Consider the following 115343-nt stretch of genomic DNA (forward strand, 5'->3'; position numbering starts at 1 on the left):
GCTAATGGCACTGGCCGAATTTATCAGTCAATGCCCTAATTTATGCCTGCGCGGTGTGATGGCGATTCCTGCCAAAACCGACGATGCCCAGCTACAATTACAATATTTTGAGCAATTAAGCGCTTGCTTTGATAAACTAAAGGCCCAATATCCCCAAGTAGACACCTTGTCGATGGGTATGAGTAACGATGTTGAAGCGGCGATTGCAGCGGGTTCAACCATGGTACGCATTGGCACGGATATATTTGGCCAACGAAATTAAAAGGTGATAACAGACATATGTCAGACAAAAAAATCGCATTTATAGGCACGGGTAACATGAGCTACGCCATCATTGGCGGCATGGTAAAGAACGGTTTTGCAGCAAAAAACATCATTGCAACCAATCGCAACCAAGAAAAATTAGCTAAGGTTGCTGCTGATTTCGGGGTGCAGACTACCGCGGATAACAACGCGGCACTTCGCGATGCTGATGTGATTGTCTTATCTGTTAAACCACAAATGATGGGCGATCTTTGCCAATCATTCCAAGATTCAGGCGTTGATTTTAGCGACAAGCTATTTATTTCAGTAGCAGCAGGTCTTACCGTAAACCGTTTACGTGAAATGCTAGGTCAAGATGTGAAAATGGTGCGTTGTATGCCAAATACACCATCATTACTAGGCCGTGGTGTTTCTGGCCTTTATGGCGCTGGCGAAACCACTGAAGAGCACCAGTTTGTACAACAAGTTTTTGAGTGTACAGGCATTGTTGTGTGGGTTGAGCAAGAGTCACAAATCAACGACATCATTGCTGTTACAGGCTCATCACCTGCTTACTTCTTCTTATTTATGGAAGCTATTGAAGAAAAAGCGAAAGCACTTGGCTTTAGTGATGAAGATGCGCGCCGTTTAGTGCAACAAACCGCACTGGGTGCAGCCGAAATGGCACTGTCGCAACCAGACATCAGTATTTCTCAGCTACGTGCAAACGTAACCTCTAAAGGTGGTACGACTCACGAAGCTGTTGAGCATCTTAAATCACAAGGTTTAGTCGGTACTGTTGCAGATGCAATGGATGCCTGTATCGCTCGCGCTGAAGCGATGGAAAAAGAACTTTAAGCTTACTTTTTGAAGGTAAAACTATGCAAGCCATGCACTTTTTAGTTGGGATTATTTTTGATCTCTTTTTAATGGTGGTCCTTTTACGCTTTTGGTTACAAGCGGCAAAAGCTGACTTTTACAATCCTATGAGCCAGTTTGTGGTGAAAGCCACTTCGTTCGCAGTGAACCCACTTCGTAAAATCATCCCAGGAGTGGGTGGCTTTGATATTGCCTCGTTAGTGCTTGCTTATTTAGTTGCTGTAGCAAAACTCAGTGTTATTTTTCTGATGTTTTATAATGCTTGGGCGCCAGGTCCGGTATTTATTCAAGCGTTAATTACGGTCGTTAAAGAAGGTTTAAACTTACTATTTTGGGTATTAATTATTCGTGCTTTACTTAGCTGGGTAAGCCAAGGCTACAACCCTATTGAGGCTGTATTCCACCAGCTAACTGAGCCAATGTTGCGCCCTATTCGTAAGATTATCCCACCACTAGGTGGTCTAGACCTATCAATCTTAGTGTTGATTATTGGTCTACAGTTTTTACAGTTTTTAGTAATGGATTTAATTGGCTAAGCGTTTAACGTGAAGCAGTAAGGGGCCGAAAGGCCTCTTTTGTTAAGTGAGATATACCATGAAGCAATTTATTTATTTTTCTTTGATTGTATTGAGTTTATTTACAACCTTTGCCAAAGCTGATGAACAAGCAGGCGCCCAGTACAAGGTTCTTGGCCCTTGGGAAGTTCATTACATTGCATTTCCATCGACTTTTATTCAGCCAAACATTGCTAAAAACTATGATTTAGAGCGTAGCCCTAGCAAAGGGATTATTAATATTTCGGTATTAAAAAACAGCGATAAAACAGCGCAGACAGCAACTTTAACTGGCACTGCACGTAACCTACTTGGTAATAAAAAGCAGCTTACATTTAAAGAAGTTGTTGAAGGCGATGCGATTTATTACCTCGCGCAAATCGATTACAGCAACGAAGAAATTTACCGTTTTGATATCGAAATTAATCAAAACGGCAAACTACAAACGCTGAAATTTCAGCAAAAATTTTACGTAGATTAATAGACCTATGAACAACACCTTGGTTTTAGCCACGGGTAACCCTGGCAAAGTAAAAGAGCTGGCAAGCATGCTCAGCCCACTTAATATTAACGTGGTTCCACAAAGCGACTTTCAAGTGCCAGACGTGCCAGAAACAGGCACCACATTTGTTGAAAACGCCATTATTAAAGCGCGCCATGCAGCAAAGATCACAGGCATGCCTGCGATTGCTGATGACTCAGGCCTTGAAGTAGACGGCCTAAATGGTGCACCAGGTGTGTACTCTGCACGCTTTGCCGGAGCGGGTGCTAGCGATCAAGATAATATCGACAAGTTACTAAAAGAGCTTGCTGATAACCCTGTTCGTAGTGCGCGTTTTTGGTGTGTGTTAGTATTAATGCGCCACGCCGACGACCCAACACCGCTTATTTGTAGTGCCAGTTGGGAAGGCGAAATCACCCATAGCCAAGATGGTCAGGGTGGGTTTGGTTATGATCCTGTTTTTTACGTACCATCTGAGCAATGCACTAGCGCTCAGTTAACTAAAGAGCAAAAAAATGCCCTTAGCCATCGCGGCCAGGCTTTAAAACAACTACTTGCGCAATTGCAGCAAAAAGGCGGCCTGTGAGTTTACCGCCTTTAAGTTTATATGTGCACGTGCCTTGGTGCGTGCAAAAGTGCCCATACTGTGACTTTAATAGCCATGGTCAAAGAGGCACAATCCCCGAAAAAGAATACGTTCAGCATCTTATTGATGATCTCAAGGCCGATTTGCACTTAGTGCAAGGGCGTAAAATCCACAGCATTTTTATTGGCGGCGGCACGCCAAGCTTATTAACCGGTGACGCATATACTCGCCTACTTGGTGAAGTCGACAGATTAATTGGCCTAACTGATGACTGTGAAATTACCCTAGAGGCAAACCCAGGTACCGTCGAAACAGGTCGCTTTAAAGAATATGTTGCCGCTGGCATCAATCGTATTTCGATTGGTGTGCAAAGTATGCAAAACGACAAGCTAAAAGCCCTTGGTCGTATTCATGGTGCTGATGAAGCAAGTTATGCGGCTAAACAAGCACACCAAGCGGGGCTAAACAGTTTTAATCTTGATTTAATGCATGGCTTGCCAGGGCAATCTGTTGAAGATGCCTTGAGCGACCTTGAAAAAATTATTGCCCTTAATCCTCCTCATATCTCTTGGTATCAACTAACCATTGAGCCAAATACGCAGTTTGCTTCTAAGCCACCGACCTTACCTCATGACGACACCCTTTGGGATATTCAAGAACAAGGTCAAGCGTTACTCACAGCAGCAGGTTATGAGCAATACGAGATCTCAGGCTACGCGAAGCCCGGTTACCAATGCCGTCATAACTTGAATTATTGGCGATTTGGCGATTATCTCGGTATCGGTTGCGGTGCCCATGGTAAAATTACTGATGAAAATAAAGTCATCACCCGTACGGTGAAAGTAAAACACCCACGAGGTTATATGGATCTTGCCAAACCGTATTTATATCAGCAATGGCAAGTAGCAGAAGACGACTTAGCTTTTGAATTCTTTATGAATCGTTTTCGTTTAGTCGAACCCTGCCCCAAAGCTGATTTACCTTTGCTTACAAGTTTGTCACTGCAAAGTCAGGAACAAGCCTTGACTGAGGCAATTGCAAAAGGCTTACTAATTGATGATAAAGATAACTGGCAGGTAAGCCAAAAAGGCCATCGCTTTTTAAATGACCTGCTAGAATTATTCGTTTAAGAATTATAATTAAATTTCTAACAACTACAAAGGAACGATAATGCGTAAACTGACCTTCATCGCTGCGGCGGTAAGTGTTGCATTGCTTGGCGGCTGCCAACAAATGCAAGAGCAACCGAAGCCTGCACCAAGTGTACAAAGCCAACCTGTACAAAGTGAAATCGATAAAGCTAACGCCTTCTTCGAAGATACTTTTAACCGTGATGTAATGAAAAGCCCTATCTATCAAACATACATGGGCATCAAAAAAGATTACGACAAATGGGATGATGGCAGCGAAGAGCGCGTTTTAGAAGACTTTGAACAAACTAAAGCTGACCTAGTTGCGCTTAACGCAATTAACCGCGACCTATTAGATGACGCAACAAAAGTAAGCTATGACCTTAAAAAGCAAGACTTAGAAAACGAAATTGCTGATTTCAAATGGCGCCATTACAACTACCCTGTGAACCAAATGTTTGGTGTTCACTCGATGATCCCTGCGTTTTTAATCAACCAACATCAAATTGCCGATGTATCTGATGCTAAAGCGTATATCTCACGTTTAAATGGTGTTACAACGGTTATTGATCAACTAATCAAAGACCTTGAAGTACGTGCAGATAAAGGCATTATCGCGCCTAAATTTGTTTTCCCACACGTGATTGATTCAAGCAATAATATCTTACGCGGCGCACCATTCCATGATGGTGAAGACTCAACGTTACTTGCTGACTTTAAACGTAAAGTTAACGCATTAGAGATTGCTGACAGCGAAAAATCTGCACTTATCAGCGACGCTGAAAAAGCCCTAAAAGCAGCAGTAAAACCTTCTTACACTAAGCTAATTAACTTCTTAGCTCAGTTAGAAAAGCGCGCTGATGACCGTGATGGTGCTTGGAAATTCCCTGACGGCGAAGCGTTCTACAACAACGCTTTAGCACGTACCACAACAACTGATTTAACAGCGAAAGAAATCCACACTATCGGTTTAGCTGAAGTCGCGCGCATTCACGACGAAATGCGTGCAATCAAAGATAAAGTAGGCTTTAAAGGTGACCTTAAAGCATTCATGCAATTCATGAAAACTGATAAGCAGTTCTACTACCCTAACACCGCTGAAGGTAAACAACGCTACCTTGATGAAGCAACAGCGCTTATCGATAACATGAAATCTCGTCTAGACGAGCTATTCATTGTTAAGCCAAAAGCTGACCTTAAAGTTAAAGCAGTTGAAGCATTCCGTGAAAAAGCAGCAGGTAAAGCGTTCTACCAACAACCTGCGCCAGATGGCTCACGCCCAGGTATTTATTACGCAAACCTTTACGACATGGAAGCAATGCCAACATACCAAATGGAAGCACTTGCATACCACGAAGGTATTCCAGGTCACCACATGCAAATTGCTATCGCGCAAGAGCTTGAAGGTGTACCTAAGTTCCGTAAGTTTGGCGGCTACACAGCGTATGTTGAAGGTTGGGGTTTATACTCTGAGCTAGTACCAAAAGAAATGGGCTTATACGAAGACCCTTATTCAGACTTTGGTCGTCTTGCGATGGAATTATGGCGCGCATGTCGCCTAGTAGTAGATACAGGTATCCACGCAATGAAGTGGACACGTCAAGAAGGTATCGACTACTACGTAAATAACACACCAAATGCGACGTCTGATGGCGTTAAAATGGTTGAGCGTCACATTGTAATGCCTTCACAAGCAACGGCATACAAAGTAGGTATGTTGAAAATTTTAGAGCTTCGTGAAGCGGCTAAAGAAAAACTAGGCGATAAATTCGATATTCGTGAATTCCACGATGTAGTACTTAAAAATGGTGCAGTACCATTAAATGTACTAGAGAAGTTTGTTGACCAATGGGTTGCTAAGAAACAAGCAGCTTAACCAATAAAGACTTGAAAAAGGCCGCTCAGCGGCCTTTTTTATTTATTTAAACAAGTAGTTGAGCTATAAATGTATAAATAATAAAAAACGAGTATCTCCATGCAAAGCGCGATTGAGCAATTGAACAGCCGACTTCAACATCATCAGTTAAAAGAACTCATTGCCGATTACCAAAGTTTATCGGGAGTTTTGCAAGCGGCACAATTACAGCATATCTATCAATTAGCGTGCAGTAGTGAAGTTAAATATTTGTTTTTACAAAATGTGGCAGCGCATTTACTCGAAGCAAGCCCGCTGCCAAGTGAAGCTGTAGCCTTAATTGATGATATCGATAAACTTAGCTTTTTCACGCCTGGTCTTAAGTTTCAAAATGCTTTTTGTATTACCGACAACCAAGGCAATACCCTACTACATCACTTATTTACGCAGTGTCAGGCTAATAACCTACCCTTTAATTACTTGCGTTCGTTAATGTTATTTGAAAGCAACGAAAGCTTGGGTGTTGCGTTAAAAACATTAAATAAGCAGCAGCTCACTCCTATAGGTTGCTTTATAGCGCTAAACAGCACGACTCAGATGCTAGCCAAACATGAATTCTCTGCATTATTAGCCATGATGGAAGTCGACCAAAGTCACAGCCCGAGCGCAGTCAGCGCCTTGGTAAATACCCTTAAGCAATTTTATGGTGCCAATCAAGCAACGAGTAGCGACAGTAAAGTGCTGCTTTGCGCGGCCTATTTGCAAGTGCCAACGGCACAGTTATTAAACGCGCTCAATCAATAACTCCATGAATAAGGATGTTGTTAAAGCGTTTTTATCGCTCAGTAGTTTTACCGCCCTTAACCATGGTAGCCGTATTGTGCTTACCTTGTGCCTTGCAAGGTTATTAAGTACTGATGAGTTTGGTACTTTCGCGGCGTTACTCGCACTGTGTGAAATTTTGTTATTACCTGCGAGTATGGGCTTTGCATCATCTTTAATGCGTATTAGCTACCCGCTCTACAAAGCTCAGCAACATGACTTACTACGCGGCTTAAAACATGTTTATTTAGCGGCATCGTGTTTATTCGGGGTGATTTTTGTCGCTGCTGTGGTGATTAGCTTTCAGGCTATTTCACCGCACCAAAGCGCTCAAGAGCATGTGGCCTATTTACTATTACTGGTGCCGATTGGCGCCATTATGCAGAGCCAATCGGCTTTTTTAGTGGCTTTGAATAAACCAAAAATTGGCTTGATAACGCAGCAGTGTATTTTTGAATTGCTAACAGCGGGGTTTTGCTTTTTCGTGTACTTGATACGTGGCGACTTATCGTTAGTCGAGATTTGTATCTTGTTGTTTTGTAGCATCTTGTGCGTAGTCATTTATCAATATTGGTTAATCAAAAAAATGATCGTTGCAAGCACTGCCCGCTACCAAACCAAGCAATGGTGTAAAGACTCATTGATCATGCTCGCCAGTGGTGCAGGCACCGTGTTGGTAGCAAAACTCGATGTTTTACTGGTGCATCACTGGTTTGGTGCACAAGGCGTGAGTACCTTCTTTCCTGCGGTAGTGATTGCTGGCTTACTGACTATTTTAGGCAATGCCGCCAACCAATATTTAAAACCCATTTTAATGGCCGATGAGACGACCGAGCAGCAACTTAGCGAGTTAATGAAAGTGGTATGGCGTTTTAACTTTGCCGCTATTTTGCTACTTGCCCTGCTCGCAAAACCGCTTCTCACTCTCTATGGCGAAAGCCAATTACAAGAAGGATTTTGGATTTTAATGCTGCTGTTACTCGGGCAATTATTATTACCAGCAAGAATTTTAGCCAGTAGCATGATCAAGTTAAAAGGCAACCCGCTTATCAACTTGTATGTCTTACTTGGTGCAACCAGTGTCACGGTTTTAATGGCAGTACTATTAAAAGATCAGTTTGGCTTATTGGGGGTGGCTGTGGCGTTTAGTGGCGGCTTTATGCTTGGAGCGATTTGCCGCATGGTGATTGTGTGCACACGCATGCGGCTAGCTTTATCTGTGGTACTGGGTTTAGTCAGATAGATAATATTCAACACTGGTAACAACACGCACTTTTTTCAGCTGAGGTGTGTTTGAATCTCTATCAGAAATTGAAAACTGCCCCTGACGCGCTGTTTTAATTTTACCTAATTTAGACTGTGAATCTTTGGCAAATTTCATTGCTACTTCGCGGGCTTTTTCGGTTGCTTCTTGAATCATATTTGGCTTAATTTCATTTAAGCCATTAAATAAATATTGAATCCGCGTTTCGTAATTATCTTGTACTATCGCAATGCCTTGTTTGGCTAATTGGCTTACTGCGCCTAAGGCATTTTGCACTTTTTCAATATCATTTGAATAAACAATGACATTATTACGAGCAATATAACGAAGCTGCTGATTCTCGCCACCATATTCGCGAGCTTGTTTATCAATAATCGATTGGCTACCAAGGCTGATTTCTTCATCACTAAAACCATGTAGTTTTAAAAAAGCCACAACCGCATCACTTTTCTCTTCAACTCGACCCACTAGTTTTTCAAGGTTGTTATCGGCATCAGAAAACTGTAAAGGCCAGATAACGGTGTCGGCTGGCACTTCCATTTCTGCTAGCCCTTTAACATGAACTGTGCGCTCCATGCCCTTTACATCAAGGGCTGCACTTTTCAAAATAAAACCTAATCCGAGCAAACCGACCGCCAATGCACACGCTGCAATAACGATATTAAATGGTTGCGCTTTATTCATGCTTTTCTCCTTGATGTAGGTCACTGTTTTTGACTCGAAAAGTAGTTATAAACAGGTTATCTTATGAGTATAACTTTTAATACTTTGGAAGCGTGTCGGTTCTAGTTTGAGTGTATTAAACTTAACAGACCCTGAAGTTTTAACAAACATCGCAAGCGAAGGAAACAGCATGAGCGTTAAACGTATTAGCCAATTTTTTAATCCTAAATCGGTCGCGGTGATTGGCGCCTCAAATTCCCCTAACCGAGCGGGCTTTGTGGTGATGCGTAATTTACTACAGGGGGGCTTTAAAGGCCCAATCATGCCTGTTAGTTTAAATCACAGCGCTGTACACGGGGTATTAGCCTACCCAAGCATTGCTGCACTACCCAAAGTGCCTGATCTTGCGGTTATTTGTACTAATAAAAACACCTTAATTAACATCATTAATGAGCTTGGAGAGCTTGGTTGTAAGCATGCGGTGGTAATTGCAGCGGGTTTAAACGTCGAACAAAAGCACGCATTAAAAGAAGCAGCTGCTGAGGCAAATGTTTCTTTACTTGGGCCTAATTGTTTGGGCTTACTTATTCCTCATATTGGTTTAAATGCCAGCTTTTCACATACGGTTGCAAGCCCAGGAAAGCTTGCTTTTGTATCGCAATCTGCGGCTGTTTGCTCAACCATTCTAGATTGGGCGAAAAACAAAGAAATTGGCTTTTCATATTTTGTATCTGTGGGTGATTGCCTAGATATCGACTTTGATGAGTTACTCGACTTTTTAGGCCGAGATGCAAAAACTAAAGCTATTTTGTTATATATCGATAATATTGAAGATATTCGCAGCTTTATTTCCGCAGCGCGAGCCGCTGCGTTTAGCAAACCTGTAATCGCCATTAAAACCGGTAAAACCAGTGCTGGTGCCCTCGCTGCAGAAATACACACTGGTGGCAAACAAAGCTCAGATGCAGTCTATGATGCGCTATTTCAGCGAGCAGGTATGCTTAGGGTAAACGACTTACGAGAGCTTTTCGCTGCGACACAAACGCTGGCAATGCACCCAAAACTTCTTAAAGTCGAGCAGCTAACCATTTTAACCAATGGCGGCGGCCCAGGTGTCATGGCTGTGGATACGCTCTTGCAAAGCTCAGGAAAGCTGGCGGAGCTCAGCGATGAGACTAGAGCTGCGCTTAATAAAGTCATTCCGCAATCAGAAATGACCTCAAATCCGGTGGATATTTTTGGTGACTCAGCGCCAAGACGCTATCAACAAGCCTTAGAAATCTTGCTACAAGCCAAAGAAGTCAAAAACTTGCTGATCATCCATACTCCTTCAGCACTTGCACCGAGTGAAGATTATGCAGAGATCATTGTTGAAACCTTGGAAAAAATCCCAAAAATGGCTCGCCCTTATGTTATGACTAACTTTATGGGTGAAGATGCCGCCTATGCTGCACGTAAAGTCTGTACCAATAACGCTATTCCAACCTACCGTACACCTGAAGGTGCGGTGGGTGCCTTTATGCACTTAGTAAGTTATCGTCGTAACCAAAAGCATTTAACACAAACACCAGAATCAAACACCGATGATGCAAAAATAAATAAAGACGCTGCACGCTCTGTGGTGAGCGAGTTTTTAGCCGAAGAGCAAAGCTATTTATCAACCCATGAAGCTAGTCAAATTCTCACTCATTATGGTATTGATTGTATTCAAACTGAGGTTGCTTACACGCCAACAGAAGCCAAAGAACAAGCTATTGAGTTGGGTTTTCCGGTAGCGTTAAAACTAATTAGCCCAAGTATTCCTTCTAAATCAGAAGTCGGTGGTGTTGTCCTTAATTTAAATGATGCGCAAGAAGTTGAGCAAACAGCCTTTGCCATGCTGCTACGAATCAAAAACACCTACCCTGATGCCCATATTGAAGGTTTTTCACTGCAAAAAATGGCGCCGCGAGCGGGTGCTAATGAGCTACGTATCGCCATCAAAACAGAGCCTAACTTTGGTCCCGTGATTTTACTAGGTGAAGCTGGCACCGGACTTGAGTTCGCACAAGCTGCAGTGGCATTACCGCCACTTAATATGAACTTGGCAAAATACCTAATTGCTGCGGCGCACGATAAAGGCGTACTTAAAGACCGCGTGCTACCAGAAAAAGTCGATAAATACCGTTTATGCGCCCTACTCACCCGTATTTCGCAGCTGGTTATCGATCAACCTGATATCACCAGTGTTGAACTTAATCCAATTTTAGCCAGTAACGGGCAGTTTTTGGTCCTTGATGCGACCATTGGTCTTAGCCGTTATAAAGCAAAAGCGAACCGTAAACGCTTGTGTATTCGTCCCTACCCAATTGAATTAGTTAAAGAAGTAACCCTTAAAAATAATACCCAAGCACAGTTAAGACCTATCAAACCGGAAGATGAGCAAGCACACTTAGAGTTTGATCAATCATTAAGCAAAGAAGACAGATATAAGCGCTTCTTCGGTGAATTACCGCAATTTAATCATGATCAGCTCGCGAAAATGACGCAAATTGATTATGACCGAGAAATGGCGTTTATTGTCAGCCAAGAGCAAAATGGTTCAGCCTGTACATTAGGGGTATCTCGAGTATTGATGGATCCAGACAAGCTCGATGCTGAGTTTGCAATTGTGGTGCGCTCTGATTGCCAAGGTTTAGGGCTTGGTACAATATTAATGAATGCGGCGATTGAGCATTGTAAAAACCAAGGCGTTAAACAAATTTCAGGGATCACTTTACCTGAAAATACTGGCATGATTGAGCTGGCAAGAAAACTCGGGTTTAAGATCACCCGCGACTTTGAAGAAGGCAGCATTAATATGGTGCTAAAACTTAACTAAAACTGGATCATTATTTTGCATCGTTTAAGAAATTACACTGCACGAGTTTTTGAAGGTAATGGTAAATATCGACGTGTAGGACGCGCACTTGACGTGTTTTTGATGTCGCTGATCATGATCAATGTAGTGGCAATTGTTTTGGAGTCGGTTGGCCCTTTAGCAAAGCAGTATCATTATGAATTTTTAATGATTGAGCTGATTTCTGTTGCTATTTTCAGCCTAGAATATGTGCTCAGGCTTTGGTCATGTGTAGATAAAAGCGTGCACAAAGAAAGCACGCTGACAAACTCAAAGATTCGTATTAGGTATTTCTTCTCGGCCATGGCGCTGATTGATCTCATTGCGATTTTACCCACCATTCTAATGATGTTTGTGAGTGTTGATTTACGTTTCTTACGAGTACTTAGGTTAATGCGTATTTTTAAGCTCACTCGTTATTCAAGAGCGATGCAGCTATTACTAAACTCGTTCAAAGAAGAAAGCAGTTCACTGCTTGCTGCATTTTTTATAATGGCCGTGGTCTTGATCATCGCCTCATGCGGTATTTATTTAATTGAACATGATGTGCAGCCCGATAAATTTGGCTCTATACCTGCTGCAATGTGGTGGGCCATGGTGACACTTACAACCGTTGGTTATGGCGATGTGGTGCCTGTGACTCCTCTAGGCCGCTTATTTGGTGGTGCTATCACACTAGTGAGTATGGGCATGGTGGCAATTCCAACTGGTTTGCTAGCTTCAAGCTTTTCTGAACAGTTACGTAAACGCAGACAAGTGTTTACCGATGCAGTACATGAAGCCATTGAAGACGGCCACTTATCGCCAGTTGAAGAAGAACATTTAGAGAACTTACGCTATAAACTAGGCTTAAGTCAGCAAGAGGCGAACAAAGCGATTCATAACGAACTTAAAAACCGCAATCGCAATTTATATTGCCGCCACTGCGGTAAACGCCAAGATTAACTAAAGGGTAAAGCTTTGGCTTTACCCTAAAAACTCATCATCCCACAGGGTGTCTAAAAGCGCTTTTACTTCATCACCTGCTACAGGTTTACTAAATAGATAACCTTGAAAGTACTCACAGCCTAAAGAGCGTAAGAACTGCAATTGAGTGCGGTTTTCAACGCCTTCGGCAACACATTCTTTACCCAAGCTTTTTGCCAGCGTAAGCGTTGAGTTGATAATCGCTTCATCACCTTTATCAATACCAATATCATTAACAAAGCTTTTATCAATTTTTAGCACATCAACCGGAAAGCGTTTTAAGTAGGTCAGTGACGCATAGCCAGTTCCAAAGTCATCCATATAAATCCGACAACCAAGGGCCTTGAGTTTATCCATGCTCTGCTGTGCTTTATCTGAATCATGCATCATGACTGATTCAGTAATTTCAAAAACCACCGCACTGGCAGGCACTTTACTAGCTTCAAGCGCCTTATGAATATTTTCAACTAAGTTTACACTTTCAAAATCAAGAGCAGATAAATTAATCGAAATATATAAATCAGGATGCGTCGTGCGCCATTGACGAAGCTCAATCAAAGCTCGTGATAAAGTCTGCATCATTATTTTGGTAATTAACCCTGAGCTTTCTGCCGCGTTCGCAAAATCTTCAGGCTTATATTCATCTTTATTTGGCCAACGTAAAAGTACTTCTAGCCCCGCGACTTGGCGTGACTCAGCACTGACTATTGGCTGATAAAAATTACAAAACTCATGCTCTTGGTAAGCTTTACTTAACTGCGATTCTAAATGCAAAGTACGTTGCACTTGTAAGTTCATTTCTTGCTTATAAAACTGATAACCACCTTCGACCAGTTGTTTGGCGTGATACAGAGCCACATTAGATGCTTTTAATAATGCTTTGGTGGTTTGCGCATCATCAGGATAAACAGCAACTCCCACACTGAAGTTTACTTTTACTGCTTGTTGGCTGAGCTCGATATGCGATTCAACACTATCCATCACTCGTCCACACAATGATAAAAGCTCATCTACTTGTTTAAAGTCTTCAGCTAAAATAACAAACTCATCACCATCAAAACGTGCAAGACTATCTTGCGGTCTGAGAACTTGCTTTAGACGTTTAGCAACACGTTTCAGTAACTCGTCTGACTCTTCCCGACCGAGTGAATCATTAAAATATTTAAAGCGTTTAATATTAATATTTAGCAAAGCGACTTTATTTTGATGATAAGCAGCTTGCTCAATTGCATGATTAACTCGGTCATTAAATAGCGTTTTATTTGGCAAACCTGTTAAGGCGTCATAGTTAGCCAATAAGTGTAATTCACTCTCTGCCAATTTTTGCGCGCTAATATCAGTCACGATTATGACGTAACTATCTAGCTGACGATTACTTCCTGCAACAGCACTAATTTTAATTAATACTTGGCGCTTTTCACCAGTTGCTACCTCTACAACGTCTTCAGCTGAGAAATGCTCGCCAGACTGCAGCTTTTGCATCACTCTTAAATAATGTATGCGGGCAGCAATAGACAAACCGAGTGTTAGCGAGCGACTAGAACGAGGTTCAGCCGGAAAACCAAATGCATCTTGAAATGATTTGTTAGTAGCTCGAATTCGCAGATTTTTATCTAAGATAAACACCCAATCGCGAGTTTGCTCAAACGCTGCACCAAACAAGCGCGCGTTTTCTTCAAATACGAGCTCTCGTGTCATATTGGTATAGGTACCGGCTACTTTTTCTGGCGCATTATCTTGCCACTCAACTACTTTGCCAAAATCTTTATACCAGCGCCAATTGCCATCAGCATGGCGTAATCGGTAGGTGCAATTAAAATAACCTTTTTGTGTTGATAAAAACTCTAACCACTCTAAGCGGAAAGTTTGCTTATCGTGAGGGTGAATTCTTGCTAAGTAATCATCTAAATTAACACTGTCTGTTTCATAGCCTAGCTCATTCTTAAGGCGCGGTTGATATATAATTGGACTTTGTGAAGACCAATCCCACACACCTGAATGACTCCCTTCAAGCGCTAACTTTAAGCGTGCTTCACTTTCTTTACTTTCTTTATGAGCGGCAAGCAAAATTTGTTGCATACGATTTCGTCTAAAAACCCAAGCAGCGACAAAAAGTGCAACTAATAAAACATACAAAACAATGAATTGCGGAGCACGCCAAAGTGGGTACTTTACTTCAATATTTAATATAGCGGGTGGCGTTAACTCCCCTGTTAATGGATCTTTTGCCCATACTTTGAGTTGATACTTACCCGCACTAAGTTTTGGGAATAACACCCGGTTGTTATTACGGGTATAGGTTTTTTGACCATCACCGAGTTGATACTCATAAATGATACGTTCTTGATAATTAAATGCCATTGCCGAAAAGGCAACTTCTAGACCTATGTCATCATGCTCAAGAACGACACTATCAATAGGCTGCTTTAGCTCGGCAGGTAGATCACGAGACATTAAATCAAGATTAGTAATATTAACGTGATCAATTAAAGCTTGCTGATAGTGGTTATCCATAGGAGAAAAGTAAGTAAACCCTTTGAGCGTACCATAGACAATTTGCCCTGACTCAAGCTTTGTGAAAGCACCACTATTAAACTCTGTAGAGAATAGCCCCTCTGAGCCTGTAAATTGTTGAAAGTGAAGATTATTAGGATTAAGCCGCCAAAGTCCTTTATGGCTGCTCATCCAAATCATACCCGCTTCATCAAGTACCATGTCGTATAACAAGGTTCCTAATTTATTTTTTTCAAGGTCAATGGTATAGATATGCTCATAGGTGCTAGCATCTAGGCCGATTAAGCCAAAGTTAGAAAGCGATAACCACAGTACATTGTTATTATCTATGATGTATGACATCACATTAACGGCTACATTTTCGTGTTGCTCGGGAACAGTATAAATCGTTGTCAACTCGAAAGACTGCGGATCAACCTGATATAAAATACCTGCATTATAAAATAAAGGCGCATCGGGCTTAGAAGATAAGGCGGGTAAGAACCCATAAGCTAAAAATGGCTCAAATTCATCAAATTTCCCACCAAGTCGGGTCACTTTTTGGCTATCAATATTGTATACAAACATGCCGTAATCAGGGTGGACATAGTAAAGATCACCCGAGGGCATTAATAATATGCCATGCACCCAGTCGTTTATTAAAACCTGATTTTCAGGATTTGCAGCCTTAACAGGTGACGCTTGTTTTGTGTCTGGATCAAAACTCAAAATTCCCCTGTTAGTGTGTAACCACAACTTATCTTTATAGGGCATTATTTGGTAAACGCTGAACTCTGTCGTTATTAAGTCAACTTGGTAGTCTTTTAAGAACACTTCACTTTCGTTAGTCTGTAAGTCAACCGCTGTTAAACCGTTGTGTGTGGCCAGCCAAAGCCTATTTTTAAACTCCGCAATACTCCAAATCGAGTGATGTGATAAACCATCACCTCTCAGTGAGTTAGCAGTCACATTAATAAAGTTGTAATTATCATAAGATAAATAAAAGGCCCCATCATTTTTTGTCGCCAGCCACATGCCACCCGATTTATCTTTTACAACATCAATAATACTGTTATCAGCTAACGTATAGCCGCCTTCCCGTAAACGCTTATTTTTATTAAGCTCTGCTGTTACTAGGTCATATTCAAACAACCCTTTATCCGTACCTAAAGTAATCGCATCTTTTTCTTGAATAATGGTCCAAATATTCAAATCTTTTATTAAGGTTTTATTAGAGAAAGGCTTATTAGGAGTCTCAAACATCGCTTCTAAATTACTGATATCAACTTGATACAAACCTCTGACAGCACCGACTAGTAGAGTTGTTTGATCGATTACTGCAAATGATTTCACATAATTTTGATAAATATGACTTGGTTTTTGCTGTAAGTGCTCAAGCTTACGAACCTCACCGCTAGCAATTTGATATACATAAGCGCCATTACTTGTGCCCATAAAAATGAATCCGTTATAAGCATACAGCTCTCTTATAACACTGCTTTTTACACGCTCAGGGATTTCAAAAATTGAAGTGACTTGTTTTGTTTCTAAATCCAACTTGGCAAAGTCCCAACCCCGACCAAGCCATAGTGTTTTGTCATCAACAGCCACCATACTAAACACCGACTCAATAAAAATTTGCTCTTCTGTGGTGGGTTTAGCAATAAACTGCTGATAAGTATCGGAAGTGGGATCATAGCGGAATAAACCCGCTTGTAGCGAAGCTATCCAAATATAGCCTTGAGGATCTTGGTAAATACGGTCAATGATGGCATCTTCAAGCTCACCATTAGGTCCTTTGATATGAACAACCTGATAGCCGTCGTAGCGATTAAGCCCCCCCTCAGTCGATAGCCAAAGATAGCCACTGTTATCAATGAGCATGGTGTTTACATAACTTTGCGATAAGCCTTCGCTGGTTGATAACCGTTTAACCTGTGAATAAGCGCAGTGGCTAAACAAGACAAAGCTCAAAAATAAAAAAATGGTTATACTGGAAAAGAACTTAGTCATTGACGTTCCAAATTGCTAACTTGGCACTGTGTCACGCGTAAAGTGCATCGCAACAATTTTTCGGTGTGCATAAAGTTCAAATAGTGATTGCAAGGAGTTAGGTAATGTTAATATATAGTTAAACCCATTTTGTAGATAAAAATCAATCAGATTTTGGTACACGAAGGTAAAAACAACCTTCTTTTGCCGAGCGGTTACGGCCGCAAGTAGCTGCGAAGCAACCCTTTGACCACGCCATAATTCATCTACATAAAGAGTAGACAAAAATAATAGCCCTGATTGGTCTTGTACTCTACACGCCGCGATTATCTCAGAATCTTTATAGGCAACCCATACTTGGTCAGCCTTGGTTGCTCGGCCACGTGCATTGTGTTTATCATAAAATTTATTTACTAACGGCGTTTTAATTGGCTCAAGTAAACAAAATCTAAACGCTGCCATGACTAGCTCATTAACGAAAGGTAATGCTCAAATTGTTGCTTAAGAAAAGCCTGCTCAGACATAGGACGATTATTTATTGCAGTATAAACACCTTCACGCGTATTTTTACCGCGCTTTATTTGATAAGCCCAAAATGATGCTTCGTAGTCCAATTGAATTTGATATTTTTGCTCTCTTGGCAATTTACATAAATTGAAACTCATACTTTCTCAGCTTTAATAATTTGATTTATCTAGTATAACAAAATTCAAATCGTTTAATCCGATAAATTAGCCCAAAAAAGCCTCTGACGAAACTTGATTTTAGCAACACTTGCCAGTAAATTAACGAGCAATTTATGTACGCAAGGAACGCATGTTGTCAAAATATCTGAGCCACAGATTCGCCTTTTTTTTATTATTCTTTTGCTTTTCAAGTTTAGCCAATACCCACACTCTCTTTTTTAATCGCCCTGCTGATACTCCACAAGCTCGCTTTGTTATTGATTTACTTAAAATGGCCTATAAAGAAATTGGCTACGAAATGAGTATCATTGATTTTAGCCATCAAAATGCGCTAGAGGCCGCAAATCAAGGTGTATTAGATGGTCAGCTTGGTCGCATTGCTGATGTCAAAGAAGGCTATCCAAACTTAATAAAAGTGAACTACCCTTTATTTGATTTTAATTTAATCCTGCTAAAAAACTGCAAAACATGCTATTACCCAAAACTAAAATCGCTCGCAATCCAATCAAGTTACCCTGCAGCACAGAGTTACATTGAACGACACCCTTTTAAAGGTGATGTAATAAAAGTTAGAAATGTCACGGCTCAATTGAATCTACTTACGCAAAATCGTGTTGAAGGCGCAATTTTACTCGATTTTATGTTATCAACTAAACACCCTGACTTTGATCAAGATGCATTTCACAAACAAGTGCTGATGCCAATGCAAAGCTATCACTTTGTTCATAAACGTCATGAGAAACTAATACCCAAACTAACTAGAGTACTAGAGAAATTTGATGAAAATGGCACTGTGCAATTTTTAAAATCAAAGTACAATCTCACCGAATTTTAGAAATCAAACCCTCCTTGCTCAGGCGTTGATTGTTGATTTTCAGCTTGTTGCTTTTTCTGAAGGTAACGTTTGTAACGCTGTTGGCATAGACTGATCACTTTACGTTTTTCTGCATTGGTAAACTTATTCCAATAAAATCGCTCATCACGACTACGATAGCAGCCTTTACAATAACCCCGGTTATTAACTTGGCATATCCCTTTGCAAGGGCTTGGAATTTCAAATATTTCAATCTGTTGCATCACAAATGCCGGTTAATAAGTAATAGTAAAAGTATAGCCTGAAAATTAACCATAAAAAAAGCCACTTTAAAAAGTGGCTTCTTAAACTATTTGTTTCGCTTACTTAGACTCGCTTGTTGCAAGTTCTGCTTTACGATGAAAAGGCTTAGCGTACATAGCTAATACCAAAGGCTTTAACTCCTCTGGCACTTTTGCGATACGCTCATTAAATGCAGCGGCATCTTTTTCATTAATCACAGCTTGCGTACAACCACCTGCAATATAATTGCCTGGGTGTAAGAAAAACGAATCAACAATTTGCTGATCGATAGTTTTTGCCAGCTCTTCAGGCGATTCACAGCCCGACTCAATTGGCTCGCCAAACGCTAAATGTACATGCCCTTTAGCGGTGCTAAAACCTTCAACAATACTTGCTATGTCTTCACCCTGCTGTTTCACATACTGGCCATGTTGCTGTTTATGATAAAGCTCTTTCGCTTTAGCAATCGCACATGGCTCGTATTGATAAGAGATAGACACAGGTACAATTTTTAATTCGCGTACGTATTCAGCAAACTCTTTCTTCTGCTTGCGGCCTTGTAACTGCAACATTTTAAGCAGGGCAGGATCTGTTTGGTCAAAACCGTCTTTTGCTCGGCCTTCTTTTTGCGCTATCCAAATTGAGTGGCCTTCAGCAAGTGAGTCATAAATATAAGCAGACAGCTGCGACAGCGCTTTTAGCATCTCTTTCGGTGCTTTCGCTGAGCGCTTCACAATAAAGCTCTTGTTTAAACGCATTAACTCAGTGATATAAGGAATTTGCAGTAAGTTATCACCAATGGCGATACGAACTGTCGGCATGTTGTGCTTAAACAAGCCCCAATTAACGAGCGCAGGATCAAGCACTATATCGCGGTGATTAGAGATAAATAAGTAAGCTTGTTTTGGGTCTAGTTTATCAATGCCCGAAAACGTTACCTCTGAAGTAGTGCGGGTGATTAGTTTGTTCAAATAATCAGCCACTTCGTGCTGAACTTGCTCAACCGATGCGGTGTTACCCCACTTTTTACGCAGCTGGCTGCGCACTAATGGGCGAGTAATAAATGGGAAGTTCGATAAAAAGCGCGGTAAGTTATACTTAGCGATTACATCTACAAAGGCATTATCAGCAATCAAACGCGCTACTGAGTCAGCTACTTCATCATCATTGTAAGGTCTTATGTCGGCGTATTTATCCACACTTTCACTCATTAAAAACTACTTAAGTTAAAAAACGGCACGCAAAGCGTACCGTTAAAAATAATTGGCGGATTATAACTCAGGCAATTTTAAATGCGAACCGAGACGCGATAGTTAACCAAATTAAATGCCAATCAATGTATAAAATATTTATCTATAACAAATAATTAAGCAATGCTCTTACCAGTTTGCGAGGATTTTTTTAATACCATTTTTAACAGCAATCTGAGTATTAAAATTGCCAACACAATACCTGCAGCAAGGCTTAACCAATGAGGTAGAACCTCGTGCTCTTCACCCATCATCGGCGCTACCACAAAACCATATTGCGCCACTAAATAATCGGTTAAAAAGCCAAAAGCCAGTGCCGTGCCAATCACACCTATTAGGTAGGCAAATACCGCTCGCTTGCCAAGCTCTTTACCAACGACACCAAGCGTTGCGATATTGGTTGCCGGCCCAGCTAACATAAACACCAGCACCGCCCCCGGAGATACACCACTGAGTAATAAACCTGCCGCTATAGGTGTCGATGCAGTTGCACAAATATACATAGGAATACTGATTAAAATAACCACCAGCATAGCAAGGATGCCATTCCCCCACTGGCTTAAAAAAGATTCTGGTACATAAGTTTGTACAAGCGCTGCAAAGAATAAACCGATCATTAGCCAAATCATGGTGTCTTCAAGCAGCTTATTGCAACTAAAGCTCACCGCGCGTTTCAGTTTGCTAAAACGACTTTCAACGGCTTTGGTTGGCTGCTCACTGCTACAACAGCTTTTCTGTATAGGCGCTGCTTTTTCTGTTGAGCAACTTTGTTGCTGCTCTTGTATTGGTTGCGATTCCTTGCTACTACAACAACTTTGTGCGGGCTTTGCTGGCGTCTCTTTACTGCAACAGCTCGTTGTGGTCACAGGCTTTGGCTGTTTACTACTACAACAAGAGTCTGCTTTAGTACTTTCTTTATCTGATTCTGTACTTTGTACTTGTTGGATTTCACTGTCTTTCCCCACTAAGACGCCGGCCACAATGGCGCTGCACACGGCGGCAATAGGACGAATTATCGCCATAAATGGGCCTAGCAACACATAAGATACCGAAACCGAATCGACCCCAGTTTCAGGGGTTGAAACTAAAAATGCGGTGGTGGCACTTTTCGATGCCCCCGCTCTTCTTAAACCAATGGCTGCTGGGATCACACCACATGAGCACAAGGGCATTGGAGCACCTATAAAGGCTGCTTTAACTGTGGTCCACAACCCTTCTTTGCCTAAATGCCGGTTAAGAAAGTTAGCAGGCAAATATACATTGAGAAGACCTGCTATGAATAAGCCCAGCATTAACCAAGGTGCTGAGAGTAAAAACAGATGCCAAAAATTATTGAGTAAGTCCATCGATATCCTCCAGCGTCGTTAGTATTGAGCAGTTTTCAGCAGGCTCTTCACCGCCACAACATTTATCTGCTAACAATGAAAGTGAGTCATAAAAGCGAGTAAGCTCTGCAATTCGTTGTGCAACGAGGTCACGTTTTTGTAACGTCATTTCTTTAACTTCATGACAAGAATGCTGATCTTTATGAAACTTAATTTGCAATAACTCTTTGATCTCAGCCAGACTAAAGCCAACATTCTTTGCTCTGAGAATAAACGCCATTTGTTTATGGTCATTCTCAGAATAAAAACGATATCCCACGTCTGAACGCGAACTAGGCGTTAACAAACCATGCTTTTCGTAGTACCGTAGCGTATCTGTTGAGACACCCAACTGACGGGCAAACTCACCTATTTTCATCACCGTCTCCATTGTGAAGCGTTTATTTATTATGCTCACTATAAACCTTGGAGTACACCCCAAGGTCAAGCAATAAATTAAAAAAGGAAAGCACATGAATATTACTGTCCTTGATACAGCGACATTAGCCAACACGTCGTTAGATGCCTTAGCGCAATTAGGTAAATTAACCTGTTACGATTTAACCGCTAAAGAACAGGTTGTTGAGCGCTGCCAAGATGCCGATGTTGTTGTTAGTAATAAAGTGGTGATTGATCAGCACGCCATGAGCAAATTACCTAATTTAAAATTAATATGTGTTGCAGCGACAGGGACTAACAACATTGATTTAGGTGCAGCAAAAGAGCATGGCATCGCAGTGACCAATGTCGCAGGTTATTCAACGCCGAGTGTAGTGCAGCATACCTTTACCCTCATCACTAATTTACTGGGTAATACTCACAGATACATTAATGATTGCCAGCAAGGCTTATGGCAACAAAGTCCAATGTTTTGCCGTTTAGATTACAGCTTTAAAGAAATTGCAGGCAAAACATTGGCAATTATTGGTTACGGTTCACTAGGTAAAGCCGTTGCCGATGTAGCGCGTGCTTTCGGTGCTAATGTCATCATCAGTGAACGAAAAGGCCATGCACCTCGTGAAGGTCGTGTTAGTTTTAATGATGCTCTAACCACAGCGGATATTATTAGTGTTCACTGCCCACTTACTGATGAAACACGCAACCAAATCGCCGCGACAGAATTAAGCATGATGAAACCGTCAGCTATCATTATTAATACTGCTCGTGGTGGAATTATCAATGAAGTCGATTTAGCTGACGCATTAGCTAATAATGTTATTGCCGGAGCCGGTGTTGATGTACTCAGTAAAGAACCTGCAGAGCAATCAAATCCGCTGGCACAGTATAAAGGCGCAAACTTATTACTTACTCCGCATATTGCTTGGGCCAGCCAAGAATCTATCGTGCGTTTAGTTAACGAAATTGCTTTGAATATCCAAGCATTTAATCAAGGCGAGATGCGTAACAGGTTGGTCTAAATCGCAATTTATTAGTCAAGAGAGCTAAGTAGTTAGTAATTTATTACTTGGCTCTTTACCTAAAAACAACCTAAGAAACTGATTTAATTTACTTTTATAAGTTTGGCAAGTAGTTTGCAAATAAGTGAACAACTATAAAACAATTTCTACGGGATAAAATAACATGAAAAAAGCACTTCTAATTGCCGCGCTAACTGCACCATTTTTAACTGGTTGTGTCATTGCTGTTTCTGACGGTGAAGCAGACACACATTGGGCGGGAAGCTCATCTAGCTGGCAAAAGCAGCATAAAAATAACCGTGAAGTGATCTCTAATCTTGCATTAGATACCAGCTATCAAACTGTATTAAACAAACTAAATACTCCTAGCTTTAGCGAGTTATTAAAGCAGGGTGATGATGTGTACCAAGTATTATTCTATGCAACCCATAGTATTCATTCTGATGGCAAGATAACTAAAGACGAATGTACACCACTGGTTTTTAAAAATGATAAGTTAATCGGTGTGGGTGATACGATTTATAAATCACTTAGCAATGGCTAGCTTGCATATTTAAATTCTGTAAGTAGGCAGCTATTGCCTACTTATGTTCACTCATAGCTATCATTCTCGATACTATCTGATCACGCCCAGCATCTTTTGCCTGATAAAGACCTAAATCAGCTTCTTCAAGTAATGTTTGCTCTGCATACACCTGGCCATTTTCCGTGGTCGCAATACCAATACTAATTGTGACATGGTCGGCATTTAGTGACGCTTTATGCGGAATGTTTAACTCATTAACGGCATTACGTAATTTGTTTGCAAACGACATAGCTTCTTTTGCAGAGGTATTTGGAAGTACTGCTGCAAACTCTTCACCGCCATAACGAGCAACAAAGTCACTACCTCGCTCACATGCTCCAACTAAGGCATGAGCAATTTGTTTTAAACAATCATCGCCTGCTCGGTGACCATAACAATCGTTGTAACGTTTAAAGTGATCAACATCCATTAATAATACTGATAATGGTGTTTGATCACGACGACAACGACGCCACTCTCGCGCTAAGTTTTCATCTAAATAACGTCGGTTTGGGATCTCTGTTAGGCCATCAATTGAGGCGAGCATTTCAAGCAAGTCATTTTTTTGTTTGATCATTAATTGATTGCGCACACGTGCACGAACGATCGCTGCACTAAAAGGTTTGGTGATGTAATCCATCGCCCCTAATTCTAACCCTTTAGCTTCATCATCATGGCTAGTATTTGCCGAGATAAAGATTACCGGTAGCATGCTTGTCGTTGCGTTTTCTTTTAATTTGTTGAGTACTTCATAGCCGTCGATTCCTGGCATTACAATATCCAAGATCAACAGATCCACACTTTGTGTTTTTAGAAACGTCAGTGCTTTTTCGCCACTCTCAACACAAAAAACATCATAGTCTTGCTGTAATGTTTTTTCTAATACCAAGCGGTTTAACGGATCGTCATCAACAATCAGTACCTTGGCTCTTTTCAACATCAGTAGATCCTTGTTCGATGATAAAGGCAATAACCTGTTTTATTTGGCATTGCAACTCATCAATTAATTGTTCGGAAAGTTCACCTTTAGCTTTTAGTGTAGCCTCGCAATGCTGAGCGCACGCTGACAATCGTTTAAACCCAAGGTTACCAGCCGATCCTTTCACATTATGCACCACGCGGATCAACTCGTCGGTAGTCTTTAATGTAGAAATTTGTATTAACTGCTCTGCTGCCATAGTCGCAAACTTCGACAACATAGTTAATACTAACTTATTATCATTTCCAAACTGAGATAAGATAAAAGCCTTATCAAAAAAAGCTTCTTTTGAGTTTTTAAGCTCACTCATTGCTAAAAACAATTTACTCGCAACAATAGGTTTAGTTAGGTGTTTATTCATTCCTGCCGCAATTGAATGCTCAATATCTGCAGCCTCACTATGAGCGGTAAGCGCGTATATCGGCATTTGCTCTTTGGTGTATAATTGACGAATAATTCGCGTCGCTTGGCAACCATCCATCACAGGCATTTGAATATCCATAAAAATTACGTCAGGCTTGATCTCTTTAGCAATTTCTATACCTTTTTTACCATTTAGAGCACAAATGACAGTAATATCTATTTGCTCCAAAATACTCTTAATGATGCTCAAATTAAGCGGATTATCATCAACTGCAAGTACTAAAAGTCCAGATAAGTCAGTACTCGAAGGCAAACAAACTAATTCTCTTTTTGTAGGTCCTGATGCTTTATCTAGCTGTAAGCAAAAACTAAATTTGCTGCCTTTACCTTTTTCACTATCAAGTTTTATCTCTCCGCCCATTAAAGCGACTTCATATTTAACAATCGCTAAACCTAAACCGACCCCCTGATGAGAGCGTGTTAAAGACTCATCTCCTTGCGTAAAAGCATCAAATAACCGCCCTTGATCAGCCTTATTTATACCTATACCTGTATCTTTAACTGTAAAACAAATTAGTTGCTGCTCTAAAGACTCTTCAATCAGCTCTAAACACAGAGTTATTGTGCCTTGTTCAGTAAACTTGGCTGCATTTGTCAATAAATTGGCTAATACTTGCTGCAAACAAATTTGGTCGCCAATTAAGAATTCGTTGATGTTCTCGTCACGGTCAATGATAAAATCAATGCCTTTATTTGTGCATAAGGGAGTGATCACGCCTCGACTAAAATCAATTAGATCAGATAAACTCATAGGCGCTTTATTCATTTCCAGTTGAGCACTTTCGGCACGTGCAAAATCAAGCATTCGATTTAAAAGCGTCAGTAAACTATTAGCTGCTGTTTTTGCCTGCTCTGCATGAGTGCGCTGATGCTCAGTTAGCCCTTGCAATGCAATAACATCAATTAAGCCTAGTACTGCATTGAGTGGTGTGCGTATTTCATGACTGAGATTAGCAATAAAGCGGCTTTTAGCGAGCGTTGCCCGCTCAGCATCATCTTTTGCTTGCACTAAATCCGTCACATCCTGTACATGAACAACATAATAATCTGGTGTTTGCTCGGCATTCCAAACTAGGGACACACTAATTTGCAGCCAGCGCTGCTGTTCTTGCTGCTCAAGACTAAAGTGATAAACTTTTTTCTTCTCATGCAGCAGCTCTGTCAGAGTATTTTTCAACGTCTGATAAGACTGCTCAGCAAATAAGTTTGTCAACTCGAGGCCATTAACGTTTTCAATTGCAAAGATTTTTCGTGCTGCTTTATTTGCTTGCAGCACTTGATCTTCAAGTGATACCAGAAGCACCCCATTCGCTGCGTACTCCATAGCACTGCGCAATTTCGCTTCTGAGCTTTGTAGTGCATTCAGTGCATTATACTGCTCGGTAATATCACGACCAATCGCCATGGTACCAAGAAATTGCTGGTGCTCGTTGTAAAATGGCACAATGCTAAAAAGGTAAGTTTTCTCATAATTTGAAAGACGAGTTTGATACGTTTTTTTGTCTCTTAAAACCTGCTTCTCAAGTTCATTTAACTCGCCGTTATCATCGCTAATATCACATAATTGCTGGCCTACTAACTTCTCTTGTGGCAAACCAATATAGCCTTCATACGCTTTATTACAGCCTAAAAACGAGCCATCAATATTCTTAAAATAAATAAGATCCGGCACGTTATTGAGCATGGTATTTAATAACGCTAAGTGACGTTCTTTCGCATCAATACTACGACGCAATTGTTTTGACTTTACCTGTACCTGAGAGTCAAGCGCTTTATTCGCCTCTTGTAATGATTGGACGAGCTCTTCATTGCGGCTAAACACTCGTTTTACACGGCTGAACCAAGGCTGCCAATCGACAGGAATACGATAATGAACTAACGCTTGTTTACCTTCATCATGCTGCTCAAGGTAATTCATTAAGTGCGTCATTGGTTTTACAAAAATACGTTGACTCAGCCAAAAAACAGCGCTGAACATCATCACTAAAAACACACTCAAAAACGCGAATTCTAAAAAGATGTCGTAGCCAACAGGTTCACTCAGGGCCTGCTTTGATTCATAGAAACGAGTGTAAATAGGTAAATTTGTTGCTTCTTGCACTAAATGGCTGTGGTTATTCTTGCGCATATCGACAGCAACATTCGGCCAATATTCGCTGGCACTGATGGCAGTGTTAAGCGCTGTTTTTGAGCTGGCAATAACTTGGTTATCTTGATTGATAAAAATATACTCACCATAGTTAGGCGCTATTTTCTTTAACCAGCTAGAAATTGCTTTAAGATCATAAATCAACACGATGTAATCACTACTATTGGCTGCTCGTTGCTTACCAATTGCAAAATAAGCATGGCCATTAATTGTCAACACAGAGCTTGAGGAAAGCTTATTACTATTAACTAATTGAGGCCTAAATTTGTTATCTAACACACTGGTCAAGAATTCACTTTTTGACGTACTTCGGCGCTTAATATAAACAAAACCTTGCTCATTAACATAAGCAACCGCTTCTAAAGATTGAATAAGTGACAGGGTAGTATTAAAAGAGGGGCCAAGGGCGATAACTCGCCGCCACTGATTAATTGCATAAGCGGTTGAGGCAAACTTTCCTTGCCCGACTATCTCCCCCACTCCATCGCCAACACTTTGGTAGTAATAGTGATCATATTGATTCACATTGCGTGCCCAACTTGGATCAAAGTCATAAGAAAGTGGCTGCTCGTAAAGCTTGAACATGGTGTCTATAAGGCCATCTGCGGCACTCATCGCATGGCTAAGCTGAGCGGATATATTATTAAACCCGCTTTGCCTGCTTTCTATCGCCCGCTCAAGTTTTAAATTATATAGGTGTAAACACAAAAAAAACGCCACTAACAGCGGCACAATAAGTGCCACTGCTAAAGAGCGATAGTAATGCTTTAACGGTAAAAAATTCACTGGCTTATAAGTACCTTACCTCGGTAACAGCTAGGTTAACGAGGCATAGGTATACTGGCAAGTTATAAATTTTCTTCAGCAAAGCTGGCTAAACGACTACGTACTACACCGTTTAAGTTAACAGTGGCACTACCCTCAAAATCTTTAAAACGCTCAACAATATAGGTTAAGCCTGAGGTCACAGGCGTGAGGTAGTTACTATCAATTTGCGCTAGGTTACCTGAGCAAATTAGTTTAGTGCCTTCACCGCAGCGAGTAATAATGGTCTTCAGCTGTGATGCGGTTAAGTTTTGACTCTCATCCAAAATAACAACAGCATTTTGAATACTACGACCACGCATAAAGTTTACCGATTTAAACTGTACGTTGGCTTTTTCCATAATGTAATTACGGCTTGAAATCGGATTCTCATCTCCTTTATGCAGCACTTCTAACGTATCGGTGATAGCAGCTAACCACGGCGCCATTTTCTCTTCTTCGGTGCCCGGTAAAAAACCAATCGACTCAGCAATCTCTGGGGTATTACGAGTGACAATAACTTTATCGTAAATGCCTTTTTCAATAATCATTTCAAGGGCACTGGCAAGGGCGAGCAAGGTTTTACCACAGCCAGCGGGGCCGGTTAAAATCACCAATTCAATACTTGGGTCAAGCAGCGCATCAAGTGCCATTCCTTGATACACATTTTTTGGTTTAACACCCCACGCGGTATGGCTCATCAAACGCTCAACACTGATATCTTTTAAAGTAATTTGTTTATCATCGTAGCTTGTTACTCGAGCCGCAAAGTGGTCGCTTTCATCTAAAATATATTCGTTACAGAACACATCGCTAATCGTGCTTTTTGCCACATGATGATAGGTATCTCGGCCTTGCTGCTCTGTTTCGCATTCTCCAACCTGTTGCCAAAAATCACCGTCAATTTTTTTATAGCCGCTAGTAAGCAACGCTATGTCGTCAATTAATTGGTCTGTTCTGTAGTCTTCAACAAATTTAAGCCCTGCCCCTTTCGCTTTGAGGCGCATATTGATGTCTTTGGTGACAAGCACAACCTTGCTATCGCTGTGTTGCTTCTGCAAATGAACAGCACAATTGATAATGCGATGGTCGTTTTCGTTGCCAGGTAACCCCGAAATACTGTCTGCAAATAAATGGTCATTAACGATAATTAAGCGACCACGAGATTCTGTTTTAGCCTTTTTATTGCTAGGGAGCGCGACACCCTGCAACATTTGCTCTGGAGAAGCGTCCTTTAGCACTTCATCTAAACCACGAATAGCAACACGGGCGTCACGGCTGACGTCATGTTTCCTATCTTTAATGTGGTCGAGCTCTTCTAATACTGTCATGGGGATAACAACATCATGTTCTTGGAAAGATAAATAAGCGAGGGGTTCGTGGAGTAATACATTGGTATCGAGCACATACATTTTACTATCAAGGTTCGAAGCTTTTTCCATAGCACTTTCCTTACGTTTTATGATTTTTATGCTATACCCAATAAACTAAACAAGCGGCGGATGAAGCTATGGTTTATTCGTCAGGTATATACTCAGTTTAGTCTATTTACGACAAAAGTCCTTTTTATGACAAACAAATATACAATTATTTAACTGGTTAAAATACATACAATTTTTACCCTTTATAATGACTTAAAAAGGTTGACTAAATTTAATTGTGTGCGGCGAGTTTACTGCCTTGAAGTAGCATGGCGTTACAGGTAACATAGCCGCCTTTTTTCTTCATAGACGAGACATACATGAATTTTTCCTTAGGTCAGCGTTGGATCAGTGATACTGAGTCAGATTTAGGATTAGGCACCGTTGTTGCCCTTGAAGGCCGTCAGGTCAGCATTTTATTTCCAGCCAGTGGAGAAAACAGAGTTTATTCTTTAACAGAAGCACCTGTTACTCGTGTCGCATTTAATCCAGGTGATATTATTCGCAGCGTTGAAGAGTGGGAATTAGAAGTCGAGTCTGTTGAAGCGCAAGGCGAGTTACTATGCTATCACGGCACTCGCGTTGATAATGGTGAAAAAGCGCAGTTAAAAGAAACCTTTTTAGATCACTTTATCAAATTCAATAAACCACAAGACCGTTTATTTGCAGGCCAAGTGGACCGCTTTGACCGCTATACCCTGCGCTACCAAACTTGGCAGCACCAGTTTGAGCGCCAACAATCTCCTTTAAAAGGTTTAATTGGTCAGCGTGCAAACCTTATTCCGCATCAGCTTTATATTGCACAAGAAGTGGGTAAACGTTTTGCACCACGCGTATTACTTTCTGATGAAGTAGGTTTAGGTAAAACCATTGAAGCAGGTATGATTTTACATCAACAGATCATCAGTGGCCGAGCTAGCCGTGTATTGATTGTTGTGCCTGAAAACTTACAGCATCAGTGGTTAGTCGAAATGCTACGCCGCTTTAACTTACGTTTTTCAATCTTTGATGAAGAGCGTTGTGATGAAGCATTTGCAGACTCACCAAACGTATTCGAAACAGAACAGTTAGTACTTACTAGCCTTGAGTTCTTAAGCAAGAAAAAACGTTGGTTTGAGCAAGCAACCCTGGCTGATTGGGATTTATTGGTTGTTGATGAAGCGCACCATTTAAGTATCAATAATGGTAAGCCAAGCACTGAATACCAACGCATGGCAGAGTTAAGCCAAGACATTCCGGGCCTTATCTTATTAACTGCAACGCCAGATCAACTTGGTCACCGCAGTCACTTTGCCCGCTTGCAATTACTCGACCCAGATCGTTTCTACGACTACGATGCGTTTGTTGAAGAAGAAAGCAATTACAAAGATGTGGCTGAAGCTGCTAACCAATTATTGGGTGAAAAAGGCCTTGATGATGCATCTCGCGCAACATTAAAAGAGCTATTAAAAGAAACCGACATCACTGACCTTTTAACGAAAGCTGAGCAAGGTGATGAAACGGCGCGCAACGAAATTTTATCAATGCTGCTGGACCGCCATGGTACGGGTCGTATTTTATTTAGAAATAGCCGCAGCGGTATTGATGGTTACCCAAGCCGTAAGCTTCATGCATACCCTATGGCAATGCCTAAACAATATAAAACGGCGATGTCGGTACTGGGTAACATGGGCGGCATTCAAAATGCTGAACTAACGGCACTTCGCGCTCTATTCCCTGAAAAGATCTTCCAAGAGTTTGAAGGTGAAAATGCAAGCTGGGGGGCATTTGACCCACGTGTTGATTGGTTAATCGAAACCTTAAAAACCCTTAAACACGAAAAAGTACTGCTTATCTGTGCTAAAGCCGAAACCGCACTTAGCCTAGAACAGATTTTACGTGAGCGTGAAGCAATTAAAGCCTCTGTTTTCCATGAAGGCATGTCGATTGTTGAACGTGACCGTGCAGCCGCTTACTTTGCCGACGAGTACGACAGCGCACAAATTCTACTTTGCTCTGAAATTGGTTCTGAAGGTCGTAACTTCCAATTCTCGCATCACTTAGTACTGTTTGATTTACCACTTAATCCAGACTTACTCGAGCAACGCATTGGTCGCCTTGACCGTATTGGTCAAACTCAAGACGTAAACATTCATGTGCCGTATTTTGAAAACACCGCACAAGAAGTGTTACTTCGTTGGTATAACGAGGGCCTAGATGCGTTTGAAACAACATCAACAACAGGGCAAATGCTGTATAAAGAGTATGGCGAAGAACTACTTGAGTTTATTGGTGCACACAATTGCGACGAAGAAGAGCTAGACCCACTGCTAGAACAAGTGGCGGGTCAAAATGCTAAGCTTCGTAAGCAAATGGAAAGTGGTCGTGACCGCTTACTAGAGCTGCATTCAAGTGGCCAAGGCCGAGCAGAAAGTCTTGTTGCTGATATAGAAGAATTAGACGATCAATTCACGCTACCAAGCTATATGATCAATGTGTTCGACACCTTTGGGGTAAGCCAAGAAGATAAAGGTGAAAATACCATTATCTTAAAACCAACTGAGCACATGCTAAACCCATCCTTCCCATGTTTGAAAGATGATGGCATCACAGTAACGTTTGATCGCAGCACCTCGCTTTCGCAAGAAGACGCCCATTTCATCAGCTGGGACCACCCTATGGTGCAAGGCAGCTTAGACATGATTTGTGATGATGACTTTGGTACTGCCTCTGTGGCGTTACTGAAAAACAAAAAGCTACCTGCTGGTACCTTCTTTGTTGAGCTCATTTTCATTGCGGAGGCGATGGCGCCTAAAGCACTTCAAGTTGGCCGCTTCTTGCCACCAACGCCTATTCGTATCTTATTAGATAAGGGCAGTAACAATCTGGCTGATAATGTTGCTTTTGATGCTTTCAATCAGCAGTTGTCTGCGGTTGGTCGCCAAACTGCAAGTAAATTAGCCAGCGCGCTACAAAGTGCCATTCACCCAATGATCACCAGCGCACAAGGCATGGCACAAACCAAGCTAGAAGCACTGCGTGCTGAATCACTAGAGAAAATGCAAACTGCCCTTGGTGAAGAGCAAGCTCGTTTAACGGCACTTAAGCAGATCAACCCGAATATTCGTGATGAAGAGCTTAGCTTTTTTGATAAGCAACGTAGTGAACTCACTACTTACATCGAAAAAGCCCAAGTTAAACTGGATGCAATTCGTTTAATTGTCGTTTCTCACTAACCCATTGGCTAATGAGCGAAAGCTTTAAGGTTTGCTTAAAGCTTTCGACTCTCAATCTCGTTCATGCTAGTGAATTATTCTTAACAACTTCTCTAGCGTACTTTTATTTAACTCACCCATTTGCTCGTTATTACTTAGTGCATAAATAGCCCCTTCAACGGCGCTTTCGTCGATGTCTTGCCGAGACTCTACTACGTTTGCCCAAAGTTCTAATTCATCGATATCGATTTCGCCGTCGATAACACGCTGTAAAACCTGACAGAAAACGTCTTGCGTTAGAATATACACATCACCTTGCGTGTCTGGAGTACTGGTAATTACTGAAATTGTCTCAAATCGGTTATCACCAAAACGAGCAAACTCATCTAATGCGTCTAATTTATCCATTTGCTATGCTTACCTTTTCAATTTCAAAGCATCTTTTTACTTAATGACAACCCTTACTTGCTCACAATGCAAAGCAACGCTTAACTGCCAAGCCGACAATATTAATGCCTGTTGGTGTAATGAGCTGCCCAATATTTTACCACTCGATGAGGCAGCAACAGAGTGTTTATGCCGAGACTGTACTATAAAAAAGATAAATTTATTTTTATCTAAACTTTACCAACAGCCTCTTGAACAGCAGCTTGCCTTTGCTAAGCCTTATTTTACTCAAGGTAATTTAATAGAAAATCTCGATTACACCATGCAAAACAACTACATGGTATTTAGCCGCTGGTTCTTTTTAAAACGCGGCCATTGCTGTAGTAATGGCTGTACTCATTGCCCTTATTCCGACAGCTAATCCCTTACAGAGTATTTATTCAATTATTTTGCATTTAATTGCAAATAACACATGGACGATAAGAATAAAAATACATTACAATTGGATATAAATTCACTAAATCATCAATTTTTAAGCTTAAATCACTAGTAATGTCTATTTTTTAAGCATAAATTTACTGTAACTAAGTCGGAATCAATCATGAACACTTTTAAGCCTGCTCTACTTGCAAGTGCAATTTCTGCAGTTTTAATCAATAGCAATATGGCGTTTGCTGCAGAAGATGCTATCGAAGTTGATAAATCAATTGAAACTATTCAAATTACTGCAACACGACGTGCAGGCTCTGTGCAGGATGCACCGCTTAATATCACAGCGCTCAATGGCGATGTAATTAGCGACCAAAACATTGGTGATCTAGAAGATGTCGCACGCTGGGTACCTGGCTTAACAATTTCTGATCAAGGTGGCCGTGAAGGTTCTCCGATTATCGTTCGTGGTTTGAATACAAATACCTCTGACCGTATTTCTGATAGTGGCACAGTGGCAACCTATGTTGGTGAAATTCCACTTAGCATCGACTTACGTTTAACTGATGTTGACCGTGTTGAAGTGCTAATTGGCCCACAAGGTACACTTTATGGTGCAGGTACTTTAGGTGGTGCAATTCGTTACTTACTAAAACAACCAGAGCTTGATATCACTGAAGGTAAGGTTACCGGCGATGTATTTAGCATTAACGAAAGTGACGGCACAGGTGGTGAGTTTGGTGTAGTATTCAACACCCCGCTAATTGAAGAAAAATTAGCGCTTCGTGCTAGCTTAAACTATTACGATAACCCTGGTTACATTGACTACACCCACGTGGTTCAAGAACCGGGTGTATCAAACCCAAATCCTGACTTTTCAGACAGCAGCGATGTAAATGCCAACTTAAAAAGCGTAAGCGATGTTAATGATGAGCAAATCACCACAGCACGTTTATCACTTCGCTGGCTTGCAACCGAAGATGTTGATGCAACGCTTAACTACTTCTATCAAAAGCAAGAAAATGGTGGTAACTCGACATCGCAATACGGCTCTCTTGCTGATAGCAGTGCGCTACAAGGGATTCCTGGAAAATACGAAAACGTAGCTCGTGTACTTGAGCCTGGTGAAGAAGAAAACGATTTATTAAGTTTAGAAGTAAAAGCAGATCTTGGTTTTGCTGAGCTGGTATCTGCATCTGGTTGGTCTAGCTATGAGCAATCTGGTCAGCGCGATCAAACTGATCTACTTTACGATATTTGGTCAGGTTATGCCGACTTCCCTTCTTTTGTTGGCTACACGCATGATACCTCAGATCGCGATACATTTACGCAAGAACTTCGTTTAGTGTCAAATAGTAACAGCGCTTTTAACTGGATTGTAGGAGGCTTCTACAACAAAGTAGAAAGTCATTCAGATGACCGTGAGTACACGCCGGGTCTGACTGAGTACTGGGGTGGTGGTATTCCCAATGTTGAACAAGACCTTGAGTACATTCTAATTTCAGATAGCGAAACCACTGAAAAAGCACTTTTTGGTGAAATCGGCTACAGCATTACAGATCAGTTTGATGTAACTTTAGGTGCTCGTTTTTACGAATACGATGTATCAACAACATCAGGCTCTGCAACACCGCTTTATTCTGGTGATTTTGATTCACTCGATAATCTAGCTATGGAAAATGTGAGCGCTAGCGATAACGGTAACTTATTTAAGTTTAACGCTAACTATACATTCGATAATGGTGTACTTGCTTACTTTACCGTGAGTGAAGGTTTCCGTATTGGTGGTGGTAACGGTATTGCTCCTTGCCCTGATGTATTACCTGAGCAACAAATTGTTTGTGCCCTGCCAAACGAAGAAGATTACAAACCAGATACAACGGTCAACTACGAGCTAGGCTTTAAGTCATCATGGTTACGTAACCGCCTACATTTCAATGCGGCGCTATTTAATGTTGATTGGAAAGATGCGCAAGTGGGTAGCAGTACAGTAAATGGCCAAGAGCTAATTACCTCGAACGCAGGCTCTGCTAATTCGAAAGGTGTTGAACTTTCTACTCGCGCAATGATTGGTGATAATTGGGCTGCATATGCGACATACGCGTATGCAAAGGCTGAATTGACCGAAGATGCACCTTACTTATTTGGTGTGTTAGACGATGACTTAGCGCAGTACCAAAGCTACTATGATGGTGCTAAAGGCGACCGTTTACCGGGCGCTCCTGAGCATCAATTCTCGTTTGGTCTTCGTTACGAGCAAGATGTCTTAGGTGATAAGTTATTAAGTGTAAACTACGGTATCACAGCGCAAAGCGATGTGATCACCAAAGTAGGCTTAAAAGCAGACGGCGAAGTATTACCAGGTTATGCACTAAGTAACTTATCTGCCAAAATTACTGGTGATATGTGGTCTGCAACGCTTTACGTAGACAATTTATTCGATAAATATGCATTCACTTCTGTACGTCGTGATAAGTCTTGGGCAGGTATGTCGCAATATGCTGAGCTAAACAAAGAACTACCTGAGCTACAGCGTGTTTATGGTCACTACACCACAGCGCCTCGTACTATCGGTATGAAGTTTAGCTACAACTTTGAGCTATAATTAAACATACCTATAAAAGCCTTGCCTCCTTCAGGCAGGGCTTTTTAATACCTGAAAATAATTAATTGGTATACTATGCGCTTATGCTAAATGATACTCAACAAGCGCTTCGCGCTCATATCCAACAGTTGTTAAACAACAAGCAACTAAACGATGCACATCACCTACTTGTGCAGCGCCTAAAACAAAATCCTGAAGACCATGTTTGTTACTTTTTACTCAGCGAAGTCAACACCGCAGCTGGCGATATCAACAAAGCGATTAAGCTGCTTGAAAAAGCGCTAAGCCTAGCCCCTTTTGCGATTTATCATTTAGCACTTGCCAAGTTATACGTACTGTTAGGCAAAGTAAGTAATGCGGCTGTGCATTATCAAAGCGCTCAGCAAACAGCTGACTTTGGTGCCGCTGACTTTGATACATTAGCCAATGTTGCGACCCGTTTAGGGCATTATGACGACGCCCTTAGCTTTCAACAAGCAGCCTACCAACGCAATAAAGATAACCCACAAATTAGCTATAATTTGGCGGTGTGTTATAAAATTCACGGACTGTTCGATGAAGCTAAAAGCTTGTTACAGCAACTAACCACAAAGCAAGCTAGTTTTTATCAAGCCCACTATTCGCAGGCTGAACTCAATACTGTTATAGATGCAGAGCAACATATTCAAAAACTACAAGCCTTGGCGGATAGAGAAAAAAGCATTATTGACCAACAAGTGTATTTTCATAGTCTTGCTCTTAATTATGAGCACCTCAATGACTACAAAAATGCATTTAAATACTTTGCACAAAGTAAGCAAGCGATAGCCGGTAAACTTAATTATCAAGCCACACAGCATCGCCACTTTTGTCAAAAACTCATTACCCAGAGCAAACAGCAAGCAATTAAAAGTAGTGACTCTGCGTTCGCACCCGTTTTTGTCGTTGGCATGCCCCGCTCTGGTACAACCTTAGTTGAGAAAATCCTTAATCAAAGTACACAACTGCAAGGGGTTGGGGAATTAAACGATATTGCGCAACTCATACAGCACGCCACGCAATCAACTCGTGTAATTGACAGCGAAATGCTCGATAAGGCATATCAATTTGAGGAGATAAAGACAGCACTGGCTAGCTATCAACAGAGAGCCCAGCTGCTAAGTAATGACCAAAGAAGTTGTGATAAACAGCCATTTAACTTTTACTATATTGATTTTATTTTAGCGGCTTTTCCTAATGCTAAAATCGTTTGTATGCAGCGGGGCTGGCAAGATTGCAGCATCGCCAATTTTAGGCAGATGTATAACCCGCAAAGTGTGTTTCATCACTACAGTTTTACACTTGAAAATATTGCCTCGTTCCATCAAGATTACTCGGCATTAGTCAGTCATTTTGCCAACAAGTATCCTGAGAACGTTTTTTTGCAAAGCTATGAGCAATTGGTGGCAGAGCCTACCCCACAAACTCAAAAGCTCTATGCGTTTTGTGATTTAAGCTGGCAGGAAAACTGCCTGACTTTTTATAAAAACAATGCAGCATCAGCCACAGCGAGTAAAAAGCAAATTCGCCAGCCACTGAATAAAAACAGTATCGGCAGCTGGCAAAATTACGCTGAGTTTATTGATGCGGGCCTGTTTCAATAGGTAGCTCGTGACGAGCGCCCCACTCACTCCATGAGCCATCGTAAACACGTAAGTTAGCGTAACCGCATTCATCGGCACACAATGCAATTGCGCAAGCGGTTACACCTGAACCACAGCTAAACTGCAACTGGGTGTGATGCGGCGCTATGTGTTGCTCAAATAATGCCTGCAACTCGCTTAGCGATTTAAGCTCACCGTTATTTAGCACTGTTGCAAGAGATAAACTGCGACTATTTGGAATATGACCACTGCGCATGCCTTCACGCGGCTCAGCGTGTTCACCGGTAAAGCGCTCATAAGGACGAGCATCAAGTGTTAGTGTGCTTTGTTCATCAAGTGAGTTAAGTACTTGCTCAGCACTGATGAAGTAATCAACACGCGGGCTGGCAACAAAGTTGCCTTGACCAGAAGCAGCTGAGTAACTTGCTTGTGTTGCAAAGCCAAGTGCTTGCCACTTAGCCAAACCACCGCTTAAAACTTTTACATTATCAAAGCCCATTGCTTTAAACATCCACCACGCACGGGCAGAACTGAACAAGCCTTGGTCTTCATAAATCACAACCAGAGAGTCTTGGTTAACACCAGCAAGTTGCATATGCTCTGTGAACTGCTCACTACTGCACATCATACTTGGTACAGGATTGCTGTTATCTGCTAGCGTTTTTTTGAAATCAAAACGCTGTGCATTAGGAAGCATCGCCTTAGGTGCATATTCTCCCGGTAAACCAGGGCGTACCATTCCTGCATCAAAAATAACCAAATTATCGTGACTTAAGTGCTCGTTAAGCCATTCTGGCGAGACGATGTTCTTCATTTGCTTTCCTTTTGCGATAGCTGTGCAAATGTATCTTGCTGAGTTAAACGCTTTTCGACCGCTTCAACATGCTCCGTTGTACATTCTTTCCAAACACCGGGCAAGCAATACACATGCTTTAAGTAGGTAAAAAACTTATCTCTCAGAATACTATTAGGTTGCCAGCCATTCTGCAGTTTTTCTAAGCACTTAACCAAAGTAGCTTGTTCACTTGCGTGTAGTACAAGCTCATCAATGTTGTAACAAGCAAGCCCTAAGGTAATTACTTTTTTATCAAGTAATAAAGATTCTAAGCCAACGGTCGAGTTAATGGTGATCACAGCCTCAGCATTATCAATAAGTTCTCGAGTACAATTTCCGTTAGCAAAAACGGCAACATCATCTTTGTCGTACAAATGTTCATAGTGCTTATGCCATGAAGGGTGCTCTTTAAAAACAACTTTAAGTTCTGGATCATTTAACTTTTTTACGGCTGAAACAACAGCATCGTAATATTCTTCCATGGACTTAAGCCAAGGAGAATAACAAGCTATTTGGGTGTCATGTGGAACTTGAAATGGCACAAATAAGTATTTTTTGGGTAACTCAATTGCGTCAAACTTACAGCGCTTCTTATGAGCCGCTCTTGGAATTAAATCAGGCGCAGAAAATGGCAACTTCCTTTGCGGATCAAAGTTTAAATAAAATTGACTATCTCGCGGTACAGAAGCCGCAAAGTTAATACCTTTAGGATCTAAGCTTGTTGTTCCGGGCAATAACCCATTTTCATAGAAATAGGTGGTCACTCCTAATGCCTTAGCAGCCATACAAACAGTAACATTAGGTAATTTATTACCATTCCAAATAACTAGCGCTTGTGGGGATTCTGACTGCAATAAATCATAATACTTGGCAAACCGGCATCGCTCTACTAAATACATCAAAGCAGAGTAACTTTTGATTATCAGTGGGTTCTTCCATAGCTTGTTTCGAGCTTGTTTTCGTAAGAGTTGTTCCGCAATTATTTTATTAAAATCAACTTTTTTCGCCTTACTCAAGTATCTTAAAGCAGTAAATCTAGGCAAGCCCATGCAATGCACTTTACTCTTTAAAGGCAGCTTCCTAGTGAGTTTTTTGTAATAGCGGGCGTGCACATTATTGCGAGAGATAAATAAAAAAGCCATTTACACATCTTATTTTTGATTGAACGTTAGCGCATATAGCAATTTTATTAATTATAAATGACAGTTGGAAGGTTGCCTTACAACTTCTATTATTTCTGTTGTAGAGATAGAGGGAGTTCGCTCTAGATAAGTTACATCACAAATTTGGTTAAATTGATCAAATTGACCAGCCCAATCATCCCCCATAACTAGCAAGTGAGCTTGATGATCTTTGATATACTCACCTTTTAATTCTAGAGAATGCTCTACAAATACCTCATCGACACACTTCAATGAACTAATAATTTTCAGCCTATCAGCTTCACTATATACGGGCTTTCGACCTTTCTTAGAGAAGTTTAGTTCATCAGAAGATACACCAACAATCAAATAATCTCCTAACGCTTTAGCTCGTTCTAATATATTGATGTGTCCCACATGAAAAATATCGAACGTGCCAAATGTAATTACCCGCTTCATTGATGCTCCTCTAAATAAGATACAATTCTCTTAGCAGAGTGACCATCGGTAATACCTGCCAGCTTATAAACAATTTCTTTTCTTTTTTCTTTAAATTCAGCTGATTCATTAAAACTTGAACTTAATAAATACTTTAAATCTTTATAACTTCCTGCACGAGCACATAACTCATTAAAGTACTTGATATCTTCATCAAGCCGAGCTTTTAGCCTATAAGAAAAAATACCTCTGTAAGACCAGCGCAGCTTATAGAAATCACACCATATTACAGGCTTTTCTAATGCTGCAAACTCAAATATGGCTGACGATGCATCAGAAATCATTATATCAGCAAGTTCTAAAAAAGGAGTAAGGTCAAAATCGTACTCATTCGCAAGGTAAACATTCTTAGCGTTGGCCCACTTATCGAGTTTTAGACGTTGTTTTTTATATTTTTTCTTAAACAAACTAAAGAAATGAGGCTTAACGATAATATTAAATTCATCAAAATGCTCAGGGAAATCATCGCTAAAACATTCTAAAGAACTTGGATAAAAAGTAGGCGCATACAGCAAGGTTTTCTTTGTTGGATCTAGGCCTAGGTTTTTGAGGTTAATAGTACCAAGAGTCTGATTAATAATAGGGTCTAATTTTGCGTAGCCACTATCAATAAAGTTACCTTCGGGATAGAGCATTTTTAAACGTTGTAGTCGGTGTTCACCTTCAACAAACCGCACTGTCATCTTGTTGTTTGATACGTCGTAATAGCATTGCTTTGGGCCGATTCCATGCTGCATCAGTACAGTCTTTTTATTTAAATTCTCAGCACCTACGAACGTATTTCCAAATACAACCCAATCTGCATCTGAGTTCTGATAAAAGTCAAAGGTTTCACTCGCACTCGTTAACCATTTTGCAACTATTGCGTTTTTATCTATAAAGTCACAACATACAGCACGACTACACTCATCTTGTTCTTTATAGAAAACCATCGAAACTTTGTGGCCTTTTTCTTTTAACTCCTTTAAAACAGGCAGGTATTGTGGAATATAATATAGATGTTGAACATCAAAATATAACTGCATCATTTACAACTTAATAACTTAAATCAATAGCCATTGTACATAAATTACATTTTTGTTTCAGCCCACAATTGAAGTTTGTACAAGCTAAATATCAATTATCTCAGGGCGAAGGGGTGCTAAGCGACTAAGAATTTTATTTTGTACTGTTTGTGGAATCTGTTGTTCGTCCATAGCATTAATCAAAAGCTCTACCACACGGTTAAAGTCTTTTTTTGAGATATTCATTCCAGTGTGTATATCAACCATGTTATCGCCTTTGTATTCACAAGGACCGTCGGTGACACTACACAAATGAGTGATAAAGCCTTGGCGAAAATGCGCAACATTGCTTTGTTTAAAATAAGCTAAAATCTGTTCGTCATGGCCTATTTGATTGATAAAACTTTCAACCAATTTTTCAACCCCTTGTTTACCATTAAGTTGCTGGTACAAGGTGCCATTATTGCTACTTACGCAACCCACAAGCATAACGGTAAATACAAATGTAAAAAGTGTTTTTATCATCACCAATACCCTGTTACTGATAAGTACCAACCAGTTTGGTCTTCAGCACCAGCAATACTTCCTAAGTCTAACCAAGCAGCGGTGATGCTAACATACTTATTAGGAAACCAAGCCACAAATACATCCTGCCAATCTTGCTCTCCTAAACCAAGGTTATTGGACTTTACCCGATACTCAACGCCCAAAGCTATTTCATGGGTTAAAAACACCGCTGTAGATGCTTCAAACAACAATTTTTTATCACTATCAGGACCGCCAAAACCTAACAAACCTAGCTGATTGGCATCGCTATAACGAAAGGTGGTGTTCCAAAACCAATTATACCCTGCAAGCGCCCCTAAATGTAATTTACTAGCAGCAAGGTAAATATCGGTACCGCTGGTATCTTTTGCACCTAATAAACTAGCAATACTGCCATCATCTAAAGACTTATGCTGCACACCTAAACTTAATTGCGGCCATTTACTGTAAACAATGTCACCATATAAGCGTACTTTTGCCCCGGTAATTGATTGCTCAATATCGGTATTTAATGCGGGAACTTCGAAACGTTGCTCCGCATAACTAAATTCCACGCGATCATAAACATTTAGCTGCGCACCACAAACATCTAAGCGGTAATCACTTACATTTGCACGACTGCAAAAGCCATTCAAAGCGATTTCATCATCACTTGCATAGCCTGCGAGCTGAGCCCATGGAACAATCCCACCACCCGCACTGCCTTCAACCTGAGAGACTCCGGGCGTTGCTAATAATTTACCTGAAGCTGCAAACCCTGAACTTGTAAAAACAATGAAAGTTAGTCCAAATAGCCAATTAAGATGCTTCATTATAGACCTCTAGCCATTGTAAAAACTGCTCTGATTTTAGTGGCCTGCTCAAGTAATACCCTTGCGCATAATCGCACTTCATTAGTTTCAAAAAGTCTAAAGAAGCTTTATTTTCAACACCTTCTGCAACGACAGAGAAACCTAGCTGATGACCTAAGTTTATTGTTGATTCAACAATATACTGATCTTGTTTAGATTGCTCCAATTGAAGAATAAAGCATTTATCTAACTTAAGTTCATCGATAGGTAGTAATTTCAAGCGACCCAATGAAGTTTGCCCAACACCATAATCATCTAGCGATATTTTTACCCCAAGTGATTTTAGGTTTTCTAATGCTTTAATACCTTGTTCTTCATTTTCTATCATGTCGCGTTCTGTCAGCTCTATTGTAATAAGCTGTCCATTAACATCATTCTCTTTTAATTGTTTTGCCAAATGAGAGAAAAAGCTTGGGAAGGCAATATCTTGAGCCGAAACATTGATAGCGGCTTGCATAATAATGCCTTGTTCTTGCCACCTTGCGACTTGAGTGACAACTGTTTTAACTACCCAAGCAGTCAAATCAACAATAACACCTGACTGCTCAGCTAAATCAATGAATAGCTCCGGTGATACCCACTGCCCATCCTTTCTTTGCCAACGGATCAGCGCTTCCACTTTATCGATCTTAGAGGTGTTTAAATTTAGCTTTGGTTGATAAGTCATAAACAATTGGCCATCGTCTGCTTGTAATGCATGTTTTAATTCATCAATAATTGCCAACCGTTCCAGATACTCTTCATCTTCGCCGTTTTGATAATAATGAACATTCTTCTTTTTTGACGAAGCTGTATCAATTGCGATTAAAACTCGGCGCATTAGATCATCGGGCTTAACTCCCTCAAAGGTACAATGAACTACACCAGCGCTAAATCGCAAGGTAATATTCAAGCCTTGAATAGTGTAACCGACTTGTAGCTGAGCCATTAAATCCATGACTCCACTTTTTAATTGCTCTGCTTTTCCACTTGGAAATAAGGTTAAAAACTCATCTCCACCTATGCGTGCATTAACTCCACCAAGCGGCTCAGAATACTCACTAATACGTTCAGCAACTTCTCTTAAACAATCATCTCCAATACGAGGGCCAAGTTTGTCATTGATATGCCGCAAACCTCTTATATCAATAGCAACTAAAGTATATTCAGTGCCTTGCCCTAATAGCGATTCCATAATTTCCAACATGGCACTGCGTGTTAAAAACCCTGTTAACGTATCATGACTTGCTTGAAAGTTGATTTGTCGTTCACGTTCTTTAATGTCATTACCCATATTATTGAATGCATCAACTAACGTCGTAATTTCAGTACTTTGCTTTTTTCCTATAAATTCAGCTTTGTAGTTACCCCGCGCGAATTGCTGAGCAAGTAAAGTAAGTTTAGAAAGCGGTGTGGTAAGGTTTTTAGCCAAAATCCCACTAGCTAAAACACCAATCACAACTGTGATAGCTGCTAATGAAATAATAGTAAAAAAGAGCTGCTCAAATTCAAGATAACTTCGAGTTAAATCGGCACTTAGTAGCACTGATACTTTATGCCCAGAAACCGAAGGTAGCTCAACAAGGCGATTACGATAAACTGGCTTTTCCCCAAAAATTCGCTGTGTAGATTTATTTTCAAAATGCCTAAGTACTGCATTATCTTCTGGCTTATCAACAAGAGAGGTTTCAACGACATCATCATCCTCTCCGATAAAACTTACATCCATAGTTGTAAGTTTTTTTAACTCTTCGGCAACTAGATCTGTGATTTCAAAACCAACCAAACTATATGCAACTGTTCTCGGTGCTCGAACTGGCAATATAATAACTTGATAAAGAGTCTGCTCGATAACAATGAAATTTGACTGCTCAGGGTTATCTAATAACTGCTTCATTAATGCCGTAAACTCATTTGGCATGTGAGCGAAATCCGTATTAGCAGAAACAAGCTCCCCAGATAAGTTTATGAGCATCATTAAATCAGCATTAATCCGCCTACTATGATTATTTAAGACACTGCTGATAGTATCGGCGTCTTGAGTTGCGACAGCTTGTTTAAAACCGAAATCTGCTGTTAACACTTTTGCAGCAGTTAGAAGAAGGCTCTCTTTCGCACTTAAATACTGGTTAAAAACATTCTCAGCAACATTAATATCTTCTAGAAGCTTTTGGTCATTAAAACGATTCGCAGACCACCAAGAACTAACTAGGCTGACTAAGCTTGTTAACAGAACAAGACCAACACATAAGGCAATAACTCGCCCTCTTAAACTATTAATCATTAGTACCCTTAAACATTTCTCCAAATGTATTTCGTGGTTTCGGCTCTATTGTAGTAATGACAATATCTGCAACCTGCGAAGAATCAGCAAATGTAATTGTTTTTTTCTGATCGATATCACTCTGTTGGTTTGGTTGCCATACCGTAAAGCTAACAGGAAATGTACTCACATTTAATTGAACCTTCCCATCTACGCTCGTTTTTAGCACTTCTGAACTATCTGCAACATAAATGTATCCGACCATTGAATCATGGATATTACAACCGAGAACAACAATCCCGGGTGATTCAAATTTTTCGGGTTTTTCAGGCCGACCAGAGTAAAGTTTGATGTCAAATTGCTTTACAGTCGAGAATGAGTACACATGATGGCGAATATTATCACTATTTGGGAAGTCAACTAATTGCCCGTTTTGAATAACAAGTACTTTAGGAGTAAAGTGCTTATCAACCTGGTCCATGACGGCAACTGATAAGTTATCTTGGTGATTTAACTGCTGATCCTTAAACTCAATAACAGCATCTTTTAATGGCTCTCCAAATTGATCGCGTACAACAAAGGAAAAGTCCGCTGAAAGTACATTCATTGAGCCTAATAACAAAGCAACGTAACATACCCGGCTAAAAAAATTCGCAAACATCAACATAATTAATTAGTTCCGCTCTTAGTTCACAATTCAGTATAGATTAATCTATTGTTAAGTTATACCTAATCATTTCATTGATAGAGACCGGTTTTAGGCAAGAAAGTATTGACGAAAAACTTAAAACTTAGTGAATTAGTTACAGTAATAACTTTGCTTAGTGTTACTTTCGTTATCAATTAATCTGTAATGTCAGAAAGGTGGAGACTATTGGGATCATGTTTATCCCGTTTAATTACCTTATACATCATTCAGAAATGAGTACAGAAGGTAATAAAAAGCCAAGCAATGTTATTTGTGACAGCTTGGCTTTAAAAATAGCATTTTAGCTATGAATAAAATTAGTAAATGCCTATTAATCGTGCTTAATTAAGCCATAATCACTATCTAAAATTGCGATTACTTCATTTCTTGGGTCACTAGGAATAGTGATTTCTTGACCAATAATTTTACTCGCAATGCCAACGTAGGTATCAGACACTTCAAGCATCACTGATTCTGGCAAGGTGTAGTCTTTAGCAAGCTGCTCACGCTCGCCCATACGGTCTTTATTTAATAACACGTCGCTGTCTGGCACGTTATTAATTAATAACTGGCGGAAACCCTCTTTTGAGTTTTCAATGATTTTACCGTCACGGTAAGCTGGACCATCCCAGATACGTGATGAGTCTGGTGTGCCTACTTCATCGATATAGATAAGCTTATCTGAACCATCAATGTCTTCAACATAACCAAATTCAAATTTAGTATCGACAAAGATTTGATCAAGCTGTGCAAGTTCATCACTGATCAGCTTAAAGCCTTCAACAAGTAATTGCTCATATTTAGCGACATCATCTTCAGATTTGAAGTTAAAAACAGCTAAGTTATTCGTAATATTTTCACGGGTAATATTTACATCATCTACTTCAGGGATCTCAGCAACACCGGTAATAATGCCTTTCGTTGATGGCGTAATTAACACTTCATCTAACTTTTGGTTCGCAGCTAAGCCTTCTGGTAAATCAATACCACAGAAACTACGTGTACCTTTGGCGTAGTCACGCCACATACTGCCAGTAATATATTGGCGCGCAATGGCTTCAACTTTTACTGTACTTGCTTTACGCACAATCCATACATATGGATGTGGAATATCAACAATATGGTTACCAGCAAGACCTGCTTTATCAAATAACTTAAACCAATGAGACGCAACAGAGTTTAGCGCGATGCCTTTACCAGGCACCCCATTTAAACCGTTTTCACCTTGCCAAATACAATCAAACGCAGAAATACGGTCAGAAATAACCATAATAGCTAGCTCAGTTCCTTTTGGAACTTGATAACCTTTTTCATTAATTAAACGAGCACTGTCTTCATCCGTTAACCAATAAACTGAACGCACTTTACCACTGTGTACCGCACCTTTGGTACGGATCGGTAAATCATCGTTTACGTCTAAAACTTTATAGCTAGTCATGCTATCTCCGATAGTATTTGGCATGCTCATGTGAGCACATGTATGGGATTGGGGTTATGGCCGCCTATAATAATCTAGACGCCTTGAAAGCTCAATCATTGCACTATCATCAGCAGCCTGCGGACGTGATAAAAAACATAAAAATTTAAACTTCCAGTAATTTTGCTGTCATAAACATTATTTCGCTATAATAGCGACCTCGCAATAGGAGGTTTTCTTGGATTACTTAGCAGCTACCGCAAACAAAAAATACTTAATGTTTATTTCGCAGAACTATTCGTACGCGATCTTACGCCCATTACAACGGGAGATTTTAGCCCGAGGTGGCGAAGTTCGCTGGTTTTTGTACGGCGATGAAGTAAATCCAAACTTCCTTCACCAAGATGAGATTCGATTATTATCAGTAGATGAGCTCAAAGACTGGCGCCCAGATATCGTGTATGTACCAGGGAATGTGGTGCCGGATTTCATCCCTGGAAAAAAAGTGGCTGTTTTCCATGGTTTCAATTCAGGAAAGCGCATGAATAAAGGTGTTGATAATCACTTTAATATTCGAGGGTGCTTCGACTTATATTGCACTCAAGGGCCAACAACCACGACTACTTTTTTAGAGCTTGCCCAGCAACATGGATTCTTTAAAGTAAAAGAAACGGGCTGGCCGACGCTCGATCCTTACTTTAGTGAGATTGAAAACAATCCATACAAAAATCATGATGACAACAGAAAAACCTTATTGATTTGCTCGACTTTCTCAAAGCGCCTTTCTCTTGCACCTAAATTATACGAACAAATAAAAGCATACAGTGAACAAGGCAAGTGGCGAATTTTGGTGCAATTTCACCCAAAAATGCCAAGCGAGATTGTTGAACAATACAAGGCTCTACAAAATGACAATCTAACCTTTGTCGAGACTGATAACGTATTACCACTATTACAAGCAGCGGATGTTATGCTGTGTGATACCTCGTCTATTTTGCTTATGTTTATCTTACAAAGAAAACCTGTGGTGACTTTTTGTAATCATGGTGCTGGTGAGCATTTAGTTGATATTACAGATGCAGATAAAGTTGCCGAGGCAATTGACTATGCATTGAGTAAGCCTGCGGAATTAATGGCAAAAATCGAACACTTCTGCCAGCAACTGCATCCTTACCAAGACGGCTTATCGAGTCAACGTGTACTTGCTGCTAGCAATGAATTACTATTGAGCAATCCTGCACTTAAGCCGAAACCACGTAATTTTATTCGTAATTTTAAAATGCGCAAAGAGTTAAATTACTGGCGATGGTAACAATTCATAGGTCGTTATGATCACGCTTGAAAATGTGCTTTTTAAATGGCACGCAAAACAACCTGAGCCGACGATCAATATTACTAAGCTAGATATTGATCAAGGCGAACATGTTTTTCTTCACGGTCCGAGTGGTTGTGGTAAATCAACGTTATTATCCCTGCTTGCTGGTGTCACAGTGCCAACACAAGGCAATATCCAGCTTCTTGGTAAAGCGATTAACCAACTGAGCAATAGTAAACGTGACCGTTTTCGTGCCGACCATATTGGCTATATTTTTCAAAACTTTAATTTACTGCCCTATTTATCGCCCATTGAAAACGTGACTTTGGGTTGCCAATTTTCAAAGCAAAGGCAAAAAAACGCATTAAAAAATAGTGCAACAATAGCCGCGGAGGCAAGCCGCTTACTCACTGCTTTAGGACTAAACGACGCCTTGCAACATCAAGCCGTTGCACAGCTGAGTATAGGTCAGCAACAAAGAGTTGCCGCAGCGCGAGCTTTTATCGGCAGCCCTGAAATTATCATTGCAGATGAACCTACCTCAGCACTCGACACGCAAAATCGCCAAGCCTTCGTAAAATTATTATTTGAACAGGCAAGCGCAGCAAATAGCACGCTAATTTTTGTTAGCCATGATGAAACATTACAAACGCTATTTACCCGCAGTATCAGCCTTGTTGAGTTACAAGGAGGCACAGATGCTACTCATTAAACTCGCCACAAAAAGTTTATTAAACCGAAAGGCCAGCGCCCTTCTCACCCTGTTTACCATTGCTATCAGCGTAATGCTACTCATGTCGATTGAGCGGGTTCGTGTCGATGCTAAAAGTAGCTTTAGCAATACAATTTCTGGTACTGATTTAATTGTCGGTGCGCGTACCGGTGACATCCAACTACTGCTGTCTTCGGTATTTCGGATTGGCCACGCTAATAATGGTGTGAGTTGGAAAAGCTACCAATACATCTCTGAGCAGCGCGGTGTAAAATGGGCTATCCCTATGTCGCTTGGCGACAGCCATAAAGGTTTAGCTGTACTTGGTACAAATAAAGACTATTTTGAGCACTATCGCTTTGCTAAAAAGCAGCCGTTAAGCTTTTCACAAGGTCATGAGTTTAATCATTTATTTGAGGTTGTACTAGGGGCTGAGGTTGCCAATACCCTTGGCTATCAACTTGGTGATGAAGTGGTGATTGCGCACGGCATGGGCAATACCAGTTTTCATAATCATGACGATAACCCATTTAAAGTGGTCGGTATTTTAAATCCAACGGGCACGCCTGTTGATAAAACCCTGCATATTCCACTTGCAGCAATAGACGCGATTCATGGCAGTCATGCCCATCAGCATGAAGCCGCTCAGGCTGATGCAAATGACCACGACCACGACCACGACCACGACCACGACCACGACCAGCATGATGATGTTGATTTAGTTGGCACACCAAAGCAAATAACCGCTTTTTTACTTGGTTTCGATTCACCTCTTTATACCTTACAAGTACGTCGTAATATCAACCAATATAAAGATGAGGCACTGCTTGCCATCATGCCGGGTGTTACTTTGCGTGAACTCTGGGAAATGCTCTCTATCGTTGAAAAAATCTTGCTGTTATTTTCTATTGTTGTGGTATTGATCAGTTTGCTTGGCATGTTAACTAGCCTGCTTTCAAGCTTAAATCAACGCCGCAGAGAACTTGCAATTTTGCGCTCTGTTGGCGCAAGACCTTGGCATATTTTCACCTTGATCAGTGTCGAATCATTACTCATTACAGGGCTTGGCTGCATTGTTGGTATCGCATTATTCTATGCTTTAATGCTACTCGGCGCAGATTACTTGCAAAGCCATGCCGGAATAAGCCTAAATATAGCCTTATTGTCATCCTATGAACTCATGCTTTTAGCTGCGATAATGGTTGCAGGCTTTATTGTTGGGTTAATTCCCGCAACTCGCGCGTATTTCTACTCTCTTGCTGATGGTATGAGTATTAAAATTTAAGGAATGTTATGCCGTTTTTTCGAAAGTTCATCGCTTTAGTCGCATTAGTTGTGTGTGCTGGAGCTAATGCTGGCGCACCTAAAGAAATCTTCTGGGAAGATTTAATTCCAAAAGGTCATTTGCAAATCGATACCCAAGCGCAAGCAAACCATGAAGGCTCTGAGCAAAACTGGGTGCAACCAGACCTTGATGCTCCCGTGGTAAAAGAACTTAATGGCCAATCTGTGAGTATTCCTGGCTTTGTTGTACCACTAGAAGGCGATAGCGAAGTGATCACCGAGTTTTTATTGGTTCCTTATTTTGGTGCATGTATTCACGTGCCACCACCGCCACCAAATCAAATTGTGCATGTCACGATTAAAGATGGCGTGCCAATCGAAAGCCTCTACGATGCGATTGTCGTGACAGGCGTTATCAGCACCGAAACCTGGTCTGGTGAAATTGCTCAAGTAGGCTACAAGATGAAAGCCGTTGGTGTAGCACCATTTGAACTGTAATGAAAAAGCACGCCTTGGCGTGCTTCTTGATTGTTATTTTTGACAATTAGAGCAGTACACAGTGCTTCTTTGCCCTAATCTAATTTCTTTTAATGGCTCTTTACACGTTACACATGGCTCACCTTTGCGACCATAAACCAGTAATTGCTGGGCAAAATAACCGGGCTTACCATCACTTTGAGCAAAATCTTTTAATGTTGTGCCGCCTTGCGTGATAGCCGCAGCAAGTGTTTCTTTAATAATAGGCACTAATTGCTGATAACGCTTTAAAGACACCTTGCCGGCTTCTCGTTTCGGGTGAATTCCGGCCTTAAATAACGACTCATTGGCATAGATATTACCCACCCCAACTACCACCGCGTTATCCATAATAAACTGTTTTATCGGTACTTTTTTATTTCTAGACTGTTCGTAAACACGCTTTGCAGCGAACTCATCGGTAAGTGGCTCCGGCCCGAGTTTGGTTAACAAGGTATGACATTCACCTGGCGCTTGCCACAAACAGGCACCAAAGCGACGCGCATCGTTGAGCCTTAATGCTTTACCTGAAGCTAAAATAAACTCGATATGGTCGTGCTTTTTCAGTGGCTCATCAGCACTCACCACCCGTAAATTACCCGACATTCCTAAGTGCAAAATAACACTACCCAGCTCACAACCGAGTAATAAATATTTAGCTCTGCGCTCCACTGAAGTAACTTTAAGTCCTTGTAATTGATATACATCATCAGGCACAGGCCAACGCATACTGGTGTTATGAATATTTACTTTGGTCACTGTTTGGTTAAGCACATGCGGCGTTATTCCCAAACGGCTAACTTCAACTTCTGGTAATTCAGGCATCTGTGACTCTCTTAAAACGGGTACGACGGAAATAGCTTAGCAGCATCAGCTTGTTCAAGCTCAAATACTCGTTGTAACCGCTTATCTAATAAATAGTATTGCTGATCTATGTTGTACAACTGATACACTGCTGGCAACTGCTCTCCAGCTAACCATACTGAAGCAACATAATCAGCCGATGTCTGTGAAATTTTACTAACAGGGAGACTGGCAATAGTCAGTTTTTGATGTTGCCAAAGTTCAACGAGTTGTTCGAGCTGCTGCTCATCGCCTTGCCATGTGGTTTCTTGCAATGATTGGCTACGCCAAGAGGTGCCGATACGCTCGATTTTTAATTCTGGAAATGCCATCGCCAAAATAAAGCTTTGCTCTGGGAGTAACGCTTGCACTCCTTCTTCAACAGGCTGTGTATTGAGCTTTTTATGTAGGCCATTGAAGAAAAAAATCATCAATAGCATCGAAATAATCACCACATTATTCCATGCTTTTCGGCTCAAACGCATCAGTATCTTCCTCATTTTTCAATATCTTAAAGTGTAACCAAAAAGGACATTAATTGGCAGTTGTAATTGATCAACAAAATTTCATGTCTGTTATGTATCAATCTGTCGATACTTTGCTAAAATATCCGCCAAATTTAAAGGAGTTCCGTCAATGTCAATGTATGTAGTGGGTCATAAGATCCCTGATTCAGATTCAATTTGCGGTGCAATTGCGCTTGCTTACTTAAAAAACCAGATCAATGAACCTGCGATCCCGACGCGTTTAGGTGAAGTATCACCTGAAACACAATTTATCCTAGATAAATTCGGTTTCGAAGCACCTGAGCTAAAACTTAGCTACGCAGGCGAAGACGTTTATATCGTTGACCACACAGAAAAAACACAAGCACCTGATGACATCGATGAAGCACGCGTTGTAGGTGTTGTTGATCACCACAAACTAGGCGACTTAACATCATCAACACCACTTGAGTGTTGGATCCGCCCTGTGGGTTGTTCAAACACTATCATCAAAATGATGTATGACTTCTACAACGTAGAGATTCCAAAAGATATCGCAGGCATCATGTTATGCGCAATCTTAAGCGACACTGTAATCTTTAAATCACCAACGTGTACAACAGCTGATATCAAATGTGTTGAAGCACTTGCTGAAATCGCTGGCATCGAAGATTTCAAAGAACTTGGCATGGAAATGTTCAAGGTTAAATCAGCAGTTGAAGGCACGCCTGCACGTGATTTAGTAATGCGTGATTTCAAAGACTTCAACATGAACGGTAAGCTAGTAGGTATTGGCCAGCTAGAAGTTATCGACCTTGCTGTATTTGATGAGATCAAAGCAGACCTTGAAGCTGACATCGCAAAGCTTAAAGAAGAAGGCGGTCGCCACTCAGTATTACTCCTGTTAACAGATATCATGAAAGAAGGCTCAGAAATGCTAATCACGTCTGATGACGTATCTGTAATCGAAGCTGCTTATGATGTTAAATCAGAAGACGGTCGCGTATGGTTAGATGGCGTATTAAGCCGTAAGAAGCAAGTAGTACCACCACTACAAGACGCTTTCGCAAAGATCTAATCTTACGAAATAGATACAAAAAAGCCGATGTTACATCGGCTTTTTTGTGTCTGGAATTTTGCGGTAGTTAGATTTGCGTTGCATTACGCTGGCGTAACACTTCAAATAAACAAATCCCCGTCGCAACTGACACATTTAAGCTAGATACCGTACCAGCCATTGGGATTTTAACTAATAAATCACAATGCTCACGTGTAAGACGGCGCATACCATCCCCTTCTGCACCCATAACAATCGCCATTGGCCCTGTTAGATTTGCATCGAATAACTCAGTATCTGTTTCACCTGCAGTGCCGACAACCCAAACACCTGCGTCTTTAATTTCGCGTAATGTGCGTGCCAGATTAGTGACTTGTACCAGTGGTACTGTTTCTGCCGCACCACATGCTACTTTACGCGCTGTACCATTGAGTTTTGCTGATTTATCTTTAGGAACGATAATCGCGTGCACACCTGCAGCATCAGCACTACGTAAACACGCCCCTAAGTTATGCGGATCAGTTATGCCATCAAGTACCAGTAAGAAAGGCGTTTCCTCACGGGCAATGATCTCATCTAGATCTTTCTCGTTATACATACGGGCTGCTTTTACATTGGCAATAATGCCTTGGTGCTGCTCACCGTCGGCTTTATTATCAAGCGCTTTACGCTGCATAAATTGTACCGAAATACCGAATTTACGTGCTTGGTCAATAACCGGGTTTAAGCGTTTATCTTCACGTCCTTTTAAAGCGTATATTTCTAAAAAGCGCTCAGGCTCTTTTGCTAATATTGCTTCAACTGAGTGAAAACCAAAAATTAATTCATTACTCACGTATTATTTGCTCCTCGGCCATTACGTTTACGGGCATTCTTACCCGGTCTTTTTGCCTTTTTGGTGGCTTTTTTCTTACTCTTCTTTTTGCCTGCTTTTACAGCATCAGCTTGTTTACTATTAGGCTTTTTACGTCCTTTAGAAGGTGAAGACTTGCCACGTTTTTCATTCTCTTTGTCGCCTGATTTTGCCTCAAAGCTGCCTGACTGCGCTTTTTTACCAGGAATTTTACCTGCTTTAAGCTGGGCACGAACACTTGGTTTTGCAGGGGCACTACGGCCACGACGACGCGCATAACGGTCTTGTTGCGCTTCACCTGCTAACACTAAGTTTATGCGTCGCTCATCAAGACTGACAGATGACACCTGAACCGTTAATTTATCGCCTAAACGATAAACGGTGTGTGTTTGTTCACCAATCAAGCAATGCTTAGCACCATCGTAATGGAAGTACTCATTGCCTAGGTTAGTTACATGGATCATACCGTCGATTTGTAAATCATCTAAGCGTACAAATAGACCAAAGTTAGTTACCGATGAGATCACCCCACCAAATTCGTCACCAACATGGTCTTGCATAAATTCACATTTAAGCCAATCTGCGACTTCACGAGTCGCATCATCAGCACGGCGTTCAGTGGTTGAGCACTGCTCACCTAAAATATCAACTTCGTCATCAGTGTAGGCATACTCACCCGATGTTTGCTGACCTTGCGCTTTAAGTACCGCTTTAATTGCACGGTGCACCACTAAATCAGGATAACGACGAATAGGCGACGTAAAGTGGGCATACGCCGGTAAAGCTAAACCAAAGTGGCCAATGTTATCTGGCTGATACACCGCTTGCTTCATTGAACGAAGCAACATGGTTTGAATAAGCTCAGCTTCTGGGCGGTCGCCTAATTTAGTTAACACGTGAGTGATTTCTTTTGGTGTTGGCTCATCAGAAATCGCGGTTTCGATACCCAGCTCTGATAAAAAGTTTCTGAAGAAACCAAGCTTTTCAGCATCCGGCTCATCATGCACACGATAAAGCGCACTTGCCTCGTGCTTTTCTAATAATCGGGCTGCCGATACGTTCGCTAAAATCATGCACTCTTCGATAAGTTTGTGTGCATCATTGCGAACCACTGGCACGATTGATTCAATCTTACGGTGTGCATTAAACACAAAACGCGTTTCTAAGGTTTCAAACTCAATCGCACCACGCTCTTGGCGAGCAGCTTTGAGTGCCATATACATTTGCTGTAAGTCAGTTAAATGTCGCACCATCTCGGCATATTCTTCACGCAGCTTTTCATCGCCTTGTAAAATCGCATTCACTTTCGTGTAAGTAAAACGAGCGTGTGAATTCATCACCGCTTCGTAAAATTTATACCCAGACAACTTACCTGCTTCTGATACTGTCATCTCAGCAACCATACACAAGCGGTCAACTTTCGGGTTTAATGAGCATAGGCCATTCGATAACACTTTTGGCAGCATCGGAATAACTTGCTCAGGGAAGTACACTGAGTTACCACGCTCGATCGCTTCTTTATTCAGAGGCGTGTTCATTCCTACATAGTGCGACACATCGGCAATGGCCACCCATAAACGCCAACCACCTGAAGGCTTGCGCTCACAATAAACGGCATCATCAAAGTCACGGGCATCTTCACCGTCGATTGTAACTAGCGGTAAGTCACGTAAATCAACACGACCTTGCTTTGCTTGCTCATCAACAAACTCACCTAAATGAGCAACTTGCTTTTCAACCGCTTCAGGCCACACATGAGGAATATCGTGATTGCGTAGTGCAACTTCAATTTCCATACCCGGTGCTAAGTGCTCACCTAGTACCTCAGTGACTTTACCTACCGCATTCATATGTCGGCTAGGGTTTTGGGTAATTTGCACCTGCACCATTTGGTTGTGGCGCGCGCCATTTTCACTACCCGGTAGTATCATAATGTCTTGCGTTATGCGTGGGTCTTCAGCCACAACAACTGCAATACCATGCTCAACAAAATAGCGGCCAACTATCGGTGCACGTTCATTGGTTAAGACCTTAATGATACGTGCTTCGCATTTGCCGCTAGATCCTTTGCGATTGCCTTTAGCAAGCACAATGTCACCGTGCAACACCATATTCATTTGGTGTTTGGCGATAAACCAATCTTTACTCTCACCTTCAACTTCTAAAAAGCCGAATCCGTCACGATGACCAATGACCTTGCCTTTAACCAAGCCTGATTCATCAATCAATGCGTAGCATTTAAACTTATTGAAATACAGTTGACCATCGCGCTCCATAGCACGTAAACGACGTTTGAACGCAATTTGACGTTCTGTATCATTCACATGTAATTCGTCACAAAGTTGTGTGAAGTTTGCTGGTTTGGCACGAGATTCTAAGTGAGTAAGTATAAACTCACGGCTAGGGACGGGGTTTTCGTACTTTTCTTGTTCTCGACTGAGATTTGGATCCTGTTTTGACATTCACTATCTTGTTAGTTGGTTATGTTGTTATTTTAACCCATAACCTAACAATGAGACAGGCAAAAGCTATGAAACTTTTAAGAAATTGATTAAACCTGTTTTCGCACTCAAATTGCTCAATAATTTAATAGCAAAATTAAGGACCTTATAACCACCCTTTTTGTCTTGCTATGCGAGCAGCATCTACTCGGTTTACCGCATTTAGTTTACTCATTGCTTCTGAAAGATAATTTCTAACCGTCCCTTCTGATAAAAACAATGTTTTTGCAATATCTTGAGTTTTTAAGCCATCAGCGGCTAATTTTAATGCTTTGCGTTCTTTATTAGTCAATGGATCAGTGTCAGATAATGCAAGTAAAGCAAGTTCGGGATCAATGACTCTTCGGCCTTGATTGACTGATTTTATTGCATTAATTAAATGCTCTGATGGCGCTTCCTTTAAAATAAAGGCGCGAACATCTGCTTTCATAGCACGTTTTATGTAACCTGCTTTTGAAAATGTAGTTATTATCATGGTTTTAATATCAGAATGGCGCTTACTCAGTATTTCTACCAATTCGATGCCTGACATATTGGGCATTTCAATATCTGATAACACCATATCGATCTTATTTTGTTCAATAAATTTAAGTGCAGCTTTGCCATCCTCTGCTTGCCCAACGACATTAATAAATGGATCAAGTCCAACAAGCGCACTAATTGCTTCCCTAACCATTTGCTGATCTTCAACAATGAGTAAATTAATCATGCTAAATTCGCTCGAAAATTCATAGTCAGGTTAAACCCTTTTTTATTTTCCACAATAAGCTCTCCGCCAAGTGCTTCAGTACGCTGCTTAATGCCATTAATGCCATTGCCACTTTTAAATGTGGTTACTATTCCGTTATCCTTAATTGATATTAGTTCCTTACTAATATCAATTAAAACTTCATTCCCTTTACTATGCCTTAAAATATTAGTGCAAGCCTCAGTAACAATAAGCGATACGGTTTTTTGTGTTGCTGTCGATAAGTTTGTTAATTCATTGTTTACTATTACATTAAAGCCATTTTGTGTTAGCTCTTCTTGCAAAAACTCTAACTGTTTAGTGAGGTTAAACTGTTTCATATTTGTTACTGCTTTACGAATATCACTGAGTAAATCTCGGCTAATGGCCGCCACTTGCTTTATTTCACTCTGTGCTTGCTCAACGTTATCATTAACAATTAACTTTTCGGCTAGCTCTGCTTTTAGAGCAATCGACGATAGACTGTGGCCAGCTAAATCATGAAGGTCTCGTGCAATGCGCTCACGTTCAGCAATCATTGCCAACTGTTCTATTTGATATTGACTTTTTTGTTCACTTAACTGATGTATTCGTTCACGCCTCTCAGCACGTCCCATAAAATAAAGTGCAATGCTGATGATGAGTGCTGGCGCAATAAAATATGGATTATTCAAATCAAATAAATACACCGCGAGAAAAATACTCAAAGCAACAGCAACTAGCCCTAAAACGCCTTTTTTTTGTCTAAAGTTGAACCCAAAAAAATAGCAAGCAAAGCCAAATAAAGTTTGTGTTCCAAGAGTTAAATATGTACCAAAAGTTGCAATAATAACAATTATAGACACAGGAATGAGGGCGTCTTCACCTTTTGCATTAGCAGCTTTAACATAGTAAAAAATAAAAGTTATATATATCATAACTATAATAAAAATATCTAAAGCTGCGAATTGCTCAAAACTTAGAATCAACGGTAAAAAATAAAAACTTGAAAAAACAAGTGGCCCCCAGACCCAGTAAGGCTTTTTTTCAATTGCTAAGCTTTGTCTAAAACTGTCACTTTTCATTTATGCTCAATCCCATTTTTTGGCTTTTTTTAATTTTATCTAAACTTGGGCAGCATATGGCTGCCCACGATTAGTTACTGCTTATTGTTATTTATCAAAATCTTAGGCCATGTATAGTTTGGTGCAAGGTCAAGTGATGTTTGCCAATCTTGCACTGCTTTTTGCACATCATTTAGTGCTAGATATGTTAACCCACGCCAGACATATGCTTCCGCCTGCCCCCATTTATAACCATCATTATTATCATTTTGATAGTGAATAAGAGACGCATTCAATGAGCTTAGCGCTTGCTGTTTACTGCCACCAAACATGCTAGGTGTGTTTAAAGCAATTATACCTTTAACTAGATGAGCACGAGGATTACTTTTGTCAATTTGCACCGCATTATTTAACGCATTGTTCGATTTAATGCCGTAGTAAAAACCTGTAATAGGTTTAATAGAAATACGATAACCATACACTTGAGCAAGCAATGCGTTTGCCTCACTTTTATCTGCGTCAAGTTTATCGTCTAAAAGCGCTGCTTGTGCAATATCAAGTAAGGCAAGCGCTTTTTCAGTTTCACCCATGATATTATGTGCAATAGCAAGGCGATAATTCACAAGCGCTGCATCATACCCTGCTGCATTTTTTGCTATTTCGGTAAGTTCTGACAAGTTATGCTGTTGAGATGCAAGTTCAATACTATCTATAGTACTTTGTTCAGCAAATACGTAATTTGTGTTAAATATAATTGCCGCAGCGAATAACGCGTAAATATTTTTAGTAATTAGATTCATAGCTATACCCTTTATATTAATGAATGACAAACCGACATGTATCGGTACAGGTATAGTGTTACTTAGAAAAGAATGAGTTTTTAACGACATTTGTAAGCAATACATCATGACAATTGTCATAAAAAAGCTATGAAACTTTTAAGAAATTAATTAATTCTGCCAAAAATGAAGCGTTGATATTCTTTGCAACAAACACTCTGTGTTAATATTTTCGGAAAATAACAACAAGCTAACATAATTATATGGATATTAACTTAACCCATTACCTCGCAACGATGGCCTATAACAGCGCCTATATTGGTCTATTCATTGCGATCATAGCCGTTGCAAAACTGTCGTATAACTTAGCAACCCCTTATAACACCACCAGCCAGTTAACCGATAATGCCAACAGTGCCTTAGGTTTATCTATTGGTGGCTATTTAGGGGCAATTACCATTATTTATGGCTTTGTTTTAGCTGGGCCTAGTCAAGGTTTGCTAAGCGATTTGATGAATGTATCTCTGTACAGTGTATTAGGTATGGTACTGCTAACCTGCTCACGTATTTTGAATGACAAGTTACTGCTGCGTTTGTTCTGTAACCAAGAGCAATTAATTAACCAACAAAACGAGGCCGTAGGCTTAGTACAAGCGGCAAACTATATGGCTGCAGCGCTGATCATTGGTGGTGCATTAACCGGCGAAGGCAGCTGGTTATCGGCCATTGTGTTTTATTTTTTAGGGCAACTAATGCTGATCATTTTTGCCAAAGGCTATGATCACCTCACTGCTTTTAATCTTCACGAACAGCTCGAAAAAGGTAACAAAGCCGTAGCGCTTAGCTTTTCTGGCACCATGTTGGCGCTAGCTATTATCTTGTGTCATGCGCTCATTGGTGGCTTTCATACTTGGCAACAAAGCTTAAGCTTATTCTTTATTGACGCATTATTTGGCTTTTTAATTTTACCAATTGTGCGTTACCTCGTTGATAAAATTATCTTTAGCAAAATTTCACTCGACCAAGCAATGTACGACAAAAACACCGCCGTAGCGGTTATTGAAAGCAGCATTGCAATCTGTGTTGCTGTTATCATCACTATCGCTATTTAAGCTTATTTATGGAGTAATGGATGAACATCTATAAGCTTTTTATTATTGCCGCTATCACATTTGTTGTTTGCTTAGTGATACGTGCAGATCTACAAGCGCCACTTATTAGTGGCCAATATGGCAACTTTAAAGACTACGACGGACAAGACAAACCTTACCTATTTACAGTGCCAGAAGATGGCCAAATGATGCGCTTAGAAATTAAAGGCAGACTGCCTTTAAACTCATGGAAAGCCATTGATATCGAAATTTTTGACCCTGATGGTAACTACTTATTTAGTTACTCTGATGAACTTTGGGCCGAAACCGGACACGATTCAGATGGTAAATGGACTGAGTACCGTGATTATACTCATCACGATGTCCACTTCCCTAAGAAGGGACAATATAGCGCCTACGTCAGTAGTACGTTTGGCCCAAATAAGCGTGCCGAACATTTTAGTTATACGTTTCGTATTATTCCAATCAAAGGTAACAGTAATTTCATGCTACCGCTGTTATGGATTTCTGGTTTCATCGGCGGTGTAGCGCTATTTGTAATGCTGCATCGTTTAGAAGCTGAGCGTGAAGGCTCTGATATTACTTATAAACCAATTAATAAGTTAAACCCAGAAGCTATAAAAGCAATGGAATCGCGCATCTCAGTTTGGCCTATTGTGTTACTGTTTTTAGCACCCGTGCTCTTCTTTTCCTTCTTGGCATATAGCAAAGGTGACAAAGAGCAAGATTGGCAAGTTTACTCCTATCACCACCTCACGATAAGCGTTGATAAACAATTACGTGAGCAAAGTATTGGTAGTGCAGGTTTCCGTTCACGAGGCGGCCCTGGTGGTAAATAAGTCAATTCGCGAAAGCCACATTTTACTGTTTAGTATTTTTGTTGCTGGCCTTTGCTCAATTATCTATGAGCTACTGATCGCAACCACTGGAGCCTACTTTTTGGGTGATAGTATCACCCAATTTTCCCTAACAATTGGCGTCTATATGGCAGCAATGGGAGTTGGCTCTTATTTTTCGCGTTTTGTGCCTGATAAACCATTGCTAGCTTATTTTATTGGTTTTGAGTTAGCGCTCGCGTTACTCGGTGGTTTGAGTGTGCCCTTGCTGTATTTCTGTTATGCGTTTGGTTTACCGCTGCAAGCAATTAGTATTTTACTCACCACGCTAATAGGGATTTTGATTGGCTTAGAAATACCGCTGTTAAGTCGCCTAATGGAAAAACATTATGCGCTAAAAGCAAACCTCGCCAATGTGTTATCTATTGACTACTTTGGCGCCCTGCTCGCGACTTTACTGTTTCCTTTTCTATTTTTACCTTGGCTTGGGGTTTTTAAAACAGCGTTAAGTTTTGGCTTAATGAATCTAAGTATTGCGCTGTTATTGCTGTGGTACTTTATCGACCATATCAGCCCAAATCGTCGAAAAGTGCTTAGGCTCACGCTTGTTTTAGTTAGCTTAATATTGGTGCTTTGTTTATTTGCGAGTAAACAGCTCACCCATCTTTGGCAAAGCCAAATCTACGATGACCGTGTTGTACACTCAGAGCAAACGCCCTATCAGCAAATTGTACTCACTCGTCATAAAGATGATATTCGGCTTTATTTAAACGGTGGCTTGCAATTTTCATCGATTGATGAGTATCGCTATCACGAAGCGCTTATTCATCCCGCTATGGTGCGCCATGGTAATGCAAAACGTATTCTAATTTTAGGTGGTGGCGATGGCTTGGCGGCCAGAGAGCTTTTGAAATACCCGCAAATTGAGTCTGTTACTATAGTCGATTTAGACCCTGCAGTAGCTAGGCTTGCGCAAACTAATCACAACCTGACAACTCTTAACAAGCACTCACTCAGTGACCCTAAAGTGACGGTTATTCATCAAGATGCTTATGTGTTTATTGAGCAAAGCGAACAGCTGTTCGATATTATTTTTATTGATTTACCTGATCCAAAAGCAATCAATTTAGCACGGCTTTACAGTCAGCAGTTTTATCAACTAGTAAAAACACGATTACCAAATAACGGTATTGTAGTGACCCAGGCCACCAGCCCATTTTTTGCGAAACACGCATTTTGGTCTATCAATAATACGCTCAGTGCAGCAGGCTTTGCGCACACCTTGCCTTACCATTTGAATGTGCCCTCTTTTGGCGAATGGGGATTTGTTATGGCTTGCAACTTGATGTGTAGTAACCAACAAGTATTACCGGTTAAAACCCGCTTTTACCGCCCAGAAAATGACGCACAATTGTTCATTTTTACCCCGGATATTAGCGCTAACAATGAAAAAGTATCGACGCTTGATGAGCCTAATGTGCTGCACTATTACTTGCAGGGATGGAAATATTGGAACTAAACGAATGGATTAGCCCATTTGGGGAGTTTACAAAGTAAAGGATTACCGTTACAAAGATAGTTAATAACAACAATAACAAGGTTTGTAATGCAGGCGCACAAACAGAGCCTAATATACTTACATATTGCAGTACTCCTATTTGGGGGGACTGCATTATTCGCTAAACTAGTCAGCCTAAGTGCATTAGATATTACCGTTTACCGAACAGCAATTGCTGGCTGTGCCTTACTGATCTTACTTACAATTCAACACAAAGCGATTAAGCTTCACTCGCGTCGTGACTACCTTATAGCCTTGTTACTTGGCGTCACTGTTGGAATACATTGGCTCACCTACTTCGCAGGTATGCAACTAGCAGGTATTGCAGTCGGTATGATTGCCTTTTTTACTTACCCTGTTATCACGGTATTTTTAGAGCCTTTATTTCATGGCAGTAAACCACAGCTCAAAGATATTTTTAGCGCCTTGGTGGTGATGCTTGGTATTTATTTACTTATTCCTGATGCCAGCTTAGGCAATGATGTCACCCTCGGTATTGCTATTGGTATTTTGTCTGCGTTCTTTTTTGCGTTTCGAAATATCGTTCATAAGCGTTACTTTAGCCAATATAGCGGCCCACAAACCATGCTTTACCAAACTTGGATCGCCTGCATTATGCAGTGTGCCTTTGTCGAGGTACCGCCATTACAAGTTGATACAATAAATTGGCTGCTATTAATTACTGTAGGGGTTATTTTTACAGCAGCACCGCATTCACTGTTTGCAGCAAGCCTAAAAAACTTATCAGCTTCAACCGCTGGTTTAATATCGTGTTTGCAGCCTTTATACGGTACGTTTTTCGCTTTTTTAATTTTGCATGAGCAACCTTCAATTAGCACTCTTATTGGTGGCGCACTAGTTATTAGCGCCGCTTTTTATGAAACATGGTCAGTGACTCGTAGGTATAAGCAATGATGAAAGTATTCGCTCACAGAGGTGCCAGTGGTACCTACCCAGAAAATACTCAAAGCGCCATTATCGCCGCTGTTGATTTAGCAGTAGATGGCATCGAAATTGATGTGCAAAGCTGCCTTGATGATTACATGATTATTCACGACACTTGGCTTGATCGTACAACTTCAGGTCGCGGTAAAGTAAACGCCTGCTCAAAAGAGCAAATTCAACAATACGATGCAGGCAATGGCGAATGCGTGCCCACTTTACAACAGGCAATCGATTGGGTTGGTAATAAAACTTTACTTAATTTAGAGCTTAAACATACTTTTTCGTTAGACAAGTTTGTAGAGCTTATTGAGTCAAATGTCAGTGCAGGGAAAATATCTCGGGATAACCTGTTAGTCTCTTCATTTGATCACCACCAACTGATGTGGCTAAAGCAAAAACTGCCGTGGGTAAAGATTGGTGCACTTACCGCTTCTATCCCAATTAATTACAGCGAGTTTGCGCAAAAACTGCATGCCTATAGCATTCATGTAGATAAAAACTTTATAAACCATGAGTTTGTTGCTGACGCAAAACAACGCGGCCTTCAAGTTTATGCTTACACGGTCGATAAAGTGGAAGATATCGAATTAATGCTAGAGTATGGCGTAGATGGTATTTTTACTAATTTTCCGTGTCATACACAAATGACACTGCAGTCACTGTAACTCAACAAAACTAAGCTATACTGTTGAATTATGTGACATTGAATAATAAAAAATTACGCCAAAATGAATCAACACAACACCTTAATGAGTAGCTATATGCGCATTTATAATTTTATCGAACAAACTTTCTTTTACACTCTTACACGTAAGATTGTCGGTAATTTAGGTTTTGTATTTGCGTTTCAGGCCATTACTTTGATCTGGCTTTATAGCAGCCTGTCAGAGCAACAAGCTGGTATGGGACTATTTTGGTTAATGACCTTTGTTATCATCGCGAGCTTTATTTTTACTATTTTCTACATGCGCTTTTTGATTGTGCGCCCAGTGCAAGCAATGCGCGATACACTTGAGCAAATCAACCGTCATGATGCAGATTTATCTGCCAAGTTACCGCATTTTACCTACGATGAATTTCGTGATTTAAGTGAGCAGTACAATACCTTTACAGTTCATTTAGCAAATCTATTAGCCACCACATACCAAAGTGCACAAGCCAGTGCAGATAGTAGTTCAAAGATGACTCATTCAATGCAGCAAACCGCAGAAATGAGCCACCAGCAAATCAAGTTTAGCCAAACCATTACTGATTCGAGTAACCAAATAACTTCAAGCCTTGAGAATATCTCAGCGAACACTGATAGCGTGCACCATGTTAATAGTGAGCACTTAAACTTTGTAAAACACTCAGCCACTGAGTTATCAGCATTAGTTAAAAAGGTCGCGATGATTAGCCAAATTTTAGGTAACTTTTCTGCAACGGTGTCTGGCCTAAAAGAAAACAGCGAGAACATTCGCGCCATTTTAAAAATGGTAGAAGAGTTTTCTGACCAAACCAATTTACTTGCACTGAATGCTGCAATTGAAGCGGCACGTGCAGGTGAAGCTGGCAGAGGCTTTGCCGTGGTTGCCGATGAAGTTAGATCACTATCGGTTAAAGTAAACGACGCAACCCGCCAAATAACTGATTTTATTAATCAAATGAATAGTCTTGTTAGCGAAACCAATAAAGAATCTGAGCAACTAATTAGCCACTCGAGTGAAGCTGAAACAGCGATTAGCAATACCTCTACAGGCTTTAGCAATATGCTTAGCGAATTTGAGCAAAACCAACAACAACTACAGCAGATTGTTAGTGCGGTGCATTTACTTGAGCAAACCCAAACCCACACTCATCAAACTGTTGAGCAAATAGTTGCTCTGGGTGAGCAAGCTAAACAGCAGATTGATGAATCACTCGCTGACTGCCAGCAATCACACAAACTGAGCCAACAAACCCAAGAGCAGCTAAAACGCTTTGTGTAATCGGCTTTTAACTGCTGCTCTGAGTCAAACTATGTTAAAGTAGCCGCTTCTTGGCTACTTTTTTATTGACCGTGACAACACCCGCTATTGATTATGAACAACTCGCACTGCAAATAAAGCAATGGGGTAAAGACCTTGGCTTTGCAGAAGTCGGGATCACAGATATTGACCTTACGAAACATGAAGCGCAGCTACAGCGCTGGTTAGATTTAGGCTATCACGGTGAGATGGAATACATGGCAGCCCATGGTATGAAGCGAGCGCGCCCCGCAGAGCTGGTATCTGGCACGCAACGAGTCATCTCAGTAAAAATGAACTACCTACCGCCTGATGCAAGCTTTGCTAAGAACCTCAAGCAAACAGATAAAGCGTACATCAGTCGCTATGCATTAGGTCGTGACTATCATAAATTAATTCGCAACCGCCTAAAAAAATTAGGCCAACAAATAGAGCAGCATATAGGCCTGCTAGGTTTTCGTCCCTTTGTTGATTCAGCCCCCGTGCTTGAAAGACAACTAGCCGAAAAAGCAGGCTTAGGCTGGCGTGGTAAAAACAGTTTGCTAATCAATAAAGAAGCAGGCTCTTGGTTTTTCTTAGGTGAACTGTTTGTTGATATCCCCCTGCCTATTGATGAAGAAAATAGCTTTGAAGGCTGTGGTAAATGCGTTGCCTGTATGACACTTTGCCCAACCGGCGCGATTGTCGAGCCTTATGTAGTTGATGCCCGCAAATGTATATCTTACCTTACGATTGAACTGCAAGGCGCGATTCCAGAAGAGTATCGCCCACTGTTAGGTAATCGCGTTTATGGCTGTGATGACTGTCAGTTAGTGTGCCCATGGAATCGCTATGGTCAGCTCACCGATGAAGCTGACTTTCACCCAAGAAAACAACTTAAAGATCAAGACTTACTGACCTTATTTGCTTGGGATGAGGCAACCTTTCTAAAAAATACTGAAGGCAGCCCTATACGCCGCATTGGTCACGAGCGCTGGTTAAGGAACCTCGCTGTCGGATTAGGTAACGCTGATTACAATGAGCAGATAATTGAGGCTTTAGCGCAAAGGTTAACAACCGCTACAGCTTTGGTCGCTGAGCATATCGAGTGGGCGCTTGAGCAGCAAAAAAATAAGCGCCAGTTAAAGCTTCGTAAAACTGCGCGCTTAATTCGCATTGTTGAAAAAGGGCTGCCCAGAGATGCTTGATAGCTTAAGTTGTAACTTACTGCTTTAATAATTGCGATAAATCATTTTCAATCTCTTTGAATGCCGCTTTTACTCCCTGAACTGACTCTTCACGTGCAACAGAGTTTTGAATGGTTTCGTCGACCTTTTGATAGATAAAAACCTCTTGGTCCTCATCTAAGCCCATGGTTGGTATACGTCGTTCTAAGTCTTCTTGAAGCTGCTTAAATACAGCCTCGTTATTTACACGATTTTCATTTAGAAGTTCGATGAGTCCCGAAAACTTGCTGTGAACTTTACCTACAGCATCATTAAGTTGTTGCTGTTGTCTGAGCAATTCTTTTTTTGTGATGATCGCTTTAAGCTGCTGTTCTGTAACACTGACTAAAAAGCAAATATGATCCCGAATTCGGCCATGCTTATCAGGGTCTTGGTCTGGCATATTTAAGATTAGTAAGCTGATCATTTCGTAATTGACTAAAATTCGATTCGAAAATTCATGGAGTCGGCCTTTATTTTTGAGCATTTCAAATAACTCAATAACGATTGGCGAACACATGCCCGAAATTGAAAAGTGCTCAATGCCAGACTCTAAGCGAAACTCAACATTGCTTTGTAAATCAAATGAGCTTAGACAGTTAAGCAGAGCCTTACCCAGCTCTTGCTCATCTTCAATAGCACCTATATGCTCGATATAGTTGACTATTTGCCCCATTTCACTGCTGTTCGCCATGGCATTAAATGCTGTTGAAGTCGCATCTTCAACTTGTTGCTCTAGCGATTCTTTTTCTATCAATACTTGATGTAAGTGCTGCAGTTTAAGCTTTAATTCTTCATGCCCGAATGGTTTAACTATATAGTCCTCAGCTCCGACTGAATAGCCTTCCATACGCTCTTCAACCGTTCCTCTTGCTGAAACAAACATAACGATTATTTTCTCGGTATTTGGATTCTCTTTTAGTTTTCGACAAACATCATAACCACTCATTTGTGGCATACTCACATCAAGCAGAATAACCTGAGGATCAAACTCTTCAACTACTGCCAAACACTCTGGACCGCTACTGACCATTTTCAGTTCAAAGTCGAGCTCTTCAAGAATCTCTTCAATTATTTCTAAGTTAAATGGTTCATCATCGACGGCTAAAATTCTCTTTAAGGCCATGTCTAACACTTCCGTTTTATTAATTTAACTTTACAGATCTATCTTCATTCGCTAAGTGTTGAGGTAGATCTATCCTCAATGGAAGCTTTACTAAAATAGTTGCACCTCCATATTCATTATTTCTTGCCGTAATCGTTCCTTGATGTAAGGCTACAAATTCACGACAAATAGCTAAACCAAGTCCTGTACCTCCAGCACCACTATTGGTTTTACTACTTTGCTCAAATTTCGCAAAAATTTTCTCAAGTTCAGACTCTGGAATTCCTATACCACGATCTATTACTGATATTTCAGCCATTTCATTATTCATAGTTAGCTGAATATCTATCTCACTGGCAGGTTCACTAAATTTAAGTGCATTACCAAGCAAGTTGCGCATTATTTGGTTTATCTGCTCTTCGTCACAATCGAGCAAAATACTTTTCTCAAAGCCAATTAAACGAATAGCAATATTTCTCTCAAGAGCAGTCCCTGAGACATCATCAATACTGGTTTTTATAATACTGCTAAGGTTATGCTTTTGTGGATTAAAGGGAAATTTACCAACATCCAGTTTTGAAAGATCAAGCAAGTTATTAAGCAGTGACAATAAGCGCTCACCACTTTGTTCTATACGCGATAAATACTTATTTAACTTGTCTTTACTCAGATCATTGTTGGCAACTTTATCAAGTCCAAAACGAGCAAAACTTAAGATTGAATGCATTGGCGTTCTGAGTTCATGAGACATATTCGCTAAAAATTCAGACTTACTTAAGTTTGCAGCTTCAGCCACATCTTTTGCGTGCTCTAGTTGAGCTGTTCGCGCTTTTACCTCTTCTTCAAGCAAATCTTTTGCTTCAAGTAGCAAATCTTCCTTTTCTTTTAAGTGTGTAACGTTTTTAAAGATCCCCGCTAACGCAATCTCGCCGTGATGATCTATTTCATTAAACGATCCCACTAATGGAATATCATTGCCATCTTTTTTAAGCATTCTTAGATCACAGCTAAATTGGCGGTTTTTACTTAGCGTCGTAATTTTTTCTTTAATACGTGTTATTGAAGGCTCATCAAAAAAATCAAATACCGAACAGCTTTCAAATTCATGGTGCTGTTTATCAAATAATTGTTCACAGGCATCGTTGGTTTCGATTACCTTTCCGCATCGTTCAAATAAAATAATAGCGTCGGGAGTATGCTTAAAAATAACTCTTAATAAACTGTCCTTTTCTATAAGCGCATCAACGGTACTCTGAAGTCTTTCAACAAGTTCTGAATTATGGCGTTTGAGAAGCTCTGTTTGCCATAGTTTATGAACTGATTGCAATAAACCATTATCATCAATCGGTTTGATCAAAACATCTTCAACACCCTGACGAATGGCAGCAACCATGGAAACTTGATCAGGCTTTGAGGTATACAATAAACAACGACTTTCAGGCTGCAACGACTTCAGCTTTATAAACAATTCAAGCCCTGTTCCATCTTCAAAAGTAAAATCACTAATCAATAAATCAATTGCATGCTCATGAATTAACTCCATTGCAAAGCTCATGTTATCAGCGGTGATGGTTTTGATATGCGCGCCCTTTAAGTTTTGCGCTATTTTTTGTAACCGGTCGGGACAATGATCAACGAGCAATACAGTAGGAAGTTTGAGGATATTGTCGCTGTCTAATTCTAATATTCCCTCTAGAAGCGTGCTTATCTCTTTATTTGCGAAAAAAGGGTATATAACAACGGCATTAGGTAAGAGACGGTTAATTTCACTAAAATGTTCAAGTAAGTCACTGCGTTGTGCTTTCGGTGCGAGTAATAAGAAATGCTCTTGAGAAAAGTCATTCATTAGTTCTTCAATGATACTTGTTGGCACCCCATGTGAAGCAGCAACGAGATCATATTGCTGTTTTAGAACGGTATCATCTATCATTGAAAAGTGTAATAGCTCAACTTCGCAACCGATAAGCTCGAGTAGAACTTTTACACGCATCGCAAGTACACTATTACTATCAACTATTAATATTTTTCGCACCGTAAATAAGACTCACTATAAAAACTGACCTTTTTAGCGTAGTCTAAAAATCTTTTACCGCACAATTTACACCGTATTTTTTTACTAGTTTTTGAAAAGGTTAAGGTTGCAAGTGCTTACCCAAAATTGTCAAGCCATAAGCTTTATCATCCATAATTGCAATTTCTGGAAGCTCTCCCCAAACCTTGTAGTCAAAGCGATTAAACAGTTTTATACTGGGTAGGTTGTGGCTGAATATAAAAGCTAATAACACCTTGATATCAAGTGTTTTTGCATGCTGTTCTGAAAATATAAGCAGTTGCTTTCCTAGCCCTTGCCCTTGAGCCTGCTGGGTGATGTAAATACTAATCTCAACCGTGCCATCGTAAGCTGGGCGGCCATAAAAAGACTTATAACTTAACCAAGCAATTACTTTACCTTGTTGCTCAAAAACAAAGATAGGTCTTTTTTCAGTATGGCTATCAAACCAAGCTTGTTTGTCTGCCACCGACACCTCTTCGGTATCTGCGGTAACCATACGCCCAGGGATGGTCTCGTTATAAATCGCGACTATATCAGTTAAATCGTTTTGTGTTGCTTTGCGAATCGTCATAAATAGCTGAAATTAAATGATCACTTTGCTGCATATTAGCGTATATTCATCACAAATAACTAGCGGGAAATAACTATGTATAAATATGCTTTGTTACTTGCAGCAGGTCTAATAACAACCAACCTTGCAGCACAAACTACTGAGGCTACGCCAACTGCTAAAGCAAGCAGCCAATGTGATGACTTTACCAATGTTACAATGAGAAAGTTACGCTCAAAAGAGTCAATTAACTTCTGCGAATTCAAAGACAAACCACTGCTCATTGTAAATACCGCTAGTAATTGTGGTTTTACCGGCCAGTTTGAAGGTTTAGAAGCCATTCATAAAGAATATAAAGACCAAGGCTTAGTTGTGCTAGGTTTTCCATCAGATGACTTTTTCCAAGAAGAAGACGATGAAAAAGACACTGCAAAAGTATGTTTCATCAATTATGGCGTAACCTTTAATATGCTGGCTACCAGTGCCGTTCGCGGTAGCGATGCAAACCCAATATTCAAACATTTAAACGAAGCAACCAGCTCACCTAACTGGAACTTTTACAAATATTTAGTGTCTGCAGATCGTAAGACAGTGCAGCGCTTTAATAGTAAAACTAAGCCACAATCGCAAACTTTACGCGATGCAATTGAAGCTGAGCTGATTGCAAAATAAATTTAATTTTTCGTTCGGTAAATATTGAACTAAACTAGTGATTTAATACTAAAACACACATTAGGGAGATGTTATGGCAGTAGCCAGTGCAAGACACATTCTCGTAGACAGTGAAGCTCACTGTTTGGATTTAAAGCAGCAAATTGAGCAAGGAGCTGACTTTGCAGAGCTTGCTCGTGCTCATTCTAATTGCCCATCAGGTCAAGATGGTGGTGCATTAGGTGAGTTTGGCCCTGGCATGATGGTTCCAGAGTTCGACAAAGTCGTTTTCTCTGCACCAATAAACCAAGTACAAGGCCCAGTGCAGACCCAGTTTGGTTATCATCTTCTAGAAGTAACAAGCCGTACTGACTAATTTACAAATCGATTTCAAAAAGCCGCTTCATAGCGGCTTTTTTTTGCGAAGGATCTCAAAATGAAACTTTTAGGCTCGACCACCTCACCTTTTGTGCGCCGTATTCGGATTTGGGCTGCACTTAATAACCTAGCTATTGATTTTATTAATTTGGATATTTTCTCTGAGCAAGACAGACAAACCATGATTGCTCATAACCCTGCCAGAAAAATTCCTGTATTAATCGACCATGATTTTACCTTATGTGATTCCAACTCTATTATTCGCTATCTGCTCGAAAAAGCGGATCAGCCATTACTTAGCTGGCAGCAAGAGAACTACTTAACCATTATCAATGCCTGCAATGATTCACTGGTAGAAATTTTACTTTGTCAGCGTTCAGGGTTTGATACCAGCAGCGATAAACTATTTTTTAATTTACAGAATGAACGAATTGTTGAAACATTAGCCTATTTAAATACTCATTTATCGGAGCCAGTATTTAAAAGCTGTGAATACCTCAACATCAGTTTATACTGCTTGCTAGATTGGATCCGCTTCCGCGAATTAACTGATTTTAGCCAACTAAATAACTTAGTTGATTTTTATCATAAATTCGCCGATAAAGCGGCAGTACAACAAACAGATCCACGAAAATAAAGATAAGGGTTACGCAAATGAGCGATATCGAAATTGAATCAGAATTAGTTAGCTTTGTAGAAAAAGTTCGTTTGAACGAATCTATGTGGGCACTCGGTGCCGAAGATGGTGGTTTTGTTGTCTGTGAATCAAACCAATTTAGCGACACAGATGTGTTATTACTTTGGGGTACTGAAGACGCTGCAAAAGCACAATGTAAAGATGAGTGGCAAGACTATACCCCTGTTGAAATTGGCCTAGACGAATTTCTTGATGAGTGGGTTGAAGACCTTAACGAAGATGATGCGCTTGTTGGTTTAAACTGGAACGATGATCAAGTATGCGTTGAAATCGAACCGGTTGGTTTAGCTAAAGCTCTTTGCGATTAATAGCAATCCTTAAGCTTATAACGACACGGCCGTATTTATGGCAGTGTCGTTAAGCTGGAAACTTGATACTTATCAGGTATACTCTTCAACACATCTTTATTATCAAGGTATTAGGTTGAAGTCCCATCTTGGTCGTAGGCCCTTTTCGGCCATGGAATTACATACCCTGTATAATGGTTACATTTATGGTGATCAGCGTTTAGCACGTGAACAAGCTAAGCATTGGCACTTTTGGCTGCCTTTATTTGCTTATTATACTGGTGCCTACAGCGATGAAATTGGCCATTTAACCCTTGATAATATTGTCACCCTTGATGGCATTCGCTGCTTTGATTTTCATACGCATGGCAAGATAAAACCCCGCTATGTGCCTATCCATAATGCATTACTCGATGCTGGGCTTGATCAGTACTTAGACTTTTTAACAAGTCAAAATCAACAACGACTGATGTTTGATTTACCCGCTAAATCAGGTCGCTATAGCGAAAAAGTGCGCATTTGGTTTTCGGGTGAAGGTGAACGTGCTGGTTATTTGCAAAAATGCGCTATTCCTACAGTTGATCAGCAAGGTATGAAAACCGCAATTAGTAGCTTACGGCTTAACTTTGAACAACAAGTGCGAATTCATGCACTGCAAGCCAACTGCAAAGACGCCTTTAACTACTTACTTGGTTTTAAAGATTTCAACGAACAACGCTTTGCTGATATGCAATTATTAAATACCGTGCTGCAAAACGTCCGACAAATAAACCCGCAACTGCATTGGCAGCGTTTCATTGACCGCCATAATTAACTGACAAACTTTGTTACTAACTATTTATTACTGTTCAAATTAAAACCTGATAGCATGGTGATTCGCCCCTCATAGCAGGTGCCTTTCTAACAACAAAAAATCAGGGATACTTATGTTCTTAAAAAGCCTATTAACGGTAAGTGTTGCACTTGCTGTTAGCTCTGCCCATGCCAATGAATATGTTATCGAAAAGCTTGCCAAGCCTAGCTCACAACAAGTAGAACTTACGCTTGATCCTGCCAAAGACAATTTTTCTGGTCATACCGAAATTGCTTTAGAGGTTCTAGAAGCAACGAATTATATCGAATTAAACGGTATTGATTATGCAGTTAGCATGGCGAAAATTTTAGGTGCAGAAAACTGTGACCTAAGTGCTGAAATGCTAAAAACAGGCAAAGTTAAATTCGCTTGTGAAGAAAAAATTCAGCCAGGCAAATACACTTTAAAAGTTGATTTTACCGCACCTTATAACCGCCAAAGTGTTGGTTTATATAAAACTTTAGATCAAGGCACACCTTATCTTTTCACGCAATTTGAAATGAGCGATGCGCGTCGTGCATTCCCCGTTTTTGACGAGCCAAGTTATAAAATTCCATTTCAGCTAACTATCACAGCGCCAACATCACAAAAAGTGTATGCCAATACACCGGTTTTAAAAACCAAAGTTGATGGCGATATGACAACGCACTTTTTTGACAAAACACCACCGATTCCTTCTTACTTAGTCGCTATGACTGTTGGCCCGTTTGAAGAGCTTGAAATTAAAGGCATGCCAATCCCTGGCCGCGTATTGACTCCACAAGGTAAAATTCACCTTGCTGATTACGCAAAAGAAAATATGCCGCGTGTGTTAAAAGCCCTAGAAGATTATTTTGGCATTCCTTACGTATACAAAAAGCTAGACTCAGTGGCAGTGCCAGAGTTTCCATTTGGCGCAATGGAAAACGCAGGCCTAGTGACTTACCGTGAAGACATTTTACTAGTAGACCTAGCAACAGCAACGCGCAGCAAAAAAGAGCGCAATGTATCAATCATTGCCCATGAGTTAGCTCACCAGTGGTACGGTAACCTAGTGACTATGAAGTGGTGGAATGATTTATGGTTAAACGAAGCATTCGCAAGCTGGATGGCAGCGAAAATCACTGCACAAATCAACCCTGAATTTGAGTCGCACTTAGACTTACCACAAAACCATGTAATGGCACTGGATGCGCGTTTAAGTACTAAACCTATTCGTAAACCAATCAAAACTGAAGCTGATATCATGGATGGCCTTGGCCTTGCCTACAGTAAAGGTAGCGCGGTTTTATCTATGGTTGAAAACTGGATTGGCGAAGAGGCATTCCAGCAAGGTATTCGTGCTTACTTGAAGAAATTCTCGTATAAAAATGCAGAAGCTGCTGATCTATGGCAAGCACTAGGCGAAGCATCTAATAAAGATGTAGCAAGTGTTCTTAAATCGTTTATCGAACAGTCATCTTTCCCACTTATTAAAGTAACGCAAGATGGTAAGAAAATTAACATCAGCCAAAGCCGCTTTGTAAATGCTGGCGTTGATGCACCTGCACAACTTTGGAATGTTCCGGTTGCAATTAAGTATGGTGCGGGCGACAAAGTTAAAACTGCAAGTGTTCTGCTGAACAAAGAAACACAGCAATTGACTCTCGACTTTGAACCTGAGTGGATCTACCCAGATCAAGGTGCCATGGGTTATTACCGCTGGGTATTAAATGATGCACAGTTTAATGCCCTGTTAGAGAACGCTGCTGACAAGCTAACGGTACGTGAGCGCTTAGCGCTACTTTCTGCGGTTGATTCATTACTTGATGCAGGTGTTATCTCTGCGGCTCACTTAATGCAAACGTTAGAAGCCTTTGTGAGTGATGCTCACCCATTAGTAGCAAACACAGCATTGGGTTACCTTGCTTCTCAAAAACGCGTATTCGAAGACGACAGTAACCGTGACCTATGGCCTGAGTTTATCCGTAACAGCATTGCACCTGCTGCTAAGCAATATGGATTAACAGCAAAAACAGGTGAAGACGCGGCGGTATCGCAATTACGTGCGCAAGTTATTGCCCGTTTAGGTTTTGATGGTCAAGATCAAAAAGTCATTGATTCCGCAAAAGCACAAGCGGCACTGTACTTAAACAACCCTGAAAATGTTGACCCATATTTAGCCTCAACTTACTTAAACCTTGCGGCTTACCATGGCGATGCAAAGTTACTTGAAAAGTACAAGCAAACCTTTAAAACCACCAAAGATCCACAAGTTCGTACTAAGATGCTGGCAGCGATGGGTTACTTTGGTAAACCTGAGTTACAAAAAGCGGTTCTAGAATACAGCTTAACAGATAACGTAACAGCCTCTGATATGCGTACGTTATTAGGTGGTTTAGGCTATGGTAAAGAACGTGAAGCACTGTTTATTGAGTGGATTTACAACAATTACGATGCCATCACTAAGAACTTACCGCCGTTCTTTGTACCAAACTTACCGTTCTTCACGACGGCAAGCTGTGATGCGAAAAGCCTAGAGAAAACCAAAACCTTCTTCAACGATAAAATCACTGAAGTACCAGGTTATGCACGTTCTCTTAGTAAGCTTGAAGAAAGCATTAATGATTGTATTGCACTGAAAAACCGTGAGTTAAACTCGGTGAATAGCTTCCTTAAGCGCTAATTAAAGCAAATGCAAAAAGGGCCACAATGTGGTCCTTTTTTATTGCGCTAAAATAGCAGTTAACTTAGTTATAAATTGCTCTGCAGCTTCAGGTGAGGTGACTTTAAATGCAATACCATAATGAATGGGCTGTACACTTTTATAAACGCGAGTCGGAAAACGGGTCATTTCACTTATTACATACAAATGCCAGTTTGCTCTGTTTGTAATTTAACCGTGAGATTGAACCTTCACAAAAGCGTCTTAAATCAAGCCACTGTGATACCACTTCAGGCTCAGTCAAACTGCGCTTGTGAACTCGGTTATTAACCGCATAGGCCACAGTGTCTTTGTCAATTAAAGTAAAGTCTTGCACCGACTCAGGTAATCTAAATAAATCACTAACTTCCTCAGTTTGCGGCGCAAAGCGTGCAACCCAATGTTGGTTGTTTTTGTTATAACTAAATAAATAACTGTTTGTGTGTTTATCAAAAATTAAAGTACGGCCAATATCACCGGCAATGACACGCGGTCTAGCAGCTGCAACACGAGTGTATTGCAATGTATGCGGCTCACCTAAGATAAACATGATGAGGTCTTCATCAGCGCCCCACGCATGGTAGCCAACCGGCTCAATCCATTCAAAAATTCGGCTCGCGGCAGGCTCTTCTGCTAGTGGGTACTGCCATAACTTTTGCTTACCATCTGCTTCGACCACGATTGCCGACAAGGCTTGCTGATTTGGCATTAGCGTTGGCGAGTATTCACTGACAGGAGTGTTGGTGATATTCACGCTGCTCTTAGATGCAAAGTCATAAAACGCAATATCGGTTTGTGACTGGCCATTTTCGCCAACAACTTCATGGGTGTAGTAAAGCCCAGTATCAACTAAAAATGGTTGATTATTATACGTTTTATCATCGGTTACTCGCGACACCTGCATACCATATGGGGTGTCTAAATCGGCAAGTAATATTTCGCTTTTAGGCATCGCTGCATGTGCGTGACTGGTAAACAATGTCCCTGCTGCGACGAAAAGTAAAGACGAAATCAATTTCATGTTGTTCTCTCGTTTTAATTTTTATCAACCCATGATAGCGTTAATTAATCCGCCAGTCACTTGACCTTACCATGCTCGACCTTTATAACTAGGACGTGTTCGTTTTTTATCGGTTTCTACTGATTGATTTTATGCACGATAATACCAATCGAGTTATGCCACTGACCATTTAACACACTAGAATGGTTAAATTTTTAAGCCGACTGGTATCAACAATAACGAGAATAATTATGTCAGCTAAACACCCTATCATCGCTATTACCGGTTCATCTGGGGCGGGAACTACCACAACCACCAATGCAATTAAGCACATTTTTAGAAGCTTAAGCATTGATGCTGCCTTCATCGAAGGCGATAGCTTTCATCGTTATACTCGCCCTGAAATGGATAAAAAAATCCGTGAAGCACAACAAGAAGGTAAGCACATTAGCTACTTTGGCCGAGAAGCTAATGATTTTGGTGCCCTTGAAGAGCTTTTTTACCAATATGGCGAAACCGGCCAAGGTAAAATCAGACGTTACTTACATACTTTCGACGAAGCGGTGCCTTATAACCAACTTCCAGGAACTTTTACCCCTTGGCAAGATTTAGAATCAAATACTGATATCTTATTCTATGAAGGTCTTCATGGTGGTGCTGTCGATGAGAATCATGATGTTGCTAAGCATGTCGATTTATTGATTGGCATGGTGCCAATTATCAACCTTGAGTGGATCCAAAAACTCATTCGCGACACTTCTGAACGAGGCCATTCGCGAGAAGCGGTAATGGGCTCTATTGTGCGTTCAATGGATGACTACATTAACCACATTACCCCGCAGTTTTCACGTACTCATATCAACTTCCAGCGAGTGCCGACGGTTGATACCTCAAACCCATTCAGCGCAAAAGATATTCCTTCTTTAGACGAAAGCTTTGTTGTGATTCGTTTTCGTGGCATAGATGACGTCGATTTTCCGTACTATTTGAGCATGATTGAAGGCAGCTTTATGTCTCGTATCAATACGCTTGTGGTACCTGGAGGCAAAATGGGCTTAGCAATGGAGCTTGTGCTAACCCCGTTGATCAAAGATATTATTTTGAAAAAACGCGCCCTTGAAAATTTAGCCCCGGTTGACTTGCCGATTTAACTCACTCGGGTACACTGCTGACTCTGGTGAAAACAATGGAGTCGTCGCCTTGAAACAAACATTACGTGTTATTGTTGGTTCAAAGAACCCCGTTAAAATTAACGCGGCTAAACATGTCTTTAGTCTTTATTTCCCACATCATACCATTGAGTGCAAAGGTGAAGATGCACCTTCTGGCGTACCTGATCAGCCACTAGGTGAAGATGAAACCCGTATCGGCGCTGAAAATCGCGTTAAGTATTGCCAAGATCACTTTGACGCCGATTTTTATACAGCAATGGAAGGTGGCGCAGAACAATTTAGTTATGGCGCTGCAACCTTTGCCTTTGTAGTGATTGCAAACAAGCAGCAATTTAGCGTGGGTCGCAGTAGCAACCTACCGTTACCGCAACCTTTTTACGATGCCTTGCTAGCTGGTAAAGAACTAGGTGATGTCATGGATGAGGCATTCAATACCGTTAATATCAAACAACAAGGTGGTGCTATTGGCTTATTAACCAATCATCTTGCCACGCGCGAAAGTACTTATGTACAAGCGCTGACATTGGCCATGGCGCCATTTTCACACCCTACCCTATTCAACCAGTAATTAGGATAACCATGAAGTATAGCCACGTATTATTCGATGCAGATGAAACGCTATTTAGTTTTAATGCATTCGAAGGTTTAAAAGTGATGTTTGCACATTACGGCGTAGAATTTACTGAGTCAGATTATCATCATTACCAAGCCACCAATAAGCCGCTTTGGGTTGCTTATCAAAAGCACGAAATTACCGCCAGTGAACTACAGATAACTCGTTTTACCGAGTGGGCAAATAAACTCGATGTACCAGCAAAAGAGCTTAACGATGGCTTCTTAGACGCTATGGCCTCTATTTGTGTGCCGCTACCTGGTGCGGTTGACTTGCTTACAAAGTTAAAACCACACGCCAAGCTAGGCATTATTACCAATGGGTTTGCTAAGTTACAACAAAAACGCCTAGAGCACACTGGGTTACAGGATATGTTCGATTGGCTGGTTATTTCAGAGTTAGTCGGTAAAGCAAAGCCTGCCCCTGAGATTTTTCAGCACACATTCCAATTAATGGGCAATCCGCCAAAAGAGCAGATTTTAATGGTAGGCGATACCGCTGCTAGTGATATTTTAGGTGGTCACAATGTTGGTATCGACACATGTTGGTTACAACACCCTGGAGTTGAGCTACCTGAGGATATTAAACCAACTTATCAAATCAATCAGTTGGTCGAGCTTGAGGCTATTCTAGGCTTATAATTCTTGATAATAGTTTGGCAAAAAAAATGACGCTTAAAGCGTCATTTTTTATAACTGTAATATGCTTGCGATTAAGCTGTCGCTACTTCTAAGCCTGGTGCTGGCATAGTCACTGGGGTATCGAATGTTGCCCATTCCCATGCTGACTCAGTCGCCATAATTTTACGAAGTAGTTTATTGTTTAAATCATGGCCTGATTTATAAGCCGTGATTTTACCTAGAATGTTGTGGCCAGTCATAAACATATCGCCCACACAGTCTAAGATCTTGTGTTTAACAAACTCATCGCTATCACGCAAGCCGTTTGGATTTAGTACTTTAAACTCATCCAATACAACTGCGTTATCCATGCTACCACCTAATGCTAGGTTGTTAGCGTGCATATACTCGATATCTTTCATAAAGCCGAAAGTACGTGCGCGGCTGATTTCTTCAGTGAAGCTTTGTGCCGTGATATCTAAACCGATACGTTGGCGGCTTTCATTGATTGCTGGGTGATCAAACGCAATTTCAAAATCGATGTGGAAACCATCGTATGGTTCGATCTCAGCCCATTTATCGCCTTCTTCAATACGTACTTTTTCTTTAATACGAATAAAGCGCTTAGCTGCATTTACTTCTTTAATGCCGCCTTTCTGTAACAAATAGATGAATGGTAATGCACTACCATCCATGATTGGTACTTCTGAGCTGTCTAATTCAACAATTAGATTATCAATACCCATTGCCGCTACCGCCGCAATAAGGTGCTCAGTCGTTGATAAACGAACACCATCTTTGTTTGTCAAACAGGTACACAGTTGCGTATCACCAACGGCTTCTGGTGTTGTTTCAAAATCAACAACCGGATCAAGGTCTACGCGACGAAATACTATCCCAGTATTTGCGCTCGCAGGTCGGAGAGTAATAGTGACCTTCTCACCTTTATGAAGTCCAATTCCTATGGCTTTGACTACTTCTGCAATCGTACGCTGTTTAATCATAGGTTCGCTCACTTATAGTTACAGTTAGACGGCGAATTGTATCATAAATACATTCAACTGCCAATTTGTTTATTTATCGAACAAAATTACCAACAAAAACTGTCTTAGTCAGCTTGCTTTCTTAGGAAAGCTGGAATGTCGAAGTAATCGCCACCCTCTGATTTATCAGACTTTTTGCTGCTCTCAGTGCTGCTAGATACTGAGCTGCTCGTTGTACTTTGTTGTACTGGCTCTTGCTTTTCAGACGCAGATGACATGCTTACATCATCACCGCTGCCTTGACTTGCAAAGCTTGGTACATACATGCTGCTAGTTGTTTGGTTCATTGAGCTTTGTACATCAGAACCTGATGCTTTCTTAAAGCCATTATCAACAATACCAAACTGTGGACGACGATCGCCGCCTAAACCTGTTGCAACAACCGTTACACGTAACTCGTCGCTCATTTCAGGGTCAATTACCGCACCCACAACCACTGTTGCGTTTTCTGACGCAAGTGCTTTAACGTGGTTACCAACAATTTCAAATTCTTCAATCGCGATATCCATACCTGCCGTGATATTAACTAGGATACCTTTAGCACCTGTTAAATCGACATCTTCAAGTAGCGGGCTTGAGATAGCCGCTTCTGCAGCTTCTTGCGCACGGTCAGGGCCAGACGCAGATGCTGTGCCCATCATCGCAGTACCCATCGCTGACATAACTGTACGTACGTCGGCGAAATCCACGTTGATTAGACCAGAACGTGTGATTAGTTCTGCAATACCTTGTACCGCACCAAATAACACGTCATTCGCTTTTGCGAAGGCATCTAATAGTGTAGTGCCTTTGCCTAAAACTTTAAGCAATTTATTGTTCGGAATTGTAATAAGTGAGTCTACAGTTTCTGACAATTCATTAATGCCTTGTTCAGCAGCTGCAGCACGCTTTTTACCTTCAAAGTCAAACGGGCGCGTTACAACAGCAACCGTTAAAATGCCTAACTCTTTAGCAATTTTAGCAACCACTGGCGCAGCACCTGTACCTGTACCACCGCCCATACCAGCTGCGATAAATACCATGTCAGCACCTTCTAAGCTGGCACGGATAGTCTCAGCGTCTTCTTCAGCAGAGTTACGACCCACTTCAGGGTTAGCACCTGCACCTAGACCAGAGGTGATTTGTGTACCTAGCTGCACTGTTACATCAGCAGATGAATTACGTAATGCTTGTGCATCCGTATTCGCAGCAATGAAACGTACACCTTCAATTTGTTGTTTTACCATGTGCTCAACAGCGTTACCGCCGCCACCGCCCACGCCAATTACTTTAATGACAGCTTCTTCGCTGTGCTGTTCCATCATATCAAACATGTTTACTCTCCGACTTGAGTCTTAAAACTCACCTTGGAACCATTTAGTAATACGGTTCCACCAATTATTATCACCTTCTGCTTTCGACTTTTGTGCATTCATCGATTGCATTGTACGGCCGTATTGTAACAAACCAACCGCGGTCGCGTACGAAGGATCATCTACATAATCTGTCAAACCAACAATCCCGATTGGTTTGCCAATTCTGACCGGCATTTGGAAAATGTCTTCTGCCACTTCCATTGCACCCGTCATTTTTGCTGTTCCGCCAGTAATGACGAGACCTGCAGCAATTTGGTCTTCAAAACCTGAGCGGCGGATTTCTTCCATCGCCAACTCGAATAATTCTCTAAAACGTGGCTCAACAACCTCAGCTAAGGTATGGCGCGACATAATACGCGCTGGTCGGCCACCCACACTCGGTACTTCAATAGTGTCTTCGTTGCTTGCCATTTGGCTACTCGCACACGCATATTGTACTTTGAGTGACTCGGCATGTGATATAGGCGTTCTAAATATTTTTGCAATATCACCAGTCACTTGGTTACCGGCTACAGGAATAACGGCTGAGTGGCGAAGCGCACCATTAATATAAATGGTGATATCCATGGTACCGCCACCAATATCTAACACGGCTACACCCAGTTCTTTTTCGTCATCTGTAAGTACTGAGTAACATGATGCCAGTGCCGTGAAGATCAACTGATCGACTTCAAGGCCACAACGCTCAACACATTTCTCGATATTCTTTGCCATATCGTTTGAGCAAGTAATGATGTGCGCGCGAGCTTCCATACGTACACCGCTCATGCCAAGTGGGTTTTTAATCCCTTCTTGCATATCGATGCTGTACTCTTGTGGCAATGCATGGAGCATTTTTCGTTCTGCCGAAATAGGCACTGAACGCGCAATGTGGATGACATTTTCAATATCTTCGTCTGTCACTTCCGTGTTGTTAATTGCCACTACACCGCTTTCATTTTGGCACTGGATATGTTTTCCAGAAATCCCTAAATAAACAGAGCTAATACGGCAATCAGCCATTAGCTCAGCTTCATCTATAGCTCGACGAATCGATTCAGAAACAAGGTTAAGGTCGTTAACGCCGCCTTTATCCATACCATGCGATACTTGGCTGCCAACACCCACAATGCTTAGTTTGTTATCTGCGGTGATTTCACCAACGGTGGCCACAACTTTCGATGTGCCAACGTCTAATCCAATCACTAGGTTTCTTTCTGCTGACTTGGTCATGCCTTACTCTTATTTTCTAATTGTTCTTCTTGCACTGGCTTCCAGCTCACTGCAAGACCGGTATCATACCGTAAATCAACAACATCGATTTGTGCATCTGCACGTTGTTCCATGCGCGGATACACGTCAATAAAACGCTGTACACGCTTTGCTTTTTCTTTGCGGCCTAAGTTCAGGCGAATGCCGTTATCAAGCCATAACTGCCACGAAAAGCGCTCAGAAAGCGCTAAACTAGTCAGCTCTAAGTTATTCACTTTGAGCATTTCTTGAAATTGACTAAATGCTGTCCACGCCTCAATCTCACTGCCTTCTGGGCCATATAGCTGTGGCAAGCTTGTAGGTAATTTATCACTACTTGCTTGGAACACTTCGCCTGCTTGGTTTAACAGCATATCACTGTTCCAATGAGCTACAGCTTGATGTTCAACAACATATACTTGCAGGGTATCTGGCCATTGCTTTCTGACCGATGCCGTTGCCACCCACGGCAAGCTTTGTACTAAGCGTTGCACATGTTTTACGTCTAATTCAAAAAAACTCGATAAGTCGGCTTTTTTTATTGCACCAATAATTGCTTTTTCATCAGTATATTGGGGCTGTCCAAGTACTGATAAATGCTTTATTTGTGCGTCTTTGTTTTCTACCAACCAATTTGAGACGCCTGTCGTGATTTTTACTAATGAAAAAATCACGACTAGAAAAAAGCTCACACCAAAAATCAACGACCAATTTAGTTGCTGTTTTAATTGTTGCGCTTTTTCTAAAAAAGGATGCATATTAAAGGGTTTGCTCCAAAATGCGAACAACTAATTGCTCAAAGCTTGCACCATTCGCTTTCGCTGCCATGGGCACTAAAGACTTTTCTGTCATGCCTGGTACCGTATTTACTTCTAATAAGTAAAAGTTACCTTGCTGATCACGCATCGCATCAACACGCCCCCAACCACTTGCACCCACTAAATCAAATGCTTTTAATGCCATATCTTGCAACAATTCAGTTTCTTGCGCAGATATATCTGCAGGGCAATGATACTGAGTTGTATTCGATTGATACTTAGCTTGATAGTCATAAAAACCATTTGGCGTCGTCATCTCAATGACAGGCTGAACATCTTGCCCAAGTACAGCAACAGTAAATTCACGGCCAGTGATCCACTGCTCTACCAGCACTTGGCTATCAAACTTAAATGCAGCGTTAAGCGCCGCATCGAGTTGCTCTGCGCTGTTTGCTTGTGCCATACCAATGCTTGAACCTTCATGTGACGGTTTTACCATCACTTTACCAAATTCATTAATAATCGCTTGGCTATCAAACTCATGGCGGCTATCAACAACAGTGTAGGGCGCTGTGCTTAGCCCCATTGCTTTAAATAAGTGCTTACAACGCACTTTATCCATCGCAAGCGCAGAACCTAAAACGTCACTGCCAGTATATGGGATCCCCATAAATTCAAGTGCACCTTGAATAGTGCCATCTTCGCCACCACGACCATGCAGAGCAATAAACACACGTTCAATGTTTAGCTCTTTTAATTGCCATAGCGGCTGATCTTTCGGATCAAAAGCAATGGCATCAACGCCAGCACTTTGCAAAGCATTCAATACAGCTTGGCCTGATTTTAGAGAGACTTCTCGTTCGGCAGATGTACCACCAAAAAGTACCGCTACTCTGCCAAATTTGTCACTTAACTGGCTCATACGTTTACCTGCTTTAGTTGTTCAATAGACAACTCGGTTGCTGCTAACTTTTTCACTAACTGGCCAATGTTACCAGCGCCTTGTGTTAAAACTAAATCATTATCTTGCAGTGTACTGGCAAGAACACCAGCAAGCTCGGAGCTGTTGGCAACATGTAATGGCTCTTTACCACGCTGGCGTAAACTACGACATAAACTCTTGCTGTCGGCACCCACTATTGGCTCTTCGCCCGCTGAGTACACATCAAGTAGTAATAGCTGATCAACATCTGCCAGTACTTTAACAAAATCTTCGTATAGGTCACGGGTTCGACTATAACGGTGCGGCTGATACACCATCACTAAACGTTTATCTGGCCACCCTTCACGAACCGCCGCAATTGTCGCAGCAACTTCTGATGGGTGATGACCATAATCATCAACTAACATCACATTACCGCGTTCATTCTCAAAGCTTCCATAATGCTGAAAACGACGGCCTACGCCTTCAAATTTTGTCAGCGCTTCTAAAATTGCATGGTTAGCGATGTTTTGATCTTTAGCGACCGCAATCGCAGCAGTCGCGTTAAGCGCATTGTGCTTACCCGGCATATTAAGCGTAACGGCTAGGCTTTCACCTTGCTTATTTACAACATTAAATGAACAAGTATTCGCTGTTTGGCTAAAATCAACCATGCGGTAATCAGCTTCTGCCGACTCACCATAGGTAATCACAGGGCGTCCAAAGCGAGGGATCAACTCCGCTGCAACCTCAGAATCAATACACACAACAGCTAAACCATAAAACGGTAAGTTATGAATGAAATCAACATACGTGTCTTTCATTTTTTCTAAGCTACCGCCGTATGTATCCATGTGATCTTCTTCAATATTCGTGATCACCGACACCATAGGCTGTAAGTGTAAGAATGACGCATCACTCTCATCAGCTTCTGCAATTAAAAAGTCGCTTTTACCGACCTTGGCATTACTTCCAGCGCTGTTTAACAAGCCACCAATAATAAAGGTTGGATCAAGGCCCGCTTGTGCATAAATACTTGCTATTAAACTGGTTGTTGTTGTTTTACCATGAGTGCCCGCTACAGCAATACCGTGACGAAAGCGCATTAATTCTGCCAACATTTCGGCGCGGCGAACAATTGGAATACGTGCCGCTTTTGCTGCTTTAATCTCAGGATTTTGCTCGTTAATCGCACTTGATACCACGACAACGCTGGCATCTTTTACATTGTTCTCATCATGACCAATAAATACTTCTGCACCCACTTGTATTAAGCGCTCAGTCATCGCACTGTGCGCAATGTCTGAACCTGTGATGCGGTAGCCTTCAAAAGCAAGTACTTCGGCAATACCACCCATGCCTGCGCCACCAATACCCACAAAGTGGATGGTGTCTATACGACGCATCGCAGGACGAGTGTTGTTTTCTTTCATCGTGCTTTCTTTCACTACTAATCTCTTCTATCTGCTAGTTGCTCACAGCGTTTTGCAACATTGGCTGTGGCATCTAAAATAGCAAGCTGTTTTGCTTTACTTGCCATTGTTGAAATTTTTTCTGGTGCATTTACGTAAGGCGTTAATAACTCAACAACCGCCGCTTGGTTAAACTCACTTTGCTGCATAATTAACGCAGCTTGCTCAGTCACTAAATACTTTGCATTGGCAGTTTGATGGTCATCGACAGCATGCGGAAAAGGCACAAATAAGGCCATTCTTCCGGCTGCCGCAATCTCACTCACCGTTAATGCACCAGCTCGGCAAATTACCAAATCAGCCCATTGATATGCGCTATCCATATCATCAATGAATTCAGCGACTTTACTATTTTCAGTTAACCCTAACCGTTGATAGCTGGCAGTCACATTCGGTTCATTATTTTTACCTGTTTGGTGCCATATATTAAGCGTTGTTAGCGCTGAAAGTTCACTGAATACAGCTGGTAAAGTCTCATTAAGAACTTGCGCACCGAGTGAACCGCCAACTACTAGCACATTAATCGGTGTCGCTGTTTGCTTTACAGTAACATTAGCGACACTTGCTCGCACTGGGTTACCCACCACTTCGCATTGTTCTTTTGCAAAAGCCGATGGAAAAGCAGCTAAAACTTTATTGGCAAACTTTGCTAGCCAACGATTACTCATGCCTGCAACGGCATTTTGCTCATGAATAACCAAAGGAATACCTAAGCTCTTTGCTGCAATGCCCGTAGGTCCAGTCACATAACCACCCATAGCTAAAACAACATCGGGCTTTTGTGCTTTTAAAATTTTGCGTGCTTGAAAAATGGCATTCATCACCATAAATGGTGCCTTGACCAAACGTTTAATACCATTGCCACGCACACCTTTCACATTGATAAAATCAATCTCAATGTTGTGCTTTGGTACTACCGTTGCTTCCATTCTGTCAGGCGTGCCAATCCAGCTAACCTGCCAGCCTTGCTGCTTTAAAAAATCAGCAACTGCAATACCCGGGAAAATATGACCACCAGTACCGCCTGCAACAACAAGTAATTTTTTACTCATCGCTTACCTCCTCGAGAGGTTGCCTGCTTAGTTGCCATTTTTGTCTCAAAATCTATTCGCAAAAGTACACCTGTTGCTATGGTCATAATTAATAAACTAGAGCCACCGTAAGAAACAAACGGCAGTGTTAAACCTTTGGTTGGCAAAATACCCGCACTTGCGCCAACATTTACCATGGTTTGAAACGCAAACCAGATACCAATAGCAAAAGCAAAATAGCCTTCGTACTCTTTGCCGCATTTCAATGCTTTTTGACCAATTAACAGGGCTCTGAATACAAACACAGCAAGCACAATCAAAATACTTAATACGCCAAAAAAGCCAAGCTCTTCACCAATCACTGCAAAGATAAAGTCATTATGTGCTTCAGGAAGATATTGCAGTTTTTGCACGCTATTTCCTAAGCCTTGACCAAACCAACCACCTTGACTGTATGCCATTAGCGATTGCACTAACTGATAACCTTTACCGAATGGATCTTCCCACGGCTCTAAAAAGCCAGTGACACGGGCCATACGGTATGGTTCAGCGATAATTAGCACTACCACGGCAGCAATACCCGTTAAAATAAGGCCAAAAAACTGCCATAACTTAGCCCCCGCTAAAAACAACAAACCAACTGTCGTCACAAACAGTACAACGACGGTCCCTAAGTCTGGTTGCATCAAAATCAAAAATGCATACACACCAAATACAGCTAATGGCTTGAAAAAACCTTTTAAGTTCTCTTGTACTTCTTCACGTTTACGTACCAAGTAACCGGCAATATAGCTAAAGAAATACAACTTGGCGGCTTCAGCAACCTGAAAGCCCACAGGGCCAATGGGTATCCATCGCTTTGCACCGTTCACTTCACGGCCAACAATCAGCACTAAAACCAGCAAACCTAAACCCAGCAACAATAAATAGGCGTTACTGCGCTTCCACCAATCCATAGGCACATTTGTGGCAATCCAAAATAAGAAAAAGCCCATAATTAAGAACATGCCGTGGCGAATAATAATGTGATACGGATTATCAAATAATCGCTCTGCTGTTGGCATAGAGGCACTGGTTACCATCACAAAGCCAACGCCAATCAACATCAACATGCAATACAATAACGGCACATCATAAAGCTGTGGCGATTGCTTTGGTGTTAATGCGTCACGGATGTCAGCAAATGCAATCATACTGCCTCCGCCAATACGCACTGCGCAAAATCATCACCACGTTGCATGTAATTGTTGTACATATCAATGCTGGCACATGCAGGTGCTAATAAAACGATATCGCCACTGCTGCTTAACTGTTTCGCTAGTTGCACAGCTTCATGCATGTTGGTGGTTAGGTGGCCTTTTTCGGTTAATGCTACGAGAGCTTTAGCATCCTTACCAAAACAAATAAGCGCTTTCACTTTGTTGTTTAAGTATGGCTTTAAGGCATCTAAATCAGCCCCCTTTGCATCACCACCGGCAATCACAACTAATTGCTTCCCTTGATCAGCTAAGCTTTCAATCGCTGCGATAGTTGCACCTACATTGGTCGCTTTTGAATCATTAAAGTATTTTACTTCATTAATTTCAGCGACAAACTGGCAACGGTGTGCAAGCCCAGTAAAAGCACTAAACGCTTGCTGGTAATGCCCTTTAGCAATATCAAACGGGCTCAGTAATGCCATCACCGCTAAAGCGTTTTGTTGATTGTGTGAACCAACAACATTTAAGCAGCTTGCTGGTAATACTGGTTTACCATGTGCTGCAAAGTATTGTTCGCCTTGATGTTCAACCAAGGCAAAATCTGCATTGGCGAGCGCAAAGCTTACTTGGGGCTGCTTTGCAGTGTGTGTTGCCACATCAATGGCATTAACTACAGCAAGCTCTGAGCCATTATAAATACTTTGTTTAGAGTCTATGTATGCTTGATAACTTGAATAACGATCGAGGTGGTCTTCACTCACATTCAACACACAGGCACTTTTCGCTTTTAAGCTATGCGTGGTATCAAGTTGAAAACTCGACAGCTCAAGTACATACACATCATAGTCTTGCGATAGTAAATCAAGTACCGCAGTACCAATGTTACCACCAAGGCCAACTTTATAACCGGCCGCTTTCAGTACTTCAAACGCCAATGTGACCACTGTCGACTTACCATTTGAACCTGTCACCGCGACAATTGGTTTATCGGTTAAACGGGCAAAAAGCTCAACGTCACCAATCACTTCAACACCAGCATCAATCGCTTTTGCTACAGCGGGTGTCGCGAGGCTTAGCCCTGGGCTGATAATAATAATGTCATTGCTGGCTAAGTCTGCCTGTTCTAAATCACCAAAGTGAGTCGCTAATTCACTGGCATGCTCATTTAGCCAATCAGCACCCGGCGGCGCAGTACGGCTATCAACAACAATTGGCTTAATATTCTGAGACAATAAAAAACGCACAATGCCCAGACCGGTTACACCGAGTCCGAGCACTGAAATTTGTTTATTTTTAATCTCGTTAATAACTGTCATTTACCTGATCTTCAATGTCGCAAGGCCAGCAAGCACTAGCACGATTGAAATAATCCAAAAGCGCACAATAACGCGCGGCTCAGGCCAACCCTTTAATTCATAATGGTGGTGAATAGGCGCCATTCTAAAAATACGTTGGCCACGTAATTTGTATGAGCCTACTTGTAAAATCACCGATAATGCTTCCATTACAAACACACCACCCATGATGATAAGTACCAGTTCTTGGCGAACCAGCACCGCAATAATACCCAAAGCACCACCGAGGGCTAATGAGCCTACATCACCCATAAATACCTGTGCTGGGTAGGTGTTAAACCATAAGAAACCAAGTCCAGCCCCGACAATCGCAGTACACACAACCACAAGCTCACTGGCGAGCGGTAAATGCGGAATATGTAGGTAGCTTGAGAAATTAACATTACCAGTTAAGTAAGCAATAATGGCAAGTGCTGCCGCCACTAAAATGGTTGGCACAATCGCTAAACCATCAAGGCCATCTGTTAGGTTTACCGCGTTCGACGTACCTACAATTACAAAGTAAGTCATCACAATATAAAACAACCCTAGCTGTGGTAACACGTCTTTGAAAAACGGCACAACTAATGAGGTTTCGCTGCCTTGCTGCGAGGTAAAATAAAGCGCGCTGGCAACCACTAACGCAATCACTGATTGCCAAAAGTATTTCCACTTAGCGATTAAGCCTTTAGGGTCTTTGCGGATCACTTTACGGTAGTCATCAATAAAACCAACCACGCCCAACGAGCCCACGACAAATAAAGTTGCCCAAACATATTTATTTGAAAGGTCTGCCCACAGTAATGTGCTGGTAAAAATCGCCCCTAAAATCAAAATGCCGCCCATAGTTGGCGTACCTTTTTTAGATAGGTGAGATTCTGGACCATCGTGACGAACCACCTGACCAATCTGCATTTTTTGCAATGCACGAATTAGCTTAGGACCAAAATAAAGTGAGATAAGTAGCGCTGTTAAAATACCTAAAATTGCGCGCAGCGTTAGGTAAGAAAAAACATTAAAACCACTGTAATACTGTGTTAAATACTCAGCCAGCCAAACTAACATGACGATACTCCATTATTGCCATTTTGCTGGCTATTTACTAAATCTGTGACCACAAGCTCCATACGAGAACTGCGCGAACCTTTTACAACAACTGTGGTTTTTTGCGTCGATTGAGCAAGTTCACTTTGTAATTGTTGTAATAATTGTTCACGGCTTGAGAAGTGGCGGTTTGGCTTTTCAAATACATCACTGGCTGATTTACTTAATACACCTAGGCTATAAAGTTCATCAATGCCTTTTTGCTGTGCGTACTCACCAACTTGTTGATGATAAAAACGCGCTTCTTCACCAAGCTCGCCCATATCACCTAACGCAAAAATACGACGCCCCGGCATATCACTTAACAAATCAATTGCCGCTTTAACCGATTGCACATTCGCGTTGTAGGTATCATCAATCACCGTCAATGTGTCTGACACTTTAAGGACGTTTACACGACCTTTAACTTCACCCATGGTTGCCAGCGCCGATGCGACACTTTCGAGACTTACACCGAGCTCAGTGGTTAAGGCGGTGGCTATTAACGCATTAGCAATATTATGCTTGCCCGGTAATGCCAGAGTGACAGGTACTTTTTTATCTTTATTGCAAAGCACAAAAGAAGCGCGCGCTTGTTCATCAAGCACCACATCTTCTGCCCAATAATCTAATTGTTGGCTAGTAGAAAAACGTTTTACGTTGCGATTAGTTAATTTATCAAGCCAAAAATCGGCATAATCGCTGTCGCAATTCACTACGGCAACACCATCAGGCTTTAAGCCATCATAGATTTCGCCTTTGGCCGTTGCTACACCTTGTAATGAGCCAAAGCCTTCTAAGTGAGAAGCTGCAACATTACATACCACAGCAACATCAGGTTTCGTCATTGCAACGGTGTAAGCAATTTCACCAATGTGGTTTGCACCTAACTCAATCACCGCATATTGGTGTTGTGGTTCAAGGCGTAATAACGTGAGTGGTACGCCAATGTCATTATTAAAGTTGCCTTTTGTTGCCAGTACTTCACCATGACCAGATAAAATCGCCGCACACATTTCTTTTACGGTCGTTTTACCCACGCTACCAGTAATAGCAATTGTTTTCGGTGCAACCTGTGCCATCACAGCTGCGCCGATGTGACCTAGCGCAATACGTGTGTCACTAACCACAAACTGCACAATATCGACATTAACAGGGCGCGCTACAATAGCAGCTATCGCGCCTTTTTCTTTTGCTTGCGCAACAAATTTATGGCCATCAAAATTAGGCCCTTGTAGCGCTAAAAACACTTCACCGTCACACAAAGTACGGGTGTCAGTGTTAATATTTTTTACCGTTTGATTACCACCTTGGTAATCGGTTGCTAGAACTTTAGCTAGCCAATCAAAATCCATAGGGATCATAACTGCGCCCCTTGCGATTTTTCTTTTAATTGTTGTTGTACATATTGACGATCGCAGAAGTCGATTCGTTGGTCGCCAATAATTTGATAATCTTCGTGACCTTTGCCCGCAATAAGGATGACATCATCAGCACTCGCTTGCGAAATGGCATAACTAATAGCCTGCGCGCGGTCTGCTTCACAATGTGCGCGTTCAGGCTGCTTAAGCCCCGCAACCACATCAGCGATAATAGCGTCAGGGTCTTCACTTCTTGGGTTATCGCTGGTGACAATAATACGGTCTGCATTGCCTTCAGCTGCTTTTGCCATCATCGGGCGCTTGCCTTTGTCTCTGTCACCACCACAGCCAAACACACAGCTAACGCCACCTGGAACGTGCTTTTGCAATGCTTGTAATGCCAGTGCTAATGCATCAGGAGTGTGGGCATAATCAACAATACAAGTCGGTTGACCTGGCGCACTAAATGCCTGCATGCGACCAGCAACAGGCTGCAATGACTTACACCCTTCAACGAGTAAATCAAGTGGGTAACCCATACCTAATAAAGTAGCCATAGCAGCGGCTAAATTATATAAGTTAAACTCGCCAAACAGTGTGCAATTAACTTCGGCTAGCCCCCAGCTGGTATCAAACTTCGCCGAAATACCGCTGTTATCATAAGTTACATCGCTAAAATAAACAAAACGCGCATTTTCAGGCGTGAGGTTTTTATGGCCGTAACAAATTAGATTATTGAAGTCGTATTTTTCTAACCATGCTTCAACTTGCGCATCATCTTGATTAAGCACCACAAGCTGTGGCATATGGTCACGCATTAACATTAACTTGGCATCAGCGTAAGCATCCATGGTGCCGTGATAATCTAAGTGATCGCGTGTAAGATTAGTAAATACTGCTGCTTTAAACTGACAATTATCAACGCGATGCTGCACTAAACCATGAGATGAGACTTCCATGGCCACAACATCATTCTGCTCTGCGACAAGCTCAGATAAAATACGCTGTAAATCAACGCTCGATGGCGTGGTGTTTGCAAGCTCAGTTAGATTATCAGGGTGCCCATAACCGAGCGTACCAATCACTGCTGCGCGTTTATGACAGTGCTGTGCTAAGTGCGCAATCATTGCTGTGGTTGTTGACTTGCCATTGGTGCCTGTCACACCCACTAACTCAAGCTGCTTTGATGGTTGCTGGTAAAAAGCTGCTGCAAGTGCTGGCAGCTTTTTTGCTAAATCGGTAACTAAGTAAAGTGGTTCAAACTCACTTTCGAACTCACATAAACGGTCAGCAATAACTGCCACCGCACCATTTTCAATGGCTTTGTCAATAAACTGTCCGCCATCAAGCTGATGGCCTTTAATGGCGACAAACACATCGCCAGCTTTTACATCTCGACTATCAAGACGTAGTTGGTTAACCAATAAACTATTGGCCTCAACATCAATTTGATTAAGAATCGGTTTTAAATCACGCATCGTTATCTTTGCCTTCTACGTACGCAACCGCATCTTTGTCCGGTGCAACGTTTAGAATTCTTAAGGCATTGGAGACAATCTCTGCAAATGCAGGGCCTGCCGTCGCACCGCCGTAATAAACATCTCCACCCGGTTCATTAATCATTACTACTACCGCTAAACGTGGGTTACTCGCTGGCGCAATACCAGCAAAATAGCCAACATATTCGTCACCATACCCGCCCACAGCGGCTTTCTTAGAGGTACCTGTTTTGGCAGCAGCACGATAGCCATCAACATGAACTTTTTGTGCAGTACCACCTTTTTCGAATACGCTTTCCATCATGTGAACAACCGCTTCAACGTCTTTTTGTTGGAAAATACGTTCACCCTCTGGCACTGACTCTTGTTTAAGAACTGTTAGCGGGCGCATAACGCCACCAGAGCCTAACATGGCATAAAAACGAGCCATTTGAGCGGTACTTACAGCTAAGTTATAACCAAATGATAATGCAGCAATTTCATGATCTGACCAGCGTCGATTTGGGTAAAATAAACCGCTGCTTTCACCAACCATGCCTGTACCACTATCACTGCCAAACCCCACCTTTTGGTAAAGCCCTACAAAATAGTCTTTTGGTACTTCTTGACTGACCTTAGTTACACCCATATTACTTGAATACTTTAAGATTTCTCTTAAGGTCATCTCACCATGGTTACGGGTATCTTGCACAAGGCTGCCACCCACACGCATCCAGCCAGGATAAGTATCAATAATTGAATCCGGTTGAATTGCGCCGTAGTCTAAACCAGCTAAAATGGCTAGTGGCTTAACAGTAGAGCCTGGCTCAAACAAATCGGTGATAGCACGGTTACGACGCTTGTGCGGTGCAGCATCGTTTAAGTTATTAGGGTTAAACGATGGGCTATTCACCATAGCTAATACTTCGCCGGTTTTAACATCAACAACCATGGCTGAGCCCGAAGTAGCTTTATAGGTTAGAACTGCTGATTTTACTGCTTTATAAGCAATCGCTTGAATGCGCTGATCAATACTTAAATGAATGTTTTCAGGCTCAACACGTTCACGCTCATCAAGCACTTCTACTTCACGGCCTTGGGCATCCTTACGAATGGTGCGCTGACCTTCAACACCCGTTAACGCCTTTTCATAAAGCTTTTCGATTCCCTCAATACCATGACCATCAATGTTAGTAAATCCAATAACATGGGCTGTTACTTCACCGGCAGGGTAATAACGTTTTGACTCATCAAGTAAGTGGATACCTGGTAAACGAAGATCACCAATATAGTTAGCAACAGCAGGGGTAACCTGACGTTTTAAATAGACAAAACGACGCTTTGGATTATCACGAAGGCGAGAGTTAACTTTACTTGGGTCAATGCGTAATACATCCGCAAGTTCACGCCAGCGAATATCATTATTGTAATAAGCGGCAATACGTTTATCTAACTCAACCGTATTTTCAGCCAGTGCTTGTTGATCTTCACCATTTTTTCTAGCTTGACGCAGTACCTTACTGATCAGTGATTTATGCAGCGCTTTCGGATCCGCATACACACTTACCACAGGTACGCTGACCGCCAACTCTTTGCCATTGCGATCGAAGATCATGCCACGTTGCACATGTTGTTTTTCAACACGCACAGTTCGTTTATCACTTTCAGAACGCGCTTTATCTGGTTCAATAACCTGTAAAAAAGCGGCACGCGCAACCAGCGTCATAAAGACTAAAAACACCACTGAGCACACCAGCAAAAAACGCCATGTGATTAAGGTATTTGTTGGCTTTTTCCCTCTGCTTCTCATCGCAGTATTACCACCTGTTCGTCTTGGCTAGTTGGCCGTTTCATTTCTAATTGCATAGTCGCGACTTCTTCAATGCGCGCATGCTGTGAATAAAACTCTTCTTCTACGAGCAAGTAACGCCACTCAAGATCGAGCTCATCACGCTCTTGCAATAATTTGTCTTGTTCAATCAATTGCTGACGCGCTAGATGCGTCACCTGAACCACACTCAAACTAGATGCGAGGATCACAACCAACAAGGCCAAGGTCAGCTTATTAGCTCCTAGGCCTTTGAAAATTTCTGTAAATAAATTAGGTTGGCGATGTGTCGCTTTAGCTTTCATTACAACCTCTGCGCAACCCTTAACACTGAACTACGTGAACGCGGGTTTGCTTCAATCTCCGCCTTACTCGGCTTAATGGCTTTACCCACTGCCTTTAACGTCAGGTTTTTGTTTATTTGTGCGTCCGTCAAAGGCAGACCTCTGGGTATCGCCTCTCCCTTACTCTGTTTTTTAATAAACTGCTTAACAATGCGATCTTCTAACGAGTGGAACGAAATAACCACTAAACGTCCCCCTGGTTTTAAAACCTCAACAGCGGCTTGCAATGCAGTTTGAATTTCTTCAAGCTCACTATTGATATAAATACGGATCGCTTGGAATGTGCGTGTAGCTGGGTGTTTGTGCTTATCTTTAACTGGCACAGCTTCATCGACTAAATCAGCAAGCTGCTTAGTACTTGTGATTGCAGTGTGCTCACGTGTTTCAATGATCTTATGAGCAATTCGACGACCAAATTTTTCTTCGCCATAAGTTTTAATCACATGCGTGATATCTTCTAGTTCAGCTTCAGCTAGCCATTGTGCAGCACTGCGACCACTGGTTGGATCCATACGCATATCAAGTGGGCCATCTTTCATAAAACTAAAACCGCGTTCAGCATCATCAAGCTGTGGTGAAGAAACACCGATATCCAACAAAATACCGTCAACTTTACCGATTAAATCGTTATCTTCAGCAACCGCTTTTAGGTTTGAAAAACGAGTGTGAGCAATTGAAAAACGCGCATCATCGGCAAATTTTTCGGCGGCTTTAATAGCTTGTGGATCCTGATCAATCGCCTGTAAGCGACCTTGTTCACTTAAACGCGCAAGAATTTGCCCCGAGTGCCCACCGCGACCAAATGTGCCATCCATGTAAATGCCTTCAGGTTTAATATCCAAAGCATCTATGGTTTCGTCCATCAGTACAGAGACATGTTCAAATTGCGCTGTCATTAGCTATTAATTGCCTTTTTCTTTGTGCCGTTAGAGTGAGAAGTTATCGAACTCAGGATTCGCCTCAAAATCACCTAGGCGTTCAATTTCAGTATCTTGGCGCATTTGTTCATGCCAACGATCTTCATCCCAAATTTCGAACTTGTTCATCAAGCCAACCAACATGATTTTTTTTCCTAGTTCTGCATGGGCTCGTAACGAAGGTGCCAGCAAAATTCGGCCATTTTTATCTAATTGATATTCTGTGGCATTGCCGAGCAACATTCGTTGCATGCGGCGAGCGCGTGGATTCATATTTGAAATTTTTAATAGTCGCTCTTCTATTTCAAGCCATTCGGCTAACGGGTATAACCACAAGCAGGGCTCGTTTAAAGCAACAGTGCAAATAACCGTTCCCTGATCTTCAGACAAGATCGCATCTCGGTACTTAGTTGGTACCGCAAAACGTCCTTTATCATCCAAACTCAGTGAGCTCGCACCCCGAAACATAACATGCCTTAAATTAGGTTATTTATTGTAACTGACTATCTCTGATCCAATTTGATCCACTAAAAACCACTTTTTACCACAGTGCTCCAGTTTAGGGCTTGACAAGCTATTTTGTCAAGTAACTAGATCATCTTCAGTGCCTTCTAAAGCCAGAAAAAATAAGGCCTCGAGCAAAGCCTCTGAATTACGTGGGAAAAAGTGGAAAACATTGAAAAAAATTTTTTTTCCAATTTTATTGGCAATCTAATGGGGAAAAATGGTTAATGAATAACCAATGAACAATTACAAAATTATCTTATTCTGTAATTTTTACTTAATCACCCTGCAAGAGTTACGAAAAACCACTAACCAAGAACGCAATAAAAAGAATAAACAACTGAAAATTATTGATTTTATATTTTGGTATGAAGGTTGCGATGAGTTAATCACCAATTAAATGGCAATTTTTAAGGAATGATTATGACTACCGCAACTTCAAAATCGAATTCAAGCACGGCAACAAGTAACAGTGCAAACTCGAACGCGGCTCAAGTAGAGGCGCCATTCACAGAAAAAGCGACAGAGGCAGCTCACCACGCAGTAGATGCATTATCAACACGCGCTGCTAGTGCTGAACATAGTGTACGTCAGGGTGCATCTAGCTCTGCTCAAACGCTTTCTGAAAAGCAAGCAATAGCACGCGCTAAAATTAATGAATACAGTGGTAAAACTCGTAAACTTGCATCAGAAAACCCACTTGCAACAGCAGGTATTGCATTTGCTGCAGGCATGTTAGTAACTGCACTTATTCGTCGTAAGTAATTGTTATGCAAACTTCTCAATCTACAGATGAGAAAACGCAAGATGCCACTGATCAGCCATTAAACGCTGATCAGTGGCAAGATCACCTTGCTAAATTATCTGACTACGGCAAACAGCTATACATTGACTATCGCAAACAAACTGGGACTTGCAAAAAGCTTGCAGCTGCTGAGTGGCGCTTATCAACACGTTCACTCGCCTTAACTATTATATTACTTGTCTGTTTTGCCGGTGGTTTAGTGTTACTTTGGGCTGGTTTACTTGCTACTGTCGGTATCGCGATATTCAGCTTTAGCCAATCATTGTGGTTGGCCGCTATTTCACTGATTGCATTACAATTGCTTTGTCTTGCATGGCTTTGGAAGAACATTGGTTATGTCAGCAGTAAAATAGGTTTTGATCATACGCTAAAAAGTATTCGTCAATTATTGAATATTAGTAAGGATGAATGATGTTAATTGATTATTTTATTAATAAACCGCAACACAGAGTAACTAAGCTAAGCCAGCAAATGGATTTACAAGATGAGCTTAAACGTCAACACCATCAAGCGTTCAAATACCGTTTAAAACGCTTTGCGGTAAGTAAAGTGGGTGTTGCCAGTGCCTTCACTGCGGGTATGGGTTATGAAGCACTTAATAACTCAGACCACAAGGACAGTAAATTGAAACAAGTCAGCCGCTTCAGCTGGTTACTGCGTTTGTTGTGATCATTATCATGTAATGTTTGCTTTTTACTTCTCTTTGCCACCTATTTTCATTACCTTAAACACAAACGAGCAATTTGTGAGGATGTAAGGTGAAGAAAAGGATTGTACTAACTGGTGGCCCTGGCGGTGGTAAAACAACAGCCATCGATCTATTAAGACGTGAATTTTCTAATCAAATTGTTGTTGTACCAGAATCTGCGACCATGCTGTTCAGCGGTGGTATAGAACGTGGTGATGCAACTCACCTGATCAAAGCTCACCAACAAGCTATCTTCAGCTTACAAAAACACCTTGAACATATTCAACGAACCATGCACCCAGATCGTTTAATGCTTTGCGATCGTGGTAGCTTAGATGGACTTGCCTACTGGCCCGGTGAGCAAGATGAGTTTTTTGAGTGTCTGAATACCAACCTACATACCGAGCTTAATCAATATGATGCAGTGATCTTTTTTGAAACAGCAGCGAAGTCTGGGCAAAGTATTCATTCTAATAACCCAGTTAGAAACGAGTCTGATCAGCAAGCCATATTGCTTGATGACAAACTGCAAGCAGTTTGGTCTCAGCACCCTAATTTTAATTTAGTGAAAAGTTCTGAGTCATTTATTCAAAAGGTGATGTTTGGCATCGACACTATCCGCAAGGTCATGGATAGTTATAACTAACAGTTCAATCAAGTCATTAAACTGTTAGTTATCAAGGTTTATTAACCACGGTTATGAGACCGAGCGTAGTCTATATCAGGCCCTTTTGGCACAACTTGAGTTGGGTTGATCATGGTGTGGCTAAAATAGTAATGACGTTTTATATGATAAAAATCAACGGTCTTACTTACACCTTCAATTTGATATAACTCACGTAAATAGTTGCTGATCGCCGGATAGCTCTCAATAGTACGCAAATTACATTTAAAGTGGCCCACATAAACACTGTCGAAGCGAATTAAGGTGGTAAATAAACGCCAGTCGGCCTCAGTCAGTGTGTCCCCCACTAAATAACGATTAGCTGATAATCGTTGCTCAATCTTATCTAGAGCGGTAAAGAGATCATCAAAGGCTTCTGTATAAGCTTCTTGCGATGTTGCAAAACCTGCACGATACACCCCATTATTGATATTGTGATAAACAAACTCATTAACTTCATCAATTTCAGAGCGCAACGATTGCGGATAAAAGTCGCGTTCATTACCTGTAAGGCCATTAAACGCGCTATTAAACATTCTGATAATTTCAGCAGATTCGTTACTAACAATACGCTGCGTTTTTTTATCCCAAAGCACGGGAACCGTAACACGACCTGAATAATCGGCTTTGTTACGCGTATAAATTTGATGCATAAAGTCGCTATCGAAAAGTGCATCACCGGTGCTGTGATTGTCTTTATCAAAGGTCCAGCCATGCTCTAGCATGTCAGGACTGACAACCGACACACTGATATAATCTTCAAGGCCTTTTAAATGGCGAAAAATCAAAGTGCGATGAGCCCACGGGCAAGCTAAAGAGACATATAGATGGTAACGATCTTTCTCAGCTTTAAAGCCCGCATCACCGCTTTGCCCTGCACTACCATCTGCTGTAACCCAGTTGCGTAACTGGGCTGCCTCACGTTTGAACTCACCTTGATTGTTATCGGTGTCGTACCATTTATCTTGCCATTGGCCATTTACTAGTAATCCCACAATAACCTCCTATAGTGTGCCAAATTTACCTAGCTGATAGTCACGTACTGCTTGTTGTAACTCAAGTTGGGTTGTCATTACAAACGGGCCCATATGAGCGATTGGTTGCTTAAGCGGCTCACCGGCTAGAATTAACGCCCCTGCACCCGTTTGCGAGTTAAACTCAATGTCACTGCCAGGCTCTAAAATCAATAAGCTACCTGCTTTAACTGGTCCGCCCTGTTCAGTATGAATTTCTCCGGTATGGATATAGATCATCACCTTAGTTTGTGTAAGCGGTGCATGATAAAACTGCGTACCAGCTGGTAAAGTCACATCAGCAAGCATGCCGTCAGCTGCGAGGTCTTGTAAGCTAGATACCTGCTCTTCATCGGCAAATTGCCAGCTTCCTGCCAACGCTTTAAGCTCAACACCTTGCTCATTTTGAGTCGTTGGTGCTGGCGCTTCAGTGGTATCTTGATATCGCGGCGCTCTTAGCTTCTCGGCACTTGGCATATTTAACCAAATCTGAAAGCCATGCATACCTTCTTTAGCATCTGCTAATGGCATTTCACTGTGGATCACACCAAAACCGGTACTCATCCACTGCACATCGCCAGCACGAATTGCTTTTTTGTTACCCATTTGATCTTGGTGCTCAAAGCCACCTTTAATAATATAAGTAAAGGTTTCGATACCGCGGTGAGGGTGCGCAGGAAAGCCGCCCATAAAATCACTATGATCATCGGATTTAAGCTCATCGATCATTAAGAAAGGGTCTAAGTACTTGCCATCAAAACCTGGAATACGGCTGATGTTTACGCCATCACCATCTTGTGTGGCATGGCTATTTAATTGTTGAATCACTTTCATAACTTTACTCCCGTAAATTGTATGAAGTGATTTTAGGCGCTATTTTAACTAACAACCATGAGTAAAATAAGCATATAACGTTCTATAAAAGCGAATACTAAAGAGGTTCTTTATCATCGCTCTGCGTTATTTCATGCTCAGCTTGAAGATTTGGCAAAGTTAAATAAAAAGTGGTGCCTGTCTGTTCTTCAGATTCGAAACTAATCGAGCCCTTTAATTTTTGCGTAACTAAATTCATAACAGCATAAAGCCCTAGACCAGTATTTTTTTGGACACGCTTAGTAGTAAAAAAAGGATCAAATATTTTATCTTGAATATCTTCGCTTATGCCGCAGCCATTGTCTTTAACACTTATAAAAACATTATTATGTTTAAAACTTGCTGAAACTTCTATTTTTGCGCCTTCAATCTGCCCATCAAACGCATGAAAAAAAACATTTGAAAACAAGTTTGTCATAACGTGATTAAATGTTCCTGGGTAACTTTGAATTTTTAAATCATCGGGTATGTTAAAAATCACCTCAACATTTTTATTTTTAGAATCTGACTTAAACGACATCACAATATCATGCAGATGCGGATTCAAGTTAATTACCCTTAATTCATCACAATACTGATCAGCGGCAATTTGTTTAAAGCTTGTTATCAATTCAACTAATCGATCTAAATTAGAATGAAGTAATAAGCTAATTTCTTCTGAAGTATGTACATATTTTTCAAGTGAGCCTTTACTAACGCGTTTATCAGCTAGCACTTTTCCCATCTTTTTATTTTCATCTTCAAGGTAACTGACAGCTGTTATACATATACCTACAGGCGTGTTGACTTCATGTGCTACCCCAACAACTAGACGACCTAGTGCTGCTGTTTTTTCTGCTTCCATTAAGTATTTTTGAGTCTTTGCCATTAAATCCATAGATTCTTTAAGCTGCACGTTTTTCTCAGTCAAAGAAGATGTTTTTTCTGCCACTTCAGCTTCAAGTGAAGACACATATAAATGATTAAGTGATTTGCGCAAACGGCCGATAAAATACAGAACAATTAAAATGGTAATAAAGCAGCAAAAAGAGAAAAGCGACATCAAGTAGTGATCTCGCGTCGCGATATCAAGGTTTTGTTCGGTTCGATAATCTAACATAAACAAAAAGTTATTAATGTGACTCATTATTTCTGACTTTGCCAAAAAGTAATCATCACTATACAAACTCAGAATCGCGTCAATTTGCTCCTTTTCCATATTCTCGTCAGGTTTATTTGCTAAAGCTTGAAAAGCAGCGTACTCAATTTTTGTTAAATCATTTGATGCTTTTTCTGCAAGCCGGATTTGTTGCATCTCCTCATCTGTTATACCAATGGAATTTAGCATAACTTGGAGTGATTTTTTTTCACCGTCAGGAAATGGAGCCTTACCGTTATGAGGCATTAACATATCCCAATAAACGCGGTGATAATCTTCTGGACGTGGAGCTTCACCATTTCGAATAGCTAGAATTTGGTTAAAAAAGTCTAAAAATTTAGTATTGCCTGTTACCGTATAAGCCCTTGCCATTAAACTTAATTGATCTGAACTTTGTCTGACTTGCTCAGCCAAAATATAAGACTGATACCTAACCTTAGTTTCAGCCTCTATGGTTTTTAAACTGCCATACATTAAATAAACTGACAAAGCCGTTAACCCAGCTAGAATTACAGCAACCAAATTAAGTAAAGATAAACGCTTAATATTAAGTTGGAGCTCTTTTTGCATTTCATGACCTATAAATATGATTACAGCTAGAGATCGCAGATTTAACTTTCTGACCTACTGATACGTAAAATCACAGTACGAGTCATAAAAACCAAAATCGAACTTTAGGATTAAATATTTAATAGAAGTCAATTCTAAAAATGTCAATTAGGGCCTAGGGGTTACCTTAAGTCTAGGAGTAACTCGACTGCGTCTTATTGCTCATTTTCTCGTTGTTTAATTGTCAATCTATCGGCCACGATCGCGCCGCGTTTCCCTACAGCTTTTTCTGGCCCAATAGTGCTATCAACTAGAGTTTGTTGCTCTGTACTGGCATTGATAGCCGCACCAAAAATGATGATATATGCGCTGATATAAAGCCACATCAACATGATCACCACACCACCTAGCGATCCATAGGTTTCGTTATAACTAGCAAATTGAGATACATAATATGAAAAACCAATTGATGCGATGATCCACATTAACGTAGCAAGTATTGAGCCCGGCGTGATCCAGCGCCATTTAGCTGGAGTTCGATGAGGCGCATAACGATATAAAAACGCTAAAGCGAGATTAAAAATAATGGCTAACAATGGCCAAGTAATGAGCTGAATCATTAAGTCGATAAGCTCTGTTAAGCCAACTAAGTTGAGTACAATCGGTAAGACACCAATGATCAATAATGCCACCAGCGCAACTACAATAGCACCCAAAGAAAATAAAAAACGCACCACTAATGCCATAAAGAACTGACGCTTATTACGCTGATGATAAGTAATATTACAGGCGGTAATAAGTGCTTGGCAGCCTTTACTGCTACTCCAAATAGTTAATAGCAAGGTACCTATGGCACTTGCACTCAATACCTTATTTGACTGCTGAGTGATATCGCTAACTTGAAGCAAAATGATGTCACGACTACTTGCAGGTAATATCGCAATCACCTTATCTAACTGATCATGGATATCTGTGGGAGAAGCAAAATAGGCATATACGGATACAATAGCTGCCAAAGCAGGAAAAATAGCTAAAAGAGCATAAAATGCCACGCCTGCTGCTACAAAAGATAAATTGTCTTGTGATAGGTTGTGATAAACCCGTTTACTGATATCCCACCAACCTCGAATTGGGATTTCCATCGGTGAACGAGCTTGAAAACCGCGGTTACCATTCGCCATAAGTGACCCAAAGAATGACTGTGAAAAGTACAATGCTGCAAACAACTTGCCAGTAATTATGGCGCCTGAATTGCATTGAACTAAACTTATTGAAGCAACTTAAAGATCCATGGAGCGGTGCAATGAGTTATTATTTACTTACTGAAAATCAACTAGCTAACGTTTTAAAAGCATCAATTTCCATAGCATCTCAAACAGTTTCTGAAAGCTTATCTTGGCAAGACTTAAACTTTCAAATTACGCAGTTTTTACATACTGCATGGCAAATGTTACCTGCACTGACACTTGGTATTGCGGCCATCATTATCTGTTACTTGTTGGCCCGCCCTTTATCTTATCTATTAATAAAACCGCTTGGCTTTGTGAGCGAAAGCAAACTTTTACATGTCGTTACGAGGCGCTTTTTTAGCATTATTATTATCTTGTTTGGCGTGTACTTATTTTTACGTCTAGCAGGGCTAACCAGCTTTGCTGTGGCTATTATGAGTGGCACTGGCTTAGTTGGGCTTATTTTAGGTTTTGCTTTTCGCGATATCGCCGAAAACTTTATCTCAAGTATGCTACTTAGCGTACAGCGCCCTTTTCGTATTGATGATGTTATTGAAGTAGATGGTCGTTTAGGAGTAGTTAAAAAGGTTACGGCGCGCGCCACCACCTTGGTTGACTTTGACGGTAATCATATTCAAATTCCCAATGCGACCGTCTATAAAAACGTCATTAAAAACCTCACCGCAAACCCAAAAATGCGGGGCCACTTTAATGTTGGCATTGGCTACGATAATGACATTCGCTATGCCCAACAATTAGCAATGAAAGTGGTTAATCAAAACCCTGCTGTTATTAATGATCCGCCAAGCCAAGTACTTATTAATTCATTAGGCTCAGCAACTCTTAATCTAACCATTTATTTTTGGGTAAATAGTAACGAACACAGTACTATCAAAGTGGCCTCACAATTGATGCGAGAGTTGGTCATTACTTATTTAGCGGAGCAAATAAGCATGCCGGATGATGCTCGCGAGCGAATTATTTTAAATAGCGAAAACGATACCGAACAGCCAAACAATAATGTAAGCGCAGAGCTAAAAACAGCAAAATCACTCGACGACCATAGCCTTGATGATGTTAGCAGTGATGCCGATGATATCCGCGAACAAGCAGATCAATCTCGCGACCCAGAGCAAGGTAATAACATTATTTGAGACAAAGATTATCAGGCTTCGTCTTTGGGTTTATCTTGCATTGCACGTTTAAACCCTTTAATTGATGTCCCTAAGTCACCACCGATCCGTGACAGTTTTTTTGTGCCAAATAAAAGCACCACAATTGCGGCAATAATAGCTAATTGCCAAACACTTATTCCTGCCATAATAACCTCCTTAAGGTTTAGGTAATTTGTCAGTATGCTACTAGCTCTAAACAGTGATTACGTCGATCCCCAAAGCAACCAATGACTCAACAAATTCAGCTGGCATTTTTTTATCGGTTACTAGCACATCGATTGATTTTAGTGGTAATACATTATACAAAGCCCGTTTACCAAATTTACTTGAATCAGTTACAGCAATCACTTGATCTGCACGTGTGCACATTGTTCGGTTTAACATTGCTTCAGGCTCATAATGGGTGGTGATCCCCGCTTCAGGATCTATGCCATCCACTCCTAAAATAACCTTTTTAAAATTATATTTACTGAGTGCTTGTTCAACTTCATTTGAGTAAAAAGACATTGATTTCTTGCGCAATTGCCCACCCAGCATAAATACATTGGCATCCTCTATATCAGCTAGTACATGTGCGATATTGAGGCCGTTTGTCATCACGGTTAAGTCTTGTTTGTTGGTCAATGCTTTCGCGACTTCTTCGGTTGTGGTGCCCGAATCAATAATTAGTGAATCGCCATCATCAACTAAATTTGCAACAGCTTTTGCCAGTAGAACTTTCACAGCATAATTTTCGTTATGCTTATCTTTAACTGATAACTCTTTGACCAATTTATCACAAGCAATTGCGCCGCCGCGAGAACGAACAACCAGACCACGCTTGCCCAGTTCGTTAAGATCATGGCGAATACTAACCTCAGAAATATCAAAAGTTTTCGCAAGATCTTTAACATTTACTTTGCCATTTTCCTCGGTCATCAGAACGATTTTTTGTCTTCTTTCTATTGTGGTTAGCATAGCTGGCCTGTTGTTTATATAGCTGCTTTCAAATTCGTAGTTCAATATTACACAATTTACAGTTTCAAAGCCAAGCTTAGTTTCGAAATAAAATAAAACTTTCAAAACTTACGAAAAATGTTTTATCATTAATCTACCGTTAACTTATTGGTGACAAAAATGACAACACAAAGCTCACTATTAGAGCAAACAGAACACACCAACCGTACACAATTACTACCTATGTTGATCATAGGTGGCTTGTTTTTCTTATTTGGCTTTATAACTTGGCTCAATGGATCTTTGATTCCATTTCTACAAATGGTCTGTGATCTCAACCATATTGAAGCTTACATGGTGACATTGGTGTTTTATATCGCCTATACCGTCATGGCACTGCCGAGCGCTAAGATATTGAAATTATTTAGTTATAAGCATGGTATGTCATTTGGTTTAGGCACCATGGCATTTGGCGCGTTGTTGTTTATTCCTGCCGCACAAATTCAGGCTTATTGGTTATTTTTGGTTGCCTTATTTACTTTAGGAAGCGGCCTCACCTTATTACAAACCGCTGCGAATCCTTACATCGTGCTAATTGGTTCTAAAGACACGGCAGCCGTACGCATTAGCATCATGGGTATTCTCAATAAGAGCGCAGGTGTGGTTGCTCCATTGCTCTTCTCTGCGATTGTATTTAGCGACATTGCCAGCTTTAGCCCTGAAGCTCTCGCCCAATTGAACAGCATTCAAAAGCAATTGCAGTTACAAGAACTGGCTAATCGTTTAATTACTCCTTACTTTGTAATGGCAATCGCATTAGCGATATTAGCGGCGTTGATTATGCTGGCTCCATTACCTGATATTGAGCAACCAAAAACTAGCAACAACAGCGAGAGTAAATCAGTACTGCAATTCCCACACTTGGTTTTAGGCGTGATAGCTCTATTCTTTTACATAGGCGCAGAAGTTATTGCCGGCGACACCATTGGCCTTTACGGCAAAGAACAAGGGGTATTGCAGTTCGCTGAACTCACCTCTTACACCATGGGCTTTATGGTGCTAGGTTATGTGTTAGGTATCGTGTTAATTCCTCGTTTTTTTAGTCAGCAACAGGCGCTGATATTTTCCGCGTTAAGTGGTTGTGTGTTTTCACTTGGCATCATTTTGATTGATCCGCAACAAACTGCGATTGCAAACGTAGTGCTCTTTTGGCTTGCTGATAACAGCTTTCCAGATACCGTGTTATATGTTGCATTACTTGGCTTATCGAATGCGCTAGTTTGGCCGACCATTTGGCCTATGGCCCTTGCAAATCTCGGCGATAAAACTCAAACCGGCGCGGCATTACTGATTATGGGGATTTCTGGTGGCGCTCTATTACCTTTGGTATACGGTGTATTTGCAGAATATACGGGCAATGCACAACAAGCTTACTATCTGTTGATCCCTTGCTATGCGTTTATTCTTTATTACGCACTGATTGGTCACAAACTAACAAGTTGGCGTAAGTAACGACATGGGCAGGCTTAGTTATTTTAATTTTTAACTAGCCTGCAATTTTTCTGATGTGAAATAGCCCAGTAGCAAAAATTCACGCACAGTAAAAATACACTTATAAATTAAATACTCGTCACGCTTATCAAGGCTCACTTCTGAAAAAGGTAAGGCTTGCTGCGCTATTATGCGCTGTTGCTGCGAAGAAGAGATAGTAAATAAACCTGTGAGTTTATTTGCTAATTGCGACGATGAAAGAACACCTTCTGCAATCAGCTCAGCGCCTTTTAAGCATGCCGTACGCTCAGTCGTAGTTAGTGTATTTGCCAGCATTAAATCTGTGAAAGCGACTAAATTAAAATACAGCTGATCATTTGGCTCTAGCTCTAAAATAACAGCCTGCATTTGCGTGACCACATCCCGATGCGCCGCTGCTTTAAGCACCTCAAAATGATTGTCATCCGTTTTATCAAATAACTGAGTCGCAGCCACTGGCGTAATAGCCGCACCGAATAATGCAGCTAAACATTTAATGGCATTTCGCCTTTGTAGATCAGCCATGAAACACCCCGTTTTGATAATGCCATGCAGCATGATCGGCGGCTCTTGCAGTAAATGCCATATAGGTTAACGAAGGGTTCTGATAACCCGACGAGCACATAAACGAGCCGTCAGTGACATAGACGTTACGCACACTATGAATTTGGTTATAACGATTAAGCACTGAGGTTGTAGCATCATGTCCCATGCGCGCAGTTCCCATTTCGTGGATGGCTTGCCCCGGCGCAGAGCCTTTGTCGTACGCTTGTACATTTTGATAACCTGCTTTGCTTAGCATCTCGACGGCTTGCGTTTTCATATCCTCGCGCATGCGTTGCTCGTTTTCAGCAAATTGGCAATCAAAATTAACTAAAGGTAGCCCCCATTGATCTTTTAATACCGGATCTAAGCTCATTTTATTACGATGATAAGGCAGGCATTCACCAAAGCCTATCAATGCAACTTGCCAAGGCCCAGGCTTGGCAAGCTCTTCTCGAAAAGCCTTACCAAAGCTAAGTTCTTTAAAGCCCCGTCGCCAATCTTTGCGTGTTGCGTATCCTTGATAGCCATAGCCGCGAATAAAGCTATGTTGCTCGTTATCATCAAGGTTTCGAAAGCGCGGGATATGAAAGCCAGCGGGTCTGTCGCCATCATTAAAGTCATCAGCAAAGCCCCTAGGCTCGCCAGTTGCGCCAACCCTAAAATGGTGATCCATGAGGTTATGACCAAGCTCTCCACTATCGTTCCCTAAGCCATTAGGAAAACGTGCAGAAGTTGAATTTAATAACAAGGCTGTTGTTGCCACCGTTGATGCACAGCAAAAGATAATCTTTGCTCGCGCGATACGCTCCTTTTTAGATTCAGCATCAATTACTTTCACGCCCGTAGCTAGTCCGCTATCTGGATTGTAAATAATCTCTTTGGCAATGGAGTGAGTCTGAATTGTGAGTCGCCCAGTACGCATCGCTGCAGGTAAGGTCGAGGCTAAACTACTAAAATAACTCCCTGCTGGGCAGCCTCGCATACAGCGGTTGCGCTTAGTGCATGGGGCACGACCTTGTTCAGGCTTTGCCTTGGTTAAATGTGCAACTCGCCCGATGGTGAGGTGACGGTTAGTGTAGTGAGTTAATAAACTTTGTTTAAGCTGCTGCTCTACGGCATTAAGCGCAAAAGGAGGCAAGTAAGGTCCATCAGGTAGCTGAGGTAAGTTCAGCGCTTCGCCGATAACCCCGATGTAGGCTTCTACTTTATCGTACCAAGGTGCAATATCTTGATAACGCACAGGCCAATCAATGCCGTGACCATCTTGTTTGTTGGCTGCAAAATCTATATCACTGAGGCGCAAGCATTGCCGCCCCCAAGTTAATGAGCGACCACCCAGATGATACCCTCGGATCCAATCAAAACGTTGTGATTCAAGATAAGGGTGCTGCAAATCATTCACAAACCAGTGTTTTATTGATTGTTTGGTGGCATAGCCAGTGCGTGCTTGTTTAGCTTGATTCTGCTTTTCTAGCAGGCTGGGCCTGTCGCGAAAAGGAAGTTGCCAATCTTCTTTAAACGCAGTGATATAGTCAGAACCATGCACAACCTGTCTGCCACGTTCAAGTAGCAGTACATTGAGCCCTTTTTCGGTCAGTTCTTTAGCAGCCCAGCCGCCAGTAATGCCACTGCCAATAACAATGGCATCGAATACTTTTGCCTGCATTCTCACTTAACTTTTAAAAGATTTGCTTACCCGCACAGATCGTTGCTTGAACAGAAAAGTCTTTATCGAGCAGGGCAAAATTAGCCTGTTTACCTACCGCAATACTGCCTATTTGCTCCGCTTTATTTAAAAACTCAGCGGGTACTAAACTGGCCATGTTAGTTGCTTCGACTAGGCTTGCGTCGGTTAGGTTATAAAAACGTTCAACGCCAACTTCCATGGTTAATGTACTGCCCGCTAAAGAGCCGCTCTCAGTTCGCGCAACACCTTGCTCAACCACAATAGGAAGCTCACCTAAGCGGTAGCGACCATCTTGTAAGCCTCCGGCGCTCACGCAGTCTGTGATCAGAGCAATTTTATCTGCCCCTTTTAAACGGTAAACCATGTTCATGATGCTCGGGTGCAAATGAATACCATCAGGAATAAGCTCAACCATGGCATCGCTGTCCATCAACAGTGCCCCCGTACAACCAGGATCTCGATGATGAATACCGCGCATACCATTAAAAATATGCACACCACCGCAGGCTCCATGGGCAAGAGCTTGTGTTGTTTGCTCAAAATTAGCATCTGTATGACCCAGCATCACACGCACACCTTTATCGGTGATATAGCGGATCATGTCGGGGGATTTAAGTAGTTCTGGCGCTAACGCAAATGAGCTTAAGCAACCTTCACATGCGGCATAAATTTCATCAAATCGCTGTTTAGTAAGCTCTAAAAAAAATGACTCGTTATGCGCGCCTTTATGCGCTTCTGCAAAGAATAAACCTTCGTTATAAGCCCCTAGCAACTGCGCTCCAGCCAAGCCTTTTTGATAGGCACTCGCCATATTTTTATAAGCTTGAATTGAGACGTCCCAGTCTGCAGTCACCGTTGTGCCAACAAACCCCGTTACGCCATGCTTTGCTAAAGACCGAGAAATAGTCTCTAACGATTCTGGTGTGCCGTCCATAATATCGCAGCCTTCACGACCATGAATATGCAAATCGATAAAGCCTGGAAATAAGCTATGCTCACCTAAATCTATTACTTTAATCTCTGGCTCAATTTGCGTGGTAATAGCACTAATTTTACCTTGCTCGACCAAGACCGCATGATCGAGTAAAACCGTCTCAGCAGTCACCACTTTTGCGGCCTTTAAATAATAGCGATTAAGATGCGTTGGAATTAGCATGAACACTTCCTATTATTGCAGCGCCTCTTACGCCGCTAGAATCACCAAACTTTGCACGCTTCACGTCGGGCACGGCAAAACCTGAAAATAAATGAGTTTGAATCGCATCAGGGAGCTTTTCTACTATTGCATCAATGAGCGACAACCCCCCGCCAAGTACGATAACTTCTGGGTGCAAACTTTTACTAATAGCAGCAAAGGTTTCGCCAAGAATATCTAAGTAACAAGCGAGCACCTTTAAGGCTTGCTCATCACCTAGCTTAATATCGTTTGCCCATTCAATCGCTGATTTAGGGGATTGCGTAATATGTTGATACAGAGTTTGTACACCGGGCCCTGCAATATAGCTTTCTACACAGCCATTTAAACCACAGCCGCATTTTAAAACGGGCAGCTGATATTTTTGTTGCAGATACGCAGAAAGTGGTAAATGACCATATTCTCCCGACATACCTAAACCTTGGTTAAACAAAGTGCCATCAATACACATACCACCCGCAGCCCCCGTACCAACAATGGCACCAAATACTCGGCTATAACCTTCACCAGCTCCGCCATTTGCTTCTGATAAAGCGAAACATCGGGTGTCATTTAATATCGCAACAGGGCGCTTTAATAATGCTTGAAGATCGTTGGCAATCACTTTGCCTGTGGCACACGGCACATTAGCCGACAGCACTTTACCTTCATCATTAATGATACCTGGCATACCGATGCCCACCGCACCTTGGCTACTTGTTAATTCATCGGCCTTTAGCACCTGCTGATATATTGCCTGCAAAAATTGCTGATAATCATCAGTTGGCGTAGTAATACGCCAACTCTGCTGTTGCTCTAAATTATTATTAAAAATGGCGGTTTCTATTTTTGTTCCACCAATATCGAGTCCATAAACAGCCATACTCTACCTAACACTTTCTAACAAGAAGTTAACGGGTAAATAGTTACCCCTTGTACAACACGGTTAACTTCGCCCGTTGGGCAAGGATTGTCAGGTGTTAAACCGAGTGAGATTGATTTAAAAAATGCAAAAATCTGACAATAAACAATATAATACAGACCTTGCCACACATCATCCAGCGGTTGCTGCTTTGTACCTATCGATAATTTTTCTATTCGCAGGCATTGCTGTTCATTGACTAATTCATTATATAAATCAGTGTCATATAAACTGCTGTATAGATTTCCTGATGACATCAATAGTACGGCAGTTTTGGTATTAATAATGGTTTTCGGGCCATGCCTAAAACCCAAAGGCGTTTCAAAATAACTAATTAATTCACCATTTGTTAACTCTAAACACTTTAATGCAGCTTCTTTGGCGTAGCCAAGTAAAGACCCGGCTCCTAAAAATACTAAGCGCTCAACGTTACTTTGTGCAAAACGCTTAATGTCATCAATTTGCGTATCGAGTAGCTGATTAGTATGCGCCACAACTTTTTCTAATTGAACGCTATCTGGAGTAAAAATACACAGTGTTGAAATCAGCATTGAGGTAAAGCTACTTGTCATTGCAAAGCTCTCATCAAGTGTTTCTTTTGGCATTATCACACTTAAGCTATTGCTTTTAACTGATGCGCTTTTAGCTAACTCACCGTTTTCATTACAGGTAATAACCAAGTGATAACATTTATCAACGACTTGCTCTGCAATATCGACCGCTGCGACACTTTCAGGGCTATTTCCAGAGCGCGCATAAGAAATAAGTAAGGTTGGCGTGCCCTTTTGTAAAAAACCATATGGGTTTGAGACAATATCAGTGGTGCTGACAGCACATACGTCCAAATCGGTTTTCGCAGTTAAATGAGGTGTTAAAGCCTCGCCCACATAAGCTGATGTACCAGCGCCTGTTAAAACAACTTTTAAGTTATTAAGTGCTAAAATCGGCGCTAAAAAATCATTAATCTCAGCTCGCTTGTTATCAATCACTGTTGCCGTATTACACCATGATTTGGGTTGTTGTGTGATTTCTCTTGCGGTCCAATAAGCGTTATGTTGCTTAAGTTCTGTTTCGTTTAAGGATAAAAACTGTGTCATATTAAATTCTCTCTCAACACCACTTATTGATTACAAGCAAGCGAATAGCTATTCGTCACTTCCATTATTTTGTTAAGTACTAACTCACGCGGTGATGAGTTAATTTGGCCCTTAGTTAATGCTTTGTATTGCATTGGCATAAATTGGCTAAGTAAGGTCTGTGGAATAATTTGCCCTTCTAAGTTCTCAAACAGCGTTTCTACTGTTTGTTTTATCTCATCTTCAGGCCAGTAATAACGGATGCGATCGCTATAACTATAAGCCCTAAACAGCTTAGCTTCAGCACCCTGCGATGGGTAAAACTTATTCCAATAATGTGGTTTTTCTAGCATGATGCGCTCACAGACATCACGTAAATTAGAACGCTTAGCAGGTTCAACTAACTGATCTTCAATATAAGTTAAAGCAAATAAACCTTCGCGTAGTGCATAGGTAAGCTGTGGCCCCACTTTTAATATGGCAAAGTGATCTTGTACTAACTCGCGATAGCAATGATCTGGCTGGTAATCAGTAGAGTGAGCTTCATACACAAGATTATCGACAGTAGTGATAAACTCTTTCAGTTTTTGCGCTTCATTACGTTGGTAATTAAAAACTTGATGATTATCAAACTCAACCCCTGGCTGCACAACAACAGCAATAACACGCGACCACACGTCACTTATGTTTAAGCTAGCAAATGCTGCCTGATGTAATTCGATTGTTTGCTGTACCCCTTCAACATGGGATACCTCAATAATTTCATGCTCTTCTGTTGCCCCACCCGGAGGGGGAACTTCAGTACCAACCACATAAAGAATATCGTTATCTTTTGAGACCGACTCGGCAGCTTGGCACATCAATGCTGCACGCTTGGCAATTTCTGCATCAGCTAAACGTTCTCCATCGTCAGCGCATGGCATACTGGCATCTAGATGAATTTTTTTAAAACCCGCACTCGCATAGGCTTTAACAAGTTCAACAGCTTTTACCATCGCAACCTCTGCAGGCTCATTCACCCAACACACAGGACCTAAGTGATCACCACCTAAAATAATGCGCTGGGTATCTAAACCCACTTTTTCGGCTATTGCATAAACAAATTCAACAAAGTCATGAGGCTTCATACCCGTGTAGCCACCAAACTGATTAACTTGGTTTGCCGTAGCTTCAATTAAAATTTCAGTGTCATCATTAAGAGCTTGCAACATCGCTGCTTCGATAACGAGTGGATGCGCGCAGCATACAGAGTAAATTCCCTGCGCTTGCCCTACTCGATTGTTATTAATAATCGTTTTTAATGCATTCATGGTTCTCTCCAAGCAGCTTACATCAAAGGTTAGATACGTGATTTGAAATTACAGTAGCACACAGCGAAACACCACGCAACAAAATGAAAGAAAACGAAAGTGCAAATCAAAGCTAAAATTTGACCTAAAAAACCATAAAAAGGCATTAAGGGTAATACAGCTACCAATTTGAAAGATTTTGAAAGCATTTAATTGTAATTAACTTTTAGTTGCGATATAACAGAAACAACTGAAACCCACTATTAAAAATAATCTCAGTGATTTAGGTATCGTTATGACAATAGATAGACGTAGTTTTTTAAAATCTGCCGCAGCCATTACCGCCGCGACAGTCGTGACTGGCTGTGCGAAAAGCCAACAAGGTGATAATCAAAGCACACCTCTTGCAGCGCAAGGTAAAAGCGTAATGGGCTTAGCTGTGCCTGCAATGGATGTGGTGCGTGTTGGTTTTATTGGGGTTGGTCAACGTGGTAGCGGCCATGTGAAACATCTTTGCCATATTGAAGGTGTTGAAATCAAAGCTATTTGCGACACAGATAAGCTAATGCTAGATAAGTCTGTTAATTATGTTATTGAAAAAGGCTTACCTAAACCAACTGCTTATACGGGTTCAGATAAAGCCTATTTAGACATGCTCGCTCGTGATGACATCGACATTGTGATCATTTCAACGCCTTGGAAATGGCACACACCGATGAGTGTTGAGACCATGGAAAGTGGTAAACATGCCTTTGTTGAAGTACCTGCAGCAACCACCATGGAAGAGTGTTGGCAATTAGTAAACACCGCAGAGCGCACGCAAAAGAACTGCATGATGATGGAAAACGTTAACTATGGCCGTGACGAGTTAATGGTTTTAAACATGGTTCGTAAAGGCGTATTTGGTGAGTTACTGCATGGTGAAGCTGCTTATATTCATGACCTGCGTTGGCAAATGAAAGAAATTGACCGCAGCACAGGCTCATGGCGTACTTATTGGCATACCAAAGTAAACGGTAACTTATACCCAACCCATGGTTTAGGGCCGGTTTCTCAATATATGAACATCAACCGTGGTGACCGCTTTGACTTTGTTACCTCAGTCAGCTCACCTGCGCTTGGCCGCGCCGCCTATGCAGAACGTGAATTCCCTGCAGGCCACGAGCGTCGTTCACTAAAATTTACTGCTGGCGACATGAATACCAGCATTATTAAAACAGTGAAAGGTCGTAGCATTATGGTTCAGCACGACACCACAAGCCCTCGCCCGTACAGCCGCCATAACCTAATTCAAGGTACTAATGGCACATTTGCAGGATTCCCTAATCGTATTGCTCTTGAAGATGTGCCA

Annotated in this window: 108 protein-coding genes (2 of these 108 cut by a window edge); 47 read left to right on the forward strand and 61 right to left on the reverse strand. The window is 41.2% G+C overall.

Features of this window, described 5'->3' with window-relative positions; all coding sequences use genetic code 11:
• The 9 genes from IRQ78_RS09595 to IRQ78_RS09635 form a co-directional block, all read left to right on the forward strand.
• On the forward strand, nt 1–262 hold the end of the coding sequence (locus tag IRQ78_RS09595; protein WP_187490293.1) for a YggS family pyridoxal phosphate-dependent enzyme. Its footprint begins 452 nt before the window's first position; 262 of the gene's 714 nt are visible here — the last part of the coding sequence; the start codon falls outside the window, past its left edge; its stop codon occupies nt 260–262.
• A gap of 17 nt (nt 263–279) precedes the next feature.
• Nucleotides 280–1101 (forward strand): pyrroline-5-carboxylate reductase, encoded by an 822-nt coding sequence (gene proC / locus IRQ78_RS09600; protein WP_194441913.1) that lies wholly within the window; start codon nt 280–282, stop codon nt 1099–1101.
• A gap of 23 nt (nt 1102–1124) precedes the next feature.
• Nucleotides 1125–1658 (forward strand): YggT family protein, encoded by a 534-nt coding sequence (locus IRQ78_RS09605; protein WP_058586592.1) that lies wholly within the window; start codon nt 1125–1127, stop codon nt 1656–1658.
• Nucleotides 1659–1716: 58 nt separating this feature from the next.
• Complete coding sequence (locus IRQ78_RS09610) at nt 1717–2157, forward strand: DUF4426 domain-containing protein (protein ID WP_054552668.1); 441 nt, start codon at nt 1717–1719, stop codon at nt 2155–2157.
• Nucleotides 2158–2164: 7 nt separating this feature from the next.
• Entirely contained in the window at nt 2165–2764 is a 600-nt protein-coding gene (locus IRQ78_RS09615; RefSeq protein WP_058586594.1) for an XTP/dITP diphosphatase, read from the forward strand.
• Nucleotides 2761–3894 carry a radical SAM family heme chaperone HemW gene (gene hemW / locus IRQ78_RS09620; protein ID WP_194441915.1) on the forward strand — a complete coding sequence of 378 codons (1134 nt, stop codon included), beginning with the start codon at nt 2761–2763 and terminating at the stop codon, nt 3892–3894. Before IRQ78_RS09615 ends, hemW begins: the two co-directional genes overlap by 4 nt.
• Before the next feature lie 40 nt (nt 3895–3934).
• Nucleotides 3935–5770 carry a DUF885 domain-containing protein gene (locus IRQ78_RS09625; RefSeq protein WP_138598887.1) on the forward strand — a complete coding sequence of 612 codons (1836 nt, stop codon included), beginning with the start codon at nt 3935–3937 and terminating at the stop codon, nt 5768–5770.
• Between the two features lie 99 nt (nt 5771–5869).
• A complete protein-coding gene (locus IRQ78_RS09630) occupies nt 5870–6553 on the forward strand; it encodes a hypothetical protein (protein ID WP_054552672.1) in 684 nt (227 codons plus the stop codon).
• Between the two features lie 4 nt (nt 6554–6557).
• The gene (locus tag IRQ78_RS09635; protein ID WP_194441917.1) at nt 6558–7814 is read left to right on the forward strand and encodes a lipopolysaccharide biosynthesis protein; all 1257 of its coding nucleotides are present in this window, start codon (nt 6558–6560) and stop codon (nt 7812–7814) included.
• Here the strand turns inward: IRQ78_RS09635 and IRQ78_RS09640 are convergent.
• Nucleotides 7803–8519 (reverse strand): SIMPL domain-containing protein, encoded by a 717-nt coding sequence (locus tag IRQ78_RS09640; RefSeq protein ID WP_194441919.1) that lies wholly within the window; start codon nt 8517–8519, stop codon nt 7803–7805. The genes IRQ78_RS09635 and IRQ78_RS09640 overlap by 12 nt on opposite strands.
• Before the next feature lie 169 nt (nt 8520–8688).
• Between IRQ78_RS09640 and IRQ78_RS09645 the strand changes: the two genes are divergently transcribed.
• Both IRQ78_RS09645 and IRQ78_RS09650 read left to right on the forward strand, forming a co-directional pair.
• The gene (locus tag IRQ78_RS09645) at nt 8689–11358 is read left to right on the forward strand and encodes a bifunctional acetate--CoA ligase family protein/GNAT family N-acetyltransferase (RefSeq protein WP_194441920.1); all 2670 of its coding nucleotides are present in this window, start codon (nt 8689–8691) and stop codon (nt 11356–11358) included.
• Nucleotides 11359–11367: 9 nt separating this feature from the next.
• Nucleotides 11368–12321: an ion transporter gene (locus tag IRQ78_RS09650; RefSeq protein ID WP_323741562.1), complete on the forward strand. Its 954-nt coding sequence runs from the start codon at nt 11368–11370 to the stop codon at nt 12319–12321.
• A 21-nt stretch (nt 12322–12342) separates the two neighbouring features.
• On the opposite strand, the gene IRQ78_RS09655 is transcribed toward IRQ78_RS09650, so the two are convergent.
• The 3 genes from IRQ78_RS09655 to IRQ78_RS09665 are packed head-to-tail and all read right to left on the reverse strand — an operon-like array spanning nt 12343 to nt 17492.
• A complete protein-coding gene (locus IRQ78_RS09655; protein ID WP_194441922.1) occupies nt 12343–16848 on the reverse strand; it encodes an EAL domain-containing protein in 4506 nt (1501 codons plus the stop codon).
• A 15-nt stretch (nt 16849–16863) separates the two neighbouring features.
• Nucleotides 16864–17289, reverse strand: a complete 426-nt coding sequence (locus IRQ78_RS09660; protein WP_054552678.1) for a GNAT family N-acetyltransferase — start codon at nt 17287–17289, stop codon at nt 16864–16866.
• A gap of 2 nt (nt 17290–17291) precedes the next feature.
• Nucleotides 17292–17492 carry a DUF3283 family protein gene (locus tag IRQ78_RS09665; protein ID WP_036966037.1) on the reverse strand — a complete coding sequence of 67 codons (201 nt, stop codon included), beginning with the start codon at nt 17490–17492 and terminating at the stop codon, nt 17292–17294.
• A gap of 151 nt (nt 17493–17643) precedes the next feature.
• Between IRQ78_RS09665 and IRQ78_RS09670 the strand changes: the two genes are divergently transcribed.
• The gene (locus tag IRQ78_RS09670) at nt 17644–18348 is read left to right on the forward strand and encodes a type 2 periplasmic-binding domain-containing protein (protein WP_138598881.1); all 705 of its coding nucleotides are present in this window, start codon (nt 17644–17646) and stop codon (nt 18346–18348) included.
• Here IRQ78_RS09670 and IRQ78_RS09675 read toward each other — a convergent pair.
• From IRQ78_RS09675 to zntR, 4 genes are all read right to left on the reverse strand, one after another.
• Nucleotides 18345–18590 carry a DUF1289 domain-containing protein gene (locus tag IRQ78_RS09675; RefSeq protein WP_138616262.1) on the reverse strand — a complete coding sequence of 82 codons (246 nt, stop codon included), beginning with the start codon at nt 18588–18590 and terminating at the stop codon, nt 18345–18347. The two genes, IRQ78_RS09670 and IRQ78_RS09675, sit on opposite strands and share 4 nt — an antisense overlap.
• A 99-nt stretch (nt 18591–18689) precedes the next feature.
• A complete protein-coding gene (locus IRQ78_RS09680; RefSeq protein WP_138598879.1) occupies nt 18690–19820 on the reverse strand; it encodes a 1-acyl-sn-glycerol-3-phosphate acyltransferase in 1131 nt (376 codons plus the stop codon).
• Nucleotides 19821–19975: 155 nt separating this feature from the next.
• Complete coding sequence (locus IRQ78_RS09685; RefSeq protein ID WP_194441924.1) at nt 19976–21205, reverse strand: SO_0444 family Cu/Zn efflux transporter; 1230 nt, start codon at nt 21203–21205, stop codon at nt 19976–19978.
• Nucleotides 21189–21602 carry a Zn(2+)-responsive transcriptional regulator gene (zntR, locus tag IRQ78_RS09690; RefSeq protein ID WP_194442228.1) on the reverse strand — a complete coding sequence of 138 codons (414 nt, stop codon included), beginning with the start codon at nt 21600–21602 and terminating at the stop codon, nt 21189–21191. The genes IRQ78_RS09685 and zntR overlap by 17 nt, the downstream gene beginning before the upstream one ends.
• Before the next feature lie 94 nt (nt 21603–21696).
• Between zntR and IRQ78_RS09695 the strand changes: the two genes are divergently transcribed.
• A complete protein-coding gene (locus IRQ78_RS09695; RefSeq protein ID WP_194441926.1) occupies nt 21697–22641 on the forward strand; it encodes a D-2-hydroxyacid dehydrogenase in 945 nt (314 codons plus the stop codon).
• A 163-nt stretch (nt 22642–22804) separates the two neighbouring features.
• Entirely contained in the window at nt 22805–23185 is a 381-nt protein-coding gene (locus tag IRQ78_RS09700) for a DUF3192 domain-containing protein (protein WP_194441928.1), read from the forward strand.
• Between the two features lie 37 nt (nt 23186–23222).
• Here IRQ78_RS09700 and IRQ78_RS09705 read toward each other — a convergent pair whose 3' ends face one another.
• The 3 genes from IRQ78_RS09705 to IRQ78_RS09715 all read right to left on the reverse strand — a co-directional run bounded on the left by IRQ78_RS09705 (nt 23223) and on the right by IRQ78_RS09715 (nt 29003).
• Complete coding sequence (locus tag IRQ78_RS09705) at nt 23223–24146, reverse strand: GGDEF domain-containing response regulator (protein ID WP_054552684.1); 924 nt, start codon at nt 24144–24146, stop codon at nt 23223–23225.
• Nucleotides 24115–27543 carry an ATP-binding protein gene (locus IRQ78_RS09710; protein ID WP_194441930.1) on the reverse strand — a complete coding sequence of 1143 codons (3429 nt, stop codon included), beginning with the start codon at nt 27541–27543 and terminating at the stop codon, nt 24115–24117. The genes IRQ78_RS09705 and IRQ78_RS09710 overlap by 32 nt, the downstream gene beginning before the upstream one ends.
• A gap of 62 nt (nt 27544–27605) precedes the next feature.
• Nucleotides 27606–29003 carry a PhoH family protein gene (locus IRQ78_RS09715; RefSeq protein WP_105174520.1) on the reverse strand — a complete coding sequence of 466 codons (1398 nt, stop codon included), beginning with the start codon at nt 29001–29003 and terminating at the stop codon, nt 27606–27608.
• Nucleotides 29004–29302: 299 nt separating this feature from the next.
• Between IRQ78_RS09715 and rapA the strand changes: the two genes are divergently transcribed.
• Nucleotides 29303–32197, forward strand: a complete 2895-nt coding sequence (gene rapA / locus IRQ78_RS09720) for an RNA polymerase-associated protein RapA (protein WP_194441931.1) — start codon at nt 29303–29305, stop codon at nt 32195–32197.
• A gap of 66 nt (nt 32198–32263) precedes the next feature.
• On the opposite strand, the gene IRQ78_RS09725 is transcribed toward rapA, so the two are convergent.
• The gene (locus tag IRQ78_RS09725) at nt 32264–32584 is read right to left on the reverse strand and encodes a hypothetical protein (RefSeq protein WP_194441932.1); all 321 of its coding nucleotides are present in this window, start codon (nt 32582–32584) and stop codon (nt 32264–32266) included.
• A gap of 43 nt (nt 32585–32627) precedes the next feature.
• On the opposite strand from IRQ78_RS09725, the gene IRQ78_RS09730 reads away from it, so the two are divergent.
• From IRQ78_RS09730 to IRQ78_RS09740, 3 genes are all read left to right on the forward strand, one after another.
• Nucleotides 32628–32984: a DUF5522 domain-containing protein gene (locus IRQ78_RS09730; protein ID WP_194441934.1), complete on the forward strand. Its 357-nt coding sequence runs from the start codon at nt 32628–32630 to the stop codon at nt 32982–32984.
• Between the two features lie 180 nt (nt 32985–33164).
• The gene (locus IRQ78_RS09735; protein WP_194441936.1) at nt 33165–35597 is read left to right on the forward strand and encodes a TonB-dependent receptor; all 2433 of its coding nucleotides are present in this window, start codon (nt 33165–33167) and stop codon (nt 35595–35597) included.
• Nucleotides 35598–35680: 83 nt separating this feature from the next.
• On the forward strand, nt 35681–37219 hold the full coding sequence (locus tag IRQ78_RS09740) for a tetratricopeptide repeat-containing sulfotransferase family protein (protein WP_194441938.1): 1539 nt from the start codon (nt 35681–35683) through the stop codon (nt 37217–37219).
• Here the strand turns inward: IRQ78_RS09740 and IRQ78_RS09745 are convergent.
• From IRQ78_RS09745 to IRQ78_RS09785, 9 genes are all read right to left on the reverse strand, one after another.
• On the reverse strand, nt 37194–38033 hold the full coding sequence (locus tag IRQ78_RS09745) for a sulfurtransferase (RefSeq protein WP_194441939.1): 840 nt from the start codon (nt 38031–38033) through the stop codon (nt 37194–37196). The two genes, IRQ78_RS09740 and IRQ78_RS09745, sit on opposite strands and share 26 nt — an antisense overlap.
• Nucleotides 38030–39196 (reverse strand): capsular polysaccharide export protein, LipB/KpsS family, encoded by a 1167-nt coding sequence (locus tag IRQ78_RS09750; RefSeq protein ID WP_194441941.1) that lies wholly within the window; start codon nt 39194–39196, stop codon nt 38030–38032. The genes IRQ78_RS09745 and IRQ78_RS09750 overlap by 4 nt, the downstream gene beginning before the upstream one ends.
• A gap of 51 nt (nt 39197–39247) precedes the next feature.
• Nucleotides 39248–39655: an adenylyltransferase/cytidyltransferase family protein gene (locus IRQ78_RS09755; RefSeq protein ID WP_054552692.1), complete on the reverse strand. Its 408-nt coding sequence runs from the start codon at nt 39653–39655 to the stop codon at nt 39248–39250.
• A complete protein-coding gene (locus IRQ78_RS09760) occupies nt 39652–40722 on the reverse strand; it encodes a CDP-glycerol glycerophosphotransferase family protein (protein ID WP_228482589.1) in 1071 nt (356 codons plus the stop codon). Before IRQ78_RS09760 ends, IRQ78_RS09755 begins: the two co-directional genes overlap by 4 nt.
• A gap of 81 nt (nt 40723–40803) precedes the next feature.
• Nucleotides 40804–41223: a group I truncated hemoglobin gene (locus IRQ78_RS09765; RefSeq protein ID WP_194441943.1), complete on the reverse strand. Its 420-nt coding sequence runs from the start codon at nt 41221–41223 to the stop codon at nt 40804–40806.
• Nucleotides 41223–42056, reverse strand: a complete 834-nt coding sequence (locus IRQ78_RS09770; protein WP_194441945.1) for a DUF3034 family protein — start codon at nt 42054–42056, stop codon at nt 41223–41225. The genes IRQ78_RS09765 and IRQ78_RS09770 overlap by 1 nt, the downstream gene beginning before the upstream one ends.
• A complete protein-coding gene (locus tag IRQ78_RS09775) occupies nt 42043–44358 on the reverse strand; it encodes an EAL domain-containing protein (RefSeq protein ID WP_138598862.1) in 2316 nt (771 codons plus the stop codon). The genes IRQ78_RS09770 and IRQ78_RS09775 overlap by 14 nt, the downstream gene beginning before the upstream one ends.
• Nucleotides 44351–45004, reverse strand: coding sequence for a methylamine utilization protein (locus IRQ78_RS09780; protein WP_138598861.1), 654 nt, complete (start codon nt 45002–45004; stop codon nt 44351–44353). The genes IRQ78_RS09775 and IRQ78_RS09780 overlap by 8 nt, the downstream gene beginning before the upstream one ends.
• 352 nt (nt 45005–45356) lie before the next feature.
• Complete coding sequence (locus IRQ78_RS09785; RefSeq protein ID WP_138598860.1) at nt 45357–46463, reverse strand: phosphoribosylaminoimidazolesuccinocarboxamide synthase; 1107 nt, start codon at nt 46461–46463, stop codon at nt 45357–45359.
• Nucleotides 46464–46680: 217 nt separating this feature from the next.
• On the opposite strand from IRQ78_RS09785, the gene IRQ78_RS09790 reads away from it, so the two are divergent.
• Genes IRQ78_RS09790 through IRQ78_RS09805 form a run of 4 tightly spaced genes read left to right on the forward strand, consistent with a single transcriptional unit; the run spans nt 46681 to nt 50251 of the window.
• Nucleotides 46681–47754 carry a CDP-glycerol glycerophosphotransferase family protein gene (locus IRQ78_RS09790; RefSeq protein ID WP_228482591.1) on the forward strand — a complete coding sequence of 358 codons (1074 nt, stop codon included), beginning with the start codon at nt 46681–46683 and terminating at the stop codon, nt 47752–47754.
• A gap of 16 nt (nt 47755–47770) precedes the next feature.
• Nucleotides 47771–48469 (forward strand): ABC transporter ATP-binding protein, encoded by a 699-nt coding sequence (locus IRQ78_RS09795; RefSeq protein WP_194441947.1) that lies wholly within the window; start codon nt 47771–47773, stop codon nt 48467–48469.
• On the forward strand, nt 48456–49754 hold the full coding sequence (locus tag IRQ78_RS09800) for an ABC transporter permease (protein ID WP_194441949.1): 1299 nt from the start codon (nt 48456–48458) through the stop codon (nt 49752–49754). Before IRQ78_RS09795 ends, IRQ78_RS09800 begins: the two co-directional genes overlap by 14 nt.
• A gap of 8 nt (nt 49755–49762) precedes the next feature.
• On the forward strand, nt 49763–50251 hold the full coding sequence (locus IRQ78_RS09805; RefSeq protein ID WP_194441951.1) for a DUF3299 domain-containing protein: 489 nt from the start codon (nt 49763–49765) through the stop codon (nt 50249–50251).
• Nucleotides 50252–50284: 33 nt separating this feature from the next.
• Here IRQ78_RS09805 and mutM read toward each other — a convergent pair whose 3' ends face one another.
• Nucleotides 50285–51094, reverse strand: a complete 810-nt coding sequence (gene mutM / locus IRQ78_RS09810; RefSeq protein ID WP_194441953.1) for a bifunctional DNA-formamidopyrimidine glycosylase/DNA-(apurinic or apyrimidinic site) lyase — start codon at nt 51092–51094, stop codon at nt 50285–50287.
• A gap of 11 nt (nt 51095–51105) precedes the next feature.
• A complete protein-coding gene (locus tag IRQ78_RS09815; protein WP_194441955.1) occupies nt 51106–51597 on the reverse strand; it encodes a hypothetical protein in 492 nt (163 codons plus the stop codon).
• A gap of 151 nt (nt 51598–51748) precedes the next feature.
• Between IRQ78_RS09815 and IRQ78_RS09820 the strand changes: the two genes are divergently transcribed.
• The gene (locus IRQ78_RS09820) at nt 51749–52675 is read left to right on the forward strand and encodes a manganese-dependent inorganic pyrophosphatase (RefSeq protein WP_194441958.1); all 927 of its coding nucleotides are present in this window, start codon (nt 51749–51751) and stop codon (nt 52673–52675) included.
• 67 nt (nt 52676–52742) lie between these two features.
• On the opposite strand, the gene rlmB is transcribed toward IRQ78_RS09820, so the two are convergent.
• From rlmB to IRQ78_RS09845, 5 genes are all read right to left on the reverse strand, one after another.
• Complete coding sequence (gene rlmB, locus IRQ78_RS09825; protein WP_194441959.1) at nt 52743–53489, reverse strand: 23S rRNA (guanosine(2251)-2'-O)-methyltransferase RlmB; 747 nt, start codon at nt 53487–53489, stop codon at nt 52743–52745.
• Nucleotides 53486–55969 carry a ribonuclease R gene (gene rnr / locus IRQ78_RS09830; RefSeq protein ID WP_194441961.1) on the reverse strand — a complete coding sequence of 828 codons (2484 nt, stop codon included), beginning with the start codon at nt 55967–55969 and terminating at the stop codon, nt 53486–53488. The genes rlmB and rnr overlap by 4 nt, the downstream gene beginning before the upstream one ends.
• 145 nt (nt 55970–56114) lie before the next feature.
• Nucleotides 56115–56717 carry a response regulator transcription factor gene (locus tag IRQ78_RS09835; protein ID WP_194441963.1) on the reverse strand — a complete coding sequence of 201 codons (603 nt, stop codon included), beginning with the start codon at nt 56715–56717 and terminating at the stop codon, nt 56115–56117.
• Nucleotides 56714–57799, reverse strand: a complete 1086-nt coding sequence (locus IRQ78_RS09840) for a sensor histidine kinase (RefSeq protein WP_194441966.1) — start codon at nt 57797–57799, stop codon at nt 56714–56716. The genes IRQ78_RS09835 and IRQ78_RS09840 overlap by 4 nt, the downstream gene beginning before the upstream one ends.
• A 74-nt stretch (nt 57800–57873) precedes the next feature.
• On the reverse strand, nt 57874–58578 hold the full coding sequence (locus IRQ78_RS09845) for a tetratricopeptide repeat protein (protein WP_194441968.1): 705 nt from the start codon (nt 58576–58578) through the stop codon (nt 57874–57876).
• A 242-nt stretch (nt 58579–58820) separates the two neighbouring features.
• On the opposite strand from IRQ78_RS09845, the gene IRQ78_RS09850 reads away from it, so the two are divergent.
• The 7 genes from IRQ78_RS09850 to queG all read left to right on the forward strand — a co-directional run bounded on the left by IRQ78_RS09850 (nt 58821) and on the right by queG (nt 66180).
• Complete coding sequence (locus IRQ78_RS09850; protein ID WP_194441970.1) at nt 58821–59669, forward strand: DUF350 domain-containing protein; 849 nt, start codon at nt 58821–58823, stop codon at nt 59667–59669.
• Between the two features lie 20 nt (nt 59670–59689).
• On the forward strand, nt 59690–60508 hold the full coding sequence (locus IRQ78_RS09855; protein ID WP_054561029.1) for a hypothetical protein: 819 nt from the start codon (nt 59690–59692) through the stop codon (nt 60506–60508).
• On the forward strand, nt 60498–62024 hold the full coding sequence (locus IRQ78_RS09860) for a polyamine aminopropyltransferase (RefSeq protein ID WP_323741541.1): 1527 nt from the start codon (nt 60498–60500) through the stop codon (nt 62022–62024). The genes IRQ78_RS09855 and IRQ78_RS09860 overlap by 11 nt, the downstream gene beginning before the upstream one ends.
• 87 nt (nt 62025–62111) lie before the next feature.
• On the forward strand, nt 62112–62978 hold the full coding sequence (locus IRQ78_RS09865) for a DMT family transporter (protein ID WP_194441972.1): 867 nt from the start codon (nt 62112–62114) through the stop codon (nt 62976–62978).
• On the forward strand, nt 62975–63673 hold the full coding sequence (locus IRQ78_RS09870; protein WP_054552711.1) for a glycerophosphodiester phosphodiesterase: 699 nt from the start codon (nt 62975–62977) through the stop codon (nt 63671–63673). The genes IRQ78_RS09865 and IRQ78_RS09870 overlap by 4 nt, the downstream gene beginning before the upstream one ends.
• Before the next feature lie 84 nt (nt 63674–63757).
• A complete protein-coding gene (locus IRQ78_RS09875; protein WP_054552885.1) occupies nt 63758–64975 on the forward strand; it encodes a methyl-accepting chemotaxis protein in 1218 nt (405 codons plus the stop codon).
• A 71-nt stretch (nt 64976–65046) separates the two neighbouring features.
• Nucleotides 65047–66180 carry a tRNA epoxyqueuosine(34) reductase QueG gene (queG, locus tag IRQ78_RS09880; protein ID WP_194442232.1) on the forward strand — a complete coding sequence of 378 codons (1134 nt, stop codon included), beginning with the start codon at nt 65047–65049 and terminating at the stop codon, nt 66178–66180.
• 16 nt (nt 66181–66196) lie between these two features.
• Here the strand turns inward: queG and IRQ78_RS09885 are convergent, their stop codons facing one another.
• From IRQ78_RS09885 to IRQ78_RS09895, 3 genes are all read right to left on the reverse strand, one after another.
• Entirely contained in the window at nt 66197–67324 is a 1128-nt protein-coding gene (locus tag IRQ78_RS09885) for a response regulator (RefSeq protein ID WP_166338790.1), read from the reverse strand.
• Nucleotides 67325–67343: 19 nt separating this feature from the next.
• A complete protein-coding gene (locus tag IRQ78_RS09890; protein WP_194441974.1) occupies nt 67344–69293 on the reverse strand; it encodes a sensor histidine kinase in 1950 nt (649 codons plus the stop codon).
• Between the two features lie 142 nt (nt 69294–69435).
• Nucleotides 69436–69927 carry a GNAT family N-acetyltransferase gene (locus IRQ78_RS09895; protein ID WP_054552714.1) on the reverse strand — a complete coding sequence of 164 codons (492 nt, stop codon included), beginning with the start codon at nt 69925–69927 and terminating at the stop codon, nt 69436–69438.
• A 75-nt stretch (nt 69928–70002) separates the two neighbouring features.
• Here IRQ78_RS09895 and IRQ78_RS09900 point away from each other — a divergent pair, with 75 nt between their 5' ends.
• From IRQ78_RS09900 to IRQ78_RS09925, 6 genes are all read left to right on the forward strand, one after another.
• Complete coding sequence (locus IRQ78_RS09900; RefSeq protein WP_194441975.1) at nt 70003–70578, forward strand: glutathione peroxidase; 576 nt, start codon at nt 70003–70005, stop codon at nt 70576–70578.
• 73 nt (nt 70579–70651) lie between these two features.
• The gene (locus tag IRQ78_RS09905; RefSeq protein WP_054552716.1) at nt 70652–70933 is read left to right on the forward strand and encodes a peptidylprolyl isomerase; all 282 of its coding nucleotides are present in this window, start codon (nt 70652–70654) and stop codon (nt 70931–70933) included.
• 60 nt (nt 70934–70993) lie between these two features.
• Complete coding sequence (locus IRQ78_RS09910; RefSeq protein ID WP_194441977.1) at nt 70994–71572, forward strand: glutathione S-transferase family protein; 579 nt, start codon at nt 70994–70996, stop codon at nt 71570–71572.
• A gap of 17 nt (nt 71573–71589) precedes the next feature.
• Nucleotides 71590–71940: a DUF2750 domain-containing protein gene (locus IRQ78_RS09915; protein WP_054552718.1), complete on the forward strand. Its 351-nt coding sequence runs from the start codon at nt 71590–71592 to the stop codon at nt 71938–71940.
• A 115-nt stretch (nt 71941–72055) separates the two neighbouring features.
• The gene (locus tag IRQ78_RS09920) at nt 72056–72733 is read left to right on the forward strand and encodes a site-specific integrase (RefSeq protein WP_166338872.1); all 678 of its coding nucleotides are present in this window, start codon (nt 72056–72058) and stop codon (nt 72731–72733) included.
• A gap of 112 nt (nt 72734–72845) precedes the next feature.
• Nucleotides 72846–75416, forward strand: a complete 2571-nt coding sequence (locus tag IRQ78_RS09925) for a M1 family metallopeptidase (RefSeq protein ID WP_194441979.1) — start codon at nt 72846–72848, stop codon at nt 75414–75416.
• Nucleotides 75417–75455: 39 nt separating this feature from the next.
• Here the strand turns inward: IRQ78_RS09925 and IRQ78_RS20745 are convergent, their stop codons facing one another.
• Nucleotides 75456–75584 (reverse strand): hypothetical protein, encoded by a 129-nt coding sequence (locus tag IRQ78_RS20745; RefSeq protein ID WP_267237899.1) that lies wholly within the window; start codon nt 75582–75584, stop codon nt 75456–75458.
• Between the two features lies 1 nt (nt 75585).
• The gene (locus IRQ78_RS09930) at nt 75586–76455 is read right to left on the reverse strand and encodes a hypothetical protein (RefSeq protein ID WP_194441981.1); all 870 of its coding nucleotides are present in this window, start codon (nt 76453–76455) and stop codon (nt 75586–75588) included.
• Nucleotides 76456–76685: 230 nt separating this feature from the next.
• Between IRQ78_RS09930 and IRQ78_RS09935 the strand changes: the two genes are divergently transcribed.
• From IRQ78_RS09935 to yjjG, 3 genes are read left to right on the forward strand one after another with little or no spacing between them, the layout of a single operon-like run.
• Nucleotides 76686–77585: a phosphoribulokinase gene (locus IRQ78_RS09935; protein WP_054552722.1), complete on the forward strand. Its 900-nt coding sequence runs from the start codon at nt 76686–76688 to the stop codon at nt 77583–77585.
• A gap of 49 nt (nt 77586–77634) precedes the next feature.
• The gene (yjjX, locus tag IRQ78_RS09940) at nt 77635–78174 is read left to right on the forward strand and encodes an inosine/xanthosine triphosphatase (protein ID WP_138598845.1); all 540 of its coding nucleotides are present in this window, start codon (nt 77635–77637) and stop codon (nt 78172–78174) included.
• An 11-nt stretch (nt 78175–78185) separates the two neighbouring features.
• Nucleotides 78186–78860 (forward strand): pyrimidine 5'-nucleotidase, encoded by a 675-nt coding sequence (yjjG, locus tag IRQ78_RS09945; protein ID WP_138598844.1) that lies wholly within the window; start codon nt 78186–78188, stop codon nt 78858–78860.
• Nucleotides 78861–78931: 71 nt separating this feature from the next.
• On the opposite strand, the gene lpxC is transcribed toward yjjG, so the two are convergent.
• From lpxC to mraZ, 16 genes are all read right to left on the reverse strand, one after another.
• Nucleotides 78932–79843 (reverse strand): UDP-3-O-acyl-N-acetylglucosamine deacetylase, encoded by a 912-nt coding sequence (gene lpxC / locus IRQ78_RS09950; RefSeq protein WP_194441983.1) that lies wholly within the window; start codon nt 79841–79843, stop codon nt 78932–78934.
• Nucleotides 79844–79947: 104 nt separating this feature from the next.
• Nucleotides 79948–81195 carry a cell division protein FtsZ gene (ftsZ, locus tag IRQ78_RS09955; RefSeq protein WP_054552725.1) on the reverse strand — a complete coding sequence of 416 codons (1248 nt, stop codon included), beginning with the start codon at nt 81193–81195 and terminating at the stop codon, nt 79948–79950.
• Nucleotides 81196–81216: 21 nt separating this feature from the next.
• Nucleotides 81217–82449, reverse strand: a complete 1233-nt coding sequence (ftsA, locus tag IRQ78_RS09960) for a cell division protein FtsA (RefSeq protein ID WP_054552726.1) — start codon at nt 82447–82449, stop codon at nt 81217–81219.
• The gene (locus IRQ78_RS09965) at nt 82446–83225 is read right to left on the reverse strand and encodes a cell division protein FtsQ/DivIB (protein WP_194441986.1); all 780 of its coding nucleotides are present in this window, start codon (nt 83223–83225) and stop codon (nt 82446–82448) included. Before IRQ78_RS09965 ends, ftsA begins: the two co-directional genes overlap by 4 nt.
• 1 nt (nt 83226) lies before the next feature.
• The gene (locus IRQ78_RS09970) at nt 83227–84147 is read right to left on the reverse strand and encodes a D-alanine--D-alanine ligase (protein WP_194441987.1); all 921 of its coding nucleotides are present in this window, start codon (nt 84145–84147) and stop codon (nt 83227–83229) included.
• Nucleotides 84144–85580 carry a UDP-N-acetylmuramate--L-alanine ligase gene (gene murC / locus IRQ78_RS09975; protein ID WP_228482592.1) on the reverse strand — a complete coding sequence of 479 codons (1437 nt, stop codon included), beginning with the start codon at nt 85578–85580 and terminating at the stop codon, nt 84144–84146. The genes IRQ78_RS09970 and murC overlap by 4 nt, the downstream gene beginning before the upstream one ends.
• A 17-nt stretch (nt 85581–85597) precedes the next feature.
• Complete coding sequence (gene murG, locus IRQ78_RS09980; RefSeq protein WP_166338774.1) at nt 85598–86671, reverse strand: undecaprenyldiphospho-muramoylpentapeptide beta-N-acetylglucosaminyltransferase; 1074 nt, start codon at nt 86669–86671, stop codon at nt 85598–85600.
• On the reverse strand, nt 86668–87843 hold the full coding sequence (gene ftsW, locus IRQ78_RS09985) for a cell division protein FtsW (RefSeq protein ID WP_054552731.1): 1176 nt from the start codon (nt 87841–87843) through the stop codon (nt 86668–86670). Before ftsW ends, murG begins: the two co-directional genes overlap by 4 nt.
• The gene (gene murD / locus IRQ78_RS09990; RefSeq protein WP_194441992.1) at nt 87840–89165 is read right to left on the reverse strand and encodes a UDP-N-acetylmuramoyl-L-alanine--D-glutamate ligase; all 1326 of its coding nucleotides are present in this window, start codon (nt 89163–89165) and stop codon (nt 87840–87842) included. Before murD ends, ftsW begins: the two co-directional genes overlap by 4 nt.
• Complete coding sequence (gene mraY / locus IRQ78_RS09995; RefSeq protein ID WP_054552733.1) at nt 89166–90248, reverse strand: phospho-N-acetylmuramoyl-pentapeptide-transferase; 1083 nt, start codon at nt 90246–90248, stop codon at nt 89166–89168.
• Entirely contained in the window at nt 90242–91630 is a 1389-nt protein-coding gene (locus tag IRQ78_RS10000) for a UDP-N-acetylmuramoyl-tripeptide--D-alanyl-D-alanine ligase (RefSeq protein ID WP_194441994.1), read from the reverse strand. Before IRQ78_RS10000 ends, mraY begins: the two co-directional genes overlap by 7 nt.
• Nucleotides 91627–93105 carry a UDP-N-acetylmuramoyl-L-alanyl-D-glutamate--2,6-diaminopimelate ligase gene (gene murE, locus IRQ78_RS10005; protein WP_138598836.1) on the reverse strand — a complete coding sequence of 493 codons (1479 nt, stop codon included), beginning with the start codon at nt 93103–93105 and terminating at the stop codon, nt 91627–91629. The genes IRQ78_RS10000 and murE overlap by 4 nt, the downstream gene beginning before the upstream one ends.
• On the reverse strand, nt 93098–94915 hold the full coding sequence (locus tag IRQ78_RS10010) for a penicillin-binding transpeptidase domain-containing protein (RefSeq protein ID WP_054552736.1): 1818 nt from the start codon (nt 94913–94915) through the stop codon (nt 93098–93100). Before IRQ78_RS10010 ends, murE begins: the two co-directional genes overlap by 8 nt.
• On the reverse strand, nt 94912–95238 hold the full coding sequence (gene ftsL, locus IRQ78_RS10015) for a cell division protein FtsL (protein ID WP_054552737.1): 327 nt from the start codon (nt 95236–95238) through the stop codon (nt 94912–94914). The genes IRQ78_RS10010 and ftsL overlap by 4 nt, the downstream gene beginning before the upstream one ends.
• Nucleotides 95238–96173 carry a 16S rRNA (cytosine(1402)-N(4))-methyltransferase RsmH gene (rsmH, locus tag IRQ78_RS10020; protein ID WP_054552738.1) on the reverse strand — a complete coding sequence of 312 codons (936 nt, stop codon included), beginning with the start codon at nt 96171–96173 and terminating at the stop codon, nt 95238–95240. Before rsmH ends, ftsL begins: the two co-directional genes overlap by 1 nt.
• Before the next feature lie 30 nt (nt 96174–96203).
• The gene (gene mraZ, locus IRQ78_RS10025) at nt 96204–96662 is read right to left on the reverse strand and encodes a division/cell wall cluster transcriptional repressor MraZ (protein WP_054552739.1); all 459 of its coding nucleotides are present in this window, start codon (nt 96660–96662) and stop codon (nt 96204–96206) included.
• Between the two features lie 274 nt (nt 96663–96936).
• Between mraZ and IRQ78_RS10030 the strand changes: the two genes are divergently transcribed.
• The 5 genes from IRQ78_RS10030 (at nt 96937) to IRQ78_RS10050 (ending at nt 98837) form a co-directional block, all read left to right on the forward strand.
• Nucleotides 96937–97098 (forward strand): hypothetical protein, encoded by a 162-nt coding sequence (locus IRQ78_RS10030; protein ID WP_171043807.1) that lies wholly within the window; start codon nt 96937–96939, stop codon nt 97096–97098.
• Between the two features lie 23 nt (nt 97099–97121).
• Nucleotides 97122–97463: a hypothetical protein gene (locus tag IRQ78_RS10035; RefSeq protein ID WP_054552740.1), complete on the forward strand. Its 342-nt coding sequence runs from the start codon at nt 97122–97124 to the stop codon at nt 97461–97463.
• Between the two features lie 5 nt (nt 97464–97468).
• Nucleotides 97469–97915: a hypothetical protein gene (locus IRQ78_RS10040; RefSeq protein ID WP_054552741.1), complete on the forward strand. Its 447-nt coding sequence runs from the start codon at nt 97469–97471 to the stop codon at nt 97913–97915.
• Entirely contained in the window at nt 97912–98172 is a 261-nt protein-coding gene (locus IRQ78_RS10045; RefSeq protein WP_407681616.1) for a hypothetical protein, read from the forward strand. Before IRQ78_RS10040 ends, IRQ78_RS10045 begins: the two co-directional genes overlap by 4 nt.
• Before the next feature lie 89 nt (nt 98173–98261).
• On the forward strand, nt 98262–98837 hold the full coding sequence (locus IRQ78_RS10050; RefSeq protein WP_138598832.1) for an AAA family ATPase: 576 nt from the start codon (nt 98262–98264) through the stop codon (nt 98835–98837).
• A 41-nt stretch (nt 98838–98878) separates the two neighbouring features.
• Here IRQ78_RS10050 and IRQ78_RS10055 read toward each other — a convergent pair whose 3' ends face one another.
• The 4 genes from IRQ78_RS10055 to IRQ78_RS10070 all read right to left on the reverse strand — a co-directional run bounded on the left by IRQ78_RS10055 (nt 98879) and on the right by IRQ78_RS10070 (nt 103609).
• On the reverse strand, nt 98879–99850 hold the full coding sequence (locus IRQ78_RS10055) for a glutathione S-transferase family protein (RefSeq protein WP_194441996.1): 972 nt from the start codon (nt 99848–99850) through the stop codon (nt 98879–98881).
• A gap of 9 nt (nt 99851–99859) precedes the next feature.
• A complete protein-coding gene (locus IRQ78_RS10060) occupies nt 99860–100702 on the reverse strand; it encodes a pirin family protein (protein WP_194441998.1) in 843 nt (280 codons plus the stop codon).
• A gap of 97 nt (nt 100703–100799) precedes the next feature.
• Nucleotides 100800–102449: a sensor histidine kinase gene (locus IRQ78_RS20790; RefSeq protein WP_194442000.1), complete on the reverse strand. Its 1650-nt coding sequence runs from the start codon at nt 102447–102449 to the stop codon at nt 100800–100802.
• A 194-nt stretch (nt 102450–102643) separates the two neighbouring features.
• Nucleotides 102644–103609: a YihY/virulence factor BrkB family protein gene (locus IRQ78_RS10070; protein WP_194442002.1), complete on the reverse strand. Its 966-nt coding sequence runs from the start codon at nt 103607–103609 to the stop codon at nt 102644–102646.
• A 122-nt stretch (nt 103610–103731) separates the two neighbouring features.
• On the opposite strand from IRQ78_RS10070, the gene IRQ78_RS10075 reads away from it, so the two are divergent.
• Entirely contained in the window at nt 103732–104811 is a 1080-nt protein-coding gene (locus tag IRQ78_RS10075) for a mechanosensitive ion channel family protein (RefSeq protein ID WP_194442003.1), read from the forward strand.
• 11 nt (nt 104812–104822) lie between these two features.
• On the opposite strand, the gene tatA is transcribed toward IRQ78_RS10075, so the two are convergent.
• Nucleotides 104823–104978, reverse strand: a complete 156-nt coding sequence (gene tatA / locus IRQ78_RS10080; protein WP_082389242.1) for a twin-arginine translocase TatA/TatE family subunit — start codon at nt 104976–104978, stop codon at nt 104823–104825.
• A 46-nt stretch (nt 104979–105024) separates the two neighbouring features.
• Nucleotides 105025–105789 (reverse strand): transcriptional repressor AgaR, encoded by a 765-nt coding sequence (gene agaR / locus IRQ78_RS10085; RefSeq protein ID WP_194442004.1) that lies wholly within the window; start codon nt 105787–105789, stop codon nt 105025–105027.
• 159 nt (nt 105790–105948) lie between these two features.
• Here agaR and IRQ78_RS10090 point away from each other — a divergent pair, with 159 nt between their 5' ends.
• A complete protein-coding gene (locus IRQ78_RS10090) occupies nt 105949–107280 on the forward strand; it encodes a sugar MFS transporter (protein ID WP_228482593.1) in 1332 nt (443 codons plus the stop codon).
• Between the two features lie 30 nt (nt 107281–107310).
• Here the strand turns inward: IRQ78_RS10090 and IRQ78_RS10095 are convergent, their stop codons facing one another.
• From IRQ78_RS10095 to IRQ78_RS10120, 6 genes are read right to left on the reverse strand one after another with little or no spacing between them, the layout of a single operon-like run.
• Nucleotides 107311–107823 carry a hypothetical protein gene (locus IRQ78_RS10095; protein ID WP_194442006.1) on the reverse strand — a complete coding sequence of 171 codons (513 nt, stop codon included), beginning with the start codon at nt 107821–107823 and terminating at the stop codon, nt 107311–107313.
• Entirely contained in the window at nt 107816–109510 is a 1695-nt protein-coding gene (locus tag IRQ78_RS10100; RefSeq protein ID WP_194442008.1) for a GMC oxidoreductase, read from the reverse strand. Before IRQ78_RS10100 ends, IRQ78_RS10095 begins: the two co-directional genes overlap by 8 nt.
• A gap of 13 nt (nt 109511–109523) precedes the next feature.
• Nucleotides 109524–110687 carry an N-acetylglucosamine-6-phosphate deacetylase gene (gene nagA / locus IRQ78_RS10105; RefSeq protein WP_194442010.1) on the reverse strand — a complete coding sequence of 388 codons (1164 nt, stop codon included), beginning with the start codon at nt 110685–110687 and terminating at the stop codon, nt 109524–109526.
• Nucleotides 110665–111588, reverse strand: a complete 924-nt coding sequence (locus tag IRQ78_RS10110; protein ID WP_194442012.1) for an ROK family protein — start codon at nt 111586–111588, stop codon at nt 110665–110667. Before IRQ78_RS10110 ends, nagA begins: the two co-directional genes overlap by 23 nt.
• Nucleotides 111589–111605: 17 nt before the next feature.
• Entirely contained in the window at nt 111606–112724 is a 1119-nt protein-coding gene (locus tag IRQ78_RS10115) for an SIS domain-containing protein (protein WP_194442014.1), read from the reverse strand.
• Between the two features lie 23 nt (nt 112725–112747).
• Complete coding sequence (locus IRQ78_RS10120; protein WP_054552755.1) at nt 112748–114013, reverse strand: D-tagatose-bisphosphate aldolase, class II, non-catalytic subunit; 1266 nt, start codon at nt 114011–114013, stop codon at nt 112748–112750.
• A gap of 274 nt (nt 114014–114287) precedes the next feature.
• On the opposite strand from IRQ78_RS10120, the gene IRQ78_RS10125 reads away from it, so the two are divergent.
• Nucleotides 114288–115343 carry the 5' portion of a Gfo/Idh/MocA family protein gene (locus IRQ78_RS10125; RefSeq protein ID WP_138598820.1) on the forward strand. 405 nt of this gene lie beyond the right edge of the window, so only the first 1056 of its 1461 coding nucleotides appear in the window; the start codon lies at nt 114288–114290; the stop codon falls past the right edge of the window.

Source organism: Pseudoalteromonas simplex (genome assembly GCF_015278155.1).
Taxonomy (GTDB): domain Bacteria; phylum Pseudomonadota; class Gammaproteobacteria; order Enterobacterales; family Alteromonadaceae; genus Pseudoalteromonas; species Pseudoalteromonas simplex.

What these genes read in the sequence shown, in the direction of transcription:
- proC (WP_194441913.1), top strand. Translation starts at nt 280, where the DNA reads ATGTCAGACAAAAAAATCGCATTTATAGGCACGGGTAACATGAGCTAC.
- IRQ78_RS09605 (WP_058586592.1), top strand. Translation starts at nt 1,125, where the DNA reads ATGCAAGCCATGCACTTTTTAGTTGGGATTATTTTTGATCTCTTTTTA.
- IRQ78_RS09610 (WP_054552668.1), top strand. Translation starts at nt 1,717, where the DNA reads ATGAAGCAATTTATTTATTTTTCTTTGATTGTATTGAGTTTATTTACA.
- IRQ78_RS09615 (WP_058586594.1), top strand. Translation starts at nt 2,165, where the DNA reads ATGAACAACACCTTGGTTTTAGCCACGGGTAACCCTGGCAAAGTAAAA.
- IRQ78_RS09625 (WP_138598887.1), top strand. Translation starts at nt 3,935, where the DNA reads ATGCGTAAACTGACCTTCATCGCTGCGGCGGTAAGTGTTGCATTGCTT.
- IRQ78_RS09630 (WP_054552672.1), top strand. Translation starts at nt 5,870, where the DNA reads ATGCAAAGCGCGATTGAGCAATTGAACAGCCGACTTCAACATCATCAG.
- IRQ78_RS09635 (WP_194441917.1), top strand. Translation starts at nt 6,558, where the DNA reads ATGAATAAGGATGTTGTTAAAGCGTTTTTATCGCTCAGTAGTTTTACC.
- IRQ78_RS09640 (WP_194441919.1), bottom strand. Translation starts at nt 8,519, where the DNA reads ATGAATAAAGCGCAACCATTTAATATCGTTATTGCAGCGTGTGCATTG.
- IRQ78_RS09645 (WP_194441920.1), top strand. Translation starts at nt 8,689, where the DNA reads ATGAGCGTTAAACGTATTAGCCAATTTTTTAATCCTAAATCGGTCGCG.
- IRQ78_RS09655 (WP_194441922.1), bottom strand. Translation starts at nt 16,848, where the DNA reads ATGACTAAGTTCTTTTCCAGTATAACCATTTTTTTATTTTTGAGCTTT.
- IRQ78_RS09660 (WP_054552678.1), bottom strand. Translation starts at nt 17,289, where the DNA reads ATGGCAGCGTTTAGATTTTGTTTACTTGAGCCAATTAAAACGCCGTTA.
- IRQ78_RS09665 (WP_036966037.1), bottom strand. Translation starts at nt 17,492, where the DNA reads ATGAGTTTCAATTTATGTAAATTGCCAAGAGAGCAAAAATATCAAATT.
- IRQ78_RS09670 (WP_138598881.1), top strand. Translation starts at nt 17,644, where the DNA reads ATGTTGTCAAAATATCTGAGCCACAGATTCGCCTTTTTTTTATTATTC.
- IRQ78_RS09675 (WP_138616262.1), bottom strand. Translation starts at nt 18,590, where the DNA reads ATGCAACAGATTGAAATATTTGAAATTCCAAGCCCTTGCAAAGGGATA.
- IRQ78_RS09680 (WP_138598879.1), bottom strand. Translation starts at nt 19,820, where the DNA reads ATGAGTGAAAGTGTGGATAAATACGCCGACATAAGACCTTACAATGAT.
- IRQ78_RS09685 (WP_194441924.1), bottom strand. Translation starts at nt 21,205, where the DNA reads ATGGACTTACTCAATAATTTTTGGCATCTGTTTTTACTCTCAGCACCT.
- zntR (WP_194442228.1), bottom strand. Translation starts at nt 21,602, where the DNA reads ATGAAAATAGGTGAGTTTGCCCGTCAGTTGGGTGTCTCAACAGATACG.
- IRQ78_RS09695 (WP_194441926.1), top strand. Translation starts at nt 21,697, where the DNA reads ATGAATATTACTGTCCTTGATACAGCGACATTAGCCAACACGTCGTTA.
- IRQ78_RS09700 (WP_194441928.1), top strand. Translation starts at nt 22,805, where the DNA reads ATGAAAAAAGCACTTCTAATTGCCGCGCTAACTGCACCATTTTTAACT.
- IRQ78_RS09705 (WP_054552684.1), bottom strand. Translation starts at nt 24,146, where the DNA reads ATGTTGAAAAGAGCCAAGGTACTGATTGTTGATGACGATCCGTTAAAC.
- IRQ78_RS09715 (WP_105174520.1), bottom strand. Translation starts at nt 29,003, where the DNA reads ATGGAAAAAGCTTCGAACCTTGATAGTAAAATGTATGTGCTCGATACC.
- rapA (WP_194441931.1), top strand. Translation starts at nt 29,303, where the DNA reads ATGAATTTTTCCTTAGGTCAGCGTTGGATCAGTGATACTGAGTCAGAT.
- IRQ78_RS09725 (WP_194441932.1), bottom strand. Translation starts at nt 32,584, where the DNA reads ATGGATAAATTAGACGCATTAGATGAGTTTGCTCGTTTTGGTGATAAC.
- IRQ78_RS09730 (WP_194441934.1), top strand. Translation starts at nt 32,628, where the DNA reads ATGACAACCCTTACTTGCTCACAATGCAAAGCAACGCTTAACTGCCAA.
- IRQ78_RS09735 (WP_194441936.1), top strand. Translation starts at nt 33,165, where the DNA reads ATGAACACTTTTAAGCCTGCTCTACTTGCAAGTGCAATTTCTGCAGTT.
- IRQ78_RS09740 (WP_194441938.1), top strand. Translation starts at nt 35,681, where the DNA reads ATGCTAAATGATACTCAACAAGCGCTTCGCGCTCATATCCAACAGTTG.
- IRQ78_RS09745 (WP_194441939.1), bottom strand. Translation starts at nt 38,033, where the DNA reads ATGAAGAACATCGTCTCGCCAGAATGGCTTAACGAGCACTTAAGTCAC.
- IRQ78_RS09750 (WP_194441941.1), bottom strand. Translation starts at nt 39,196, where the DNA reads ATGGCTTTTTTATTTATCTCTCGCAATAATGTGCACGCCCGCTATTAC.
- IRQ78_RS09755 (WP_054552692.1), bottom strand. Translation starts at nt 39,655, where the DNA reads ATGAAGCGGGTAATTACATTTGGCACGTTCGATATTTTTCATGTGGGA.
- IRQ78_RS09760 (WP_228482589.1), bottom strand. Translation starts at nt 40,722, where the DNA reads ATGATGCAGTTATATTTTGATGTTCAACATCTATATTATATTCCACAA.
- IRQ78_RS09765 (WP_194441943.1), bottom strand. Translation starts at nt 41,223, where the DNA reads ATGATAAAAACACTTTTTACATTTGTATTTACCGTTATGCTTGTGGGT.
- IRQ78_RS09770 (WP_194441945.1), bottom strand. Translation starts at nt 42,056, where the DNA reads ATGAAGCATCTTAATTGGCTATTTGGACTAACTTTCATTGTTTTTACA.
- IRQ78_RS09775 (WP_138598862.1), bottom strand. Translation starts at nt 44,358, where the DNA reads ATGATTAATAGTTTAAGAGGGCGAGTTATTGCCTTATGTGTTGGTCTT.
- IRQ78_RS09780 (WP_138598861.1), bottom strand. Translation starts at nt 45,004, where the DNA reads ATGTTGATGTTTGCGAATTTTTTTAGCCGGGTATGTTACGTTGCTTTG.
- IRQ78_RS09785 (WP_138598860.1), bottom strand. Translation starts at nt 46,463, where the DNA reads ATGACTAGCTATAAAGTTTTAGACGTAAACGATGATTTACCGATCCGT.
- IRQ78_RS09795 (WP_194441947.1), top strand. Translation starts at nt 47,771, where the DNA reads ATGATCACGCTTGAAAATGTGCTTTTTAAATGGCACGCAAAACAACCT.
- IRQ78_RS09800 (WP_194441949.1), top strand. Translation starts at nt 48,456, where the DNA reads ATGCTACTCATTAAACTCGCCACAAAAAGTTTATTAAACCGAAAGGCC.
- IRQ78_RS09805 (WP_194441951.1), top strand. Translation starts at nt 49,763, where the DNA reads ATGCCGTTTTTTCGAAAGTTCATCGCTTTAGTCGCATTAGTTGTGTGT.
- mutM (WP_194441953.1), bottom strand. Translation starts at nt 51,094, where the DNA reads ATGCCTGAATTACCAGAAGTTGAAGTTAGCCGTTTGGGAATAACGCCG.
- IRQ78_RS09815 (WP_194441955.1), bottom strand. Translation starts at nt 51,597, where the DNA reads ATGCGTTTGAGCCGAAAAGCATGGAATAATGTGGTGATTATTTCGATG.
- IRQ78_RS09820 (WP_194441958.1), top strand. Translation starts at nt 51,749, where the DNA reads ATGTCAATGTATGTAGTGGGTCATAAGATCCCTGATTCAGATTCAATT.
- rnr (WP_194441961.1), bottom strand. Translation starts at nt 55,969, where the DNA reads ATGTCAAAACAGGATCCAAATCTCAGTCGAGAACAAGAAAAGTACGAA.
- IRQ78_RS09835 (WP_194441963.1), bottom strand. Translation starts at nt 56,717, where the DNA reads ATGATTAATTTACTCATTGTTGAAGATCAGCAAATGGTTAGGGAAGCA.
- IRQ78_RS09840 (WP_194441966.1), bottom strand. Translation starts at nt 57,799, where the DNA reads ATGAAAAGTGACAGTTTTAGACAAAGCTTAGCAATTGAAAAAAAGCCT.
- IRQ78_RS09845 (WP_194441968.1), bottom strand. Translation starts at nt 58,578, where the DNA reads ATGAATCTAATTACTAAAAATATTTACGCGTTATTCGCTGCGGCAATT.
- IRQ78_RS09850 (WP_194441970.1), top strand. Translation starts at nt 58,821, where the DNA reads ATGGATATTAACTTAACCCATTACCTCGCAACGATGGCCTATAACAGC.
- IRQ78_RS09855 (WP_054561029.1), top strand. Translation starts at nt 59,690, where the DNA reads ATGAACATCTATAAGCTTTTTATTATTGCCGCTATCACATTTGTTGTT.
- IRQ78_RS09865 (WP_194441972.1), top strand. Translation starts at nt 62,112, where the DNA reads ATGCAGGCGCACAAACAGAGCCTAATATACTTACATATTGCAGTACTC.
- IRQ78_RS09870 (WP_054552711.1), top strand. Translation starts at nt 62,975, where the DNA reads ATGATGAAAGTATTCGCTCACAGAGGTGCCAGTGGTACCTACCCAGAA.
- IRQ78_RS09875 (WP_054552885.1), top strand. Translation starts at nt 63,758, where the DNA reads ATGAGTAGCTATATGCGCATTTATAATTTTATCGAACAAACTTTCTTT.
- IRQ78_RS09885 (WP_166338790.1), bottom strand. Translation starts at nt 67,324, where the DNA reads ATGGCCTTAAAGAGAATTTTAGCCGTCGATGATGAACCATTTAACTTA.
- IRQ78_RS09890 (WP_194441974.1), bottom strand. Translation starts at nt 69,293, where the DNA reads ATGCGTGTAAAAGTTCTACTCGAGCTTATCGGTTGCGAAGTTGAGCTA.
- IRQ78_RS09895 (WP_054552714.1), bottom strand. Translation starts at nt 69,927, where the DNA reads ATGACGATTCGCAAAGCAACACAAAACGATTTAACTGATATAGTCGCG.
- IRQ78_RS09900 (WP_194441975.1), top strand. Translation starts at nt 70,003, where the DNA reads ATGTATAAATATGCTTTGTTACTTGCAGCAGGTCTAATAACAACCAAC.
- IRQ78_RS09905 (WP_054552716.1), top strand. Translation starts at nt 70,652, where the DNA reads ATGGCAGTAGCCAGTGCAAGACACATTCTCGTAGACAGTGAAGCTCAC.
- IRQ78_RS09910 (WP_194441977.1), top strand. Translation starts at nt 70,994, where the DNA reads ATGAAACTTTTAGGCTCGACCACCTCACCTTTTGTGCGCCGTATTCGG.
- IRQ78_RS09915 (WP_054552718.1), top strand. Translation starts at nt 71,590, where the DNA reads ATGAGCGATATCGAAATTGAATCAGAATTAGTTAGCTTTGTAGAAAAA.
- IRQ78_RS09925 (WP_194441979.1), top strand. Translation starts at nt 72,846, where the DNA reads ATGTTCTTAAAAAGCCTATTAACGGTAAGTGTTGCACTTGCTGTTAGC.
- IRQ78_RS20745 (WP_267237899.1), bottom strand. Translation starts at nt 75,584, where the DNA reads ATGACCCGTTTTCCGACTCGCGTTTATAAAAGTGTACAGCCCATTCAT.
- IRQ78_RS09930 (WP_194441981.1), bottom strand. Translation starts at nt 76,455, where the DNA reads ATGAAATTGATTTCGTCTTTACTTTTCGTCGCAGCAGGGACATTGTTT.
- IRQ78_RS09935 (WP_054552722.1), top strand. Translation starts at nt 76,686, where the DNA reads ATGTCAGCTAAACACCCTATCATCGCTATTACCGGTTCATCTGGGGCG.
- yjjG (WP_138598844.1), top strand. Translation starts at nt 78,186, where the DNA reads ATGAAGTATAGCCACGTATTATTCGATGCAGATGAAACGCTATTTAGT.
- lpxC (WP_194441983.1), bottom strand. Translation starts at nt 79,843, where the DNA reads ATGATTAAACAGCGTACGATTGCAGAAGTAGTCAAAGCCATAGGAATT.
- ftsZ (WP_054552725.1), bottom strand. Translation starts at nt 81,195, where the DNA reads ATGTTTGATATGATGGAACAGCACAGCGAAGAAGCTGTCATTAAAGTA.
- ftsA (WP_054552726.1), bottom strand. Translation starts at nt 82,449, where the DNA reads ATGACCAAGTCAGCAGAAAGAAACCTAGTGATTGGATTAGACGTTGGC.
- IRQ78_RS09965 (WP_194441986.1), bottom strand. Translation starts at nt 83,225, where the DNA reads ATGCATCCTTTTTTAGAAAAAGCGCAACAATTAAAACAGCAACTAAAT.
- IRQ78_RS09970 (WP_194441987.1), bottom strand. Translation starts at nt 84,147, where the DNA reads ATGAGCCAGTTAAGTGACAAATTTGGCAGAGTAGCGGTACTTTTTGGT.
- murC (WP_228482592.1), bottom strand. Translation starts at nt 85,580, where the DNA reads ATGAAAGAAAACAACACTCGTCCTGCGATGCGTCGTATAGACACCATC.
- murG (WP_166338774.1), bottom strand. Translation starts at nt 86,671, where the DNA reads ATGAGTAAAAAATTACTTGTTGTTGCAGGCGGTACTGGTGGTCATATT.
- ftsW (WP_054552731.1), bottom strand. Translation starts at nt 87,843, where the DNA reads ATGATTGCATTTGCTGACATCCGTGACGCATTAACACCAAAGCAATCG.
- murD (WP_194441992.1), bottom strand. Translation starts at nt 89,165, where the DNA reads ATGACAGTTATTAACGAGATTAAAAATAAACAAATTTCAGTGCTCGGA.
- mraY (WP_054552733.1), bottom strand. Translation starts at nt 90,248, where the DNA reads ATGTTAGTTTGGCTGGCTGAGTATTTAACACAGTATTACAGTGGTTTT.
- IRQ78_RS10000 (WP_194441994.1), bottom strand. Translation starts at nt 91,630, where the DNA reads ATGATCCCTATGGATTTTGATTGGCTAGCTAAAGTTCTAGCAACCGAT.
- murE (WP_138598836.1), bottom strand. Translation starts at nt 93,105, where the DNA reads ATGCGTGATTTAAAACCGATTCTTAATCAAATTGATGTTGAGGCCAAT.
- IRQ78_RS10010 (WP_054552736.1), bottom strand. Translation starts at nt 94,915, where the DNA reads ATGAGAAGCAGAGGGAAAAAGCCAACAAATACCTTAATCACATGGCGT.
- ftsL (WP_054552737.1), bottom strand. Translation starts at nt 95,238, where the DNA reads ATGAAAGCTAAAGCGACACATCGCCAACCTAATTTATTTACAGAAATT.
- rsmH (WP_054552738.1), bottom strand. Translation starts at nt 96,173, where the DNA reads ATGACAGCGCAATTTGAACATGTCTCTGTACTGATGGACGAAACCATA.
- mraZ (WP_054552739.1), bottom strand. Translation starts at nt 96,662, where the DNA reads ATGTTTCGGGGTGCGAGCTCACTGAGTTTGGATGATAAAGGACGTTTT.
- IRQ78_RS10030 (WP_171043807.1), top strand. Translation starts at nt 96,937, where the DNA reads ATGAACAATTACAAAATTATCTTATTCTGTAATTTTTACTTAATCACC.
- IRQ78_RS10035 (WP_054552740.1), top strand. Translation starts at nt 97,122, where the DNA reads ATGACTACCGCAACTTCAAAATCGAATTCAAGCACGGCAACAAGTAAC.
- IRQ78_RS10040 (WP_054552741.1), top strand. Translation starts at nt 97,469, where the DNA reads ATGCAAACTTCTCAATCTACAGATGAGAAAACGCAAGATGCCACTGAT.
- IRQ78_RS10045 (WP_407681616.1), top strand. Translation starts at nt 97,912, where the DNA reads ATGATGTTAATTGATTATTTTATTAATAAACCGCAACACAGAGTAACT.
- IRQ78_RS10060 (WP_194441998.1), bottom strand. Translation starts at nt 100,702, where the DNA reads ATGAAAGTGATTCAACAATTAAATAGCCATGCCACACAAGATGGTGAT.
- IRQ78_RS20790 (WP_194442000.1), bottom strand. Translation starts at nt 102,449, where the DNA reads ATGCAAAAAGAGCTCCAACTTAATATTAAGCGTTTATCTTTACTTAAT.
- IRQ78_RS10070 (WP_194442002.1), bottom strand. Translation starts at nt 103,609, where the DNA reads ATGGCGAATGGTAACCGCGGTTTTCAAGCTCGTTCACCGATGGAAATC.
- IRQ78_RS10075 (WP_194442003.1), top strand. Translation starts at nt 103,732, where the DNA reads ATGAGTTATTATTTACTTACTGAAAATCAACTAGCTAACGTTTTAAAA.
- tatA (WP_082389242.1), bottom strand. Translation starts at nt 104,978, where the DNA reads ATGGCAGGAATAAGTGTTTGGCAATTAGCTATTATTGCCGCAATTGTG.
- agaR (WP_194442004.1), bottom strand. Translation starts at nt 105,789, where the DNA reads ATGCTAACCACAATAGAAAGAAGACAAAAAATCGTTCTGATGACCGAG.
- IRQ78_RS10090 (WP_228482593.1), top strand. Translation starts at nt 105,949, where the DNA reads ATGACAACACAAAGCTCACTATTAGAGCAAACAGAACACACCAACCGT.
- IRQ78_RS10095 (WP_194442006.1), bottom strand. Translation starts at nt 107,823, where the DNA reads ATGGCTGATCTACAAAGGCGAAATGCCATTAAATGTTTAGCTGCATTA.
- IRQ78_RS10100 (WP_194442008.1), bottom strand. Translation starts at nt 109,510, where the DNA reads ATGCAGGCAAAAGTATTCGATGCCATTGTTATTGGCAGTGGCATTACT.
- nagA (WP_194442010.1), bottom strand. Translation starts at nt 110,687, where the DNA reads ATGCTAATTCCAACGCATCTTAATCGCTATTATTTAAAGGCCGCAAAA.
- IRQ78_RS10110 (WP_194442012.1), bottom strand. Translation starts at nt 111,588, where the DNA reads ATGGCTGTTTATGGACTCGATATTGGTGGAACAAAAATAGAAACCGCC.
- IRQ78_RS10115 (WP_194442014.1), bottom strand. Translation starts at nt 112,724, where the DNA reads ATGACACAGTTTTTATCCTTAAACGAAACAGAACTTAAGCAACATAAC.
- IRQ78_RS10120 (WP_054552755.1), bottom strand. Translation starts at nt 114,013, where the DNA reads ATGAATGCATTAAAAACGATTATTAATAACAATCGAGTAGGGCAAGCG.